Raw genomic sequence first — 115343 nt, 5'->3', positions numbered from 1 at the left:
GTGGACATCCTGGTCAACAACGCGGGCGAGAGCCAGAACGGCCCCATCGAGGAACTGCCGATGGACGCGATCGAGCGCGTGTTCCGGCTCAACGTGTTCGGCGCGGTCCGCCTGACCCAACTGGTGCTGCCGGGGATGCGTGCGCGCGGGTACGGCCGGGTGGTGATGGTCGGGTCGATGCTGGCGAGCTTCCCCCTGGCCTACCGGTCCTCCTACGTGGCGACCAAGGCGGCGATCAAGGGGTTCGCGGACGCGGCCCGGCGCGAGGTGTCGCCGTTCGGTGTGGGGGTGACGACGGTGGAGCCGGGGTCGATCAACACCGGCATCAGCGAGCGGCGCACCCAGTACGTGGGCGAGGGCTCCCCGTTCGAGGAGGAGTACCGGACCATGGTGAACGCGCTCAACGCGAACGAGGCCCGGGGGATCTCCGCGGAGGCGGTGGCCGCCACCGTGCTCCGCGCGATCGAGGCCCGCTCGCCACGCCCCCTGTACGCGGTGGGCAGCAACGCGCCCTTGGTGTTCGCCCTGCGACGACTGCTCCCGCGTTCGGTGATGCTGCGTATCGTGGCCCGCAAGCACGGTCTCCGCTGACCCTCGTCGGCCGGGTCGGCGCGGCCCTCTCGGAGCGGTCCCTTAGGTTGGCCACGACAGGTGTCGAACCGACCGGAGGAACCCGTGACCAGTGTCGTCAAGTTCAACGTGCTGACCGTCCCCGAGGGCGGGGGCGCCACCCTGGAGGAGCGCTTCGCCAAGCGGGCGGGGCTGGTGGAGGACCAGGAGGGCTTCGAGGAGTTCCAGCTCCTGCGCCCGGTCGAGGGCACCGACAAGTACCTCGTCTACACCCGCTGGCGGTCCGAGGAGGACTTCCGGAAGTGGGTCGAGGGTCGGGCCTTCGCGAAGGGGCACGCCCAGGCGGCCGCCGACGCGGAGAAGGAGGGCCGGGCCCACGGCGGGCACGGCGGCCCGGCGGCGACCGGCAGTGAGATCTGGGGCTTCGAGGTCGTCCAGCACGTGACCGCGCGGGACTGAGCCGCGCACCCGTACCCCCGGGCGTCCGGCTCTTCGCCCGGGGGACGCTCCTCGTGACCTCCGACCGTTCACTCCGGCCTGCGTGCCTCCACCAGGATCCGGGAGGAGTACGCGACGAAGGGCCCTTCCTCCTCGATCGATTCGTGCAGTTCCCGCAGCCGCTCGCGGTGGGCGTCCACCGTGAACCCGGGGACCATCCACACCACCTTGCGCAGGAAGTACACGACCGCCCCGATGTCGAGGAACTCCATCCGGAGGCGTTCGGTGCGCAGGTCCACCACATCGAGTCCGGCGGCCTCGGCCCCGGCCCGGTCGTGGTCCTCGTGGCGGGACTCGCGGACCTCGCGCGGCTGGGGGCCGAGGAAGTACTCGACCAGTTCGAAGACGCTGGCGGGCCCCACGTGTTGGGCCAGGTAGGTGCCTCCGGGGGCCAGGACCCGGGCGATCTCCTTCCAGTGGACGGTCACCGGGTGACGGCACACCACCAGGTCGAAGGCGCCGTCGGCGAAGGGCAGCGCGGGCTCGTCCGGGCAGGCCACGACGACCACGCCCCGGGGGTGCAACAGCCGCGTGGCCGCCTCGACGTTGGGCGGCCACCCCTCGGTGGCGACCGTCGACGGCGCGTACCGGGGGATCCCGGCCAGTACCTCTCCCCCTCCGGTCTGGACGTCCAGGGCGGCGGTGGCGCGCGCCATCCGCTCCCCCATCAGACGCTGGTACCCCCAGGAGGGTCGTTCTTCGGTGGCCCGGCCCTCGAACCAGGAGAAGTCCCAGCCCGCGGTGGGCTCCGCCTCGGCCTCGGCCACGAGTGCGTCGAAATCCCGTCTCATACGCCCATCCTGACGAGACGGCCCCATCCGGACAACGGGTTTTCCACTCTCCGGATCCGAGGAAAGGGCCTGGTGGTGGCCCTAGCGGATAGGTGACACGATCGTCGGAGCGCGGAAAAGGGCCTTGCGCGAGCACTCGAAGCGCCCCTATAAAGAGACCCGCCGCACCGAACGACGGTGCCGGCCCCTGACCCGAGAGGAGGCGCATCCGATGTTCACCGTGATCACCGCGCCCTCCGAGGCCTCGGCCCGACGCTGACCTCGACACGGGCGCACCACACCGAAGGTGTCGCCTTGACCGTTCTTTCGAACGACCTGACCATCCGTCCTCTCACCGGTTCCGAGGAGCTCTCGCTCTTCGACCGTTTCCCCTACCTCCTCAACGAGGAGTTCCCCCGGGACATCGCCGACGGCCGTCGCCGTCCCTCCTGGATGTGGGTCGCCCTGCACGGGGACCGCCTGATCGGCCGTCTGTCCTGGTGGTGCCGCCCTCAGGACGACGCCCCCTTCCTGCTCGACGTGTTCGACGTCGTCGACTCCCCCGACATCGACCGGACCGACGTGGCCCGGCACCTGCTGCGGACCGCCTCCGCGGCGACGCTCGCCCCGGACACCGGTCTCCCCGAGTTCCTGCGCTTCCTTCCGGCCGGATGGCGCGAGGACCCCGCCGAGGCCTCCATGGTCCGAGACCTGATGAAGGTCCTGGAGGGCGAGGGGTACTCCCCGCTCGCCGAACGCCTGCGCTTCGAGCTGCCCGCGGGCACCCCCGCCCCTCGCCCCGGGGGCCGTCTCCGGTTCCGCGAGATCGAGGACACCGACGAGATCCTCGGGCTGATGACCCGGGCCCTCGAAGGGACCCTGGACGCCCACGACCGTGCCGATCTTCGGGACAAGAGCGCCGAGGAGGTCGCCGCGGCCAACTTCGCCGACGAGTTCGCCGAGTACACCACTCCACGTTCCTGGTGGCGGGTGGCGACGCTCCCCGACGGGGAACCGGTCGGTTTCGTCATCCCGGCGCGCAACGCCTACCACCCGATCATCGCCTACATCGCCGTGCTCCCCGAGCATCGCGGCCACGGACACATCGACGATCTTCTCGCCGAGGGCGGCCGTGTCCTGCGCGAGGAGGGCGAGGCCGAGTACGTGCGCGCCGCGACGGACCTGGGCAACGGGCCGATGGCGGCGGCCTTCCGTCGGGCGGGTTACGAGGTCCTCAGCGAGCTGCTCACCATGACCGGCGAGCGGCCCTAGCTCGGCGCGCCCTGGTCAGCGGGTCATGGAGATGATCCGGCCGGCCTCGGCTACGGCGGAGAGCAGGTCCTGGGGGTCGGCGGTCATACCGGCGACCACCAGGTCCATCTCCTCCAGGTCGGCCAGGGAGAGCAGCGTCTTGTCGTTGGTGGCCCACACCCCGCGCCCGGCCAGGACCGCGTGCGCGGCCTGCGCGGCGGCCTGGGCCACCAGTCCCGCGCACTGGGCCACCCGCCCTTGGGGCGCGTGGTTCCGTTCGGCGTAGGCGAGGGTGGCCGAGGCGAAGCCGCGCCAGACCGGCGGCGCGTTCCGGCGTAGGGCCTCCGGGTAGCCGGGGGCGGGGAGGTCGCCCGCCAGGACCCGACCGAGGGCGAGTTCGGCGACCACCAGGTAGGTGGGGATCCCGACCAGGTGGAACATGAGGGGTTCGACTCGGAAGCGGCCCTCCTCGGCCTCGGCGATCTCGTGTTCGACCACGTCGAGGTCGCGGTAGTGGACGTCCACGGGGCGTCCGTCGATCCGCAGCCAGGCCCCGCCGTTGAAGACCCCCTCGCTCCAGCCGCCGATCTCGGAGACCTCGCCCTCCCAGCCGACCTCTCGCAGGTGACGTGGGTCGAAGAGCCCGGCGCCGCCCCGGTAGTACACGGCGAGATCCCAGTCGCTGTCGGGGCGGTGGGTGCCCTGGGCTCGAGAGCCGCCGAGCGCGACCGCCTCCACCCCGGGGAGCGAGGCGAGACGGTCGGTGGTGGCGGCGAGGAAGCGTTCGTCGGTGTCGGAGAGGGTCATCCCTCCATGATGGCCGGTCGGCCGGCGCGCCCGCTCCCCCTTTTCCGCCGGTGGCTATCGTGCCCCGTCTCCGGTCCCGTCGGTGCCCGAGGCGACCGGGACCGGGGCTTTCCGCCGTGCCCCGCCGTAGGTCATCCGGCGCAGGAAGGTCTCCGCCGGTCCTCGAAGGCCGAACCGTTCCATCACGGCGGCGATCACCACGGTGGCCGCCCAGACCCCCGCACCGACCAGGACCGCCTGGGCGTCGTTCAGCCGCTCGGCCAGGTTCATCGTGTAGGGGAGGAAGAGCGCCACCCACGCCACGGACTGGAGCAGGTAGCAGGTCATCGACCGCCGCCCGGTGGCGACCAGGGCCCCCACGATCGGGCCTCGCCGGTCTCCGATCGCCACCGCCACCAGGGCGATGAGCGCCGCGTACCCGAACCCTCCGGCGTACCCGGACACCACGTGCAGCCACTTGGCACCGATCAGGAAGGGGAGTTCGGGGTTCCACACCCGGATCATGACGAACATGTGCGGGATCGCTCCGATCACCGCGAGGGCGATGCCTCCTCCGGCGACCCGGCGCAGGAACCGGAGGTGGAGTTCGGGTTCCTCCAGGAGGCGACGGCGGGCCGCCCAGACCCCGACGGTGAAGGGGAGAACGGAGATGCCGACCATGAGCAGGGTCAGTACGGGCCAGGCGGAGAGCCTGAGGAACAGGTCCGTCAACGGGTCGACCTCGACCGCGCTCGTCTGGGCCCCGGACGCTGCGAGCAGCCCCTCGGCGATGGCGTACAGCAGGGTGCCCACGGACGCCCAGGCGAACCCGTGGGCGAGCAGACGGTGGTCGCTCCGGTGCAGTAGCCCCGCGAGCAGCAGGGCGATGAGCCCGTACGTGGCGATGACGTCGCCGTAGAACAGGAGAGCGGTGTGCAGGAACCCGATGAGGATCATCCACCCACCGCGCCGGCGCACCAGGGAACGGACCCAGGGCCGGGGTCTGCCCTCGGCCGTGCGTCGCAGGTATATCAGGGCGAGCCCGTAGCCGAACAGGGCGGCGAACATCGGGTAGCCGCGGGCCTCGGCGAAGAGCGTCATGAAGGCGGTGACGGCGGTGTCCAGAGTGCCGGCCAGGGTGAAGGTCTCACCGCCGGTCGCGAGCTGCCGGAACATGTGGGCGTGGACGGTGGCGATGACCAGCAGCATGAGGCCGCGCGCCAGGTCGGGGGCGAGGGAACGGCGTTCGACCGGGGTCGCCGTCACCTCGGTGGTGGGTGGCAGGGGTGTTCGAGGCATGGGGATCTCCGTTCATTGGATACGGTGGCGTATCTCCTTGAGATAATAAGATACGCAAGCGTTTCCTAGGAACTCGATATCCATGACCGACCGGAAGCGGCCGGAACCGGCCACCAAGGCCACGCGCAAACGCGGACGAGAACTCCTCGACGCCATCCACACGGCCGTCCTCGCCGAGGCCGCCGAGACCGGCCTGCCCGGCCTGACCATGGAGGGGATCGCTCGCCGCGCGGAGACCGCCAAGACCTCGCTCTACCGCCGCTGGGCCTCTCCGGAGGACATCCTGCTCGAAGCCCTCCACCGGCACTATCCGCAGGAGCGCCCCACCCCCGGGGCGGACGACCTCAGAGGGGACCTCGTCCGCGCGCTGGGCCTCCTGCGCGGCCTCATGGAGGATCCGCTCCTGGGTCGCGTGCTCCTGGCGGTGGCCGCCGAGACCACGCGCCGACCCGAGCTCTCTCGACGCGTGTCCGAGGAGGTCTACGAGCCTCGTGGGGGGCGCTTCACCGGGATCGTGCTACGGCACTACGCCGACCTGGGCCGGATCGATCCGGCGAGGGTCACCGATCTGAGCGTCGACGTCGGCGAGGCCCTGATGCTCAAGTACCCCCTGGACCATTCCGGGGAGCTTCCGCCCGAGGGCTACGAGGCACGGATCGTCGACGAGATCCTGCTGCCCGTCCTGGGGATCACATCGGGCGCTCCCCGCCCCTGACCCCGCACGCCGAAGGGCGGCCCGGAACCGGGCCGCCCTTCGGCTTTCGTGTGCGGACCGAGGCCCCTCAGACGTCGTCCTTGGCCTCGGGTCCGAGGTGGTCGCCCCCGGAACCGTTGTCGCGCTGCTGTTCTCGCTGTTGTTCCCGTTGCTGCTCGCGCAGTTGATCGCGGCGCATCCTCCTGGACCTGGCCTGGAGGGGGATGGTGCGTTGCCGATGCGCCCCCGACCCTTTCGCCGTCTCCTCCTTCAACGACTTCACCAGGGCGATCATCATGAAGAAGCCGATCACGAAGAAGGGCAGCCCGAACACGATGATCGTCTGTTGGAGCGCGTCCAGGCCTCCCACACCGCTGGCCGTGAGCACGGTCGCGGCGACCACACCCTGGGTGACGCCCCAGAAGACGCGCTGACGTGTGGGCGACTCCGTGGTCCCCGAACAGAGCATGTCCACCACCAGGGACGCGGAGTCGGACGAGGTGGTGAAGAAGATGACCACGATGACGATGGCCATCACCGAGACGAACGTGGCCAGAGGGTAGTGTCCCAGGAAGGAGAACAGCGCCCCCGGGATGTCCTCCTGGACGACGACCTCCTCGACCAGTCCGCCGCCCTGGTGCATCTCGATGTCGAAGGCCGACATCCCGAACACGCTGAACCACACGATGCTGAACGCGGTGGGCAGGGCGAGCACGCCCAGCACGAACTCGCGGATGGTGCGGCCCTTGGAGATACGGGCGATGAAGATGCCCACGAAGGGCGACCAGGTGATCGTCCAGGCCCAGTAGAAGACCGTCCAGCTGCCCTGCCACCCCGTGTTGCCGAAGGTGTCGTTCCAGAACGAGAGCGGTATGAGCTGGTCCAGGTACACGCCCGTGGTCTCGATGATCCCCTTGGCCAGGTACAGCGTGGATCCCGCGGCGAACACGAAGATCAGCAGGCCGACCGCCATGACGATGTTGATGAAGGAGAGCCACTTGATCCCCGTGTCCAATCCTGTGGCCACGGAGATCACCGCGATGAGGGTGACGATGCCGATCAGGATGATCTGGGTGGGGCGGCTCTCCTCGATACCGAACAGCGCGTTCAACCCGCTGTTGATCTGCATGGTGCCCAGGCCGATGGTGACGGCCACCCCGAAGAGGGTGCCCAGGACCGCGAAGATGTCGACGAAGCGTCCCACGGGCCCGTTGATGCCGTCCCCGAGGAACGGGTGGAGGATCGAGCTGACCCGGAAGGGCAGCCCTTTGCGATAGACGAAGTAGGCGAAGGCCAACCCGGGCAGACAGAAGATCGTCCAGGTGTGCAGACCGAAGTGGTAGAGCGTGAAGCCCATGGCCTGCTGGGCGGCCTCGACCGACTCCGGGGCCACGTTCTGCTGCGGGGGATTCGCGTAGTGGCTGATGGGTTCGGCGACGCCCCAGAACATCAGGATGCTCCCGATGCCCGCCGCGAACAACATGCAGAACCAGGCCAGGTTGCCGTACTCGGGCCTGCTGTCCGGCGGACCCAGGCGAATGTTCCCGAATCTGCTGGACGCGATCCAGATCAGGAAGATCAGGAAGGTCGTCACCCCGAGGATGTAGACCCACCCCAGATGGGACAGGATCCACCCCGAGGTGGCGCCGAAGATCGCGTCCACCGTGTCGGTGAAGGCGATGGCGCACACCACGAACAGGATGGTCAGCGCGGCCGATATGAAGAAGATCGCCGGGTTGGTGTCCATACCCAGCTTGCCTGCCAGCTTTGCGAACATGCCGACTGCTTTCTGGTTTCCGGGGTTTTCGTCAGGGGTGGGGGATCCTCGTCACCGCCCCTTCGCCATCGGGTGAGAACACGCACCTTAGAGGGACTTACCCCTTACCCCTTACCCTTACATGAAGAGCGAAATCCCCGCTCTCGACACATAGAACCGCATTTTAAAAAACATCCCAGAATTGTCAGAAATAACTTTATTCGGGCATAGCGCCCGTTCTGTCATGCGGGAGAGGCGGGTTCCAGGGCCTTCTCCGGGGCGTCGGCACCGTATCCGATCTCTCGGCGTGCCGGGCGGCGCTCGGATGTCGTCGGAGTGTCGGGGAGCGGGGGCGACGCGGACCGGGCCCGCTCTCCGGGACCCGGGCGGGAGGCGGACCGACGTCCACTCCCCGGATCTCCTCTCGGACACTCTCCGGCCGATGGTGTCCTAACGTGGAGCGGGCAGCCGCTCCGCACCGACCGCACGACCCAGGGGAGAACCGTGAGGACCGTACTGTTCGACATGTTCGGGGTGGTCGCCATGGACCAGTCGCCGAGCGTCCGCGAGACGATGGTGGACCACTCCGGCCACGCCTCGTCCGACTTCTGGTCCGCCTACTGGGCGCCCCGTCAGGACTACGACCGGGGCGACCTGGACGGCCCCGCCTACTGGCGGGCCGTGGGCGAGCGTCTCGGCTCCCCCTTCACCCCCGAACAGGTCGAGCGACTGATCGCCCTCGACCTGGAGAGCTGGTCCCGGGTCGACGAGGACTCCGTCGCGCTGGTGCGGAGCCTGTCCGACGCCGGCGTCCCGCTGGGGCTGCTGTCGAACATCCCCACCGAACTCGCCGCCCGCTTCGAGGAACGGCACCGGCGCGTGCTGGACCTGTTCCCGGTGCTGGGGCTGTCGTGCCGGATCGGCCACGCCAAACCCGAGGCCGACGCCTTCCACTGGTGCCTGGAACGACTCGGAACCTCCCCGGAGGAGGTCCTGTTCGTGGACGACAACACCGCCAACGTCGCGGCCGCGCGCGAACTCGGTCTCCACGGACACGTGTTCACGTCCGTGCCCGAACTGCGTCGGGTCCTGAAGGAGGGCGGTCTCACCACGGAGTGAGGACGGCGATCCCGTCGCGTCCGGTCTCCACCGGACGCGCGGGTCGATCCGCCGACTCAGGCGTCGAACTCGCGGAGGAGCTCGGCGACCTTCTCCGGCTGCTCGTGCAGGGCCAGGTGTCCGGCGCCCTCGATGGTGCGGACCTCGGCGTCGAGGAACCTCCGCGCCGGGCCGTGCAGCCGCGCCGGCGAGAAGAACCGGTCGTGGGAGCCGGTGGCCACCGTGATCGGGGTCGTGGACCAGGCCCGGAAGGCCTCCGCGTTGAGCGGGGTCGGGGTGGTGTTGGTCCGGCAGTGGCGGGCCACCAGGGTCAGCCACTCCCTCTCGGAGCTGTACTCCTCACAGGCGGTCTCGGACGGCCCACTGAGGAACTCGATCAGACGATTGCTGGTCTGCTCGTTGGGGTGGATCATCCACGGCAGGGTGGCGCGCATCGACTCCGAGCTGACACCGGCCGCGGTCAACCCGGCGGGGTTGAGCAGCAGCAACCCGGCGACCAGCGGGTTCGGGGTCGAGGCCAGTGCGATGGCCGCGCCCCGGGAATGCCCCAGGACGATGACCGGACGGTCGGTGATCATCGGCAGGAGTTCGTCGAGCCACGCACCGTAGGCCTCGGTCCGGGCGCCGGCGGTGCGCTGACTACAGCTCAGCCCCGGCTGCCCCGGAAGGTCGACCAGGAGTACCGGCCGATCCGCGGCGAGCGCGCGGGCGGCGGGAACCGTGGTGGCGGCGTTGAGGTTGGTCCCCGACAGGACCAGAACCGGGGTACCGCTCCCGCCCGAGGCCCGGAAGGCCTGTGTGGGTCCCATACGGGTCTCCACGAGCGGTAGGGGGCCGAGTTCGGGCCACTGACTCAGGGCTTTGTGACACCAGGCGTGCACGGAGCGCTCGGAGTTCTCCGAGCGGTAGACACGCGCGGCGCGAAGAGGGACGACGGTCATGGATCTGGTTTCGCGTAGAGAGAGAAAGGTGTTCGCCGCCCTGACTTCTCGGCGCACCAAGAGAGGACTGTACGCCTCTGTTCGGCCCCTCGCCACTCAGGGGCGCGAACCCCGTCGTGGCGGTGTCGAACGGCCGCCTCCGAGAGCCGCCCACCCCTAGCGAAGTGTCCCGTGTTGGGAGCGTTCGCCCTGGTACGGGTGGGATTGTCCCGACCGAAAGCGGCCATGCGGTCGCACCGACGTCCAGTCAGGATACGACCGCTCCACGGCGGGCGGATCCGGACGATCGATAGGCCCGGTCATCGGATGAGAGGGGCGCCGCTCCGCCCCCTCCGAAGGGTCGAACGGGGCGGGGTCCCGCGCGCCGGAGGGCACGCGGGACCCCGCGAAGAAGTGAGGCGGAACACGCCCCGCCCGACTAGTTGAACTCGTCGGGGTCCGGGCCGATCCGGCCGTCGCCGTCCAGGGAGGCGACCCGCTCCATCTCCTCGGCGGAGAGCTCGAAGTCGAACACCTCGAAGTTCTCCCGGATCCGCGCGGGGGTCACGGACTTGGGGATCACCACGTTGCCCAGCTGGAGGTGCCAGCGCAGCACCACCTGGGCGGCCGACTTGCCGTGGGCGGCGCCGATCTCGACGAGGACCGGGTCCTCCAGCAGCCCCTTGCCCTGGCCCAGCGGGCTCCAGGCCTCGGTGAGCAGACCCTTCTCCGCGTTGAGGGCGCGCATCCGACCCTGCGAGAAGTAGGGGTGCAGCTCGATCTGGTTGATCGCCGGGGTCACCTCGGCCTCGCCGAGTAGACGCTCGAGCGTGGTGGGGGTGAAGTTGGACACGCCGATGGCCTTGGCGCGACCCTCGGCGAGGATCCGCTCCAGCGCCTTCCAGGTGTCGACGTAGGTGTCGTGGGCGGGCGTCGGCCAGTGGATCAGGTACAGGTCGACGTAGTCGGTGCCCAGACGCTTCAGACTCGCGTCGAACGCCGCCAGGGCCTTGTCGTAGCCCTGGTCGTCGTTCCACAGCTTCGTGGTGAGGAAGATGTCCTCACGGGCCACGCCGGAGTCGGCGATGGCGCGGCCGGTGCCCTCCTCGTTGTTGTAGATCCGCGCGGTGTCGATGCTGCGGTAGCCGACCTCGATGGCGGTCTTGACCGAGGCGTAGGCCTCATCGTCGGGAACCTGCCAGACGCCGAAACCCAACTGGGGCATGGTGAGGCCGTTGTTCAGCGTGACGTACTGCAAGGGTGTCGTGCCTTTCGATGGGGATGGGGCGTGCGCCGCGGCGAGGACCGCCGTGGCGCGATGGGGATGGTGGCGTGGTGGTTCAGGACAGGCGCACGAGCATCTTCCCGGTGTTGGCTCCGCGCATCATGCCGAGGAACGCGTCGACCGCGTGGTCGATCCCGTCGACCACGGTCTCCTCCGCGTGCAGACCGCCCTCGGCGAGCCAGCGGGCGGCCCGCTCGCGGTACTCGCCCGCGAGGTCCCCGTGGTCGCCGACCAGGAAGCCCTGGAGCCGGATCCTCTTGCCGACGAGCAGGGCGAGGTTGTCCGGCCCGGGGACGGGCTCGGTGGCGTTGTAGACGGAGATGGCCCCGCACAGGGCCGCCCGACCGTGGACGCGCATCGCCTGGACGGCGGCGCGCAGATGGTCGCCTCCGACATTGTCGAAGTAGACGTCGATCCCGTCGGGCGCGGCCTCGGCGAGCTGCCCCTCCAGGTCTCCGTTCCGGTAGTCGATGGCCGCGTCGTAGCCGAAGTCCTCCAGCAGGCGACGCCCCTTCTCGGGGCCGCCCGCGGAGCCGATCACCTTGGACGCGCCCAGCCGCTTCGCGATCTGTCCCGCGAGGCTGCCGACCGCCCCGGCGGCGCCGGAGACGAACACGACGTCGCCCTCCCGGAGGCCGGCGACGGCGGTGAGCCCGGCGTAGGCGGTCAGGCCCACCATGCCGAGCACGCCGAGATAGGCCTGGGCGGGCGCGGCCTCGGTGTCGACGACGGTGGCGTGGGCGCCGTCCACGAGCGCGTACTCGCGCCAACCCTGGAAGTGCAGCACCGTGGCGCCCACCGGCACCTCGGGGCTCTCGGAGGCGACGACGGTGCCGACCGCGCCGCCCTCCATGGCCTGATCGAGACGGAACGGCGGGACGTAGGACTTCACGTCGTTCATGCGACCGCGCATGTAGGGGTCGACCGACATCCAGTCGTTGCGGACCAGGACCTGGCCCGGACCGGGGTCGGCGACGGTCGTCTCCACCAGGGCGAAGTCCGCTGGGGTCGGTTCTCCGATGGGACGGGCGACGAGGTGGACTTCCTTGGAGACGGGCATGGTGTTCCCCCTGAGTGCGAGGTGGTGGGGCGTGCGGGCTCGGCCGCGCCCTCGAGCGTAGCCCCGGACCGCGAACGTTGACCAACGGGCGTCTCGGCCCGTTTCCCGAAGCGTCCGGGGGCGTCTCCTCCCCCGATACCCGTCATGGGCCGTCCGCTCACCCGATGTTCCGATGTTCACATCGGAACCACGTGCCCTGTGCCCGCGTCCCACTCCGGTATCGATCCCCCGATCCCCTGGGAGAAGCGCATGCCGCCGTTCCGTCCGAGACGTTCCGACGCCCCGCCCCACGGGGTCCGGCCCCGGAACAAGTGGGTGAGCGGCCTGGTGGTCGCGGTCGCCGTGGGTCTTCTCCTGTTCGCCGGCCTCCGGATGGTCGGGTTGGAGCGCGGTTTCCCGTTGGTGCCGTTGATGGCCTACGCGCCGGTGGTCCTCTTCACGATCCCCGTCCTCGTGGTGGCCTTCCTCTTGATGAGGCGGTTCGCGGCGGCCGGGGCGGCCATGGTCGCGTTCGCGCTGTTGGCGGTCCCCATCCTGCCCCGACTCATCGACGAGGGGCCGATCCCTCCCGAGGTTCCGGGCCCCGAGCTGAGGGTGCTCACCCTCAACACGCACTTCGGCGCGGTCGCCCCGGAGACCATCGTCGATCTGGCGCGCGAGCACGAGGTGGACGTCCTCACCCTGCAGGAGGTCACCCCGGAGTTGTACGCGGGGTTGGAGGAGGCCGGCCTGGCCGAGGTGCTGCCGTACGCGATGGACCACTCCGCGCCGGCGGCGGCCGGCGGGACCGTGCACTCGGTGTATCCGCTCACCCCCGTGGGCGACCCGGGTCGCGAGATCGATTCCCTCTCCATGCCCCACGCGTCCCTGGAGGTCCCCGGTACCGCGCTCCCGGTGGAGGTGGTGTCGGTCCATCCGATGTCGCCGCGCCGGCCCTCCAGCATGGAGGCCTGGGAGTGGGGCCTGCTCATGCTCCCTCCCGCGGCGGAGGACGCGACGCGGATCCTCGCCGGTGACTTCAACGCCACCCTCGACCACGCGGCGATGCGCCACGTCGTGTTCGAGGGGTACGTCGACGCGGCCGACGTGACCGGGCAGGGGCTGACCGGGACCTGGCCGGTGGGCTCCCCGGTCCCCAAGGTGGCCCTCGACCACGTGCTGGTGGACCACCGGGCGGCCGTGGACGGTCTGGACTTCCTGGACGTGGAGGGCACCACCCACCGGGCCCTCGTCGCCGACCTGACCCTTCCCGGAGAGTAGCCCCGCCCGGCCTTGACCCTCACACCGATGGCAGGGGTTACCGTCGCCGCATGAGCGAGCCGACCCCGTCCACGAGCGGTACCCGTCTCCAGGTGGTCCTGCCCGACGAGTCCCCCGGCATGCCCGTATCGACCCTGGTCGATCTGGGGGTGCGGGCCGAGGAACTCGGGGCACGGACCCTCTGGCTGCCCGACCACCTGCTTCCGCCCCACCCCTACGGCCGGACCTTCGGCGGGGTGTACGAGCCCCTGGTCACCCTCGGGTACCTGGCCGCCCGGACACGGAGGGTGCGGCTGGGCACGTCGGTGCTGGTGCTGCCGATGCGCGACCCCTTCACCGTCGCCAAGCAGGTCGCCACCCTGGACCGATTGTCCGGAGGCCGTTTCACACTCGGGGTGGGCGTGGGCTGGTCGCGCGAGGAGTTCGCGGCGGTGGGGTCGGACTTCTCGACCCGGGGCGCCCGGACCGATGAGGCGTTGGCCCTGCTGCGGCACCTGTTCGAGGGTGAGGGGGCCTTCGAGGGTCGGTTCCACTCCTATGGGCGAGGGGTGTTCGAGCCCCGCCCGAACACACGGATCCGGGTGATGGTGGGCGGGGTCTCGGACGCCGCCCTGCGCAGGGCCGCGGCGTGGGCCGACGAGTGGCAGGGGCTCGATCCGGACCCGGAGGCGTTCGGAGCGGCCCGGGAACGGCTGCTCGCCGCCGCGGGACGACCGATGGAGACCGGGGTGCGGATGGCCTGGAGCGGCGAGGAGGAGGGCCTGGAGGAGGCCGTGGCGCGTTTCCGCGCTCTCTCGGAGGCCGGAGCGGACGCTGTGGCGGTGTGGTTCGGCGACGCCGAGGGGTTCGGGGAGCGCATGGAGCGTTTCGTCGAGGCCCTCGGACGGAGGGCGGAGGGTGCCTGAGTGCCCGCCCCGGCCCCCGCGTAGATTCGGGGCCATGCCCACCATCGAACGCGCCCGTGTCGAAGACGTCCCCTCGATCGTCGCCCTGTTGGCCGACGACCCGTTGGGGGCGGGGCGGGAGACACCCGACGACCTCGATCCCTATGTGCGGGCGTTCGCCGTCATCGACGCCGACCCCCACCAACATCTGGTGGTGGCCCGCCGGGACGGCCGCGTGGTGGGGACCCTCCAGTTGACCGTGCTCCCGGGCCTCTCGCGCACGGCCACCACCCGTGCCCAGGTCGAGGCGGTCCGTGTGGGACGCGACGAGCGCGGTCGCGGCCTGGGGCGGGAGCTGCTGGAGTGGGCCGAACGGGAGGCGCGGGAGCGCGGTTGCGCGCTGCTCCAGCTGACCACCGACGCCTCCCGAGAGGACGCCCACCGCTTCTACGAGCGCCTGGGCTACGTGGGGAGCCACCTCGGCTTCAAGAAGCCCCTGGCCTGAGCACCGCGCCGGGCGGGGTCAGGGGATGACGATGTTGAAGGTGGGGTCGGGCTCGTCCAGCAGCCCCATCAGACGGTCCACCAACCCCTCGTCCCCCGAGAACACCATGCCCTCGGTCCCCTTGCCCGCGAGCAGGCGCAGCAGCCGGAACTTGTTCAGGGTCACGGTCAGGTCCGGCTCGCCCCGGCGCGGCTTCTCCCTGCTGGTGAGAGCCCCGTTGGAGAGCGTGGTGCGGTGGATGGTGTCCAGGTCGGTGAACACCCAGTCGATCACGAAGTACTCGTTCCAGGCGCGGGGGCCGTTGACGCGGATCGCGAGCGAGGCGAAGAGCTGATCCACCGACAGGGCCGAGGTCAGCCCGGTGACCTGCGGTACCGACGCCCCCTGGCCCCCCTCTCGCAGCTCGGCTGCGCCCTGGAGGTAGAAGTTGCGCCAGGTACCGTTCTCCGCCCCGAACCCCAGCCGCTCGTACACGTCGGCCAGGGCCAGGCGGGCCTCCTCGTCGTCGGGGCTGGAGAAGACCGCGTGGTCCAACAGGGTCGCGGCGAAGCGCAGGTCGCCCCGGTCGCGGTACTCGCCGGCCTTGCGGATCACCTCGGCCACGCCGCCCATGCACTCCACGTAGCGAACGGCCGCGGCCTCGGGAGGGTGCGGCCACAGGTGGGCGGGGTTGCCGTCGAACCAGCCCATGTAGCGCTGGTAGATCGCCTTGACGTTGTGGTTGACCGAACCGTAGTAGCCCCGTGTGTGCCAGGACCGCTCCAGACCGGGCGGCATGCGGAGGCTTTCGGCGATCTCGACCCCCACCAGCCCCTGGTTCATCAGCCGCACGGTCTGGTCGTGCAGATAGGCGTAGAGGTCGCGTTGCAGGCTCAGGAAGGAGACCAGGCGTTCGGTCCCCCAGGTGGGCCAGTGGTGCGAGGCGAACAGGACGTCGGAGTCGTACGCGAAGAGTTCGATGGACTCGTCGAGATAGCCGGACCAGGCGCGGGCGTCGCGCACCAGGGCCCCGCGCAGGGTCAGCAGATTGTGCAGGTTGTGGGTGGCGTTCTCCGCCATGCACAGGGCCCGGTGTTCGGGGAAGTAGAAGTTCATCTCGGCCGGGGCCTCGGTGCCGGGCGTCATCTGGAAGACGATGCGCACCCCGTCGACGACCTCCTCCTGGCCGGTACGGGTGATGGCCCGGTTGGGCGCGATGAGGGTGACCGTGCCGGTGGATCCGGCCTGCCCCAGCCCCACGCCGATCTGGCCGCGCGGCCCGGGCGGGATTCGCGCGCCGGTGTGGAACAGGCCACGGCGGGCCATGGCCGGCCCCACGTAGACGTTCTCGGAGACCGCGTTCTCCATGAAGTCCTTGGGGGCCAGGATGGGCACGTTGCCCTCGGTGACCCCGCCGACCCCGCCGAAGTGGTCGACGTGGGAGTGCGAGTAGATCACCCCGCTGACCGGACGGTCGCCGCGTCGGGACCGGTAGAGCTCCAGACCGGCGCGGGCCGTCTCCGCCGAGATGAGCGGATCGATGACCAGCACGCCCTGGTCCCCCTCGACCAGGGTCATGTTGGACAGGTCGAGGCCGCGCACCTGGTAGATGCCCTCGGTGACCTTGTACAGCCCCTGCTTGGCGCACAGTCGGGACTGGCGCCACAGACTGGGGTTGGCGGTGTCGGGGCACTCCTCCTCCAGGAAGGCGTAGGCGCCGGTGTCCCACACGACCCGCCCCCGGTCGTCCTTGACGACACCCGGTTCCAGACGGGCGACGAAACCGCGATCGGCGTCGGCGAAGTCGTCGGTGACGGGGTTCGCGGGCTCGGAGCCGACGGGGTCGTCGGGGTCCGTGTACTCGTGTCCGTTACCGGTCATCACTTCTCCTCGTCGGGCCGAGGCCGAACGGCGGTGGCGGGTCCGGGCGCACGACCATGATCACGGAGGGGCGTTCAGTGGAGTGCAACGCCCGACCCAGTTGTCGGCCAAGGCGTTCGCGCCGAGGCGGGCGTGCGCCGCCGGCCCGAGTGGCTCGTGCCGGCGGCGTGGACGGGCTCTCGGGCCCGGGGCCTCAGGAGCGGAGCGCTTCGACGAGCTCCTGTTCGGTGTCCCTGGACAGGTTGGTCTGGAGGACGGTGGGGTCCAGCGGCCGGAAGGCCTCGACGACCCGGTCGATGGTGGCGTCGGAGGAGAGCAGGAACACCGCGGCCCGGCCCTGTCGGAGCTCGGAGCCGATCTCCCTGATCATGTCGTCGTCGATACCGATGTCGGTGAGCCTGCCCGCGACGGCTCCGGCGCCCGCGCCGACGGCCAGCCCCAGGAGCGGGTTGAGGAACAGCAGTCCGATGAGGGTGCCCCACAGTGCCCCGCCGGCGGCTCCGTATCCGGTCAGGTTCACCGTCTGATGGATCCGGGGGCGCCCCTTGTGGTCCTTGTAGGCGTAGGCCGCGTCCTCGAGTTGGAGGAGTTCCCGTCTGTTCAGGTCGGAGGCGATGTCGAGCGCCTGCTCGGCCGTGTCGCGATCGGCCACCCCGAGTACGATCAGTTGCGCCATGGGTGTGCGTTCCCCTGTCGTCGCCGGTCGTCGGCCCGTGGACCACGGACCCCGTCCGGAGAAGCCTTTCCGAGGACGGCTCTGCCCAACGTCACCGGCGGGGACGTATCACGCAAAACCTCACCGACCGTCGGTCGCTCCACGGTCGCGGCGGGCCAGGACCAGACGGGTGACGTAGGGCATCAGGACCCGACCGTCGGGGAAGTTCCGTTCCACGATGGCCTCGAGCTCGGAACGGACGCGCTCCTCACCGACCGCGCGTACGGCGGCCGCCACCCTGCTGGAGGACATCGCCATGCCGAGGTAGCCCTCGGGGGTGAGTTCCCCGACCCAGGACCGGGTGCGCTCGACCACCGACGTCAGACCCGGGACCGCCGAGAACTCGCCGACCAGGTCGTAGGAGCGATAGTGGCGGTCGTAACCGGGGCTGTGGCGTTCGAGCAGACTCTCGTGGTCGTCGATGAACGGGGAGTCCAGGTCACGGTCGTTGGCGAGCGCCGCGAGACTCCCGCCCCTCTCCAGAAGGCGGGCGGCCTCGGCGTAGAAGGCGGGGCGGTCGAACCAGTGCAGGGCCTGCGCGGTCAGGACCAGGGAGGCCGAGGCGTCCGGAAGCGGGATCTCCTCGGCCCGGGCGTTCAGGTATTCGACCTCGCCGCCCTCGGCCGCGGCGGCGGCGCGCATGTCGTCCCCCGGTTCCACTCCGATCACCCTGGGACCGGTCCCGAAGAGGGAGCGAAGGGCGCGGGTGGAGATCCCGGTGCCGGATCCGACGTCGACCAGGAGCCGGACGCCGTCCGGCCCGACCCCGTCGAGCACGTGGTCGCGCAGCGTCGTCAGGATCTCGTCCGGGTAGCCCGGCCGGTGGGCCCGGTAGTTCTCGGCGAGGCCTGCGAAGGCCTGGGTCCGGTCGCTCATGCGCGCTCTCCTCAGGAGACGGGTCCACTGACCCGCATCCTACGGAAGACCCCGCCTAATCGGAGGAATCGCCCTCTTCGAATTTCCTACTGATTCGGTTGACTTCAACCGTATCGGAACCCTACCGTCGAGACACTCCCCGCGAACGGGCCGCGACCGGACGCGTGAGGTGACCTCCGCGCACCCCCGCACGAACGGAGCACCACCGTGACCACCACGACCACGACCGTCCGTCGACTCACCGGGCGCGTCGGCGCCGGGATCACCGGTGTGGCGCTCGGCCCCGACCTGGACAGGGACACGCTCGCACGGGTCCGCGAGGCCCTCCTCGCCCACAAGGTGATCTTCTTCCGCGACCAGCACCACCTCACGGACGAGACCCAGGCCGGCTTCGCCTCCCTCCTCGGCCCCCTCACCACCCCGCACCCCACCACCGGAGCGACCTTCGGGCGAGAGCATCACGTCCTTCCCATCGACTCCGAGAAGGGCCGGGCCGACAGCTGGCACACCGACGTGACCTTCGTCGACCGCCCCCCTCAGGCGAGCGTGCTGCGAGCGGTCCACCTGCCCCCGCACGGCGGCGACACGACCTGGGCCAACACGGTCACCGCCTACCGGGACCTGCCCGAACCGTTGAGGGCCCTCGCCGACGGGCTGCGCGCCGTCCACGGCAACGACTACGACTACGCCGCCGTCGCCCCCGAACGGGAACCGACCGGCGACCTGAAGAGATACCGCGACGCGTTCGTCTCCACCGTCTACAAGACCGAGCACCCCGTGGTGCGCGTGCATCCCGAGACCGGGGAGCGGGCCCTGTTCCTCGGCCACTTCGCCCAGCGCTTCCCCGGCCTACTTCCAGTACCTGTTCGAACTGTTCCAGCAGCGGGTGACCCGACCGGAGAACACCGTGCGCTGGACCTGGCGCGAGGGCGACGTGGCCGTGTGGGACAACCGCGCCACCCAGCACTACGCGGTGGCCGACTACGGCGACCACCCTCGTCTCATGCACCGGATCACCGTCGCGGGCGACCTCCCCCGAGGGGTGGACGGAAGCACGAGCCGTTCCCTGGTCGGAGACTCCTCCGGATACACCCCCGACCTGTGATACCAGAGCCTCGCCTCGGCGGGCCGGCGCCCCGGCCCGCCGCCCTCCTTCGATCGACGGTCAGGCCGCGCGGTCCCTTCGGTACTCCGAGGGGCTGACCCCGCGGTGGGCCTTGAAGGCCGCGCTGAACGCGAACGCGCTTCCGTACCCCACCCGCGCGGCCACCGATTCGAGCCCCAGCGCGGGTTCGGCGACGAGCAGGTCGCAGGCCAGGGCCAGCCGCCAAGAGCGCAGATAGGTCATGGGAGGGTCACCGACCGCGCGTTGGAAGCGGGCGGCCAGAGTGGTCCGCGAGACCGCGCACTCGGCGGCCAGCGCCTCCAATCCCCAGGGGTGTTCGGGGCGTTCGTGCATCAGGTCCAGGGCCCGGGCCACGATCGGATCGTGTCGCGCGCCGAGCCGGTTCGGGCCGGTGTCCGGGTGCGTCTCGAGCCAGGCCCGGACCGCCATGATGAGCAGACAGTCGAGCAGCCGGTCGTTGAGCGCGCCCCGGGCGACCCGTTCTGTGGTCACCTCCCGGGACAGCAGGTCGACCAGGGACGGCTCGACGGCACCGGACGGCAGAAGGGTCAGCGGCGGCAGGGCGGCCAGGGCCAGACGGCCGACCTCTCCCGCGTCCTCGTAGACGCCGATCACCATCGAGTCCTCACCGTCGGGATCGTTCCCCCAGGTCCCGACACCGTGGCCCATCGTGAGGTGGACCTCCTCACCTCCGGCGGCCACACAGCGCTGCCCGGGCTCGATGGTGATGTCGGGGCGACGACCGAGGCGGTCGGACACCACGTAGGGCTCCGGACCTCGGACGAGGACGACGTCGCCGCGCCCCGCCTCGATCCGTTCGGCGCCCGTGGCCAACCACAGACGCCCCGAGGTCACCACGATCAGGTCGAGGGCGGCCCCGGCACGGATATCGATGGCCCAGGGGGGACTCATGACGGCGCGCAGGGTGAAGGCGCCGCGGGCCCGGGGGCCGTCCAGCAGATGCACGAGAGGGTCCATGCACTCAGAGTAGATCCGGACGTTCTCTTATGGAATCCGGTTCATAGACCATGGATCGTACGAGTCTTCTCCGCTGTAGTGGAGACATGACAACGAACCACAGCACCGCACGCGTCCTCGTCACCGGCGGCACCGGCATGACCGGAGGCCGTGTCGCCCGCCTTCTGTCCGAGCGCGGCGTCGACCCTCGGATCGCCTCCCGGTCCGGGCACGCCGAGACCGACACCCCTCCCTTCGACTGGCACGCCCCCGACACCTGGGACGCCGTCCTGGAGGGGGTCGACGCCGTCTACCTCTGCTACTCACCCGACCTGGCGCTGCCCGGGGCCGCCGAGACCGTGTCCGCGTTCGCCGCGCGCGCCGTCTCGCACGGCGTACGACGGGCGGTCCTGCTGTCCGGCCGCGGGGAGCCCCTGGCCCGACGCGCCGAGGAGGAGGTGCGCGCGGTCCTTCCCGAGCTGACCGTGGTGCGCTGTGCCTTCTTCGCCCAGAACCTCTCCGAGGGCTTCTTCCTGGGCTCGGTCCACTCCGGGGTCCTGGCCCTGCCCGTGGCGGACGTGCCCGAACCCTTCGTCGACCTGGACGACGTCGCCGAGGCCGCGGCGCGGGCCCTGATCGAGGAGGGGCACAGCGGACGACTGTACGAGATGACCGGACCACGGGCCCTGACCTTCACCGAGGCCGCCGAGGTCGTGGGTACGGCGGCGGGTCGCGAGGTGGTCTGTGTGAGCGTTCCCCCGGAGGCGTTCGTCGCCGGGGCCGTCGCCGAAGGGGTTCCGGAGGAGGCCGCGGCCGGCCTGGCCGCCCTGTTCGGGGAGGTCCTCGACGGGCGCAACACGGGGATCGCCGACGGTGTGGAGCGGGCCCTGGGACGCCCCGCCGGGAGCTTCGAGGCCTATGTCTCCCGCACGGTCGGCACCGGCGTCTGGTCGGCCCGGTGATCTCCGGGGCCCGGCCTCGCCCACCGGGCCCCGCCGCACCAAGGCGGGTCCGAGAGCCCGCAAAGAAAGCTTCGAGTGTCTGGCGTCACAATTCGACCAAGTGGTAGGTTCGTGGCCGGCCGCCGGCCGACACCGGCGGGGCCGCCACGCACGACCCGCGAGGAGTGCCGTGACCGATACCGAGAGCCCACGACACGAGCCCAAGGGCGAACGCACGCGGCGGCGGATCCTCGACTCCGCCACCGAACTCTTCTCCCGGTCCGGCTACCGGGCGGTCTCCCTCCGCGACATCGCCGCGCACGCGGGCCTCACCCATTCGGGGGTGCTCCACCACTTCCCGAACAAGGAGTCCACCCTCATCCATGTGCTGAGCCGACGCGACGAGATCGACGCCCCGCTCGTACTGGACCCGGACCTGGGCCCCGCCGAACTCATCGACAACCTCGTCCGGATCGTCGAACGCAACACCCGCACCCCCTGGCTGGTCTCGCTCTACGTCAACCTGTCGGCCGAGGCCACCGACCCCGCCCACCCGGCGCACACCTACTTCTACGGTCGCTACCGGATCCTGCGGGAACACCTCGTCCCGGCCTTCGCCGCCCTGCTCGAAGACCGCGCGGGCCCCTCCCCCGAGCTGGCCGCCCGCCAGTTCATCGCCCTCCAGGACGGGCTCCAGGTCCAGTGGCTCCTCGACCCCGGCGCCGTCGACATGCGTGCCGCGGTCGTCTCCTTCCTGCGCACCCTCGGCATCACCCCGCCGAGCGCCCCGTCCACCGACGAAAGGCACGTATGAGCAGTGACGCCCCCTCCCCCGACCTGATCGCGAAGGCCTCCGTCACCTCCGGTTCCGGTGTCTGGCACACCACCCCGCTCCCGGGGGTCCTGCGCCGTCTGCACCTGACCGACGGACCGCACGGGATCCGACAGCAGACCGAGGAGGGAGACCATCTCGGCATCGCCGGCAGCGCGCCCGCCACCTGCTTCCCTCCGGCCGTCGCCCTCGGCTCCACCTGGAACCCCGAACTGGTACGACGGGTCGGCGCCGCCCTGGGCGCCGAGGCGAGCGCCATGGGCGTGGACGTGGTGCTGGGACCGGGCATGAACATCAAGCGCTCCCCCCTGTGCGGGCGCAACTTCGAGTACGTCTCCGAGGACCCGCACGTCACCGCGCGGATCGCCGCCGCCCTGGTGGAGGGGATCCAGTCCGAGGGCGTGGGCGCGTGCGTGAAGCACTTCGCCGCCAACAACCAGGAGACCGACCGCATGCGGTCCAGCTCCGACGTGGACGAGCGCACGCTGCGCGAGATCTACCTCTCGGCCTTCGAGGAGGTCGTGCGCACCACCGCTCCGGCGATGGTGATGTGCTCCTACAACCGTCTCAACGGGGTGTACACGAGCCAGGACCCGTGGCTGCTCACCACCGTGCTGCGCGAGGAGTGGGGCTTCGACGGGGTGGTCGTCTCGGACTGGGGCGCCGTGGTCGACCGGGTCGAGGCGGTGCGCGCAGGCCTCGATCTGGAGATGCCGCCGAGCGGGACCGACCGGCGGATCGTCGACGCCGTCGTCGAGGGACGGCTGGAGGAATCGGTCCTGGACACCGTCGTGGAACGGCTGCGCGGGCTCCAGGAACGGGTGTCCTCCGACACCTCACGGCCCCCCGAACACGAGGCGCACCGGGAGCTCGCCCGCGAGGCCGCCCGAGAGGCGCTGGTCCTGCTGAGGAACGAGAACGGGGCCCTCCCCCTGGAGCCGGGACTCTCGATCGCGGTCGTGGGCGAGTTCGCCCGCACCCCCCGTTATCAGGGCGGCGGCTCCTCCCACGTGGTGCCGACCCGGGTGACCGACGCCCTCGCCGCGTTCCGCGAGGCGTTGCCGGAGGGGGCGGTGCGGTTCGCTCCCGGGTTCACCCTGGACGGGACGGACGCCCCCGGTCTCGCCGACGAGGCGGTCGCCCTCGCGGAGGAGACCGACGTCGCCGTGCTGTTCCTGGGGCTCCCCGAATCCCTGGAGTCCGAGGGTTTCGACCGCACCGACATCGACCTGCCCGCCGAACAGCTCGCGTTGCTCGCCCGGGTACGTCGGGTGAGCGAGCGGGTCGTGGTGGTCCTGGCCAACGGCGGTGTGGTGTCGGTGGCCGACTGGCGGGACGACGCCGACGCCGTCCTGGAGGGATGGCTGCCCGGGCAGGAGGGCGGCGCCGCCGTCGTCGACGTGCTGACCGGAGCGGCGTCGCCGTCCGGACGGCTCACCGAGACCGTCCCGCTGCGCCTGTCCGACCACCCGTCCTACCTGAACTTCCCCGGAGAGCACGGACACGTGCGCTATGGCGAGGGGGTGTTCGTGGGCTACCGGTACTTCGACACCCTCGACCGACCGGTGGCCCACCCCTTCGGTCACGGGCTCACCTACACCACGTTCGCCTACTCCGACCTGGAGGTGACGGAGACCGGAGGGGACGCGTGGACGGTGGCGTTCACCGTCGCCAACACCGGTGGACGGGCCGGACAGGAGGTCGCCCAGATGTACGTCGGCCTGCCCCAGAGCCACCCGACCCGCCCGGTCCGGGAACTGCGCGGCTTCGCGAAGACGGCGTTGGAACCCGGCGAGAGCGCCCGGGTGGAACTGCCGCTGACCGGACGCGACCTGTCCACCTGGGACCCCGAGCACGGACGGTGGTCCCTGGCCGCGGGCACGTACACGGTGTCGGTGGGCGCCTCCTCGCGGGACATACGACTGACCGGTGAGGCGGTGACCTCCGGCGACCGGTTCGCGCCGGCGCTGACCCGACGTTCCACCCTGAAGGAGTGGAGCTCGCACCCGATCGGCGGCCCGGTCCTGGCCGAGATCCGCGCGGGCATGGAGGGGCTGGACGCGGTGCCCGAAGAACTGATGCGCATGGCCGACTCGCTGCCGATCGTCGCCCTGGCCACCTTCGGGGAGGGCGTGACCGAGGAGATGGTCGACCTGCTCGTCGCCGACGTGGAGACCCGGCGACTGGCGGCGATCGAGCGCGGCGAGATCACCGGCTGAGCCCCGGGGCGGGTCCTCGGGCCCGCCCCTCTCCGCGCCCTTCGACGATCAGACGCGGACCAGCCGGGACAGGGAGTCGCGGTTCCGTTCGAGCTCGTCGATGCGCGCGTCGAGCGCGGCCACCTCCCGGCGGATGGTGGCGAGCAGGTCCGGGCACATCTCCAGGTCGATCGGCTCCTCCGAGCCCTCCCGTGCACACGGCAGGACCGAGGCGATGGTGCGGGTGGTCAACCCCATGTCCAGCAGGGCCCGGACGCGCAGGACCACGCGCGGGGCGCGTTCCTCGTAGACCCGGTATCCGTTGAGCGAACGCGTGGACTCCAACAGCCCCTGTTCCTCGTAGTAGCGCAGAAGTCTGCGGCTGACGCCCGTACGCTCGGACAGCTCACCGATCCGCATGCCGTGGCCCACCTCACCTTGACCCTCACACCGGTGTGACGATCTAGCTTCACACCCATGAACGAACAGTACTCGTACACGATCGAGGGCTCCGGACCAGGCCTTCTCCTCGCCCACGGGGCCGGTGGCGGCATCGAGGCGAACTTCGGTCCGCTCATGGCCGACCTGCGCGGCACGCACACCGTGGTCGGCCCCGACCTGCCCGGGGCGGGCGCCACACCGCGTTCCGCCTCCCCTCTCGACCTCGACACGGTCGCCGACACCCTCGTCGCCACCGCCGTGGGCGCCGGGGTGGAACGCTTCACCGTCCTCGGCTACTCCCTGGGGACCGCGGTGGCGGTACGCGCGGCCACCCGGCACCCGGACCGGGTGGAGGGGCTGGTCTTGACGGCGGGGTTCGCCCGCCCCGACCATCGGACCCGACTGACCCTGGGCCTGTGGCGGGAGCTGCTGGACGGCGACCGTGCGCTCTTGGCCCGCTTCGCCACCCTGGTCGCGGCCGGGGCCCCGACCCTGGAGGCGCTCTCCGCAGAGGAACTGACGGCTCGGCTGCGCGCCGCCGAGGGCTTCGTACCTGAAGGGAGCCCCGAACAGGTGGACCTGGCCGCCTCGGTGGACACCCGCGACGACCTGCCCCGGATCACCGTGCCCACCCTGGTCGTGGCCACCACCCTGGACCGTCTGGTCCCCCCGGAGGCCTCGCGCGAACTCGCCGAGGGCATCCCCGGGGCCGAGTACGCCGAGGTGGGGTCCGGCCACCTGATCGCCGACGAGGCCCCCGACGCCTGGCTGTCCCTGGTGCGCGACTTCCTGGACCGCCACGACCGCGCCCGCGTGTGAGGAGGACGGAACGGGTGACGGGGAGACGGACCGGACCCGGGGTCAGTCGACCCGGATGACGCCGCGCCGCAGAGCCGTGGTGATCGCGGCGGTCCGGTTGTCCACGCCGAGCTTGTCGAACACGTGCACCAGGTGGGTCTTGACCGTGGCCTCGCTGATGAACAACTCCCGGGAGATGGCCCGATTGGACAGCCCTCGGGCCAGCAACCGGAGGATCTCCAGCTCCCGCCCGCTCAGGGACGGACGCGGCGAACGCAGCCGGTCCATGAGTCGGTCGGCGACGTCGGGGGCCAGTGCGGTCCGTCCTCGAGCGGCGGTGCGCACCGCCTCGCGGAGCTGGTCCGGCGGCGCGTCCTTGAGCATGTAACCGGTGGCCCCCGCCTCGACCGCGGCGAGGATGTCGGCGTCGGTGTCGTAGGTGGTCAGGACCAGGACCTGCGGCGGGTCGGGGAGGTCGTTGACGTTCCGGATGGCGGTGACCCCGTCCATCCCCTCGCCCATCCGCAGATCCATCAGCACGATGTCCACCTCGGTCCCGGAGCGGAGTACGGCGAGAGCGGACTCCCCGTCCGCGGCCTCGGCGACCACGCCCATGTCCGGGATCTCGGCGAACATGGCCTTGAGTCCGTGGCGTACGACCGGATGGTCGTCCACCAACAGAATGCGCAGGGGGCGTTCGGTCACGTGCTCTCCTCCATGGTCAACGGCAGGCGGACGGCGACGGCGGTGCCCTCCCCCGGGGCCGACTCGACCTCCAGGGCTCCGCCCAGGGCGGCCACGCGTTCGCGCAGGGCGGCGATCCCGTAACCGGTCCCGTCCGGCCGGGGCCCCTGTTCCTCGGGCACGAACCCCACACCGTCGTCGTACACGTCCAGGGTGACCTCCTCGTCCAGGTACCCGAGGGTGACCACCACGGTGGTGGCGTGGGCGTGCGCGGCCACGTTGGCGAGCCCGGCCTGCGCGGCCCGCAGCAGGGCCACCTCGTAGCCCGGGGGCAGTTCGACGGGGGCGCCGTCCAGCCGAAAACGGTGCTCGACCCCGTCGGCACGGGTCGCCACGGCGCAGAGTCGGCGCAGCGCCTCGGGCAGGTTCGCCCCGGTCAGCGAGGGCGGGGCGAGGTCCCGAACGAACCCGCGCGCCTCGGCCAGGTTGTCGGAGGCGCTCTCCCTGGCCTCGGCGATCCTGGTGACGGCCAGATCGGGATCGTCCGGAAGGGCGTTCTCCGCCGATCTCAACAACAGGACGATGCCGGACAGCCCCTGCGCGAGGGTGTCGTGGATCTCCCGGGACAGCCGTTCGCGCTCGTCCAGGACCCCGGCGCGGCGCTGGGACGCGGCGAGTTCGTCGCGGGTCCTGGTGAGGGTGTCGATGAGCTCCCGGCGCCGTTCGCTCTCCCGGTACAGGGCCGTGTACCCGGCGGCGATGGCCAGCGCGAACATCGCGCCGAGCACCGGTCCCAGCACCATCCCGGCGGTGAGGTCCCCCTGGTGCAACGCCTGCCCCAGGACCACCGTCCCGGTGATGACCACGACCGCGACCACCGAGTGCGCTCCGCGCAGCAGATGCAGGTGCAGGAAGTACAGCGGGAAGGCCAGCCAGACGAAATCCGGATCCGCCCAGGCCAGGAGGGCCCACAGCGCGGTGACGGCGGCCAGCCACACCAGGGAGAGGACGCGGTGCGCGCCGTGCCGGACGGCCAGGGCGCCGAGGCAGTAGACCAGGCCCAGCAGGATCGCCCCGCAGAGCACCGACCACCGGATCCACGCCGGGTGGGCCCCGCCCCCTTCGAGCGGACCCGCCGCGTAGCGGACGGTCGCCCACCCGAGCAGGAAGAGGAAGCAGGCGTGCAACAGCAGTCGTAGCGCCCTGAGCACCGCCGTCACCCCGGGCGGCTCGGCCCGTCCCTCCGTGCTGTACCGCATCACCGCAGCGTACGACGGGGGCCGCCGTTCCGGCATCAACCGTTCGATGGAGTTCGCGCTCCACCTCTCCCCGTCCGAGAACGCTCCGTTCGCCCGATGACGACGGCTCCCCCGACGACCAGGCTGGAAACACGTCCACCGCGGTGCCCGAGCACCGCCCGTGTCTTCGAAAGGAGGGCCGCCGTGTTCGTCGCACTTCGTGACATCCGATTCGCCAAAGGGCGATTCGCACTGATGGGCTCCGTCGTCGCTCTGATCACCCTGCTCATCGTCCTGTTGTCGGGGCTGACCGCCGGCCTGGCCGACCAGTCCACCTCGGCGATCAAGGGACTTCCGGCGAGCCACATCGTGTTCGGCACCTCCGGCGAGGCGGCCCCCGAGGAGTCCTACGCCGACAGCACCGTCACCCGGGCCCAGGTCGACGCCTGGGCCCGGACCGACGGGGTGGAGTGGGCGGAGCCGCTCGGCGTCACCCAGAGTCGGCTCGAACTCTCGAACGGGGACGGTGCCGCCGTGGCCCTGTTCGGCGCCCCTTCCGGAGGGCGGCTCGCGTCCGTCCCGGGAACGACGGCGCACGGGCTGGTGGTGGGCGAGGAGCTCGCCGAGGAGTACGGGATCGCCTCGGGGGACACCGTCACCGTGGGAGGCACGGAGCTGACCGTGGACGCCGTCGCGCCCACCGGCTCCTACAGCCACACCCCGGCGGTGTGGGCCGACATCGAGACCTGGCGGGAGATCGATCCGCGGCTACGGCACGCCGAGGGCGCGGACGCCCACGTCGCGAACGTCGTCGCCCTCGGCCTCGCCTCGGGAACGGACACCGCGCCGACCGACGAGGCGGCCGGGACCGTCACCGTGCCTCTGGCGGACAGTCTGGACGCGATCGGGTCCTTCTCCTCCGAGAACGGTTCGCTGGTCACCATGCAGGCCTTCCTGTACGCGATCTCCGCCCTGGTGATCGGAGCGTTCCTCACCGTCTGGACGATCCAGCGCGCCGGGGACATCGCGATCCTCAAGGCACTGGGCGGGTCCACCCGCTACCTGCTGCGCGACGCCCTGGCCCAGGCGTTGATCGTCCTGCTCGCGGGCGCCGCCGCCGGTGGCGCCGTCGGGGTGGGGCTGGGCGCTCTGGCCGGCTCCGTTCTCCCCTTCTCCTCGACCGTGGCCACCACGGTCGGCCCGGTGGCCGCCATGGTCGTGCTGGGCATGCTCGGCGCGGCGCTGGCCGTCCGCCGCATCACCTCCGTCGACCCGTTGACCGCCCTGGGAGGCGTCCGATGAGCCTGGAACTGAACGACGTGACCCTGACCTACCCCGACGGGGACGGGATGGTGACCGCCCTGGACCGGGTGTCGGTCCGGGTGGCCCCCGGTGAGCTGGCCGCGGTGATCGGCCCCTCCGGTTCGGGGAAGTCGAGCCTGTTGGCGGTGGCCGCGACCCTGATCCGCCCCGACTCGGGACGTGTGACCGTGGGCGACGTGGACACCCTGGGGCTGCGGCCCCGGGAACTGGCGGCGCTCCGGCTGTCGAAGGTCGGGATCGTCTTCCAACAGCCGAACCTGATCCCTTCGTTGACCGTGGTGGATCAGCTCCTGGTCACCGAGCACATGCGGGCCCGATCGGTACGCGAGGCCCGGGCGTCGGCGATGGAGACGTTGGCCGCGGTGGGTCTGGCGGGCAAGGAACACCGTCACCCGCACCGGCTGTCCGGTGGAGAACGCCAGCGGGTGAACATCGCACGGGCCCTGGTCGGACGTCCGAGCGCTCTGCTGGTCGACGAGCCGACCGCCGCTCTGGACCACGACCGTGGGGCGCGGATCATGGAGCTGATCGAGGAGGCGGCCCGGACCTTCGAGGTGGCGACGTTGCTGGTCACCCACGACACCGAACACCTGGGGACGGTCGCGCGGATCCTGGAGATGCGCGACGGACGTCTGCGCGCCCTGGACCCCGCCTGAGTCGCCCGGGCCCGGGGCCGGCTCCGGCTCCGGGCCCGGGTTCCGGTTCAGGGCACCTGGTACTCGGAATCGCGGACGTCGGTGATGGCCATGTGGCCCGGGGCGTGGCCGATGGCGAACTCGGGGGCCGAGGCCACGACGGCGGCCTGCGGGGTGACACCGCAGGCCCAGAAGACCGGGATCTCGCCCTCACGGATCTCCACCGGGTCGCCGTAGTCGGGCTCGGCCAGGTCTCCGATGCCCAGGGCCGCGGGGTCGCCGACGTGCACCGGAGCGCCGTGGACCGCCGGATAGCGGGAGGTGATCCGCACCGCGTCGGCGACCCGGTCGGCGGGGATCGGTCGCATCGACACCACGAGCGGCCCGGAGAAGCGGCCGGCGGGCCGGCAGGGGCGGTCGGTCCTGTACATGGCGACGTTGGTACCCGCCTCGATGTGCCGGACCGGGACCCCCGCCTCCAGGAGAGGCGTCTCGAAGGTGAAGCTGCACCCGATGAGGAAGGAGACCAGGTCCTCGCGCCACAGGTCGACCACCTCGGAGCGCTCCTCGACGTACTCGCCGTTCCGGTAGACCCGGTAGGCGGGCAGATCGGTGCGCAGATCGCCGTCGAACACCGAGGCGGAGACCTCACCCGGTTCGGTGACGTCCAGGACCGGGCAGGACTTCGGGTTGCGCTGGGCGAACAGCAGGAAGTCGAAGGCCAGGTCGCGCGGTAGGCAGAGCAGGTTGGCCTGGGCGTGGCCGGGGCTGTAGCCGGAGGTGGGTACGCGCAGACCGGCGCGGAACAGTTCCCGGGCCTGCGCGGGCGACAGGGCGGCCGGGTCACGGGGCGGTGCGGGGCTCATGGCTCTACCTCCACGGGACGAAACGGATACGGGTGCCGGGGCGGGCCTGGGCGGCGTCGGGCAGGTCGTCCGAACACACGACGGCGATCACCGGATAGCCGCCGGTGACCGGATGGTCGGCGAGGAACAGGACGGGTTCGCCGTCGGGCGGGATCTGAAGGGAGCCGGGGACCATGCCCTCGCTGGGCAGCTCCCCCTCGCGCGCCCGTTCCAGGGCGGGGCCCGAGAGGCGGGCGCCGACCCGGTCGCTGCGGGAGGTCACCTCGTAGGGGGACGAGAGCAGGGCCCGATGGGCGTCCTCGGTGAACCAGTCGTCGCGCGGGCCGAAACGGACCCGCAGCGTCACCTCGTCGGCCCCGACCGGGGCTGTGGGGGCGTGGTCCAGGTTCGGGAGGGCCGCCGGCGCGGGACCGACCGGGAGCAGGTCGCCGGGACCGGGGACGGCGGGGCCCAGGCCGGCGAGCACGTCGGTGCTGCGCGACCCCAGGACCGGCGGTACGTCCACCCCTCCGCGTACGGCCAGGTAGGTGCGCAGCCCTCGGGCGGGGGTGCCCAACGAGAGTTCGGCCCCGTCGGCCAGGTGCAGGACCTCGTCGAGGGCGGCGCCGCGCCCGTCCACCCGCACCGGGGTCGGGGCACCGGTGACCGCGACCGTCACCGGGCCGCGGGCCCGGACGCGGAGCCCGCCGAGGGTGACCTCCAGAGTGGCGGCTCCGACGGGGTTGGCGACCAGCCGGTTGGCCAGGGCGTGGGAACGGGGGTCGGCGGCGCCGGAGCGCCCCACGCCGAGGGCGGCGTGACCACGGCGACCGATGTCCTGCACCGTGGTCATGGGGCCGGTGGCCAGGATCTCCAGGCGGCTCACACGACCTCCTCGAAGCGCACCCGTACCCCGGGACGCAGCAGCCCGGGCGGGTCCCGTTCCAGGTCCCAGGTGACGAGGTCGGTACGGCCCAACAGCTGCCACCCTCCCGGGGAGACACGCGGGTAGACACCGGTGAACTCCCCGGCCAGCGCCACGGCGCCCTTGGGGACCCTGGTCCTGGCCTCGCCCCGTCGTGGAACGTTCAGGCGGGGGTCGTCGCCGACCATGTAGCCGAAGCCGGGCGCGAACCCGCAGAAGGCGACGGTCCACGTGGCCGAGGTGTGGGCCCGCACGACCTCGCGCGGGCTCATCCCGGTGAGCGCGGCGATGTCGTCGAGATCCTCTCCGTCGTAGCGCACCGGGACGGTGACGGTCTCCCCGCTCCCCCGGACGACGTCGGTGTCCAGGGTGAGCTCGGAGACGGCGGAGGCGACGGCGTCGGGGTCGGTGCCGGGCTCCAGCCTCAGCAGGACGGTACGCGCGGCGGGCACGACGTCGGACACGCCGGGCGGGGGCGCCGTCTCCAGCGCGGCGCCGAGGGCGATGACCTGGTCGAGATCGGCGACCTCGACCAGGACCCCGGTGTCCGCGCAGTTCAGGATGCGCAAGGACTGCTCCAGTTCCGGTGGGGCGGGCGCGCGGGCCCGCCCCGTGGTGGTCGGTCGTCGGCGGTGCGCCGACGCGGCGGTCGGTCAGGCCCCGGTGAAGGAGACGATGTCGACCCCTTCGGCGCGCAGCCTCTCGGCCACGGCCCGGGCGATGTCGACGGCGCCGGGGCTGTCGCCGTGCACGCACAGGGAGTCGGCCTCGACCAGGATCTCGGTGCCGTCGATCGCGGTGATCGGCTCTCCCCGGGCGATGCGCAGGCAGCGGGCGGCGATGGCCTCGGGGTCGTGCAGGACGGAGCCGGGTTCGCGCCGGGAGACCAGGGTGCCCTCGGGCGTGTAGGCCCGGTCGGCGAAGGCCTCGCGGTAGGTGGTCAGCCCCGCCGCCTCGGCCTTCTCCAGGAACCGGGATCCGGGCAGGCCGAGCACGGGCAGCTCCGGGTCGAAGGCGCGGACCGCCTCCACGACCGCGGCGGCCTGCGCCTCGTGGTGGACGATCGCGTTGTAGAGGGCCCCGTGCGGCTTGACGTAGCGGATGCGCTCCCCGGTCAGCGCGGTGAACGCCGACAGGGCCCCGAGCTGGTAGAGGACCTCGTCGGTGAGCTCGGCCGGCGGCACGTCGACGAAGCGACGGCCGAACCCGGCCAGGTCCCGATAGGCGACGTGGCCGCCGACGGCCACCCCGCGCGCGGCCGCCTCGGCGGTGGTGCGCCGCAGGGTCGACGGGTCGCCGGCGTGGAATCCGCAGGCGACGTTGGCGCTGGTGACGATGGACAGCAGGGTCCGGTCGTCGCCCAGTTCCCAGCGTCCGAAGCTCTCTCCGAGGTCGGAGTTGAGGTCGATGCGCATCGTGATGCTCCTCTTTTCGGGGGTCTAGGGAGTGTTCTTTGGATGCTTTCGTTCGGCATCGGCGGAGCCGATCCTCGGCGAGCGGCCGCCGGACGATCTCTCGCCAGACGACGAGCGAAGGTCAGCCCGGGTTCGGCTGTCCGAGCGACGTCGGCGCCGCGAGAGGAAGCCCGGCCACGCGAGCACGGAATGATCCACAGAACACGACCTACCCCGGATCGATGGGGTCCGTCACTGCCAGAGTTCGGCGATCCCGCCCAGCGACCTGACCGCCATGTAGACGGTGAGCGCCCAGGCCAGGACACCGACGACGAGCAGCCAACGCGGGTAGCGGTAGCCGCCGAGCAGGGTCGCCGAGTGCCGGTAGGCCACCCACAACAGCAGACCGAGGCCGACCGGCAGGATGACGCCGTTGAGCGCTCCGGCCATGACCAGCAGGGTGCCCGGGGCCTGGCCGGAGATCAGGAAGATGCCCAGCGAGATCCCGATGAAGGCGGTGACCAGCTTGCCCTTGTGCCGCTCCAGCCACGGCGAGAACGTGGTGACGAAGGAGATCGAGGTGTAGGAGGCGCCGATCACGGAGCTGACCGCGGCCGCCCACAGGATGACGCCGAACAGACGCAGGCCCACCTCTCCGGCGGCCTGGTAGAAGGCCTCGGCCGAGGGGTTGGGCGCGTCCATCAGGGAGACCCCGCCGACGACGACCCCGAGGATCGCGAGGAAGAGCACCACACGCATGATCCCGGTGACGATGATGCCGGTGACGGAGACCCTCGTGATGGCCGAGACGTTCTCCGGGCCGCCCCGCCCCTGCTCGATGAGCCGATGGGCGCCCGCGTAGGTGATGTACCCGCCGACGGTGCCGCCGATGATCGTGATGGTGGCCAGGAAGAGGTCGCTCGCGGCCGCTTCGGGCAGCACGGCCTGGCGCAGCGCCTCGCCCACCGGAGGCCGGGAGACGACGGCCACGTACAGGGTGAGGGCGATCATCAGCAGACCGAGGACCACCAGGACACGGTCCAGGGCCGCGCCCAACCGCTTCACCGCGAGGATGACGATGGCGACGAGGGCCGAGAGGATCGCGCCGACACGTGTGTCGAGGCCGATCATCGCGTCCAGGCCCAGGCCGGTGCCGGCGATGTTACCGACGTTGAAGATGAGGCCGCCGAAGACGATGAGGGCCGCCAGCAGGTAGCCGGCTCCGGGGAGGACCTTGTTGGCCAGGTCCTGGGCCCGCATGTTCGAGACGCCGATGACCCGCCACACGTTCAGCTGGACGGCGATGTCGACCAGGATCGAGATGAGGATGGCGAAGGCGAACGCGGCACCGAGCTGGGCGGTGAAGGTGGTCGTCTGGGTGATGAAGCCGGGGCCGATGGCGCTGGTGGCCATCAGGAACATGGCGCCGAGCAGGCCACTGCTCAGGGCCACACGACCGAAACGTGGACGCACCGGGGTCGGGGACGACCCCGAGGTCTGGTCGCTCATGCGGTTCTCCAGGTACTCCGGGAGGGGTGGGATGTGGCCAACCTCATTGTTGGATCGTTGAACAATACTGCAATCCGACGATCCCTGATAAGGGTCGGGCCGGTAAAAACATCCCGACTCCGCTGCGTAACATTGAGGGACGACCACGCCCCGCACGGGCGACCGAGCAGCCGAGGGAGCTCACGTGACGGCGACCGACGACCACATCGACCGGTTGCCCGCACCCGCGCTGACCAGGCCCACCAGCCAGGCCGAACGTGTCGCCGACATGCTCCGCACCTTCATCATCGAAGGCGAGCTGGCCCCCGGGGTGCGCCTGTCCGAGGAAAGACTCAGCCGCAAGTACCAGGTCTCCCGCAACACCCTGCGCGAGGCCTTCCGCCTACTGAGCCGTGAGCGTCTGCTGGTGCACCGTATGCACCGGGGCGTGTTCGTCGCCCGCCCCACCGGCGAGGACGTCCGCGACCTCTTCAGAGCCAGACGCGCCCTGGAACTGCCCGCCGTGCGCGAGGCGGACCGGGCCCCGAGGGAGTTGGTCGAGGCGGTCGGAGCCGCGGTCACCGAAGGAGAGGCCGCCCGCGCCGAAGAGGACTGGTGGCGGATGGGAAGCGCGAACATGCGCTTCCACGAGGCCCTGGCCGGGCTGGCCAGGAGCGCCCGGGTCGACGAGTTCATGCGTCAGGTCCTGGCCGAGACCCGCCTCGTCTTCCACGTGATGGCCGCGCCCAAGGAGTTCCACGACCCCTATCTGCCGTGGAACCGCCGTATCCACCTGGCGCTGGTCGCCGAGGACACCGAGGACGCCGCCGCGGAGCTGACGGAGTACCTGGCGACCTCCGAGGAGCAACTGATCAGGGCCTTCGACGCGATGGACCCCGCCGCGGAGACCTGAGCGAGGCGTGGGACGGCGCTCCGGCCCCACCCGTGACACCACACGGGCCCCACCGTCACCACGGATCTTGGTCCCAAGTTCCTCCGCCAGAGGTCCCGAAGTGCCAGAATGGGACACGTAATGGAACTGAACGGACGCCCCGTCAGCACGGGAGAACTCGCCGGCCTCGCCCTCCAGGGCTACGGACACTTCACGACCATGCTGGTCACGGATCTACGCGTACGAGGTCTGCGTCTGCACACCGAACGCCTGGCCCGGGACTGCGCGACCCTCTTCGGCACCGAACTCGACATCCCCCGCGTACGCGAACTCGCCCGACGCGCGGCCCGCGCGCACCCTTCGCCCTCCGTCGTCCGGGTCACCGTCTACGACCCCTCCCTGGACCTGGCCCACCCCGCCGCACGCCCCCTCCCCCAGATCCTCATCTCCACCCGCCCCGCCCCCACGCCCTCCTCCGAACCGATCCGACTCGGCACCCGCCCGTACGCCCGGGACGCCCCCACCATCAAGAGCACCGGCCTGTTCGGCGAGATCCGTCAACGCCGCGCCGCCCAGTCCGACGGTTTCGACGACGCCCTCTTCATGGGGGTGGACGGCCGGATCTCCGAAGGCCCCACCTGGAACATCGGCTTCCTCGACGACTCCGGGCTCGTCTGGCCCCAGGCCCCCTGTCTGCCCGGCGTCACCATGCGCCTCGTCGAACAGGCCGCCGAGACGCTCGGCATCCCCGCCTCCACCCGCCCGCTCACCGCCGTCACCGCCACCCGCATGTCGGGCGCCTTCATCACCAACGCCGCCTCCGGGGTCCGCCCGGTCACCGCCATCGACGGCGTACAGCTGCCCCGGGCCGGATACCTCGACGCCCTCGTCAAGGCCTACGAGGAGATTCGGGGAGAGCTGTTGTAGGGCTGTGTTCGCTTTGCGCCTCCGCTTCGCTTCGGGATCTCCGGAGTCGAGGCGGGAGGGCGGGTGGCCGTCACCACAGGAGGTTGGTGTGGGAGACCGCCTACCGGTCACTACAGAGGGTTGAGGTAGGAGACCGTGTGACCGTTACCCCCTGCCGGGGTTGAGGCCCGAAAGTGTTTGCTTTGGCCCTCCGCTGGCGCTTCGGGCCGTGTTCGGGCGCCAAGGGAGGCGGGAACCTTCGGCACCTCCGGTGTGGCCACTCGTACCTCGCGACCCCACCTTCGGCACCTCCAGAACCCCGCCGGCGCCCGAACGGGCAACCCCCTGGAGTTGCTGCAGGAGACCGCGAACCGGTCACACCCCAGGAGGTTGGTGTGGGAGATCGCGTGACGGTCACACCCTCTGGTGAGAGGGACGGTCTTGTTCTCCGGCGCGGCCGGGCCACCAGAGGCGGGGGCCCACGTCCAGGGCCAGCGCGGGGATGAGCAGGGTGCGCACGAGCAGGGCGTCCACGAGCACCCCGAAGGCGACCAGGAAGGCCAACTGGAGCAGGAACAACAACGGGATCACCGCGAGCGCCGCGAAGGTCGCCGCCAGGACCACACCGGCGGAGGTGATCACCCCTCCGGTGACGGTGAGGGCGCGCAGTACACCCTCCCGATGACCGTGGACCAGGGTCTCCTCGCGGGCCCGCGACATCAGGAAGATGCTGTAGTCGATACCGAGCGCCACCAGGAACACGAACGCGAACAGCGGCACCACGGGGTCGGCGCCCGGAAGATCCAGGACGTGATCGAACACCAGCGTGCCCACCCCGAGGGCGGTGGCGAACGAGAGCACGTTGACGGCCATGAGCAGGAGCGGCGCCACCAGCGAACGCAGCAGCGGGATCAGCACCAGGAACACCACCACGAGCACGAGCGGCACCACGACGGCGAAGTCCCGCCGGGCGGTCTCGCGCGTGTCGAGGTCGGTGGCGTCGACCCCGCCGACGAGGGCTTCGGCCCCCGCCACCGCGTGCACGCTCTCACGTAGATCGCGCACGGTGTCGACGGCGGCGGTGGTCTCGGACACGGCGGCCAGGTCGACCTCGACCAGCGACCGCCCGTCCTCCACCAGTACGGCGCCCTCCGCACCGGGAGGCCCGGGCTCGCTCACGGGGGTCGCGACCTCCACACCGGGGGTGTCCTCGGCGGCGGCCACGATCTCGTCGACCCGATCGGCGTCGGTGACCACCAACGCCGGGGCCGCCCCGGAGTCGGGGCCGAAGCCGCGTTCCAGGGTCTCCTGGCCGTCGACCGCCTCGACCTCGGTGCGGAACACGTCGGCCTGACCGGTGCCCTCGGCCGTGAAGAGGGGCGCGAAGACGGCCGCGGCCAGCAACAGCGCGGTGGTGGACAGCCAGATCAGGCGCGGACGGCGACCGACGAGACGGGCGATCCCGCCCCAGAGACGGTGGCGTTCCAGGATCCGGTCGGTGCTCTGTTCCTCGACCCGTCCGAGACGGTGCGGGGAGACGGGCCAGAAGGCGGCGCGGCCGCACAGGGCCAGGGCGGCGGGGAGGAACGTCATCGCGGCGAGCATGGCGGCGACGACACCGATGGCGACCACCGGACCGAGGCTGCTCGTGGAGTTGAGATCGGCCGCCAACAGGCAGAGCAGGCCGAGGATGACGGTGCCGCCGGAGGCCAGGACCGGTCCGGTGACGCCTCGGACGGCGGCGAGCACGGCGTCCGTGACGCTCTCCCTAGCCGCGAGTTCCTCCCGGTAGCGGGCCACGAGTAGGAGGGCGTAGTCGGTGCAGGCCCCCACGACGAGGATGAACAGGATGCCCTGGCTCTGACCGTTGAGGCTGATCAGGCCGCTGTCGGCGGCGGCGTAGACGAGGGCTCCGGACAGTCCGAGCGCCAGGAGGGAGGCGACGATGACCAGGATCGGCAGGAGCGGCGAGCGGTAGACGGCGATGAGGATGACCAGCACGGCGACGACCGCGACCACCAGGAGGGTGGAGTCGATGCCTCCGAAGGCGGCGGAGAGGTCGGCCGCGTAGCCGGCGGGGCCGGTGACCTGGGCTCGGAGGCCGTCGACGGGTTCGTCGGCGAGGAGGGCGCGCAGTTCGGTCACGGAGTCGCCGGTGTCGTGGCGGTCGTCGATGGAGACGATGATCCGGGCGACGGAGGGGTCCTCGGTACCGGGGATCGGCCCGATGACCGGGCCGGTCGTCCAGGGCTGTTCGCCGATCCGCTCCGCGAGGGTCTCGGCCTCGGCGAGTCGGTCACCGGTGATGGCCTCGTCTCCGGAGAGCACGATGAAGGCGGGGACCCCGTCGGCGCGGTCGAAGTCCTGGGCGATCCGGTCGGCCTCGGTGGATTCGGCGCCGTCGGGGAGGAAGGCGGCGGGATCGTTGGTCTGGACCTCGCCGAGTCTGCCGAGGAAGGCTCCGAGGGGGCCGGCGCCGAGGAGCCACACGATCGTGACCAGGAGCGCGGCCCCGGCCCACCATCGTGATCGTCGAGGCGGGTTCTGGCTTGGTGTGCTCACCGAGGGGTCCTTCCTCATGCGCTCTACAGATATCTAGAAAAACAAGCTTCTCGGAAATCTAGCTAATTTCGGGTACACGCTACCCCCGTTCGCGCGTTCCGCGCGAACGGGGGCGGCTCAGGCCTCGCCGGTGCCCACCGGTGTGGACCCTCGTTCCTCCGCCGTACGTTCGGCGCGGTCCGCGATATTGGCCGCCATCGACCCGAAGACCACCCCGTGGAAGGGGGTGACCGCCTTCCAGTACAGGTGTCCGGGCAGTCCACGCGGGTGGAACAGGGCCCTCTGGTGATAGACGGTGCGTCCGTCCACCTCGCTCACGCCCAACTCCAGCCAGGCGAGTCCGGGCAGACGCATCTCGGCCCGCAGGCGCAACAACCGCCCCGGGACGATCTCCTCCACCCGCCAGAAGTCCAGGGAGTCCCCCACACGGAGACGTTCGGGATCACGGCGCCCGCGGCGCGGCCCCACACCACCGACGGCCAGGTCGATCCAGCCGCGCGCGGCCCAGGCCAACGGCCACGAGTACCAGCCCCGTCGGCCCCCGATCCCCTCGATCACCCGCCACACGGTCTCCGGAGGAGCGTCCACGACACGGGCACGGCGGTCGGAGTACAGGCTGCCACCGGCCCAGTCCGGGTCGGTGAGCAGAGGATCCGAGGGCGCGGTGGGCCAGGACGCCGACGACCAGCGGGTGTCCACCCTGTCCTCGTCGATCCGGCGCAGCGCCAACGCCACCGCCCGGTCGAAACCGATCCGCTCATGGTCGTCCAGCAGGTCGGACAGGTCGTCCTCCCCCATCACCGCGTCGTGACGGAGCGACTCCACCAGGGGCCGGGCCATCGACGGCGGTATCGGCGTCACGAGCCCCACCCACAGACTCGACAGCCCCGGGGACAGGACGGGAACCCGGATGACGAGTCTGCGGGCGAGCCCGGCCTCGGCGGCGAACCGCTGGATCATCTCCACGTAGGTGAGGGTCTCGGGGCCGCCGATGTCGAAGGCCCGATCGGTGTCGGCGGGCAGGGTGTCGGCCTCCACCAGCAGGCGCAGGACGTCGCGCACGGCGATCGGCTGTACCCGGCTGAGGACCCACTTGGGCGTGGTCATGGCGGGCAGACGCTCGGTCAGGTGGCGCAGCATCTCGAAGGACGCCGACCCCGAGCCGATGATGACCGCCGCGCGCAGCACGACCGTGGGCACCGGCCCGGCCAGCAGGAGGTCGGCGACCTCCTTCCGGGAGGCCATGTGCGGCGACAGCGGCACCCCTTCCGGGGCGAGTCCGCCCAGGTAGACCACACGGCCGGCCCGCGCCTCGCCCGCCGCCCTCGCGAAGGTGCGGGCGCCCTCGGCGTCGGCGCTGCCGAAGTCGCCGCCCCCGCTCATGGAGTGCACCAGGTAGTAGGCGACGTCCACGTCGGCCAGGGCCTCGGGAAGCCCCTCCCCCGAGACCACGTCGCCGCGGACCACCTCGACCCGATCGCGCCACGGGTGGTCGCGGAGCTTGTCCGGTGACCGGGCCAGGCATCGGACGCGATAGCCGGCGTCGAGCAGTTCCGGGACCAGTCGGCCCCCGATGTAACCGGTGGCCCCGGTGACCAGGGCGAGGCGCCCGCGCCCCTGTCGGCGGGCGTCTCCCCCTCCCCCGGGGTCCGCGGCCGTCATGAGCGCCGTCCGTCGGCCGTACCGTTCGCGCGACGGTGGTCGCCCGTGTCACCGTTCTCACCGGCCCGCCCGGACTCGTATCCCGCCCGGTAGGCGTCGTCGTCCGAGGTCTCCCCGTGTTCGTGTCGGCCGCCCGCCTCGGGAGCGGTCGCGCCCGAGTCCTCGGTGCGCGGCGCGGGGACCGCGTCGTGGTGCCTGGCCTCCCGCTGTCGGCGGTAGGGGTTGTCCTCGCCCAACCCTCCGCTGAACCGGCCGTACATGCCGAAGGTCATCACCACCAGCCCCACGCCGAAGCTGAAGATCACGTTGGGCATGGAGAAGGCGAGGATGTTCGGTCCCATGCTCATCAGGTAGAGGTTGACCAGGCCGCTGACGACGAAGGCCACCCCGACCACGACGCACACGGTGGACGCGAACGTTCCGCCCAACACCATCGCGCCCACCAGCAGCGAACCGATCGCGACCGACAGGAAGCTCAACGCCCCGTTGGTGGACAGTCCCGCGATCACCTCGCCCTGGGTGTCGAACAACGGCAGCCGTACGAGCAGCCCGGCGATACCGAAGCCGATGAGGAACAGTCCCGTGAGCCCGGCACCGACCCGGTAGACGATGTCGAGCCTTCGATCCGTTCGACGCCTGGTGTCCAGTTTCATGGTGTGGCCCCTTTCGGTGCTCTCCCGACTAGAGTCGGAGGTCGGCGACGTGTGTCACAAGTCGCACCGCTTTCGCAACGTGTCGAGGTGCCATGAACGACGCGCTCACCCCCGGTGCCGCGGCCCGGCTGCTCGGGGTCGCGCCGACCACGCTGCGCAGCTGGGACCGGCGGTACGGGATCGGTCCGGGCGAACGCAGCCCCGGTGGTCACCGCCGGTACTCGCCGGCCGACATGGACCGGCTGCGGGAGCTGTGCCGCCTGGTCGGCGAGGGCTTTCCGCCCGCCTCGGCGGCACGGCGGGTCCTGGAACAGGACGCCCCGACGTACCGGTCCACGTCCGCCGACGTGTCATCCGAGGATTCCCCGGATGAGGTACACCGAACCGGACACGAGGCCACATACGCCCCATCAGGTGGCTCTCTCGCCCCTTCGGACCACGGGTCCGGCCGGCCCTCACGACGTCGTTCCGGCGGGGACACACTCCCCCTGGGCCCCGCGCCGCCGCTCCTCCAGGGGATCGCCCGCGCCGCCATGCGCATGGACTGCGAGCTCGTGGAACGGCTGTTGTGGTCGGCGCTGGAGGAGCACGGAACCGTGGCGACCTGGGAGAACCTGGCCATGCCCCTGCTGTACGGAATGGGGCGCAAGTGGGAGGACACCCGACGCTACGTGGAGGTCGAGCACCTGCTGTCGTGGTCGGTCTCCTCGGTCCTGCGACGGGTCACCGGCCCGGTCCCCTCCACCGCGAGGCCGGTGGTCCTGGCGTGCCTCCCGCACGAGATGCACGGACTGCCCTTGGAGGCCTTGGCGGCGGCACTGCGCGAGAGGGGTCGGCCACAACGGGTGCTGGGCCCGTGCACCCCGGCCGAGGCGACCGTGCGCACCATCGCGCGGACCGCGCCGAGCGCCGTGGTGCTCTGGTGCCACGCCAAGGGCGATCAGGGGGTCGCGACCCTGAGGGCCGTCGCCCGGGCGACCGGCGCGGGTCGCCTCCGCACGGCCTTGTACACGGCGGGGCCCGGCTGGCGGGAGGCGGGGCCCCTCACCCGGATCACGGACGGCCACCTCTCCTCCCTCACCGAGGCCATGACCCACCTGCTCCGTTGAGGCCGCGACCGGGCCGACCGACCCGGGAACGCAGGACGTACCACAGATGGTCCAGGGTGCTGTGGGACATGGCCGCGACCGGGGTGGTCAGCCCCATCGCCAACTCCCGGCGCACGGATGAGGCACCGTCGAGGAACGCCAGGACGTCACCGAGCCGGTTCCCCGCGAAGAGCCGGGCGAAGAAGTCGGAGCCGCGCACCCGACCGGTGTCCAGGGCGCGCAGCATGACGGCGTCCATGGCCAGGTGCCGGGCCCGATACGGCACCGGCGGGATCGGGGTCCGCCCCTCGGCCAGGGCCTCGGCCACCGCGGCCGCCTGGCGTGAGGCGCCTCCGAAGGTGTAGCCGGTGGAGGGGCGGGTCGCCCCGCCCGCGGCGCCGATCCGGAACAGCCGTCGCCCCACCCGGGTCGGAAAGGGCGCGTCGGTCATGGGGATCACCCCCTGCTCGGAGGAGACCACCTCGAAGTCCTCCAACCCGATGGCGGCGCCGTAGGCGTCCAGGGCCGCCTCGTACTCGGCGGTGCTCAGAACGGAACGGCCGAACTCGGTGTACTCCACCAGGGCTTCGCGGGAGGACAGCGGAAGCACGTAGCCGAAGGCCACGCCGGTGGACGGCTGTGGCGGTCGAAGGTCCATGAGCACGGCGCTCTCGGGGTCGAAGGCCTCCTTCGGGGTCCGGACGAACCATCCCCGGAAGTGTTGGAGCAGGGTGGTGCGTCCGCCGCTCCGAGCGGCCGGCGGGCGGGAGTCGAAGACCCAGCGCGCGGTGAGTCGGACGTCGGCCCCTCGCGGATCGGTGGCGTGGACCGTGGCGTGTTCGGGGCCGTCGCTCAGAGCGGTCACGAACAGTTCCCGCTGGTCGAGGTACTCGTCGGCCCGGCCGCGCACGAACGCGACCACGTCGTCGGAGCGCAGCATCTTGTACCGGTAGGGGTCGGCCGCGGAGCGGTGGCGCGCCCCATCGGCGCCCACCACGGTCAGGTCGCGCCATCGGGCCGCCAGAAGGGGCTCCCAGAGACCGTCCCCCTCCTCCCAGAAACACCAGGTACGCGGGGGCGGGGTGTGCGGTCCGGGCGGAGGCTCCAGCAGGGCCGTGCGCAGGGGTCGTCCGCGTCGTTCGTTGACCTCGCCGATGTGATGGGCCAGGGTGAGCCCTGCGGCGCCCCCTCCGATGATCACCACGTCATAGTCGGCCATACCACCAGCATGCCGGTGACCTCGGGTGAACGGCGATCGGACACGGGAGGATCATGACCACCGACGCGGAACGAGCGAGGGCCGGCGCGGTCACCGAGGGGTTCGACCACGCGGCGGGCTCCTATGACCGGCTGGTCGGGGCCAACCCGGGCTACCACCGTGACCTGCGAACCTCCGTACGGCGTCTGCGCCTTCCCGGGGACGGCGAGGGGCTGCGCCTCCTCGACCTGGGGTGCGGGACCGGGGCCTCCACGGCGGCCCTGGTCGAAGCCGCCCCCCGGGCACGGATCCTCGCGGTGGACGCCTCTCAGGGCATGCTCGACGTGGCGCGGACCAAACCCTGGCCCGGCGGCGTCGAGTTCCATCGGGCGCGGGCCGAGTCCCTCGATCCGGCATGGGCGGCCGAACGACTGGGCGGCCCCGCGGACGCGGTGTTCGCCGCCTACCTGATCCGCAACGTCCCCGATCCCGACGCCCTCCTGGCGACGATCGGGGCGATCCTGCGCCCCGGCGGACGCGTGGCCCTGCACGAGTACTCCGTGGCGGACTCGATCGGGGCCCGTATGGTCTGGACGGCCGTGTGCCGAGGGGTGATCGTCCCGGCGGGCCGGCTCCTGACCGGCCGGGCGGACCTGTTCCGCTACCTGTGGCGCAGCGTCTTGGAGTTCGACGGGGCGGAGACCCTCTCGGAGCGGATGCGCGCGGCAGGTCTGGAGTCGGTGGCCCGGGCCTCGTTCCCGGGGTGGCGGTACGGGATCACCCACACGTTCCTCGGCTCCCGTCCCGGCGGGTCCTGGTGAACGCGCGCGTACGCGACCGACTCGCGGAGAGGATCCCCGCGCCCGAACCGGTGGCCCCCGCGCCGACGCGCACGCCCAGGGTGGCCGTGGTGGGCGCCGGCATCGCCGGTCTGTCGGCCGCGCGTGCCCTGACCGAACGCGGGGTGGAGGTGGAGGTCCTCGAACGCGAGGAGGGTTGGGGAGGCCGCCTGCGCGGTTGGGAGACCCGCCTGGCCGACGGCTCCACCGTGACGATGAGCCGGGGGTTCCACGCCTTCTTCCGGCAGTACTACAACCTGCGCGACCTGCTGGCCCACGCCGATCCGGACCTGTCCGGGCTGGTCCCCCTGACCGACTATCCGCTGGCCCACGCCTCGGGCGCGGCCGACCGGTTCTCCGGCCTGCCCCGGACGCCTCCGTGGAACGCCTTCGCGCTGGCGGCCACGAGCCGGAGCTTCGCCCTCCGGGCGTTGGCGGACGTGAACGTGCCCGCCGCTCTCCGACTGTTGGACGTGGAGGTACCGGACGTGTACCGGCGTCTGGACCATCTGAGCGCGCGGGACCTGTTGGAGACCGTCCGTTTCCCGCCCGACGCCCGTCATCTGGCCTTCGAGGTGTTCGGCCGGAGCTTCTTCGCCGCTCCGGAGGACCTGTCGGCGGCGGAGATGGCCGTGATGTTCCACATCTACTTCCTCGGCTCCTCGGAGGGGTTGGTCTTCGACGTGCCGCGTTCACCCTTTCCTCAGGCCCTGTGGGACCCCCTGGTCGAACGTCTGAGCGGGGCCGGAGCGCGATTCCGACGGAAGGCCCGGGTGGAACGGATCGTTCCGTCGGCGGAGGCCGAGGGGGCCACCGTGCACTGGACGGGGCCCGAGGGCGACCGGAGCGCCCGGTTCGACGGGGTGGTGCTGGCCACCGAACCGGGAGGGCTGCGCCGCCTGGTGGCCGACTCTCCCGCCCTCGGCGACGAGGAGTGGCGTTCCCGCGCGTCGGCGTCCCCTTCGGCTCCTCCGTTCCTGGTCTCGCGCTACTGGCTGGATCGCCCGGTCCGTCCGCACCGCCAGGCCTTCCTGGGCACCGCCGGGCATCCCACCCTGGACAACGTCAGCGTGCTGGAGCGCTACGAGGACGAGTCCGCGGCGTGGTCGCGGCGCACCGGTGGTTCGGTGGTGGAGCTGCACGCCTACGCGCTGCCCCAGGGCTGCGATCTCGCCACCGAGCGGGCCTCACTGTGGAAACAGGCGCTATCGGTCTATCCGGAGTTGCGTTCGGCCCGGATCGTGGACGCGCGGCACGAGCTGCGCGAGGACTGTTCGCTGTTCCCGCCGGACGGTTTCGAGCGCCGGTGCGCGGTCACCACCCCCGACCCGTGGCTGGTCGTGGCCGGAGACCACGTGCGGGTGGACCTGCCGGTGGCGTTGATGGAGCGCGCGGCCACCACCGGCGTCCTGGCGGCCAACGCCCTGCTCACCCGGTGGGGGCGGCGGGGCCACGCGGTGTGGAGCGTGCCCCGCCGCGGCCGCTTCGCCCCCTTGCGCGCGCTCTCCGGCCTGCTGAGCGGCTAGGGAAGGTCTTTCTTGGAACGCAGCAGGTAGCGCCGTTCCGCGTAGGCCAGGTCGTCGCGCCACAGTCGACGGGCCGCGATCCGCATCATCGGTCGAATCGCGCCCGCGACCCCGCGCGCCAACGCGAAGCCGCCGCGCTCGGAGACGGCGATCGTCGCCTCGATGACGGCGGTGCGTGGGACGCCCCGTCCGTCCACACCGAGCGGGGTGGCGTGCGTCTCCACCACACTGCCCTCCCCCTCGCCCTCGATGATGGTCATGACCACGGTCCTGGGATCGGGACAGGAGAAGGCGGCGCGCACGGGCACGCCCCATCGACCGGCCACCCGGAAACCGACGTCCACCACCATCCGGTCCGGATCGGGGTCGGGGCCCTCCGGCACCTCGGTGACCCGCAGCCCGACGAACGAGTAGGGGTGGAACCAGGATCCGTGCCAGGGGTCGAGGCGGTTGGCGACCACGTCCTCGGGTTCGCAGCGGCCCGCCAGGCTCTCGACGGCGGCGAGGTGCCGGGAGGCGTCGGGGCGTTCCGGGAGGACGGGCCGGTCCAGGGGCTCCTCTCCGCCCACGTGATCCAACCGCACCCACACGAGCACGCCGTCGTCGTGGGCCGGGTAGGGGCTCCATCCGGGAAAGCCCTCGGCGCCGAGGGAGAGACCGTGCCAGCGGCACACCAGACGCCCTCGGTCGACGGCGCCCCGGCACAGGGGCGCTCCGAGGTGGGGGCAGGCGCCGGGCCCTACGCGCACGATGCCCTCCCCGTCACGCCAGGCGACCAGCTCCACGCCCGCCACCACCCGGCCGAAGGGGCCGCCGGCCCGTACCTCGTCGGAGGCGGCGAGGACGTACCAGTTCCCGGAGGGGCGGGCCAGCGCCCGTTCGAGGGCGGCGTCGATCACCCTGGGGGTCGCCTCCCTCCAGGTGGGGTCCTGGCGTGCCCAGGTGTCCTTCGGAAGCCGGCGCAGGGGGATCCGCCGCGGAGCGGGATCGGGCAGGGGCATGTGCGCTCTCTCCTCAGGGGGTCGGTCTCCGTGGTCGTGGGACGGCCCTGGCCCACAGGGAGCGGGCCAGCGCCGGCATGGCCGCCACCGCCTTGCGGGTCCCGGAGACCCGGTGCCGGACGCTCCACACGTCGAAGTCCGCGGCGACGATCTCGTCCAGGATGGCCCGGTAGAGCCGCAGGGCGGTGGAGACACACGGTCGGGAGACCGGTTCGAGCATCGCCACCCCGGGTTCGGCGAGGCGGTAGAGGTCCCGGTTGACCTCGACGAGTTCGGCGAGGGCCCGACGCGCCGGCGGGTCCGGCGCCCGTCTGCGGGCGCAGTCCGCGAGCCGTTCACGATCGACACCGTGGCCGGCGAGGACGTCCGCGGGCAGGTAGACGCGTCCACGCGCGAGGTCCTCGGACACGTCGCGCAGGAAGTTGGTCAGTTGGAAGGCCTCGCCCAGGGCGGCCGCGTGCGGCGCGGCCTCCTCCCGTCGCGCGACCGTGCCCAGGACCGGCAGGACCTGGAGTCCGATGACCGCGGCCGAGCCGTACATGTACTCGCGCAGGTGGTCGAGGTCTCGGTACTCGGTGGTCGTCAGGTCCATGCGCATGGAGGCCATGAAGGCTGTGAAGTACCCCGGGTCCAGTTCGTGGTGGTCGACGGTGTGCGCCAAGGCCCGCAGCACCGGTTCGTCCGGTTCCCGCCCGGACAGGGCCCGCTCCAGGTCGGCGTCGATGGCGTCCAGTCGGGCCTTCTGGTCGTCGACGGTCGTCCCGGGGCCGGGTTCGTCGACGATGTCGTCCACCCAGCGGGCGAAACCGTAGAGGGCGTGGATGTGGGGCCTCCGCGCCGACGGCAGGACACGCGTGGCCGTGTAGTAGGTACGGCCGTGGTGGGCGTGCAGCCCTCGGCAGCGCAGGTAGTCCTCGCGCAGGACCCGCGCGGTGATCCCGGCCGCGTCCAGTTCGGCGGTGGCGGAGCTCATCGGCGCCCCCTCCGGGACGAGGCGGCCAGGATCCGCTCGGCGGCCAGCCTCCCCGAGAGGAGCACGGTGGGCAGCCCGACGCCGGGATGGGTGCCGCATCCGGCGAGGACCGCGTTGGCGATCCCGGGCACCACGGGCCGCGGACGGAAGGGGCCCGTCTGGGCGAAGGTGTGCGCCAACGAGAAGGGCGTCCCCCGGGCCAGTCCGAGGCGGGCCCAGTCGACGGGGGTGACGAGCCGTTCGGCGCGTATGGAGGCGTCCAGGCCGGTCATCCCCCTTTTCTCCAGGGTCCGGACGATCTCGTCGCGGTAGCGGGGGCCCTCACGGTCCCAGTCGATGTCGCCCGCGGCGAGGTTGGGCGCGGGCGCCAGGACGTAGAACAGGTGGTGCCCCTCCGGGGCCAGCCCGGGGTCGGTGCGGGTGGGCTGGGTGATCAGCAGGGACGGGTCGCTCATCGTACGGCCCTGGTCGATGATCTCGGTGAAGGTGCTCTCCCAGGCGTCTCCGAAGGAGATCGTGTGGTGGGACAGCTGTTCCCAGGTGCGGTCGGTCCCCAGGTGCAGGACCACCGCCGAGGGCGAGAACCGGTGCGGGACGAGCCGGCGTGAACGGTGGTCCAGCAGGCGGTGGGCGACCGGCAGGTCGGTGGTCAGGACGACGTGGTCGCAGCGCGTCCGTTCGCCGCCCTCGGTGACCACGGCCGTGACCCGGTCGCCGGACCGTTCCACGCGGGTGACGTTCTCTCCGTAGCGCAACCGTCCGCCCGCGCCGGTGACGGCCTCCGCCATCGCGTCGGCGATGGCCCGCATCCCGCCCTTGGGGAAGTACACGCCCGCGACGGTGTCCATGTAGGCGATGACGGCGTAGGCGGCCAAAGCCTTGCGGGGCGACACCCCCGCGTACAGCGACTGGAAGGAGAAGATCCTGCGCAGGCGCTCGTCCCGCAGGTGGCGTCCGATGGCGGGGGCCAGACGGCCGAAGCCACCGGCCGCGGCCAGCCTCGCCAGGTCGGGGCGGAGCAGGTCCAGGGGCGAGTCGAACCGGGCGTCGATGAAGGAGCGCATCTCCACCTCGTACAGGCGGGTGAGCCACTCGCGCAGCCGAAGGTAGCCGACGGCCTCACGGACCCCGGCCACGCGCGCCACCTCGGCGGTCATGCGTCGACGATCGGTGTGCACGTCGACGGTGGACCCGTCGGCGAAGGCCGCGCGGTAGGCCGGTGCCAGCGGGAGGAGCTCCAGCCGGTCCGTCATGTCCTCGCCGACCGCCGCGAAGACCTCGCCCAGGATCTCGGGCATGGTCAGGACGGTGGGACCGGTGTCGACGCGGAAGCCGTCCATGTCCAGGCGTCCCGCCCGGCCTCCCGGGTGTTCCTCGCGTTCGATGATCGTCACGTCGCGTCCGGCGCCGAGGAGGTGCAGGGCGCACGCCAGGCCGGACAGGCCGGCGCCGACGATCACCACCGGGCCGCGGTCCGACGGGGCCGGGCCGGCCGTTCGACGGGGTTTCGGATCAGGGGTCAAGGGATCCCTTCCGCTCGTGGACCGGGAGTGTCAGATGCGCGCCGCGCTCTCGGCGAAGTCGAGGAGTCCGTCGCGGACGCCCGGATCGATGTCGAGGCCGGCGATCCGGGAGGTCCCCCGGTCCGCCAGGGAGCGGCAGTGGTCGACGACCAGGTCCCTGGCGCCCAGCCGTTCGAGGGTCTCGGCGACCTCCGCCGGGTCCACGGAAACGGTTCCGACCCCTTCCAGCAGGGCCAGGGCGGCGGTGTCGCCGCTCCGCCGGGCCAGGTCGATCCCCGACGCCAGGAGCATGGTGTTCTTGCCCTCTCTCAGGTCCTCCCCCGGTTCCCTCCCGGTCCGGGCCGGGTCGCCGTAGAGGTCCAAGAGGTCGTCTCTGAGCTGGTAGGCCACCCCCACGTCGCGTCCGTAGCCGCGCAGTGCCTCCTCCACCGGTGCCGGCGCGCCCGCCAGGGCCGCCCCCAGTCGGAGGGGTCGTTCGACGGTGTAGGACGCGGTCTTGAGCCGGTCGATCCTCAGGGCCCGTCCCACGGAGCGTTCGGTGCGCGCTTGGGAGCGCAGGTCGAGGTACTGGCCGACCATCACCTCGGTCCGCATGTCGCGCCATACCCGCAGCGCCCGCGGCCGGCCGGCCGCCGCCTCGTACAGCAGGTCGTCCGCCCAGGCCAGGGCCAGGTCTCCGGTCAGTATCGCCATCGAGTCGCCGTACCGTTCGGGATCACCCGCGTAGGAGCGCGAACGGTGGCGGGCCGCGTGGAGGACGTGGACCGAGGGCTCGCCTCTCCGCTCCGGAGCCGAATCCATGACGTCGTCGTGGATCAGCGCGAACGTCTGGAAGAGTTCGATCGCCGCTCCGGCCGATAGAGCGATCCGGGCCCCGGTACCCCGGTCCTCTCCGCCGCCGGCGAGCCGGCCCCACCAGACCAGGGTCGACCTGATCCGTTTGCCGCCCAGGGCGAAGGAGGTGACGCGGTCGGCCAGTTCACGACCGCATTCGGCGTCGAGGGCGCCGACCTCGCGGACCCGTTCCGTCAGATACCGACGCAAGGTCTCGCCGACGGCCTCTCGGATGTCCTCGACGCCCGTGAGCAGGGCATGCCCGGTCACAGAGGCTTCCCCCTCCCGGAGCTGGTGGTGACGGCCTCGTGGCGAGGTCCGGGACCCGCACGGGCCCGATGCTCGCCGTTCTCGTCATCCGCACTGTTTCACATGGTCACTTTCCAGGCCGCGCGACACTTCGAGGCGCCCGTAAACTCGTCCCCAGTGGCCGGAGGGGCCGATCGTCGTGACGTTGGGAGACCCATGGACACCGTGTCCGGAACGGCCGAACCGCACGGGCCCGACGGGGGCGGCCCGCGCCCGCGGTCGGAGCTGTACACGGAGCTCCAGAACGACGGTCAGCGGCTCGCGGTGGGGTTGGTCCGGCTGCTGCACCGGATGTCGGAGCGTTCGGGCATGAACCCGACGGACTTCCAGTGCTACACGCTGCTCCGGGTCTCGGGGTCCATGACGCCCGGGGAGATCGCCGACAGCCTCCGTCTGTCCACCGGCTCGGTGACCGGGGTGATCGACCGGATGGAGGCGCGCGGTCTCGTCGAACGCGCCCCGCACCCGCTGGACCGGCGCAAGATCGCGGTCCGTCTCGTGGAGGGTGCCGAGCGTCTCGCCGCGCGGACCGCTCCGGGGATGCGCGAGGTCATGACCGCCATGCACGAGGATTATCCGGCGGAGGACCTGGAGGTGATCGTAGGCTGGTTGAACCAGGTCAACGCCGTTCTGGACGAGCTCGTCGCCCAGAGACCTCCCCACGGGACCGGCTGACCTCCGGAAGGCGCACACGACGCGCACCACCCACCGAATCCGACATCACACTCCTTGTCGGAGCTGTCCGTGTAGTGACGGTCGCTTTACTACCTGGTAGTAAGCCCCTACCATCCCACGGTACCCATCCGCAGCCGGTAGCAGGAACCGGTATCTCCACCCCCGTACGCGCCTGTCCGGCGGGGATGGGAAGGAGTCGACATCTCAGCCCTGCGCAACTACATACGCCAACACACGAATCCGCCCGTCTTCATCGTCTCCAGTCTGGTGATCATCGCCTTCGTCGTTCTCGGCGTGGCCTACACCGAACCCCTGCTGGACGGGGCGACCAAGGTCCGAGACTGGATCGGAACCGACCTGGGCTGGTTCTACGTCCTGGCGACCACCTTCTTCCTCGGCGCGGCCATCTTCCTGATGCTGAGCCGCTTCGGAAGCATCAAACTCGGCCCGGACGACTCCAGGCCCGAGTTCGGCACCGTCGCCTGGTTCGCGATGCTCTTCACCACGGGTATGGGCATCGGTCTCGTCTTCTGGGGCGTCGCCGAACCCGTGACCCATCTGCACGCTCCCCGCAGCGAGGAGCTCGCCGAAACCGCGCCCTCCCCCGCCGGGGTCGGCGAGGCCCTGGGCCTGAGCTTCTTCCACTGGAGCTTCCACCCCTGGGCCATCTACATCGCCCTCGGCCTGTCCCTGGGCTACTTCGCCTTCCGCAAGGGCCTCCCGCTCCGTCCCGCGTCGGCGCTCTACCCGCTACTGGGCGACCGCGCGTTCGGCTGGCCGGGCCACATCGTGGACATCCTGGCCGTCTTCGGCACCATCTTCGGTCTGGCGACCTCGCTCGGTCTGGGCACGCTCCAGATCAACAGCGGCCTGACCCAGGTCACCGGGATGCCCAACAACTCGCTGACCCAGTCGATCATCATCATCGTGATCACCGGTATCGCCCTGTACAGCGTGATGGCCGGTATCGACAAGGGCATCCGGCGGCTCTCGGTGATCAACCTGTGGCTGGCCTTCATCCTGCTGGCGTTCATCTTCGCCGTGGGACCCAAGCTGTGGATCGTCAGCTCCATGCTCACCGGCGCCGGCGAATACCTCGGCAACCTGGTGCAGTGGAGCCTGTCCTTCCCGAGCCCGCTCGCCGACGAGACCGCCGCGACCTTCACCACCGGCTGGAGCATCTTCTACTGGGGCTGGTGGATCTCCTGGTCGCCCTTCGTCGGTATCTTCCTGGCCCGCATCTCGTACGGCCGCACGATCCGCGAGTTCATCATCGGCGCCCTGTTCGCCCCGGTCGTGGTCTCCATCCTCTGGTTCGGCGTCTTCGGCGGCTCGGGCCTGTACTACGAGCTGTTCGGTGAGGGCGGCTTCCAGGACGGCGACGAGGCCTCGGCCGCGTTCCACCTGCTGGACGCCCTGCCGCTGACCCCGATCGTCGCGACGATCGCCTCCATGCTGCTGATCGTCGTGGTGGCGGTCTTCTTCGTCACCTCCTCCGACTCGGGCTCGCTGGTGGTGGACACCCTCACCAACGGGGGCGACACCAAGCCGGTCAAGCTCCAGCGCGCGTTCTGGGCCATCAGCGAGGGCGGCGTGACGCTCATCCTGCTGGTCCTGGGCGGCGCGAACGCGCTCGGCGCCCTTCAGGCGGCCTCGGTCGTCACGGGGCTTCCCTTCGCGGTCATCCTCGTGTTCATGTTGTGGGGACTGTTCAAGGGGCTCGCGAAGGAACCGAAACCCGGTGTGGCCCTGAAGAAGAACGGGGACTCCTCCCGTTCGAAGGTCGACGCCGGACGGACGGCCCGTCAGGGCGGTGACAACGCTCCGAAGGAGGAAGACGGCACATGACGCCCAAGAAGTTCGGCAACCCCTTCTACGGGGTGGTGGACATGATCACGGAGATGAACCGTATCTCCGACACCATGACCTCCATCGAGAACGGTCAGGCCGGTGACCGCCAGCGCGGCTTCGCCGACGCCTGGAGCCCGCCCACCGACATCCTCGCCAGGGGCAACGACCTGGTGATCCGATGCGAGGTGTCGGGGGTGCTCGAAGAGGACGTGACGGTCAGCCTCGTCCACGGGGTCCTGACCATCAGCGGTGAACGACGTCGCGACGGAGACGATGTCGTCTACTACTCCTCGGAGCGGTTCATGGGCACCTTCCGACGGGAGATCAGCCTCCCCGACGGGGTGACCGAGAGCGACATCGAGGCCGGCTACGGCGAGGGTCTCCTGGAGGTGACCGTGCACGGGGCCGCGAACGCGTCGGCCCCCAGGCGCATCGCCATCAAGCGCCGTAAGAAGCCCGGAAAGTAGACACCCCGCCGCAAGCGTGAGGGGCCGTGTGTTCGCGAGAACACACGGCCCCTTCGTCGTTCCTCGAACGGTCAGAAGACCCGGTCGGCCTCGTAAGGGCCGATCACGGCCAGCGCGCGCGGCCGGGTGAGGATGTCGGCGGCGACCTCGGAGACGTCGTTCAGGGTGACGGCGTCGAAGCGGGCCAGGTCCTCGTCGATCGAGAAGTGACGCGGCTGCACCAGCTCGTGCGAGAGCAGGCGCCCCATCCTCGCGTTGGTGCCCTCGCTGCCCATGACCATGGCCCCCTGGATCTGGCCCTTGGCCCGGACGAGCTCCTCCTCGGTGATACCGGAGGCCGCGACCTTGGCGAGCTCCTCACGGCACACGCCGATGACCTCGTCGGCCTTCTCCGGAAGGCAGCCCGCGTAGATCTGGAAGGTGCCCGTGTCCGCGTAGGCGGTGTGGTAGGCGTGCACGGCGTAGGCCAGCCCGCGCTTCTCCCGGACCTCCTGGAACAGGCGGGAGGACATGCCCCCGCCCAGAGCGGCGCCCAGAAGACGCAGCGCGTGCCAGCGCGGGTCGGTGCGGACGATGCCCTCCGACCCCAGGATGATGTGCGCCTGTTCGGTCTCACGGGGCTGCACGATGGTCCCGTCGAAGGTGCGCACGGGCTCGCCCGGGCCGCGAGGACCGGAGGGACGGGCGTCCCCGGCCGCCGCCGACTGCTCGGCGAAGATCGCGGCCACCCGGTCCACGACCTCGGCGTGATCGAGACTGCCCGCGGCCGTCACGATGAGCTCGGAGGGGACGTAGGCGTCACGGTACTGCTCGGCGATCCGCTCGCGCGGCAGGGCCTTGATCGTGTCGGTGGTGCCCAGGATGGGTCGGCCCAGCGGGGTGTCCCCGAAGAAGTGCTCGGCGAAGACGTCGTCCACCAGGTCGGCGGGCTCGTCCTCGTACATGGCGATCTCCTCCAGGATCACGCCGCGCTCGGTCTCCACCTCCCCCTCGTCCAGGACCGAGTGGGCGACCATGTCGCCGACCACGTCCACGGCCAGCGGCAGATCACGGTCGAGCACCTTCGCGTAGTAGCAGGTGTGCTCCTTGGTGGTGTAGGCGTTGTGGTCGGCGCCCACCCCGTCCAGCAGCGCGGAGATCTCCAACGCCGAACGGGTCCGGGTCCCCTTGAAGAGCAGGTGCTCCAGGAAGTGAGCGGAGCCCGCGTGCGCGGAGTCCTCGTCACGGGAGCCGGTGGTCGCGGAGATCCCGAAGGCGGCCGAACGCACGCCGGGGATGTTCTCGGTGACCACGCGCAGGCCGCCGGGAAGCACCGTCCGACGTACCAGACCGGAACCGCCGTCGGGCTCCAGCAGCGTCACGGTGGTGCCCGGCTCCTGCTCGGCGGCGGTGGGGACAGAACTCATGAATCCTTCTTCTTCGCGTCGGAACATCCAGCAGAGCATATGCGGCGTACGCCGACGGGGCGGCCGCATCGTCGAAGACGCGACCGCCCCGTACAGGGTCAGTCAGGATCAGGTGTTCTCGGAACGCCCGCCCGAGCTGCGACGACGACGGCGACGCGGGGCGCCCTCGCCCTTGGCGTCGTCGCCCTTGTCCTCGCCCTTGGCGGCGGACTCGGAGGACTCCCCGCCCTCGTTCTTGGCGGCCTCGGCCTCGACGACCTCGACCGGGACCAGGGAGAGCTTGCCCCGGTCGTCGATCTCGCGGATCTCGACCTGGATCTTCTCGCCGATGCTGATCACGTCGTCGAGGTTCTCGATCCGCTGACCGCCGTGCAGCTTACGGATCTGCGAGATGTGCAGCAGACCGTCCTTGCCGGGCAGCAGCGAGACGAACGCGCCGAAGGTGGTCGTCTTGACGACGGTACCCAGGTAGCGGTCGCCGACCTCGGGCATGGTCGGGTTGGCGATCTGGTTGATCGTGTCCCGGGCCGCCTCGGCGGAGGGGCCGTCGGTGGCACCGATGTAGATGGTGCCGTCGTCCTCGATCGTGATGTCCGCGCCGGTGTCGTCCTGGATCGAGTTGATCATCTTGCCCTTGGGGCCGATGACCTCGCCGATCTTCTCCACCGGGACCTTGACGGTCAGGATGCGCGGAGCGTTCGGGCTCATCTCGGCCGGACGCTCGATGGCCTCCTGCATGACGTCCAGGATGGCCAGACGGGCGCCGCGGGCCTGCTGGAGCGCCAGGGCCAGCTGCTCGGCGGGGATGCCGTCGAGCTTGGTGTCGAGCTGGAGGGCCGTGATCAGGTCACGGGTACCGGCGACCTTGAAGTCCATGTCGCCGAAGGCGTCCTCGGCACCGAGGATGTCGGTCAGCGTGACGAACTCGTCGCCCTCGCTGATCAGACCCATGGCGATACCGGAGACCATCTCCTTGAGGGGCACACCGGCCGCCATCAGGGACATGGTGGAGGCGCAGACCGAACCCATCGAGGTGGAGCCGTTGGAGCCGAGGGCCTCGGAGACCTGACGGATCGCGTACGGGAACTCCTCGCGGGAGGGCAGCACCGGCAGCAGGGCCCGCTCGGCCAGGGCGCCGTGCCCGATCTCGCGCCGCTTGGGCGAGCCCACCCGACCGGTCTCACCGGTGGAGTAGGGCGGGAAGTTGTAGTTGTGCATGTAGCGCTTGGTCTTCTCAGGGTTGAGAGTGTCGACCGTCTGCTCCATGCGCAGCATGTTCAGCGTGGTGACGCCCATGATCTGGGTCTCACCACGCTCGAAGAGAGCCGAGCCGTGCACGCGGGGCAGGATGCCCACCTCGGCACTGAGCTGGCGGATGTCCTTGGGGCCACGACCGTCGATGCGGACCTGGTCGCGCAGCACGCGCTCGCGCATGAGCTGCTTGCTCAGGCTGCGGAAGGCGGCGCCGACCTCCTTCTCGCGACCCTCGAAGTCCGCGGCCAGACGCTCGCCGGCCTCGGCCTTGATCTTGTCGAGCTCGGCCTCGCGGTCCTGCTTGTCCGCGATGGTGAGCGCCTTGGCCAGGTCCTCGCGGACCGCGCCCTCGACGGCGGCGTAGGCGTCGTCCTCGTAGTCGAGGAAGATCGGGAACTCGCCCTCTTCACGACCGGTCTGCTCGGCGACGGCCTGCTGGGCCTTGCAGAGCACCTTGATGAAGGGCTTGGCGGCCTCCAGGCCCTCGGCCACGGTCTGCTCGTTGGGGCCGACGGCGCCCTCGGCGACCAGCTTCAGCGTGCGCGTGGTGGACTCGGCCTCGACCATCATGATCGCGACGTCGCCGTCCTCCAGGACGCGGCCGGCCACGACCATGTCGAAGGTGGCGTTCTCCAGCTCGGCGTGGGTGGGGAAGCCGACCCACTGGCCGTCGATCAGAGCGACGCGCACGCCGCCGATCGGACCGGAGAAGGGCAGCCCGGCGATCTGGGTGGACATCGAGGCCGCGTTGATGGCGACGACGTCGTACAGGTGCTCGGGGTGCAGGGCCAGGACCGTCTCGACGATCTGGATCTCGTTGCGCAGGCCCTTCTTGAAGGACGGACGCAGCGGCCGGTCGATGAGACGGCAGGTGAGGATGGCGTCCTCGGAAGGACGGCCCTCACGACGGAAGAACGAGCCGGGGATACGGCCGGCGGCGTACATCCGCTCCTCGACGTCCACCGTCAGCGGGAAGAAGTCGAGGTTGTCCTTGGGACGCTTCGAGGCGGTGGTGGCCGACAGGACGACGGTCTCGTCGTCCAGGTAGACCGTGGCCGAACCGGCGGCCTGACGGGCCAGACGGCCGGTCTCGAAGCGGATGGTGCGGGTGCCGAACCCACCGTTGTCGATGACGGCTTCGGCAGAGAAAACGCCCTCCATGGGCGACCTCCTGTTACACATCGGGTCACGTCGCGTCCGATGTTCCGGCATGCGCGACGTCTTCTGTCTTCCCGCGTCGTGCCCCGGAGGTGATGACGGCCGGTCATCGATCGAAGCCCACGGAACCTCCCCCGAAAGGGCGGTGTCCGGAGACCACTACCGAGGACCGACCCCTGTTGACCGGGGGAACGGCACGGGTGCGGTTCGTCGGGTGGAGCCCGTGGCGGGCACCACTCCGATCACACCTTACTAACAAAGAGGGAGCGGCCGAAGCCACTCCCTCCGGTTTCACCTTAGCGGCGCAGACCCAGGCGCTCGATCAGCGAGCGGTAGCGGGTGATGTCCTGCTTGGCGATGTACTTGAGGAGACGGCGGCGACGGCCGACCATCAGGAGCAGGCCACGACGGCTGTGGTGGTCGTGCTTGTGGTCCTTGAGGTGCTCGGTGAGCTCGGTGATGCGGTGCGTGAGCAGCGCGACCTGGACCTCGGGGGAGCCGGTGTCGCCTTCCTTCGTGGCGTACTCGGCGATGATCTTTTCCTTGGTGGCGGTGTCGATCGACACGACGCTCCTTCTTCCGGAATCGGTACGCAGGGCGAGCCCCGGTACATGAGGACAGGGGTTCAGACGCGGTGACCGCGCGTACGAACAGTCACCGTCGTGTGCGGTGCGCGCGGCCCGCCGCCGATGGCGTGGGTGCGCCGCGCTCCCGTCGACCCCGCCCGAACGGGCGTGACCGAACGTGGACACACGTGAACGTGACCCACCCTACCCCAGGTGACGAGGTGGAACGCCCGCGCTTTCGGTGATACCGCACTCCTCAGACGGTGTCGCCGGTCTCCGGGGCGAGCACGTCGCGGCAACGGTCGACGTCGCGGCGCATCGCGACGATGAGATCGTCCAGATCCTCGAACCGCTCCTGACCGCGGATACGCGCGACGAAGTCCACCGTCATGTCCACCCCGTACAGTTCGAGGTCGTCGCGGTCCAACGCGTACGCCTCGACGGTGCGTTCGGTGCCGTCGAAGGTCGGGTTGGTGCCGACCGAGATCGCCGCGGGCCAGCGCGACTCGTGCCCGGGCCCGGCCTCCCGACGTCCGAGCCACCCGGCGTAGACCCCGTCTCCGGGAACGGCGGTGTCCGGGTCCAGGTCCAGGTTGGCGGTGGGGAATCCGAGGAGTTCCCGGCCCCGGGCCGCCCCGTGGACGATCTCCCCGCCCACCTGATGTGGCCGCCCCAGAAGCTCGGCGGCCGTGCTCACGTCGCCCCGCTCCAGCAGGGCGCGGATCCGGGTGGAGGTGATGGTCTCCCCTTCCGCGACGAGGCGGACCCCGTCCACCACGAAGTCGAACCGCTCGCCCAGCTCGGCGAGGACGGCGACATCGCCCGCCGCGCGGTGACCGAAGCGGAAGTCCTCCCCCACCACCACGGCGGCCGCGCCCAGGCGGTCGATCAGCACCCGCTGGACGAAGTCCTCGGGGCTCAGCGAGGAGAGCTCCTTGGTGAAGGGCAGGACGCACACGGCGTCGGCCCCGAGGTCGTCCAGGAGCCCGACCCGTCGATCGATCGAGGTCAGCGCCGGCGGGGTGTGCCCGCGCAGGACCCGCTCCGGGTGGGGGTCGAAGGTGACCACGACGACCGGGAGTCCCAGACGGCGTCCGTGCTCGACGGCGGTGGCCAGGAGGGCCCGATGGCCTCGGTGCACACCGTCGAAGACACCGATGGCCACCACGGAGCGTCCCTGATCGGTGGGAATGTCCCCCAGCCCGTCCCATCTCCGCACGTTCGGTTCCCCTTGTCCGTCATGGTGAAGTCGTTCCGAGTCCAGCGTGCCACGTCGCGGAGGCGACTTCCGACAGCCGACCGGTGCCGCCCACCACGCAGGACGTCCGTTCCGCCCTCGGCAAAGGGGACTTGGCCCAGGGCGGACACTCGGTTTACCGTTCCGGGATGGCGATGATCAGCACCGATAAGACTCGTCTGTCCTATGACGAGGCCGGCGACGGTCCAGCGGTCGTGTTCGCGCACGCGGGGATCGCCGATCGGCGTATGTGGGACCACCAGTTCACGAACCTGTCGAGGACCCACCGGGTGATCCGCTACGACCAGCGGGGATACGGGGGTTCGGCCGACCACGAGGGCCCGGTCCCCCACCATGAGGACCTGTTGGACCTGATGGACGCCCTGGAGATCGGGTCGGCGACCCTGGTGGGGGCGTCGTTCGGGGGCGCCTACGCGGTCGACGCCGCCTTGGCCGCCCCGGAGCGGGTGGAGGCGCTGGCACTGGTCTGCCCGGGGATGTCCGGTCACAGATGGACCGGCGAGTTCCTGCGGGAATCGCGCGAGGCGATCCTGGCCGCCGTGCCCCCGGACCGGTTGGCGACCTATCGCGCGGGCGACGCCGTGGTACTGCCGGAGGACGTCGCAGCGATGGCCGAGGCCCAGGCCCGGTTCATGGTGCTGGGGCCGGACCGCTCCCCCGAGGACCTACCGCTGGAGGCCTGGGACCTGTCCCTGTTGATGCTGCGGGAACTCTTCGCCCGCCGCTGGTCGAGCCCGGCCAACGAACCGGCCTGGCCCGAACGTCCGGCCGTGGACCGGCTGGGCGAGATCACCGTACCGACCCTGGTCGTGAAGGGTCTGTCCGAGGTCGCCGCCGTCCAAGAGGTCGCCGACCTCTACATGGAGGGGATCCCGGGCGCCCGTTCGCTGACGATGCCCGACACCGGACACCTGCCCTCGGTCGAGCGTCCGGGCGAGCTCACCGCCGCCCTCGCCGAGTTCCTGGACGAGGAGGTCTCCCCCTCCTCGACCACCCTCGGAAGGGACACGTCCCGACGGTAGGCCGGGAGGACGGCGGAACGGTGTCAGGCGGGGTCGAAGACGACCACCGGCTTCATGTGGCCGGGCCGGTTCTCGCCCAGGGCCACCACCGTGCCGTCGGGGGCGAAGAGTCCGATCGGCCCCTCCCCCAGAGAGCTCTCACCGATGCGGTTGCCGTGACGGATGGCGCGGGTCTCGGCCTCGTCCATGGTGCGCACCGGGAACGCCGCGGCCACCGCCTGGGCCAGCGGCACCTGCGTGAACTCCTTGGCGAGCTGGTCCAGGGTCCGGGCCTGGGACAGGTCGTAGGGCCCCACCCGGGTACGGCGCAGGGCGGTCAGGTGACCGCCCACTCCCAGGTCGGCGCCCATGTCCCGGGCGAGCGAACGGATGTAGGTCCCACTGGAACAGGTGATCACCGCGTCCACGTCCACGAGGACACCGTCGGCGTCGCTCTCACGACGGATGTCGGTGACCTCGAACCGTTCGATCGTGACCGTACGGGCCTTGAGCTCGACCTCCCGACCGGCGCGGGCCGCCTTGTAGGCGCGCTCACCGTTCACCTTGATCGCGCTGACCTGCGGCGGGATCTGCTGGATGGGACCGGTCAGCTTCGCCACCGCCGCGTGTACGTCCTCATCGGACACGGCGGAGGCGTCGACCCTGGCCCCGGGCTCGCCCTCGGCGTCGTCGGTGTTGGTCACCAGGCCGAGTCGGATCGTGGCCTCGTAGGTCTTCTCCGTCAGGGTCAGGTGACCGAGCAGTTTGGTGCCCTTCTCGATCCCCAGGACCAGCACACCGGTGGCCATCGGGTCCAGGGTCCCCGCGTGCCCCACGCGGCGGGTACGCGCCAGGCCTCTGGTCTTGGCGACCACGTCGTGCGAGGTCCAGTCGGCGGGCTTGTCGACGACCACGACGCCACTGTCGGCCATGGCACTCCTCAGTGCAGAAGGGAGAAAGGGAAGGGTGAGGACGGCGGCACCACTCGTACCGCCGTCCTCGGGGGACGGATCTACTCGTCCTCGGCCTCGTCGTCCTCACGCGGGGCCTTGTAGGGGTCGGCCTCGCCCGCGTGCTCGGCGCCGGTGGCCTTCTTGGCCACCTCCTCGTCGGACCTGCGCGCCTCGACCAGCAGCTTCTCGATGTGCTGGGCGTTCTCCTGGACCTCGTCGATGACGAAGGTCAGGCTCGGGGTGTGCCGAATGCCGGTCTGGCGACCGACCTCACTACGGATCAGGCCCTTGGCGCTCTCCAGAGCGGCGGAGCTCGCCGCCTTCTCCTCGGCGCTGCCGAACACCGTGTAGTACACCGTCGCGTCACGCAGGTCGGCGGTGATACGGGCGTCGGTCACGGTGACGAATCCCAGGCGCGGGTCCTTGATCCGCCGGTCCAGCATCTCGGCGACGATCCGCTGGATCCTGTCGGCGATCTTCCGCGCGCGTGCGGCGTCAACCATCGTCAGTCTTCCTCTTCGTTGAAGAGCCGCTGCCTGGCGGACAGCAGCTCCAGTTCGGGACGGCCCGCGACGAAACGCTCGCAGGTGTCCATCTGGTCCCTGGCGTGGGCGGCCGTGGGCGCGACCACCGCGACACCGATCTTCGCCCGACGGTAGAGGTCGTGTTCGCCCACCTCCGAGACCGACACCGAGAACTTTCGGCGCAGATCGGAGACGACCGGTCGGACCACCGAGCGTTTCTGCTTGAGCGACTGGACGTCTCCGAGGAGCACGTCCAGGGTCAACGCCCCGACGTACAAGTGATCACCCGTGGTGTTGTTGTGCGGGCCGGCAAAGGCGGGGCCCCGGACACGAACGGTCCGGGGCCCCAGGTGGATGGCTCCACGACTAGTCGCGGGGCTTCTCCTGCATCTCGTAGGTCTCGATGACGTCCTCGACCCGAAGATCGTTGTAGCCGACACCGATACCGCACTCGAAGCCCTCGCGGACCTCGGTGGCGTCGTCCTTGAAGCGACGCAGCGACTCGACGTTGAGGTTGTCGGAGATGACGACCCCGTCGCGGATGAGCCGCGCCTTGCTGTTACGGCGGATGAGGCCGTTGCGGACGATGGAACCGGCGATGTTGCCGATCTTCGGCACCTTGAAGACCTCGCGGATCTCGGCGCTGCCGAGCTGGACCTCCTCGTAGACCGGCTTGAGGAGACCCTTCACGGCGGCCTCGACCTCGTCGATGGCCTGGTAGATGACCGAGTAGTACCGGATGTCGACACCCATACGGTCCGCCAGCTCGCTGTTCTTGCCCTCGGGCCGAACGTTGAAGCCGACGATGATGGCGTCTGCGGAGGACGCCAGGTTGATGTCGTTCTGGGTGATCGCACCGACACCGCGACCGATGATCCGGATGCCGACCTCGTCGCCACCGGCGTCGATCTTGAGCAGCGACTCCTCGAGCGCCTCGACCGAACCGGACATGTCGCCCTTGATGAGGAGGAGCAGCTCGGAGCGCTCGCCCTCCTTGATGGCGGACTGCCAGTTGTCGAGGGTGACCCGACGGGCCGAACGCGCCTGCTGGGCGAAGCGCTCGCGCGCCTCACGCTGCTGGGCGATCTGCCGCGCCACCCGGTCGTCCTTGACGACCAGGAAGTTGTCACCGGCGCTGGGCACGTTGGTCAGACCCAGGACCTGGACCGGACGGGACGGCTCGGCCGACTGCACGTTCTGACCGTGCTCGTCGAGCATGGCGCGAACGCGACCGTAGGCGTCGCCACAGACGATGGAGTCACCGACGTTGAGCGTGCCTCGCTGGACCAGGACCGTGGCCATGGAACCGCGTCCGCGGTCGAGGTAGGCCTCGATCGCCAGACCCTGGGCGTCCATGTCCGGGTTGGCCTGGAGTTCCAGAGCGGCGTCCGAGGTCAGGACGACCGACTCCAGCAGGGTGTCGATGTTGTCGCCCTTGAGCGCGGAGATGTCCACGAACTGGACGTCGCCGCCGTACTCCTCGGCCACCAGGCCGTACTCGGTGAGCTGCGCGCGGACACGCTGCGGGTCGGCGCCCTCGACGTCGATCTTGTTGACCGCGACGACGATCGGGACCTCGGCCGCCTTGGCGTGGTCGATGGCCTCGGCCGTCTGCGGCTTGACGCCGTCGTCGGCCGCCACGACCAGCACCGCGATGTCGGTGACCTTCGCACCACGGGCACGCATGGCGGTGAACGCCTCGTGACCCGGGGTGTCGATGAAGGTGAGCTTGCGCTCCTCGCCGTCCACCTCGGTGGAGACCTGGTAGGCACCGATGTGCTGGGTGATACCGCCGGCCTCGCCGCTGACGACGTTGGTCTTGCGGATGGTGTCCAGCAGTCGGGTCTTACCGTGGTCGACGTGACCCATGACGGTGACCACCGGCGGGCGCGGACGCAGCTCGGCGGTGCCGCCCTCGTCCTCGCCGAACTCGATGGAGAAGGACTCCAGGAGCTCGCGGTCCTCGTCCTCGGGGCTGACGACCTCGACCTGGTAGCTGAGTTCCTCACCGAGGAGCTGAAGCGTCTCGTCGGGCAGCGACTGGGTCGCGGTGACCATCTCGCCCAGGTGCATCATGACCTGGACCAGCGACGCCGGGTTGACGTCGATCTTGTCGCCGAAGTCCGACAGGGAGGCGCCACGGGACAGACGGATGGTCTGGCCGTTGCCGCTCGGGATCTTCACGCCGCCGAAGGACGGTGCCTGAAGATCGTTGAACTCTTGACGCCGCTGCTTCTTGGACTTGCGGGCACGTCCGGGACGACCGCCCGGACGACCGAACGCGCCGGCCGTGCCGCCACCGCGGCCACGACCGCCGGGACGACCACCGAAACCGCCGGGACGACCGCCGCCGCCACCGCCGGGACGCGGACCGGCACCGGCCGGAGCGCCGCCTCGACCGCGGCCACCGCCGCCACCGGGACGACCGCCACCGCGACCGCCGCCCGCGGGCGGGGTCGGACGGGACGAGGGCATGTTCATCGGGCTGGGACGCGGCCCACCCGGACGGGGACCGCCCGGACGCGGAGCGCCCGCGGCACCACCGGGACGCGGAGCGCCCTGGCCGCCGGGACGCGGAGCGCCACCGGGACGCGGGGCGCGCTGGTCGCCGCCACCCTGCGGGCCGCCGGGACGCGGACCCGGACGGGGAGCGCCCGGACGCGGAGCGCCACCGGGACGCGGAGCGCCACCGGGACGCGGAGCGCGCTGGTCGCCGCCACCCTGCGGGCCGCCGGGACGCGGACCCGGACGGGGACCGCCCGGACGCGGGGCCGCGGGCTTGGATCCCATGCCGGAGGCGTTGGACGCGAACGGGTTGTTACCCGGACGCGGACCCGGGCGGGGACCGCCCGGACGCGGGGCACGACCACCGTCACGGCCGCCACCGGAGCGCTCGCCGCGCTGGGGACGGTCGGGGCGGTCGCCGCCGCGCTGCTGCTGTCCACCGGACGCGCCGGGCTTGGGGCCGGGCTTGGGAGCACCGCTCTTGGGCGCGGGCTTGGGGCCCGGCTTCGGAGCGGCCTCGAACGTCGGGACCGCGGGCTTGTCGACCGGAGCGGCCGGCTTCTCCGCGGGCTTCTCGGCCGGCTCGCTCGGCTTGCCGGCGGTCGGCTTGGGAGCCGGACCCGGCTTCGGGCCGGGCTTGGGGGCCGGACCCGGCTTGGGCGCGGCGGGGCGCGCGGCGGACGGCTTGGGGCCCGGCTTGGGAGCCGGAGCACTCTTCTTGCCGCCGCCGTTGGAGCCCTCGTTGAAAGCTTCCTTCAGGCGTCGAACGACGGGCGCCTCTATCGTGGAGGACGCCGAACGGACGAACTCGCCCATTTCGTTGAGCTTGGCCAGCACGGCCTTGCTCTCTACACCGAACTCCTTAGCGAGTTCGTATACCCGGACCTTCGCCACTACTCTCCTTCAGCTTCGGTCCGGGACATGGGCTTGTGCCGGACCGTCGTTAGCTCGAGTTACTCATCGCTGCGTACTCATCAGGCGCTCATCGCAATCTCGACCTGCTTCCTCATCGCTACACAACAATGGGCCGGTGGATACGTGCCGACACAGCACTGTACGCCGACCTCGATCACTACAACCGTGAGGTCGGCCCGGACATTCCAACCCTATCCGGATCACGGCGCGTTCGATCACTCGGGATGTCATCGAACAGAGCCGCCACGCGTGAGACGTCCCACCCGGTGGGTGTCTCCTCGTTCCGGGCCCGGAAGGCGCGTGACCACACCCTGCGACGTTCGGCGAGTTCGAAGCAACGCCGATCGTGGTGCAGGTAGGCACCGCGCCCCGGACGACGACCCCGGGTGTCGGGCGTGATGGCCGTGCCCTCGGCCACCAGCCGCACGAGGTCGGACTGGACTGCCCGTGACCGACAGCCCACGCACGTTCGCACGGGACGGTCACGACCGTCTTCGGCCACCATATCGTGTCGAGGCATGGGCGCGACCCGTTTAACCGGCCGAAGAGGCGTCGTCGACGTCCGCGGCGCCGGAGGCGTCCTCGTCCTCGGCCGACCGCTCGGGCTCGGCGTCGGAGCGGATGTCGATGCGCCAACCGGTGAGTCGCGCGGCGAGGCGGGCGTTCTGGCCCTCCTTGCCGATCGCCAGCGACTGCTGGTAGTCCGGGACCACGACACGGGCCACACGGGCGGCCATGTCGATGATCTCCACCGAGTTCACCCGCGCCGGGGAGAGCGCGTTCGCGACGAACACGGCGGGGTCCTCGGAGTGGTCGACGATGTCGATCTTCTCTCCGTGGAGCTCGGCCATGACGTTACGGACACGACTTCCCAACGGACCGATGCAGGCGCCCTTGGCGTTGACGCCGCCCCGGTTGGAACGGACCGCCATCTTGGTGCGGTGACCGGCCTCACGGGCGATCGCCGCGATCTCGACGGTGCCGTCGGCGATCTCGGGGACCTCCAGCTCGAAGAGCTTGCGCACCAGGTTGGGGTGGGTACGGGACAGGGTCACCGAGGGACCGCGGTGGCCCTTGCGCACCTGGACCACATAGGCGCGCAGACGCTCGCCGTGGACGTAGTCCTCGGTGGGCACCTGCTCCTGCGGGGGCAGGATCGCCTCGAGCTTGCCGAGGTCGACCAGAACGTTACGGGGATCCTTGCCCTGCTGGATGATCCCGGACACGATGTCGTGCTCGCGCCCGGCGAACTCGCCCAGGGTCAGCTCGTCCTCGGCGTCGCGCAGGCGCTGGAGGATGACCTGCTTGGCGGTGGAGGTCGCGATACGTCCGAAGCCGTTGGGGGTGCCGTCGAACTCTCCGACGACGCCGCCCTCCTCGTCGGTCTCGGCGACCCATACGGTCACGTGGCCGGTGGAACGGTTCAGCTCCACACGTGCCTTCTTGTCGGGGCCCTCCTCGCGGTGGTAGGCGATCAGAAGGGCGTCCTCGATCGCCTTGGCGACCAGTTCGACGGAGATGTCCTTCTCGCGCTCAAGGCCGCGAAGGACGCTCATGTCAATATCCACGGGGCTCCCCCTCTAGTCCGCCGCGTCGGTATCGGCTTCTCGGCGGAATTCCACCTCGACCTTGGCCTTGGCGATCGTGTCGTAGGCCAGGACGCGGGTACGGCCCTTGACGTCGAGGGTCACCCCTTGGTCGTCGGACTCGATGACGCGTCCGGTGAGGTTCCCCCCTTCGACGAGGGAGACCTTCACCAGACGACCGCGTGAGCGTCGCCAGTGACGGGGCAGGGTCAGCGGGCGGTCCACCCCGGGAGAGGTGACCTCCAGGACGTAGGGCAGTTCGCCCATGACGTCGGAGGCGTCCAGGGCCTCGTTGACCTCCTGGCTGACCTCACCGACCGTGTCCAGGTCGACCCCCTTGTCGGAGTCCACGATCACGCGCAGCACACGGCGTTTACCGGCCGGTGTCAGCTCGACGGCCTCCAGGTCCAGTCCGGCCTCGGCCAGGACCGGTTCCAGCAGCTCGACGATGCGCTCGTTGCGCGCCTGCGCTCCCATGCGTGTCAGCCCCTCAAGACGGCGAAATCCCGCCCGCTCGGCCGTGAGCCGTTGAACGGGGCGGTCCAGCTCTGTACATAGATCTGCGACGAATCCGCTCCGCACCCCCGAGAGGGGATGCGAAAGCCCCGCACGTCGTTCGCGACGGCGGGTGTGCTGCAAGGGTATCCACTCCCGGGTGCCTTCCAGGTCGCCGCGCGCGGGCCAGGCGCGTCGATGGACGTGGTCCCCCTTCCGAAGTCGCGTCCCGACAAGGGGTGTCGCCACGGATCGTGTCCCTCCGACGTCGTGGAAAGATGGGATCGACCGCCGTCGACGGCGGGAGCCGTCGGTCCCGTCCGGGACACCGGGCAGGGGGAGGAGACCTCGTGGGCCAGTGGAACGTCAGCCGTCGCACGCTGCTGGGTGCCACGGTGGCCGGTGCGGCCGCGGTCGGCCTGGTCGGCTGCGGCGAGGTCGACTGGTACCCCTACGCGGAGACGCCCGACGTCGCCGTCCTGCGCTCCCTGATCAGGGAGAAGGAACGCATGATCGCGCGGTACGAACGCGCTCTGGCCGACGGCGCGGGCCCCTCTGAGCTCCTGGAGGGGTTCCTGGGTCATCACCTGGCCCATGTGGACGCCCTGCTCGACGCTCTGCCCGAGGACGTCGGCCCCTACGGCGACCCCGAGAAGGGCGACGGAGAGACCTCCGCCCCTCCAGAGGAGGACCCGGGTCCGACCCCGGACCGGGCCGGTCTACGTCTGTTGGAGGCCGCCGCCGCGTCCGCCCGTCTCGACCAGGCCGCCGCCGTCACCGACGCGGCCCTGGCCCAGTTGGTGAGCGGGATCGGCGCCTGTGAGGCCGCGCACGCCCACCTGATGGACCGGATCTGAGCGGTGACATCACCATCGGAAAGGCAAGGTAGTCGGGTGAGCGACAGCCCCAACCCCGAGGAGACCGGTTCCCCGGAACCTCGCGAGGGTTCCGACCCCTCCACCGAGGCCCTGGCCGAGGCCGTGAGCGCCGAGCACGCCGCCGTGTACGGCTGTGAGTTCGTCGGTGGCGCCGCGGGCGACGAGGGACGCCGTGAGCGCGCCTCGGCCTTCGCCCGTCAGCACAAGGCGCTGCGCGACACCCTGCGCGACGCCGCGAGGGAGCGCGGCTGGGAGGCTCCCCCCGCGAAGGCCTCCTATCCGCTGCCCGAAGGACGCGGCGACGAGGAGATGGACGCCTTCGCCGCGGAGCTGGAGCGCAGGACCATGGAGGCCCACCTGTGGCTGTCCTCCTCCCCCGACACCGACCTGCGGATCACCGCGGCCCGCGCCCTCCAGGAGGCCACGGCGCGCTCCCTGGACTGGGGCGCCGAACTGGACGCCCTCCCCGGCTTCGAACGCCTCTAGAGACGCTCCCCGGCCCCGTACACACGCGAAGGGGGCCTTCGCCCCACGGCGAAGACCCCCCGGTCCGTCCCTCGCTCCTCTACTGGGAGCAGGCGGCGACGGTACGCTCCACGATCTCCTCGACCGGGACGTCGGAACGCTCTCCACTGGCCCGGTCGCGCAGCTCGACGAGGCCGTCCTTGAGCCCCCGGCCCACGATGACCGTGGTGGGGATGCCCAGCAGCTCGGCGTCGTTGAACTTCACGCCCGGGGCGGCCTTGCGGTCGTCGACGAGCACGCGCAGCCCGCGCGCCTCCAGCTCGCCGCCGATGCGCAGCGCCTCCTCGACCTCGCCGCCCTTGCCCGTGCCGACCACGTGCACGTCGGCGGGGGAGATCTCACGCGGCCAGACGATGCCCTTGTCGTCGTGGGACTGCTCGACGATCGAGGCCACCGCGCGGGAGACACCGATGCCGTAGGAGCCCATGGTGACGCGCTTGGGCTTGCCGTCGGGGCCCAGGGCGTCGAGCTGGAAGGCGTCGGCGTACTTGCGGCCGAGCTGGAAGATGTGGCCGATCTCGATGCCGCGGGCGGTGTAGAGGGTGCCCTTCCCGTCCGGGGAGGGGTCTCCGTCGCGCACCTCGGCGACGTCGATCGTGCCGTCCGGGGTGAAGTCGCGCCCGGCCACCAGGTCGACGACGTGGTGGTCGGCCTCGTCGGCGCCGGTCACCCAGGCGGTGCCGGTGACCACACGCGGGTCGACCAGGTAGCGGACCTTGTTGTCCTGGAGGGCCTTGGGGCCGATGTAGCCCTTGACCAGGAAGGGGTTCGCGGCGAAGTCGGCCTCGTCCACGATGGCGACCTCGGTCGGCTCCAGGGCCGCCTCCAGACGCTTGAAGTCGACCTCGCGGTCGCCGGGAAGGCCGATCGCCAGCAGCTCCCACTCCTCGGTCCCGGGCGCCCTCGTCTTGACCAGGACGTTCTTGAGGGTGTCGGCCTCGGTGAAGTCGCGGCCCAGGTCGGCCCCGTTGAGGAAGTCCACCAGGGTCTGGATCGTGGCCGTGTTCGGAGTGTGGTGCTTACGGGCCTCGGGCAGCCCCTCCACGGAGCGGGGCTCGGGCGCCGGCACCGTGACGGCCTCGACGTTGGCCGCGTAGTCGGAGCCCGTGCTGCGCACGAAGGTGTCCTCGCCGGTCGGCGCGACGGCCAGGAACTCCTCGGAGGCCGACCCGCCCATGGCGCCGGAGGTCGCCGAGACGATGACGTACTCCAGGCCGAGCCGGTCGAAGATCCGGATGTAGGCGGCGCGGTGCTTGTCGTAGGACTCCTGGAGGCCCTCGTCGTCGATGTCGAACGAGTAGGCGTCCTTCATGTGGAATTCGCGACCGCGCAGGATGCCGGCGCGGGGGCGGGCCTCGTCGCGGAACTTCTCCTGGATCTGGTACAGCACGACCGGGAAGTCCTTGTAGGACGAGTACTCGCCCTTGACGAGCAGGGTGAAGAGCTCCTCGTGCGTGGGACCCAGCAGGTAGTCGGCGCCCTTGCGGTCCTTGAGCCGGAAGAGCGTGTCGCCGTACTCCTCCCAGCGACCGCTGGCCTCGTAGTACTCCTTGGGGAGCAGGGCCGGGAGCAGCACCTCCTGGCCGCCCATGGCGTTCATCTCCTCGCGGACGACGCGGGAGACGTTCTCCAGGACGATCTTGCCCAGGGGAAGCCAGGTGTAGACGCCGGGGGCGGCGCGGCGGACGTACCCGGCGCGCACGAGCAGCTTGTGGCTCGGCACCTCGGCGTCCGCCGGGTCCTCACGCAGGGTGCGCAGGAACAGGTTCGACATCCGCAGTAGCACGGCCACTCCTCGGTGAACGCGTCCGGAAGAGGCCGGACGCGGGATCGGAACATCTGGGGAGACCCAGGCTAGCGCCCTCGACGGGGGTCTCGCGCGCCGGTTTCGGAGCCGGTCCACAGCGCCTAACGTTGGGGGATCTCGAAAAGTGAGGCGGGGACATGGGCCGACGTGTGCGTGACAGGAGCGAGCCGGAGGAGGAGCTCTCCCCCGTGCCCGGGGTGGATCTGCTCGCCGACGCCGACCGGCCGAACTCGTGGTTCCTGTTGGTGGAGGGGACACCTCAGTCGCACGTCGACCTGGCCGACCCCTCCCACCTGGACTTCTCGTACGTACGTCGGATCGCCCACGCCGCCGATCTGGTCGCTCCGGAGGGGGAACCGATCGAGGCCCTGCACCTGGGAGCGGGGGCGTTGACGGTCGCCCGGTACGTGGCGCACACCCGCCCCGGTTCGACCCAGCGGGCGGTGGACGTGGACGCCGCTTTGGTGGAGATGGTCCGCCGTCGGCTGCCGTGGGATCGGCGGGCGCGGTTGCGGGTCGGGATCGACGACGCCCGCACGTGGATCGGGGCCCGTCACGACGCCTGCGCGGACCTGATCGTGTCGGACGTGTTCTCGGGCGCGCGGACCCCGGCCCGGTTGACGTCGACGGAGTTCTACGCCGAGGCGGCGCGTGTGCTGCGTCCGGACGGTCTCCTGGTGGTCAACGTCGGCGACGGTTACGCGTTGAAGCACACCCGCGCCCAGGTGGCCACGGTGCGTTCGGTGCTGCCGCACGCGGTGCTGACGGCGGAGCCGGGGATCCTGCGCGGCCGCCGGTTCGGCAACCTGGTGATCGTGGCCGGACACCGACCGCTGCCCGAGGAGGAGCTCGGCCGCAGGGCGCACCGGGACACCGAGATGGCCCGCATGGTCGCGGGCGAGGACCTGGACCGCTTCGTCTCCGGCCACGCCCCGGTCCACGACGCCGACGCGGTCGACTCCCCCGAGCCCCCCGTCGACCTCTTCTGACCCCGACCGGATGTGGACGAGATCCACCGAAAGGCGCGATGGTCTTCTACCTTCGTCGGCATGCGTCTCCTTCCCCGCCCCCCGGGCTTCGGCCGAGAGCCCCTGGAAACGAGTGCCTCCGGTGACGAGAGCCCGCCCAGGCTGTGGCTGCACATCGCCGTGACCTGGGTCATGGCCGGCCTGTGCATCGGAGCGATCGTGGGAGGAACCCTGTGGTTCCTCGGCTTCCCCGAGATCCCCAGGCCGGAGGAGCTTTCGCTGCGCGCCTTCGAGGCGGTCCTGGTCCGGGCGTTCGCCGTCATGGCCGGCCTCAGCGGTATCGCGCTTCTGGTGATCGCCTATCACCGACAGCGCAATAACGACCTGGAGAATCTGAGGGCCCACCGGGCGGCGGAGCGCGACGGGGTCAAGCTGTTCAACGACCGCTTCACCTCCGCCTACACCGAGCTCGGCAACGAGCAGGCCACCGCACGTCTGGGCGCGGTGTACGCGTTGGCCCACCTGGCCGACGACGCCCCCGACCCGGGGTTGAGACAGACCTGTATCGACGTGCTGTGCACCTATCTCCGTATGCCGCACGCGCCGCGGCCCGGAGACGACGTCGAACCGGGCTCGCCCGAGTATCAGGAGTACGAGGCCTTCAGAGAGGTACGGCGCAGCATCGTCCGGGCGATCGGCGACCGACTGCGCGACGAGGAATCGCCCTGGCACGGGCACCGTTTCGACTTCTCCGACGTGGTCTTCGACGGCGGGACCCTTCGTTCGGTCCATTTCCTGCGCGGAAAGTTCATCTTCAATCGGGCCGTGTTCGCCGAGGGCGACCTGGACCTGCGGTACTCGCGGGTGGTGGACGCGAACATGAACTTCCGCAACGCGCGGTTCACCGGTGGCACCGTCAACCTGCGTCATGTCCGTTTCGAGGGCGGGTTCACCGACTTCTACAAGGCCGGGTTCGAGGGCTCGGAGGTGCTGCTGCACGACGTGCGGATCGCGCCGAAGACGATCAACCTGACCGGTGTCCGTTTCGCCTCCGGCCGGGTGGAATTCGACTCCCACCGCGGGGAACCCGCCCTGGGGGACCCGCCGGACGGTCTGCTCGACGCGGTGGCCGCGGGAGAGCCCGGTGTGGTCCGTCTACCCGGGTCCTGGACGTCGACGTCCACGGATAACGGGGCGTTCGACGATCCGGAGGAGACGCCCTCTCAGGGGGAACGGGCGGGACGAAAAATGACCGGAACCGGACAACCGCACCTTTCCGGTACCGAGAACCTCTAGCTTGGAACCAAGCGCGCCACTCCCCCAGCGCCCTCCGAGGACCAGAGAGGCCCCCTTCTCCCCTCGGAGGTTTCTCGGCCGCCCGGAACCGGCCCCCCGGTACCGGGCGGCCGACGCATGTCCGGCGTGTACCGCGGAAGGAGTAGGCCCGGAGGTCGAGTGACCCCTCCAGGAGGACGGACGATCGGAGACCGGGGCCGTACCTTCGAAGTCGTGGCAGCACTACTCCGAGCCGTTCCCCGTCCCACCCGCGCCGACCTGTGGATCACGATCACCCTGCTGGTCCTGTCCGTGAGCAGCACCATCGGGATCGAGATCGTCGATCCGGTCCCCGACGACCTGCGGCCGTGGCCGTGGGGGTACGCCCTGATGCTGGCGGCCTGTCTGCCGCTGCTGTTGCGCACCCCTCTGCCCCGTGTCGTGGGTCTGCTCTCGGTGACGGCGTCGACCGTCTACTACCCGCTGGGATTCCCCGACGGCCTGGTGATGCTGTGCACGGCCGTCATGCTCTACACCCTCGTCAGGCGCGGCCACCGGGTCTTCGGCTGGTCGCTGGGCATCGGCCAGTTCGTCTCGGTCAACGCCTACGAGTACCTCGCTCTGGGCTCGGTCCGCCCGGAGGCGATCGGGGTCGTGGGCTGGGTCCTGGTCCTGTTGTGCGCGGGCGAGGTCGTCCGGTGGCGGGCCGAGTACCAGCAGGCCGATCGGGAACGCGAGGAGGAGGCGGCCCGAGGCCGGGAGGAGGAACTCCTGCGCAGGGCGTCGGACGAACGTCTGCGGTTGGCCCGCGACGTGCACGACACCGTCGCCCACAACATCTCGCTGATCAACGTGCAGGCCGGGACCGCGCTCTACCTCATGGAGAAGGAACCGGAGCGGGCCGCGCAGGCGCTGAGCACCATCAAGCGGACCAGCAAGGAGACGCTCGTCGAACTGCGCGCCATCCTGGGGGTGCTGCGGGCGGTGGACGAGTCGGCTCCGCGATCCCCCGCCCCGGGACTGGACCGGGTCGACGCGTTGGTGGAGGGCACCCGGGACGCCGGAGTGGAGGTGGACCTGGAGATGGTCGGCGCCGAACGTCGGCTGCCCCAGGGGGTCGAGGGCGTGGCCTATCGGGCCCTCCAGGAGGCGCTCACCAACGTGGTGCGCCATTCGGGGGCCTCCCGGGCGAGGGTCCGGATCGTCCACGAGCCCTCGTGGACGACGGTGGAGGTCTCCGACGACGGTCGGGGGACGGTGGGTCCCCCCGCGGCCGGCAACGGGATCACCGGCATGCGCGAGCGGGCCGCTCTCGTGGGCGGCGAGGTGGACGTCGGACCGGCCGAGGGGGGAGGATTCCGCGTAGTGGTGCGGCTGCCGGTGGACGGCGGTCCCGACCGAGGAGAGGACAGACGTTGATCCGGGTACTGCTCGCCGACGACCAGGCACTGGTGCGTGCCGGGTTCGGTGCCCTGCTGAACAGCGAGCCCGACATCGAGGTCGTCGCCGAGGCGGGCGACGGTGACGAGGCGATCCGCCTCGTCCGTTCCACCCGCCCCGACGTGGTCCTGATGGACATCCGGATGCCGGGGACGGACGGACTGACCGCCACCGGTCGGATCCTCGCCGACCCGGCGCTGGAACGGACGCGGATCGTCATCCTCACCACCTTCGACCTGGACGAGTACATCTTCGAGGCTCTGCGCTCCGGGGCCAGTGGCTTCCTGGTCAAGGACACCGAACCCCGCGATCTGTTGCAGGCGGTCCGTGTGGTCCACGCGGGCGAGGCGCTGCTCTCCCCCGGGATCACGCGCAGGCTGATCGCCGACTTCGTCAAGAGACCGAACCGTTCTCCCGGCCCCTCTCCTCGGCTCAACGGTCTCACCGACCGGGAACGGGAGGTGCTGTCCCTGGTCGGCCGCGGGCTGTCCAACGAGGAGATCGCCGGGGAGCTGGTCCTGAGCCCGGCCACGGCGAAGACCCACGTCAGCCGGGCGATGGTCAAACTCGGGGTCCGCGACCGGGCGCAACTGGTGGTGCTGGCCTACGAGACCGGTCTGGTCACCCCCGGCCGGGCCGACCCCGGGTGACCCCTCGGGGGGACCCTGAGACCGGACGGGGTCGTCCCGTACACCCGAAGGCGTAGTCGGTCGTCCCGGGTGGACTCCCGGAGGACGATGCGCGCGGCCCGACCCTCGGCGGATGCTGTCTCGCGTCCCCACCTCCGAGAGTCGAAGGCGCCGACCGTGTTGCTCGAAGATCCTCTGGCCTTGGCCCGCCTCCAGTTCGCGTTCACCGCGGCCACCCACTACATGTTCGTGGCCTTGACCCTCGGCCTGGCCCCCTACATCCTGTTCACCCAGTTCGTGGCGGCTCTGCGCGGTGCTCGTTCCCGCATGCTCTCGGTCCGTTTCTGGGGCGGCCTCTACCTGGTCAACTACGGCATGGGCGTCCTCTCCGGCCTGGTGATGGAGCTGCAACTGGCGTTGAACTGGAGCGGAATCCAGGAGACGTTCGGCTACACCTTCGCGGCCCCGCTGGCCATCGAGACGATGACGGCGTTCTTCGTCGAGTCGACCTTCCTGGGTCTGTGGATCTTCGGCTGGGACCGGATGGGCCGCTGGGCGCACCTGTTCTGCTTCCTGGTGGTCTCCCTCACCGCCTACGGTTCCGCCTGGTGGGTCCTGGTCTCCAACGGTTTCCTGCGTCACCCGGTCGGCTTCGAGATGGTGGACGGCGTCGCCCACCTGAGCGACCCGATGGCCCTGGTGACCAATCCGGCCGCGGTCTTCGCCTTCCTCCACGTGGTCACCGGCGCGATGACGGTCGGCGCCCTGGTGGTGGCCGCGGTCAGCGCCTATCACCTGCGCCGGGGACAGGACGAACACGGGATCTTCCGGCGCGGAATCCGCTACTCGGCGATCATGATGTGCGTGATGCCGATGCTCGTGGTGGGTTTCGGTGGAGCCCAGTTCCAGATCTTCGGCCAGAACCCGCCCACCAGCGGGCTGACCTACACGGCCGAGGAGATCGCGACGATCGAGGCGTCGGGGGGTGGTGGTCTCGTGGCCGTGGCCAACCTGACCGGTGACGTCGTCATGATGACCTCTTGGGCGGTGATGTTCTTCCTCGGGCCGCTCATGCCGCTGTTCCTGCCGCTGCTCTCCGCTCGACGCGGCCGGTGGGGGCGTCGTCTGGGGCTCGCGCCCGGTCCGGAGTTGTTCTCCCGTCCGCCGGCCCGATGGATCCGGTGGGCGCTGGCGCCCCTGCTCGTCTCCCCCGCCCTGCCCTACCTGGCGAGTATCGGCGGCTGGGTCTACCGGGAGACCAACCGTCAGCCCTGGGTGGTGGTGCACCACCTGACGACGGCCGACGCGATGACCCCTATGTCGCCCGCCGCCGCTCTGGCCTCGTTCACGTTCTTCACCCTCGCGTTCACCGTCCTGGCCGTGGTGACGTACACGCTCCTGTTCCGCTATGCCCGGCGCGGCCCCGAAGGGGGTCCCCTCGCCGAGCGACGCGCGGACGCCGACCCCGGGGCGGACGAGCCCGCCGCACCCGTCCACACGTTCTGAGACCTCCGGGAGACAGCCATGGACCTTCTCTCCGTACCCTCGCCCTCCGCCCTGCTCCTCGCCCTGTTCGTCGTGGGCTACCTGGTGCTGGCCGGGGCCGACGTGGGGCTGGGCATGCTCATGCCCCACGTGGCGCGCTCCCCCGATCAAAGACGCCGGGTGGTGGCGTCGATCGCCCCCTACTTCCTCGCCTCCGAGGTCTGGCTCGTCGCCGCGGTCGGGGTGATGGCCGGGATGTTCCCCGAGCTGGAACACCTGGTGGTGGCCCGGTTGTGGCCGGTCCTGGTCGTACTCCTGGCCGGGTGGCTGCTGCGCGACGCGGGCCTGTGGTTCCGTGCCCGGGTGGACACGCCTCGATGGCGCGGGGTCTGTGACACGGCGATCGTGGCCGGGAGTTGGACCCTGGCCGTGTCATGGGGGCTGGCGGTGGCCGGGCTCCTGACGGACGGGCTGTCGCCGTCCCCGTTCCCGGTGCTGTGCACGATCACGGTCGTCTGTCTGTTCGCGTTGCGCGGCGCGGCCTTCGGCGCCGAACGACTGGTGGGACCCTTCGAGGCGGAGAGCGCGGACGTGGCCGCGCGGGCGACCCGGTCTCTCGCCCGTTTCGCCTTGGGCGCGACGATCGCCACCGTGCTCGCGGCGCCGTGGAGCGGCGGCCCCTCCCCGACGAGTCTCGGGGTGGCCGTGACCTTGGCGGTGGTGTTGGCCGCGGCCCTGGCCCTGACCTCTGGCCTGACCGGGCCGATGTTCTCCCGACACACGTCGGCGTTGGCCATCGCGATTCCCGGCCTACTGGTGGCGTCGACCGCGGGTCTGCCCACGTCCGGGCTCCCGGGCACGACGGCGGTGTTCGTGTGGTCGATGCTCCTGCCCGTGGTTCCGGTCATGCTCTTGGGGCAGGTCTGGTTGTACCGAATGACACGCCGACCGGCCACGGGAGCGACCTTCTTCGCCTGAGTCCGAAGCGGGGACAGCGCAGTTCAACCGGGCGATGGACGGTGCGCGCCCCGTCCATCGACGGGCTCGCCCCCGCATCGCGTCGACCGTCGCGGGTTGGCGGCGGAGGGTAGTGGGCACTCCATGTCTCGGAACAGGCCCCGTATCCCCGGGAGTGTCCCGGGTGCGACGGTGCGGGCGCCAAGACGAGCCCTGAGGAGGGACCGTGATCCACCCCCTGATGACTTCCCCGAGCCTGAGTTCCTGTAGCTGCGGGTCCGGCTGCTCCTGCGGTTGCCAGAGCGGCGGAAGCTGTAGCTGTGGCGGAAGCTGCTGATCCTTCCGACCGGGGCCGCCCCCGCCCCTCTGGGGGCGGCCTTCCCTGGTCGAGCTCGTCCGGCTTGGAGTCGGACGTCCCCATCAGGGCCCACACCTCCGGCATCGCGACAATGCGCAACGATATGTGTACTCTATGTCACAGTGCTTGCCCATGAGGGAAGCCGCTGCGTACCCACCTGCTGGGGGGAGATCAGCGATGTCGCCGTTCACGAGGCCGGCGGGCCGGAGAGGACGCCTCTCCGAACACGCGCGACTACTCGAATGCGTGCAGGGGATCCTCGAACGATCCGACCGCGCGGTGCCCTGGGAGCCGGATACCGTCGGATTACCCGACGCCCGCTCCGACAGCGCCCTGGCGCGGATCAACGACGTGGCCTTCTACGCCAACGCCCGCGACGAGGTCGCCGCGTTGGCCGGGGTCTGTGTGGACCTACTGCGACTACACGGCCCCGCCGAGAACGACGAGGACCGCTGTCGGAACTGTCATCTGGACTGGCCCTGCCCGACCTTCGGAGAGATCTCCCGCCTTCTGCGCTGAACCAGCCCCCCGAACACGGACGCCGCCCGCCGGGGCCGGGGCGCGATCCGATCTCGACGGGCGGCGGTCCTGCGCGTGTCTGCCTCCGGCACCCCACGACCGAACTGCCGGGTGCCCTCACCGGACGAGGCGCACCCCGAGGCTAATACTGGAACCCGTTCTACCGCAATACCCGAATCAGGTTCGGAACAAGCGAGAAGCCCGGGGGAACGGACCCGCCGGGCTTTCTGGAACAGGATCCACCTCACCGCCGGTCGATGTCGGGGATCTCCAACTGGAGGGCGGACCGCTCGGCGAGCAGCGGTCGAACGACCGCGAGCGCGGCCTGGTGGTCGGGATGGTCCCGGTAGACGGCGTATCCGGCCGCGTCGGCGACGTCGGCCACCACCGCGAAGTCGAAATTACCCTCGGACAACCCCTCGTCCGGGCCGAAGGAGTAGTCGATGAGCTCGGGGATCGCCTCGGGCAGCGCCCCCAGCGCCTCGCCGACCCGGGAGATCTGCTCGGCCGTGGTGCCCTCGCGCCAGCGGAACAGTGCGATGTGTCGAAGTGCCATACCGCCGAACCTATCCGGCCCGGCGCCTCACGGACGTCGGGCCCAGGGGCGGGGGACAGCCCCTGGGACCGACCTCGGGATCGGCGCGGCGACCCGTGCCCCTCCAACGGTGAAGGGCCCTCCCCATGGACAGCGGGGCGCGCCGTACACCTCTGACATTAACGAATTGGCGGTAACGCGAACACCCCCTTCGGATAACCGGAACGTCTCGATTCATCCGGAGGAAACCGATCGGACCGGCACTGACCTGGGGTGTGACCCCGCCTTTGCGGCCTGATCGGCCACATCCACCGGACACGGGCCCCGCAGAACGGCTCACCCGAAAATCGGCGAAACAGAAAAAGCCCCCGCCGGAAAAACATAAGCCACTACCCTCGGCAACCTTCGGGGGAAAGGTTGCGGGGGGTTGCATTCCGGCGGAGGCCGGAGAGGACGACCTGTGTGCTCGAAGGTCGAGGTCAACTGACCCTGGTGGCCAGTAGATACGCTCCCGGCGAATCGGCGTCCACTATTTCAGTGACCCGCCACGCCTGACCTCCGACGCTGAAGGCATCGCCCACACGAACGTCGATCATGGGCGTGGGTCGCCACTCCTTCGGACCACCGATCTTGGCCACCGGGCGGCCGTCGTCGTCGATCCAGAAACTGCCACCACCGACGGGACCGCCGGCGAAGCGGTCGTTGCGCCCGTAACTGATCTTCTCCTGCGCACCGATCTCGTGAACCAACGTGGATTCAGTCCCAACCGTCTCGGATCCATTGAAAACGCATCCATATTAACCCTCTCCCCACCATTACATGGGCAAGGGAGGACCTGGTTCAGCGTTTCATCAGAATAGACGACAAAAGTAATGCGCGGGCTAGGACTTTAGTCCTGACCCGCGCGAGCGAGAACGCAGGGAATGGCTCAGCCGCCGTTACTCGAACCCCGGTCGCCCTTGAGACGGCCCACCAGGGTCTCCAGCGCGGAGCTGAAGGGGTGGTCGTGGACCATGTAGGTCCACGTCATCGAAGGCCGTTTCACCCCGACCGAGCTCACGTCGAGCTCCCCGTCGACGACCTCCAGTTCGGCGAAGCTCTCGGCGGCCCGTGCGCGCGCCTGGTCGAGGAAGCCCTTGAAGACCGGGACCGCCTCGCGGTTGAACTCGTCCAGCGGGTCACGGCGCCCCAGGTACCGCAGGTGGATGCCCTCCCGCAGCTCCGACAGGAACGCGTTGTGGTCGGTCCAGCCCCGGTCCAGGTGGTAGAGCGTGATCAGCCGGGCCGCCGCGGCGACGCGTTCGGCGTCCAGCTCCTCGACCAGTTCCTCGTGCCGTTCCTTGCGGTCGAGCTTGACATGCCGATCCCCCTGGTCACCGGTGAGGACCAGTTCGCGGTGTTCCAGGACCACCTCGCGCTGCACGTCGATGAGCTTGTTGTAACGCCAGGTGTTGCGGTGCACCTCCAGCAGGCGTCCCTCGGAGACCCGCTGCGCGTGGTCGACCACCGCCAGCCAGGCCTCGTCGGTGATCTCGCCCAGGGCCGTGGTCGTGTAGCCGGTGGTCTCCGACGCGTGCTCGACCAGCAGGTCGTCGTCCATGCTGACGAAGAAGATGGAGTCGCCGGGGTCTCCCTGACGTCCGGCGCGCCCGCGGAGCTGTCCGTCCAGACGGCTGCTGGGGTAGCGGCCGAAGCCCATCACGAACAGACCGCCGGCCTCGACCACCCGGTCGCGGTCGGACATGTCGCTGCCACCGAGCCGGATGTCGGTTCCGCGACCGGCCATCTGGGTGGAGACGGTGACCGCGCCGTAGGTGCCCGCCTCGGCGATGATGGAGGCCTCGTCGGCGTCGTTCTTGGCGTTGAGGACGACGCACTCCAGCCCCGCCTCGCGCAGCCGGTCGGCCAGGAGCTCGGACTCGGCGACGTCCTGTGTGCCGATGAGGATGGGGCGGCCGCTCTTGTGGACCTCCTCCGCCCGCGCGATGAGGGCGTCCTCCTTCTCCTCGCGCGTGGCGTACAGCCGGGTCCCGTGGTCCTCGCGGATGTTCGGCTTGTTGGAGGGGACGACCGCCACCTCCAGCTCGTAGAACTCGCGCAGCTGCTCGGCGACCGACATGGCGGTACCGGTCATACCGGCGAGCGTCGGGTAGCGCATGACCAGGGCCTGGACGGTGATGGAGTCCAGGATCTCGCCGGTCTCGCTGATCGCCACCTTCTCCTTGGCCTCGACGGCGGCCTGAAGACCGTCCGGCCAGCGCTGGAGCAGGGCGATCCGGCCGCGCGACTCGTTGATGATGCGCACCTCGCCGTCGCGCACCACGTAGTGGACGTCGCGCTGGAGCAGCACCTGGGCGTGCAGGGCGAGGTTGACCTGGGGCAGGAGGGAGGAGTCGTCCTCCGCGTACAGGTCGACACCGCCGAGGGCCTTCTCCACGGCGTCGATACCGGCGTCGGTGAGCTGGACGTTGCGACCCTCGCCGTCGACCTCGTAGTGCAGACGCGGCTTGAGGTCGCGCACCACGTCGGCCATCTCGATGTCGGCGGGGACGCTCTCGGCGGCCCCGGCCAGGACCAGGGGCACGCGCGCCTCGTCGACGAGCACGGAGTCCGCCTCGTCGATGATGGCGACGTGGGGTTCGGGGACCACGCGGTCGTCGGCGTCGGTGACCATACGGTCGCGCAGGACGTCGAAACCGAGTTCGCTGACGGCCGCGTAGGTGACGTCGCGACCGTAGGCGCTCTTGCGCTCCTCGGTGTCGGAGTCCTCGTTGATCCAGCCGACGGTGACGCCGAGCATGCCGTAGAGCGGTCGCATCCAGTCGGCGTCGCGTCGGGCGAGGTAGTCGTTGACGCTGAGCACGTGCACACGCTTGCCCCGCAGGGCGAAACCGGCCGCGGCCAGGGCACCGGCGAGCGTCTTGCCCTCACCGGTGGCCATCTCGGTCACGTGGCCGTCGAGCAACGCCATGACTCCGAGGAGCTGGACGTCGAACGGCCGCTCGCCGAGCGTGCGGCGCGCGGCCTCACGGCCCACGGCGCACAGGTCGACGAGGTCGGCCGGAGAGTAGGGGAGCTCGGCGTAGCCGAGTTGGATGGCCTTCTCCTTCAGCTCGGCATCGCCGAGTTCACGCAGGCCCTCCTCTTCGGCCTCGATCGCCGGCAGGAGCTTGGTATAGGGCCGCAGGTCCACCGCACCGGGCTTGCCCAGTAGGCGGCGGACGCTTTCCGCCATTCGTCCGAACACCACGCCAGGGTAACGCCGGGCACAAGCGATTGGTTCCCCTCGGGCCGTCCTTTGTCCGCACGACAGGCACAGAACAACCCAAAAGGAACAATCAGCTTCATAAGTGGTGCGACGTGTCCCGAGAACGTCGGAGGGGAGGAGGGCCACGCCAGGAGGGTCCGTGAAGAACGGTGGCGGGCGCGGGAGGGGCGGAAGAAGGGGTTCGGAGGAGGGACGGAACGGTCAGGCGAGCTGACGGATACGCTGACGGGCCTCCACGGCCATGGCGTGCTTGACCAGGGTCAGCAGGACCTTGACCACGGACTTGCGGTCACGGGCGTCGCAGTAGACGACCGGCACGTCGGCGGTGAGGTCGAGGGCGTCGCGCAGCTCGTCGGCGCTGTAGGCCATCTCCGGGTCGAACTCGTTGACGGCCACCACGAAGGGGAGCTTGTACTGGCGCTCGAAGTAGTCCAGGGCCTGGAAGGTGTCCTCCAGGCGACGGGTGTCGGCGAGGATGACCGCTCCGAGCGCGCCGCGGACCAGCTCGTCCCACATGAACCAGAAGCGTTGCTGTCCGGGCGTACCGAACAGGAAGAGGGTCAGGTCGGTGTCGAGCGAGATGCGGCCGAAGTCCATGGCCACCGTGGTGCTGGTCTTGTCAGGGGTGTGCGAAAGGTCGTCCACTCCGGCGCTGGCCGCGGTCACGGCCGCTTCGGTGCGGACCGGAGGGATCTCGGAGACAGCACCGACGAACGTGGTCTTACCGACCCCGAAGCCCCCGGCGATGATGATCTTGGTCGACAGTGCGGTGGGGGCGTGGGCGTTGTTCGTGCTGTTGGCTGAGTGGATCACAGTTTGTCCTAGCGAGAGTGCCGGGTCTGCAGGGACGGTTGGCTCACGACCCGGTCTGGAGGGGCGCGGATCCTCTCCGGGTCCGAGCCTCCGTAGGAGGATCCGCCCCTGGAACCTAACACCGGACGGCGATGGAGTCCGGGTTTTCGGCAGAGTGGGGAACACCACCACGAACACCGACAAGGGCGGCTGTAACGGTCAACGCGCAGTTGACAGGGTCTTGAGGCGGGATGTCCACCTCGTGGCGACGTGTCCGTACTCCGAGACGGAACGTAGTCAGATAAGCACATGGGCGTACCCTGGAAGGTCGACTTTACGACATTGTGAGCGGCCATTTTCGGCCGCTTTCGGCCGCGCCGATCCCTGTCCGGAGCAGCCCCCTGCATCTACGGTGGAGTCCAGGGCACCCACCGAGTGCGGTCGTCGACGACTCCTGGCACGAGCGAACGACCCCACGGGGCCCGGCGGCGCCTTGGGGCGCACGACCACGACCGACGTCTCGCTCTTCGACGTCGGGCCGGCCGTACCACCCCGTCAGGGCGTTCAGAGCCCCACCGGCCCACAACCGTCCACGTGGGCCGGTGGCGGCCCGCCTCCCGCTCCCTCTTCTCCGCCACCCCTTCGCGCCCCAATGCGTAGGATGGACGCGCCGCCCCCTCCCCGACCGGTCCTCATCGCGCACGCGCGCGACACCGGGGCGGGCGCCGGGCGGCGATCAGACCAGCCACACCACTCCCGAGGGAGCCGAGAACCCCACATGTCCGAGCAGCGCGTCGTCCGCCCCACTCCCATCAGCGGTTTCCCCGAGTGGACCCCACAGGTCCGGGCCGTGGAGCAGCGCTGGCTGGACCATATCCGCGCCGGGTTCGAGTCCTTCGGCTTCGCCTCCGTCGAGACGCCCTCCGTGGAGAACCTGGACGTGTTGATGGCCAAGGGCGAGACCTCCCAGGAGGTCTACACCCTGCACCGTCTCCAGGCCGACGCCAAGGACGACTCCGACGCCAGGCTCGGGCTGCACTTCGACCTGACCGTGCCCTTCGCCCGCTACGTCGCCCAGCACTTCAACGAGCTGACCTTCCCGTTCAAGCGTTACCAGATGCAGCGTGTGTGGCGCGGCGAGCGTCCGCAGGAGGGCCGGTTCCGCGAGTTCACCCAGTGCGACATCGACGTCATCAACGTCGACTCGGTCCCACTGCACTTCGACGCCGAGCTCCCGCGCATCGTGCACCGGGTGCTCAGCGGTCTCGACATCCCCGCCTGGACGCTCAACGTCAACAACCGCAAGGTGCTCCAGGGCTTCTACGAGGGGCTGGGCATCGAGGACCCGATCGCGGTCATCCGCGCGGTGGACAAGCTCCACAAGATCGGGGACGAGGGCGTGCGGGAGATCCTGTCCGCCGAGGGACTGACCGACGAGCGGATCGAGCCCTGTCTGGCCCTGGCCCGTCTCAAGGGCGACGGCCCCGACGTGGTGGCCAAGGTGCGAGAGCTCGGGGTGCGCTCGGAGCTGCTCGACGAGGGGCTGGAGGAGCTGGCGTTCGTCATGAACGACCTGGCCGACCTGCCCCGGGGCGACGTGGTCGCCGACCTGTCCATCGCACGCGGCCTGGACTACTACACCGGCACCGTCTACGAGGCCTCCTTCGACGACGACCCCGGTTACGGCAGCATCTGCGCGGGAGGGCGCTACGAGAACCTCGCCGGGCAGTTCATCCGCCGCCGGCTCCCCGGGGTGGGCATCTCCATCGGACTGACCCGCATCTTCGCCAAGCTCGTCGCCGAGGGGCGCATCGAGGGCGGCCGGGTGTGCCCCACCGACGTGATGGTGGTGGTCCCCAACGCCGAACGGCGCGCGGAGGCGCTGCGCACCGGTGAACTGCTGCGCGCGCGGGGCCTCAACACCGAGGTCTTCCACTCCACGAGCAAGGTCGGCAAGCAGATCCAGTACGCGTCCAAGAAGGGTATCCCCTTCGTGTGGTTCCCGCCCTTCGAGGAGGGCGGCGACCACGAGGTCAAGGACATGGACGGAGGCGAGCAGGTCACGGCCGATCCGACCACCTGGTCCCCCCGCTGATCCCGTGAACCCTCGGAGGGGGCGTCGCCGCCCCCTCCCTCCGCCCCCTAGCAGGTCGCGGACCGGCATGGGCGGTTTTTCCACCGTCCGTGCCGGAACCGGCCATTCCCGAGACAGTCCCGGGTACCGAGTGCCAGACTGGGACGGGCCGCCCCGCGACCGCACCCCGCCCGTGGGCGACCGACTTCGGTGTCCTAGTAATCGAGGCCATGTCTCCACCTCGCCACAATCTTCCCCTGTCCGCCGGTGAGTTCATCCGATTCGTCGGCCGTGAACGCGACATCGTCGACCTGGGTCGTCTGCTCGATACCGCCCGGATGGTCACCCTGACCGGCACCGGGGGGATCGGCAAGACCAGGCTCGCCCTCCACCTGGCCGAGCGTGTACTGCGTCGTTTCCCCGACGGTGTGCGGTTCATCGATCTGAGCGAGGCCTCCACCCACGAGCAGGCGCTGCGCACGGTCGCCGCGGGCCTGAACGCGGTCCAGGGCGACTCGGCGACCCTGTTGGACGGGATCATCACGGCCCTGCGGACCCAGCACCTGCTGCTGCTCCTGGACACCTGCGAGCACGCGGTGGGTCCGATGGCGGAGCTGTGCCGGGCCGTGCTGCGCGACTGTCCGAGGGTGCGCATCCTGGCGACCAGTCGCCAGCCGCTGCACGTGCCCGAGGAGAACATCTGGCGGGTCCCCCCGCTCTCGTTGCCCTCACGGCCCACGCCCACCGACCCCTACGCCGCCGTCCCGGTGCCCATCCCCCGGCGCGACGCCCAGCGCTACGAGTCGGTGCGGCTGTTCCTGACCCGCGCGCACGCCGCCCGCTCCGGTTTCGAGATGACCCGGGAGAACTCCGGCTACATCGCGGAGATCTGCCGGATGCTCGACGGCATGCCCTTGGCCATCGAGCTGGCCGCCGCCCGGGTCCGGGTCCTGTCCGTGCAACAGATCCTGCGCCGCCTGGACGACCGCTTCCGGCTCCTGAGCGGCGACGGCGCCGGACACCTCCCGGAACGTCAGCGCACCCTGCGCGCCGTGCTGGAGTGGAGTCACGGCATGCTCACCGACGCCGAGCGCGCCCTCCTGCACCGGTTGTCGGTCTTCTCCAGTTGGTACCTGGAGATGGCGGAGGAGGTCTGCTCCGGCGAGGGCGTGGAGGCCACCGACATCCTGCCGCTGCACTTCTCCCTGTTGGACAAGTCGCTGGTGGTGATGGACGCCGAGATCGACGGGACCGCCCACTACCGGCTGACCGAGACCGTGCGCGCCTACGCCGCCGAACGTCTGGTGGAGAACGGGGACGGCGAGGAGCGTTGGAGCCGCTACCTGGCCTTCACCATCGACCGTCTGGAGCGGGCCGCCAAGACCGGCGAGGGCCCTCTGGAATGGTCCGAGCGGCTGGGCCGGCTGCGCATGCAGGACCACCACCGTGAGAACCACGCCCGGGTGGTCCTGTGGGCCCTGGCCAAGGGGCGCTCGGACGACGCGCTGCGCGTGTGCGTGGCGCTGCGCTCCTACTGGCTGGTGCGGGACCTGACCGCCGAGGGCAGCCGACTGCTGGAACAGGCCCTGGATCGCGACCCCGACTCCCAGTCGCCGCCGCTGCGGGCCCGCGCCCTGGCCCTGCGCGCCGAGCTGCGCCTGGACGTGGACCCGGCCCCTCGGGTCGCCACCCTCGCCCTGTGCGCGTTGGAGGCGGCCCGTGCCTGTCGCGACGCCGCGGCCGCCGCCTCCGCGCTGGCGACCCTGGCCGCGCTGTCTCTGCGCACCGGTGCCCTGGAGGAGGGGGAACGCCGGGCCCGTCGTTCCCTGGAGTGGGTGGCCGAGGCCGGCGACCATCTGACCGAGGGCATCGCCCTGAGGGTCCTGGCCCGTCTGGCGCGGCGCCGGGGTTGCCCGGAGGAGGCCGTCGGCCATCTGGAGGAGGGTCTGGAGAAGGCCCGCCGGCTGAACGATCACTGGAGCCAGGCCCGCTGTCTGCACGAGCTGGGTTCGATCGCGGTCGAGGCCGGCGACCACGAGGGCGCCGAGGCCCTGCTGTCGGAGGCTTTGGAGATCTTCGGCGACATGCCTTCGGACCTGGCGTTCGCGCACTGCGCGGCCGACCTGGGCCGGCTCCACCTGGCCAGGCACGATCCCCTCTCCGCGCGCGCCCCGCTGGCCCGCTGTCTACGGGTCGGTTTCACCTCCGGTCGTCGGATCGCGGTGGCCCGGGCCTTGGAGGCCCTGGCCGAGCTCGCCCTGGCCGAGGAGGAGTCCAGCCGCGCCGCCGCGCTCGCCGGTGTGGCCGCCGACCTGCGCACCTCGTTGGACCGGCCCTCGGCCGAGACCGTCCGGCTGCGTTCCGCGGTGGAACGCAGGGTGGGCGCGGGTCCGGCCGCCCAGGCCTGGAACGCCTGGCGGTCACTGCCTCTGGAACAGATCCGTGATCGGGCCCTGGCCTTCCCCCGCCCCCAGGGCGCGCAGCCGAGCGGGCCCGACTCCCTGACCCCGCGCGAACGCGAGATCGCCACCCTGGCAGAACGGGGTCTGTCCAACCGTGAGATCGCCGAGGAGCTGACCATCAGCCAGGCCACCGCGGCCCGCCATATCGCGAACATCTTCAGAAAACTTTCGATTTCGTCCCGGACGCAGTTGACCGGCTGGGCCGCACCCCGCGAACCCGGGTGAACCCGCCGAGAACACGCCGGGGCACTTGCACAGTGCGCGTGCACCCGCTAAACCAGAAAGCCCAAGCAGCACCGCCCCTCTCGATGACGCCCACCCCTCGATCACCCGGTCATCGGCGGTGCGGCCGACCCCCGACAGCCCCTACATGTGAAGGCCATGGCACCTTTGACCGCGCCGGCGCGGCACAACCTCCCCCGGCCGGGCACCGGCTTCGTTGGCAGGGAACCGGATCTGAGCGATCTGCTCCACCTGCTCGGTACCGGCCGCTCGGTGAACATCCGCGGTGTCGACGGCATCGGCAAGACGCGGCTGGCCCTGCGCGTGGCCGAACAGTCCACCGTGTCCTTCCCGGACGGGGTGTGGTTCGCCGATCTCACCGATGTCCGAACAGGGCTGGAGGTCCACGCCCGGATCGCGGAGGCGGTGGGCGTGGTCGAGGAGCCGGGGCAGCCTCTGGCCATCACCGTGACCGAGGCCCTGCGCGACCGGCGTCTGCTGCTGATCCTGGACTCGTGCGAGCACGTGGCCGCCGAGGTGACCGAGGTCGGCGAGGCCCTGTTGGAGTCCTGCCCCTCGGTGACGTTACTGCTCACCAGTGAACAGCCGGTGCGGCTCTCGGGCGGAACGGTGTGGATGGTCCCGCCGATGTCCCTGCCGCCGACCGCGCGCAATGCGCCGCCGCCCGACCCGACCACGGCCGAACCGGTGCGGCTGTTCATGGACCGCGCGCGTGCGCGAGACCCCCGGTTCACCGTTTCTCCGGCGGAGTCGGAGACGGTGGCGGCCCTGTGCGCCCTGGCCGGCGGGATGCCGTTGGGGATCGAGGTGCTCGGCGCGGCCGCGCCGGAGCGGGGTGTGTACGAGCTGTTCCGAGGGGTGCACGACCACCTCTCCTCCCCCGAGGCGCTGCCCGGGCCGGGGCAGGCGGTCACCCGCAATCAGGTGCTGCCGTTGGTGTTGGACTACGTCTACCGGGGCCTTCCGGAGCCCGAGCGGGTGCTGCTGCGGCGTCTGTCGGTGTTCCGCGGGTGGGATCTGGAGCTGGCCGAACAGGTGTGCTCCGACGAGGGCCTGCCCGAGACGGACATCCTGGATCTGCTCACCTCCCTGTTGGACCGTTCGCTCATCACCGTGACCGGCGAGTTCGAGGGGCGGGTGCGCTACCGGCTGCCCGAGGCCGTGCGCAGGTTCGCCGAGGAACGGCTCATCGCCGCGGGCGAGTCCGACACCTTCCAGGACCGTCTTCTGGAGCGGATGCTGCTCCTGGTGGAGGACCTGGGGCGCAAGCTGGAGTCGAGCCGTTCGATGTCCTGGTCCGAGCGGGACTCCGGCCGTCAGCGGGTGATCGCCGAGTACGACACCCTGCGTTCCCTGTTGCGCCGGTCGCACCAGCGCGGCGCGGCGGAGTCGGGTCTGCGGCTGTGCGTGAGTCTGGTGGCGCACTGGGTGAGTCACAACAACTACTCGGAGGGCGCCCACTGGATGGACCGACTGCTGGCGTTGGAGGAGGCCGACAAGGCCCCCTCTCGGGCGCGGGCGCTGGTGGGCCGGGCACAACTGGCCCGGGTCCGTCGCGACCACGACCTGGCCCTGTCCCTGGGTGAGGAGGGGCTCCGGCTGTGCCGGGAGAACGGCGACGACACGTTCGTCCGCACCTCGCTGAACCTGCTGGCCCTGGTGGAGGTCCGCGAGCACCGGACCGACCGGGCCTCGGTGCGGGTGGAGGAGGCCTTGCGGCTGTGCCGGGAGTCCGGTGACCTGTGGGGCGAGGCGATCGCCCTGGGCACCCGGGCGGTCCTGGTGGCCCGTCAGGGTGACTACCCGACCGCCGACCACCACTACAACGCCGCGTTGACGCTGCTGCGGGGGATCGACCACCGCTGGGGTGTCGGGGTGATCCTGATCGGGCAGGCCCGGGCCGCCGAGGCCAACGGCGATCTGATGACCGCCGACCGTTGTTACCGGGAGGCCCTGGACACCCAGCGGCTGATCGGCGCGACGGCGGAGGAGGCGCGGTGCCTGTCGGGGATCGGCCGGGTGGCGCACGCCCAGGGATCGATCGGTCAGGCCTATGACTACCTGAGCGAGGGGCTCCTGCTCAGCCATCAGAGCGGCCAGCGGGCGGAGGCCGCCCGGAGTCTGCTCTCCATCGCCCGTCTGGCGTTCGAGAACGGGCTGCGCGAGCCCGCCTGCCGGCTGGCCGGGGCCGCGGTCGTCCTGCGCGAGCGGGTGGGGCTGCCCGCCCACGGCGCCCCGTGGCCGTTCGTCGACGTGGAGCGGGTCCGTCGCCGTCGACGGCAGTTGGTGGCGTGGTGGGAGCAGGGACGTCTCCTCGGACAGACCGAGGTGGTCGCCGAGGCCGAGCGGCTCGCCGAGGAGGGACGGCGCGCGCCCATGGCGCCCCGGCGCCGGACCGAGGAGCCCGAGCCCTCCCGTCCTCGGAAGCGGGCCGCCCGTCGGCCGACCGGTCCGACGCATTCTCCGGAGACGACCAGCCCCCAGGAGAGCCTCACCAAGCGGGAGCTGGAGATCGCGCGTCTGGTCAGTACCGGCAAGAGCAACCCGGAGATCGCCCGAACGCTGTTCATCACCCCGTCGACGGCCGCGCGGCACGTCGCCAACATCAACCGCAAGATGGGGTTCCATTCCCGCACGCAGATCACCGCGTGGGTGGAGCTCCACCAGGCCGGTTGAGCCTCTCGTGGACGCCCCGAGACGCGTCCGCACTCCCTCGTACGAGGGCTGTGTAGACCACTCCTGCCCAGAATCTACATATGCACATGCATGGCAAGATGCATGTGCATTTGACTGTGAAAGCGCTAGGCTTCCAGCCATGGGAGAACACACTCACGACATCGCCCGGGCGAGCGGGGGCATGTTCCCCTACCGGCCGTCGGAGACCGGGCCGCACACCGGCGTTCCGACCGGCCTTCGGTCTCGAGGTGGCCCTCGGGATCGGTGGGTGACCGTGCCGGCGCGAGGGAGAACCTGGGGAGGGACCTCGCCGCGAGACACCGGCACGGCGCCTCCGGGCTCGCCACGCGGAGGGGGCGTGACGAGCCCGGGGCGCACCCGCGCATACGACGCCGACTGGGGGAACGCATGGGGGTAGGGCTGTCTTCTGGAACCGGACGACCGGGCCGGCACCTTCCGCGCCGGGACGACCCGATCGGCTCCCTCACCGGAGGCCTTTGCGAGCGGCTACGGCTGCGCTCCGGTCGAGGGGGGACGATCAGGGGCGGCTCGGGACGCACCGACGCACTGGCCTTCGCCGCGACCATCGAACAGGCGGCGGCGGGGCTGAGCCGTCGCGGGCTGTGCCTGGGAGACGTGGTGGGCGTTCTCGCCCCGGTCTCCCCCGACCGTTTCCTGGCCTCCTACACCGTGATGGCGGTCGGCGGGCGCGCCCTGACCGTGCTTCCCGAATCGGACCCCGAGACACAGTGCTCGGCGCTGGCCGAGACCGACGCCCGGCTCCTGTTCGTCAGCGAGGACATGGCCGAACGCGGGCTCGAACTGGCCGAGCGCTCCCGGGTACGGCAGATCATCACCTTCGGTTCGGCGCTGGGCACCACGCCCTTCGCCGAACTCCTGCTGCCGAGCCCCGACGGGAACGGCTACAGCCCGGCCCGCGGGCTCTTCGACAACGGTCTCCTGGGTTACGAGAACACCGGCGACGGTATGTTCACCACCCTGTACACCCACCACGACCTGCTGGCCCGCTTCGCCGAACTACGCGAGGAGCTGGCGCTGACCCCCGACGACGTCGTCGGGGTCGATCGGCGCGGGGACGAGGCCACCCGGCACGCCCTGGTCGCGCTGGCCCTGTGGACCGGCGCCTGCGTGGTGGCCGGGGACGACTGCCCGCCTCCCGAGGGACGGAGCGTCACGGTCGAGTGCTCGCCCGAGCCCACCAGGATCTCCCGGCCCGACCGTCCGCGGTAGCGGGAGGCCGCCCCGCGCGGTGATGAGAAGGGGGTCGAGGGCCCACCCTCGCGCCCGGACTCAGGAGTCCCGCGCGGCCGATCCCTCGTCGTCGATCTCGAACCAGGCCACGTGCGTGGCGTCGCTCCAGTACTCGCCGCTGCGCGTGGCGCAGTTGTCCACGATGAGCTTGCCGCGACCGTAGTCGTCGCCGTCCTCACGGGTGTGCTCGTCCGCCACGCCCTCGGGCTCACGCGCGCCCTGGTCGGCGACGGCCACCCTCAGGCGCTGCTCGTCGGAGCGGATGAACAGGGTCATGACCCCGCCGCTCTGCCCGGAGCGGGAGTGCAGCAGGGCGTTGGTCGCCAGCTCGCTCACGGCCAGCTCGGCGTCGTCCAGAGCACCCTCGGAGTGCCCGGTACGGGTGAGGAACTCACGAACACGGGCGCGGATGGAACGCACGGCGGTCAGGTTCCCCGCGCAACTCCACACGGTGTGGTCGGTGACCCCACCCGTCAGATCGCCGACGTCGATCGTCGGCGCCGTCGACGACGCGGCCTCCGGGGCCTCCGCGGGCACATAGTCCCGGAGTTGCCTCGCCTCAGCCATCCGGTCACTCCAATCACCCGCGTCGGGCGCGCGGGTCGCGCCGTCCGCACTCACCTTAGACAAGGGTGTACCGAGTCCAGAACAGCACACCCGCGTTCGTGGCGCCGGGTATTGGCCACAAAAGCCCCTCCCGTGTCCTCCCCGATGTGCACAAAGGAAACAGTCCGGCCCCTGAAGAGATGCCTGTGAGGTGCAACACGTTGGCAATGCGCTGTCACAATCCTCCCCATGGGGACCGCCGGAACCCCCCGACCCCCCGAAGGGTATGCGATCGCCCTCCCCCCTGAACTCGGGAGAACTACCCAGAGTGATCGACCCCCTGGCAAAGACGAAAAAAACTCTCTTAAACACCACGTTTTCGCTTCCTGGGGACAACGATGGTGAAACAACACCGGGCGCCCCAAGGGCACCAAAGCCCACTACCACGGCTCATCGACCGCACAGAACCGAACACGCAAAGTCACCTATCCCCCACGCGAGAACGCCCTGATCACAACGGGTTTCGGCGAGAACCCCACTCCGCGTCGACACGCTCACCGGATCTCCCCGAAGAGCACCCCGAAGGTCTCTGGGCATCGTTTGACGCTTGATGTAGGGCGAACAAGGATCTTGATGCCGGCATCCCGCACCACCCGGGGGCAGCCCCCCAGTCACCGCGTGTCATCGACGTGTCGGCCGACCGATGTTCCCCGTCCCTTTGAGGTGCCACGTGCCGTCCCTGTCCGAAGAGTCCACCCCCGCGTCCAAGATGCTCACCAGCCGCCGCAGCCTCCTCAAGGCCTCAGCGGCCGGAGCGGCCCTCGCCCCGGTCCTGGCCGCCTGCGGCGGATCGGACTCCGGTTCGGGCGGTGGCGCGGAGGGCGAGCCCCAGCGTGGCGGCCGGCTCAAGATCGGTGTGGCGGGCGGCGGCGCCAACGACACCCTGGACGCGCACGACCCCACCGACAACGTCGACATCGCGCGTAACTTCGCGCTCTACGCGGCGTTGATGCGCTACGACAACGACGGCACCATCGAGCCGTACCTGGCCGAGTCCCTGGAACCCAACGAGGACGCCACCGAGTGGACCCTGGTCCTCAAGGAGGGGCTGACCTTCCACGACGACTCCCCCGTCGACTCCGAGGCGGTCGTCTACTCCCTCAAGCGCATCCTCGACCCGGACGACCCCCAGCGCGGCAAGGGCGACATGCCCGGCGTCGACCCCGAGAAGCTGGAGATCGTCGACGAGCGGACCGTGATCATCCACGTCGACGAACCGCTGGTCACCCTCCCCGAGGCTCTCGCCGAGTACTACAACTGCGTCGTCCCCGTGGACTACGACCCGGAGAACCCGATCGGCTGTGGCCCCTTCAAGTTCGCCGAGTTCCGGGTCGGCGAGTACAGCGTCTTCGAGCGGCACGAGGGCTTCCATATGGAGGGCCTTCCGTACGTCGACGAGCTGGAGATCATCGACTTCCCCGACGACGACGCGCGCGTCAACGCCCTCAACAGCGGCAACGTCCACGTCATCAGCCAGGTGCCGCACACCCAGGTCGCCATCATCGAGGGCGACCCGAACATGACGATCATGGAGTCCGAGACCGGCATGTGGCTGCCGTTCACCATGAACGTCGAGGAGAAGCCCTTCGACGACGTGCGCGTCCGTCAGGCCTTCCGCCTCATCGTGGACCGCCAGCAGATGGTCGACCAGGCGCTGGCCGGGTACGGCCAGATCGGCAACGACATGTACGCCCGCATGGACCCGTCCTACCCCGAGGACTTCGATCAGCGCGAGCAGGACATCGCCGAGGCCAAGCGTCTGCTGGCCGACGCCGGTCACGAGAACGGCCTGGACGTCGAACTGGTCACCTCCGACATCAGCGCCGGCGTGGTCGCCGCCGCCGAGGTCTTCCAGGAGCAGGCCCGTGAGGCCGGGGTGAACGTGACCCTGCGCCGGGTCAACCCCAGCGACTACTGGAACCCGGAGGAGGGCTTCCCCTACCCCTTCGGCCAGGACTTCTGGAGCGCCCGCAACTACATCACCCAGACCACCCAGGGCTCCGTCGTGGGCGCCCCCTACAACGAGACCATGTGGGGCGAGCACGAGGAGTGGCTGGAGTACCTGGAGAAGGCCCGTAGCACCCCCGACGAGGACGAGCGCAACGAGCTCATCCGCAAGGCCCAGGAGATCGAGTACGAAGAGGGCGGCTACATCGTGTGGGGCTTCGTGAACCTGCTCGACGCCCACTCGGTCCGGGTGCACGGCCTGTCCCCCGCCGTCTCCGGCCACCCGCTGGGCTCCTACGCCTTCCACACCATGTGGATGGAACAGGACTAGGTCGCCTCCTTCGGAGCGTTCGCCCGTGCCCTCCCCCATCTCGGGGAGGCGCGCGGGCGCCCCGAGAGGGCCGGCCGGCGCCGGCCCCGGGTACGCGCTTTCCGAAGCGTTCCCTTCGACCCCCGTCCTCTCGGGCCCGCGCCTCCTCTCTCCCCCGGCGGAACTCCTCGGGCCCGCTACCGAAAGTTCACCATGACTCGACTCATCGTCGTCCGCCTGTTCTTCGGCGCACTGACGCTCTGGGCGGTGTCGCTCGTGGTCTTCGCGGCCACGCAGGCACTGCCGGGTGACGCGGCCCAGCTCATCCTGGGCCGGGACGCCACCCCCGAGCGTCTGGCGGCCCTCCGCGACCAGCTCAATCTGGATCAGCCGGTGGCCGTGCAGTACCTCCAGTGGCTCCAGGGGATCCTCCAGGGGGACCTGGGCACCTCCTTCTCCAACAGGCTGCCCGTCGCCGAATACCTGGCCGACCCCATCCGCAGCTCGATGACCCTGATGGGACTGTCCGCCCTCGTGGCGACCCCCATCGCCCTGTTCGTCGGCGCCTTCAGCGCGCTGCGCCGGGACCGCGGCTTCGACCACGCCTCCTCCATGGGCACGCTGGTCGTCGCCTCCATCCCCGAGTTCGTCATCGGCATCCTGGCGATCCTCCTCCTGGGCCCCGGCGGACTGGGCCTGTTCCCATCCGTCTACGCCCGTGACGGCGGCCCCGAGCAGTGGGTGCTGCCCGTCCTGACCCTGGCCCTGGCCGTGGCCCCGCCGATCGTCCGCATGATGCGGGCGACGATGATCGAGGTCCTGGAGAGCGAGTACGTGCAGCAGGCGCGACTCAAGGGCATGTCCGAGCGCACGGTGCTGTGGCGTCACGCCGCCCCCAACGCGATCGGCCCCGTGGCCCAGGTCGTCGCCCTCCAGCTCGCCTGGCTGGCCGGTGGCGTGGTGGCCATCGAGTTCCTGTTCAACTTCCCCGGTATCGGCAAGATCCTCATGGACGCCATCGAGAACCGTGACGTTCCGCTGATCCAGGCCGTGGTCCTGCTCATCGCGGGGATCTACATCCTGGTCAACCTGATCGCCGACGTGATCGGGCTGGCGGCCAACCCGAAGGTGAGGGTCGCGAACCGATGAACGCGTCTTCGACGAACACCGTCTCCGAGGCTCCGGCCCGGCGTCGTCCGGGTCTGTTCCGCACCGCGTGGCGTTTCGGCCGCACCAAGGTGGGTGTGGTCCTGACCGGTCTGATCGTCCTGATCGCCGTGGTGGGCCCCTTCATCGCCCCCTACACCCCGACCGAGTTCGTGGCCAGGCCGTTCGAGGCGGACGCCGCCGGCGCCATGTTCGGCGGCGACAACCGCGGCCGTGACGTCCTGACCCGCTTCCTGTGGGGTGGATGGACCCTGCTCCTGCTGGCCGGCGCGGCCGCGGGCATCGGTGTGGCCGCCGGAACGGTGGTCGGCATCGTCGCCGGTTACCGTCGCGGTTGGGTGGACGACGTCCTCATGCGGACCAACGACGTGCTGCTGGCCTTCCCGCAGCTCATCGCCGCGCTGCTGGTGATGTCGATCATCGGCCCGAAGGTCTGGCTGATCGTGGCCGTCATCGCGGTCTCGCACATGCCGCGTGTGGCCCGGGTGATCCGCGAGGCGACCCGCAAGGTGATCGAACAGGACTACGTGAAGGCGGCCGAGGCGATCGGTCTGCCCCGTTGGCGGATCATGGTCGTGGAGATCCTCCCGAACGTGACCAGCCCGCTCCTGGTGGAGCTGGGCCTGCGTCTGACCTACTCCATCGGCGTGGTGGCCGTGCTGGGCTTCCTCGGCATGGGTCTGCAACCGCCCACCGCCGACTGGGGGCTGATGATCAACGAGAACCGGCAGGGCATGGCGGTCCAGCCGTGGGCGGTGGCACTGCCCGTGACGGCGATCGCCATCCTGACCGTGGGCGCCAACCTCATCACCGACGGGCTCTCCCGCGCGGCGATCGGTATCGACCGGGGGGTCGAGAAGTGACGGAGCAGACGGAGAAGAACACCGGATCGGAGACCCGGAACGGTGTCGTCCTGGAGGTCGACGGGATCACGGTGATCGGCCGTCCCTCGGACGTCGAGATCATCAGCGACGTGTCCCTGACCGTGAACCGGGGCGAGATCCTCGGTCTGGTGGGCGAGTCGGGGTCGGGCAAGACCACCCTGGGCCTGTCGCTGCTGGCCCACCTCAAGCGAGCCACGGAGATCGTCCGGGGCCGGGTGCGGGTCGGCGAGCACGACCTGGCGGCGCTGTCCGAGCGACAGGTGCGACGGCTGCGAGGCCGCGCCGTGGCCTACATCCCGCAGTCGCCGGCCTCGGCGCTCAACCCCGCGCTGCGCCTGGGCGTCCAGCTCTCCGAGGCCCTGCACGACGCCTCACTGGGCCGGGACCAGGTGATGGAGCGGGTGCGCGAGGTCCTCCGCGAGGTGGCGCTGCCCGACGACGACGCCTTCCTGCGCCGCTACCCGCACCAGCTGTCCGGTGGACAGCAGCAGCGCGTGGCGATCGCGATGGCGTTCGTGGGACGTCCCGACCTGATCGTGATGGACGAGCCGACCACGGGTCTGGACGTGACCACCCAGGCGCACGTGCTGGAGACCATCCGGTCGATGACCCGCGACTACGGGACCGCCGGTGTGTACATCAGCCACGACATGGCGGTGGTCGCGGACCTGGCCGACGACGTCGCCGTCATGTACCGGGGCGAGCTGGTCGAGCACGGCCGTACCACCGAGGTCCTGTCCGACCCTCGACACGAGTACACGCGCCGTCTGCTGATGGCGGTGCCCCTGCTGCGGACGTCGGGCCACGAGGAACCCGAGGCCCGTACGGACGAGCCGCTGCTGCGGATCGGCGATCTGTCCGCGGGGTACGGACGCACCCGGGTGCTGGAGGGGATCGACCTGTCGGTCTCCGCCGGCGAGTGCGTGGCCCTGCTCGGCGAGTCCGGGTCGGGAAAGACGACCCTGTCGCGTTCGGTGGCGGGTCTGCACCACCAGTTCTCCGGGGAGATGCTCTTCGACGGTTCGCCGCTGGCGACCAGCAGCTACCGGCGCACCGCCGACCAGCGTCGACGGATCCAGTACGTGTTCCAGAACCCGTACGAGGCGCTGAACCCGCGCAAGCGGGTCCGCGAGCAGATCCTGGGCCCCTACCGCCACCTGGTGGGCCGCCCCGACTCCCCCGACCGGGTCGTGGCCGAGGCGCTGGAGCGTGCGGCGTTGCCCGCCTCCTACGCCGATCGTTTCCCCGAGCAGCTCAGCGGCGGTGAGCGTCAGCGCGTGTGCATCGCGCGCGCCGTGGCGACCCGCCCCGACCTGCTGGTGTGCGACGAGATCACCTCGGCGCTGGACGTCTCGGTGCAGGCGGAGATCGTCAAGCTGCTGCGTTCGTTGCAGGACGAGGGCATGGCCCTGCTGTTCGTCACCCACAACATCGCGTTGGTGTCCAACATCGCCGACCGGGTGGCGATCCTCAACAAGGGCGAGATCGTGGAGTACGGTCCGGTCGGCACGGTGATGTCGTCCCCCGAGCACGAGTACACGCGCGCCCTGATCGCCGACACCCCCGACTTCGAGCTGTCCTTCCCCGGCGCCCCCGAGCGTCTCGGTATGGACGCCGAGAGCGACGAGGTCCGCGAGGTCTAGCTCCGTGGCCGAGGGGAGGGGCGGGGCGCGCGCGGCGTGCCCCGCCCCTCCGTCGTCTCATGTCTTTGAGATCCTCTCGGTCTCCCGCCCGGGCGCGCCGGTCATCGTGACCAGGGCGAGGAGACCCAGGGCCGAGGTCGCGCACAGGAGGATCCCCATGGGGACGGCCGTGGTCTCGTCCACTCCGACCAGGGGCGCCACGACGGCGCCGATCAGCATCGGGAGGGCGCCCAGGAGAGATCCGGCGCTGCCCGCCCGGCTCTCCTGGCCCTCCATCGCCAGGGCGAAGGATCCGGTGAGGATCACGCCCATGCAGGTCATGTAGACGAAGATGGGGACGACCAGGAGGATCAGCGGCCCTTGGAGGAGCGCGGTGCCGAGCACCACCGTCGTGGCCGCCAGGGCGGTGACGACCGCGAGGCGGAGCAGAGGACGTTCCCCCACGCTCTCGCCGAGCCGGCCCACCGCCGCGCTGCCCAGGATGATCGCGACGCCGTTGACCCCGAACAGCAGGCCGAACACCTGCGGGGAGACCCCGTACAGGTCCTGGTAGACGAAGGGGGTGCCTGCCACGTAGGCGAAGCTGCCGCCGTGCAACAACCCGACGACGAGGGTGTACCCCAGGTAGCGGCGGTCCCGGAGGAGGGCTCCCATGGCGCGCAGGCTCCCGCCCAGAGTGGCGGGGATGCGCCGTTCCGCGGGGAGGGTCTCTGGGAGACGCGCCGCCACCACCAGGACGATCACCACGCCCAGAAGTGCCAGCGACCAGAAGACGCTCCGCCAGTCCGTGAAGGGCAGCCACAGGACACCACCGCCCAGGATCGGCGCGACCATCGGGGCGACCGCGACGACCACCATGATCAGGGCGAAGAAGCGGGTGAGCGCCGCCCCGTCGAAGACGTCGCGCACCACGGCCCGCGAGAGGACCACCCCGGCCCCGGCGGTGAACCCCTGGAGGAAACGGCCCAGGATCAGGACGAGGGTTCCGGGGGCCAGCGCGCACAGCGCGGAGGCCAGGACGAAGAGGACGCCGCAGACCAGGAGGGGACCTCGCCGTCCGCGCGCGTCGCTGACCGAACCGATGACGACCTGTCCCACCGCGAGCCCGATCAGGCAGGAGGTGAGGCTCGCCTGGACCTGGGACGCGGAGGCGCCGAGGTCGGCCGAGATCTCCGGGAAGGCCGGAAGGTACATGTCGATGTTGAGCGGGCCCAACACCGTGAGCATGGCGAGCAGGAGGGCCAGGCCCAGCCGGTCGCGCCCGGTCGGGTTACGGAGCATCGGTCTTCCTCGGGCGCGGGGGAACGGGGGCGGGGTCCCTCCACGCTACCCGGGGGTCCTCACGGCGTCCGTGGAGCGGGGCGAACCTGACGGGGAAACGTCGGAAACGGGCGGGGCGGGGTCAGAACAGGACGGACATGACCTCGCCGACCTGGCGGAAGCCGACCCTCCGGTAGGTGGCGCGGGCCGCGGTGTTGAAGTCGTTGACGTAGAGGGTCACCCGGGGCGCGAACTCGGCGAGGGCGTAGGAGACCACGGCGGCCATGCCGGCGGTGGAGTGGCCTCGGCCGCGCAGATCGGGGTGGACCCACACGCCCTGGATCTGGCAGACCTGCGGGGTGACGGCGCCGATCTCGGCCTTGAAGACCACCCGCCCGTCCTCGATGCGGGCGAAGGCGCGGCCGGTACGGACCAGCTCCTCGACCCGGGCCCGGTAGAGCGCTCCGCCGTCGCCGGAGTCCGGCGGGACCCCGACCTCCTCGGTGAACATGGCCACGCAGGCGGGCACGAGGGCGTCGAGTTCACTGATACGGACGCGACGTACGAGGGGGTCGGCGGGTACCGCCGGCGGGCCGTCGATCTCCAGGACCGGCTGGCTGGCGCGGATGGCGCGGGCGGGGCCCCAGGCCGGTTCGATCTGTTCCCAGAAGTCGCCGACGGCCTCGACCGGGCCGACGATCGACGAACAGCGTCGTCCTCGCCAGCGGGCGTGGTCGGCGAAGCTGCGGATGGCTGCCGGTCCGGCGTTGACCGGGACGAGGTTGGCCCCGGAGTAGCACAGAGCGGTGAGCCGACCCCGCTCGACGTGTCCCCACACCTCGGCGCCGCCGCCACCGGAGATCCCGGTGGTGCTCAGGCGCGAGGCCACGAAGACGTTGCCCACGGGGTCGGCGTCCAGGAGCGCGTACACGGCCTCCCGATGGCGTTCGCCCAGAATCCGAACCGGTGCGGTCCGCAGCATCGCATCTCCCCATCTTCCCGTGGACCCGCCGGACCGGTATCCGGAACGGTCCGCGGTGCCACGACGAATGAGCGCCGAACCCAGCCTATTCGACCGGCGCTTCGCTCTCACCCGGGTATTCGAGACCGATCGGTCCGAGTCGGTCCACCGGGGTGTGCGAGGAGCTCTGCGAGGTGCGGGGCTCCGGTTCGGGCCGCCCGTCACAGGTGAGGTCGGCCCCGCCCTCTCCGCGTTCGGGCAGGCGTCCCCCGCGGAGGTAGGCGACGACGGTCTCGTCCACACAGGTGTTGCCGGTGAGCGAGACTCCGTGGGTGATGCCGCCGTCCTCGATCACCAGCGAGGAACCGGGCAGACGCTCGCGCAGGGCCAGAGAGCCCTCCACCGGGGTGGCGCCGTCGTGGGTGGCGTGCACGATGAGCGCGGGGCCGTCGTAGGCGGGGTGTTCGCCGGGGCCGTCGCCGACCTGGAACCAGGGCTCGGACTCGGCGCTCCAGGTGGCGCACGGCGCGTTGTACCAGGTGTTATGCCACCCCATGAAGGGGGCGTCCGCGTCGACCCCGCGCGCGTCGGCGGACCAGGTCCCCCATTCCCTCGGCCACACGGCGTCGGTGCACTGGACCGCGAGGTAGCCGCCGTAGGCGGGGTCGCTGCCGGCGTCGTCGCCGTAGTCCTCGTGCAGTTCCAGCAGCGGGGCGGAGTCGCCCTCGCGGATCCGGGCGGACAGGGCCCGGGCCACGTCGGGCCAGGTTCCGCCGCTGTAGGCCACCACGATCACGGCCCCCTCCAGTTCGGTGGGGCCGACCGTACCCTCGGCCGGGGTGGCGCGCAGTTCGGACCGCAGGTCGTAGTAGGCGCGAGCGACGGTCTCGCCGTCGGTCCCGAGGCCGTAGACGTCGTCGTGGCGGGCGACCCAGTCGAAGAAGTTCCGGGCGGCACGGTCCAGCGAGCGGCTCTGCACGTGATTGCTCTCGTACCAGGGCCGGTCCGGGTCGACGACGCTGTCCAGCACCAGGGCGCGGACCCGGTCGGGGTAGAGCGCGCTGTAGACGGTTCCGAGGTAGCTGCCGTAGGAGTAGCCCAGGTAGTCGATGCGGTCGAGGCCCAGGGCCGCCCGGATGGCGTCCATGTCGTGGGCGGTGTCCTCGGTGCGCATGTGGTCCAGGATCGGTCCGGTGTTCTCGGCGCAGGCGCGGGCGTAGGCCTCGGCGTCGGCGCGCAGGGCCGCCTCCTCCCGCTCGTCGGCGGGGACGGTGTCCTTGCGGACCGGGGCGAAGAACGCGGGGTCGCAGGAGACGGAAGGGGTGGAGGCGCCCATGCCCCTCGGGTCGAAGGCGACCACGTCGTAGATCTCGCGTAGCTCCTCGGGCATGCGCAGGTGGGTGTGGGAGGCCCAGCGGCGTCCGGCGCTGCCGGGGCCGCCCGGGTTGACCAGCATCGTGTGCTCGGCGGTACCGGTGGCGGGCACTCGTGAGAGTGCGATGTCCACGGTCTCGGCGAGGTCCCGGGTGTCCGCGGGGGCGACGTCACGGGCCAGGGGCACGGTGAGGGTCGCGCATTCGAGTGTCTCGTTCTCGACCGGTTCGAGGTCCTCGCAGGGCCGCCAGTCCAGGGAGCGCTGGTCGACCCGGGTGACGGGGGCCGCGGCCTCCGGGGCGAGCCCCTGCGGGGCGGCCTGGGCGGGGGGCATCGCCACCAGGGATGCGAGAAGGGCCCCTCCGCCGCAGAAGGCGACCCATGGTGTACCGGTTCGTGCTCGCACTGGTCCATCCTCCGCGTTCCGGTCGAATCGTCCACTGCATTCTTTCCATCACGGAGCGTGACGAGAGGAAACGACACGGGCCCCATTCGGGGTCTTCGGCGGTAACATGTGCCCTGGTCAGATCAGACGTGGACAAAAGGGGCGCAATGCGGCTGGATCGTGTCGATGAGCGGATCATCGCGATACTCGGCGCGGACGCGAGGATGAGCTTCGCCGAGATCGGGGGCGAGGTCGGTCTCAGCCCCTCGGCGGTCAAACGCCGTGTGGATCGGCTGGTCGAATCCGGCGCCGTGCGCGGCTTCACCGTCGTGGTCGAACCCGAGGCGATCGGATGGACCACCGAGGCCTTCATCGAACTCTACTGCCGGGCCCGCACCTCCCCTGGGGAGATCCGCACCGGACTGGCCGGCTACGCCGAGGTCACCTCGGCCTGCACCGTCACCGGGGACGCCGACGCCGTGGTGCAGGTCCGCGCCCGCGACACACGCCACCTGGAGGAGGTCATCGAGCGCATCGGCGCCGAGCCCTTCGTGGTGCGCACCAAGAGCACCCTGGTGCTGTCCCGACTGATCGATCGACCCGTCCTCGCCGGCTCCGCCGACCTCTCCTAGGACCGCCGAGGGCGGCGACGGCTAGAGGTACCAGCGGGCGGCCAGGAACGCCCCCGCCCAGGTGAGGCCGAAGGCCAGGGGTGCCACCAGCACGGGTATCGGGGAGCAGGAGCGGCGCGCCCGGGACAGACCGTCGTCGTGCCACACCCGATCCGCCCGGAGCTCCTCCACCCGCGCGGAGATCCGCTCCGCCAGCCGTTCGGCCGGGCCGGTGCCGAGGAACATGGCGGGTCGGGAACGCCAGTAGGTCCGGACCACCACGAGCCCCTCGTCCCTCGTGCGGATCTCGATCCGGGCGTCCTCGGTGACCCGCACACTCTCGACATCGACCCACCGGACCCGGGTGACGGTCCGGACCCCCCTGTGAGGAGCCCGTCCTCCCGCATCAGGGTCACGTAGCCGAAGGCGCTCGCGCACCAGGCCCACAAGAGGAGAAAGACGATCACATGGCCCCCGACGCCGAACCACGGGGAGATCTCCCACGCCGCCTCACCGGTCTCGATGAGCAGTACGAAACAGGCGAAGAGAACGATGGGCGCGGACATGGCCGTCACCGGTGACCAGTGGACGCTGCGGAGGGGGTCGCGCGCGGGGGTACGCATGGGGGAATCCCGTCGGGAGGTCCGGGCCCGGAGCGGGAACCGGGAGGGGTACCGGATCGATACCCGCGGGGACCGACGGAACACGCGCACCCGCGGGCCGAAAGCGGCCACCCCGCACGGGGCCCGGACCGAAGGGCCCTTCCCCGCGTGAGAAGGGCCCCGGCCCACGTCGGAACGCGGGCCGAGGCCGGATACGCGAGGGAGCGCGTGCTCTCGGATCAGTCCTCGGGGAGGGCGACCGGGGCCATCTCGTCGAACAGGTCGCCCGGGCCGGGGTTGGTCGCGTCCGTCTCGCCACCGAAGTGGTGCATGACGCCCCACACCGCGTTCAGCGCGGTCTGCACCGCGCCCTCGGCCCAGCCGGCGGTCCAGGAGATGTCGTCGCCCGCCAGGAACAGGCCGCGGTGACGCTCCTCCAGGTCGTCCTGGCGGAAGTGGGTGAACAGGCGGCGCTGGTACCGGTAGTGGCCGGGCAGGTTGGCCTTGAACGCGCCCATGAAGTAGGGCTCGTCCTCCCAGGAGATCGTGACCGGGTCGCCGGTGATGTGCGAACGGATGTCCACGCCCGGGTAGATCTTGCCCAGCGAGGCCAGCATGACCTCCAGCCGCTCGCCGGCCGACAGCGGCAGCCACTTGAGCGAGTCGTCGCACCAGGTGTAGGACATGCAGATCGCGGCGGGCGCGTCCGGGTCCTCCCCCTCCAGCAGGTAGGTGCCGCGGGTCATACGGTCGGTGAGCGTCATGCTCATGACGTCACGGCCGGTCTCGGGGTCCTTGTCCCGCCAGAAGGCGCGATCCACCGGAACGAAGAGCTTCGAGGACTCCATGTAGTGGGTGCGCTCGATCGCGGTCCAGTGGTCGATGGGCAGCAGGTCGTCGTCGCAGTCGATCTTGGACAGCAGCATCCAGGCCTGGCCGGTGAAGACCGCGGTCGGGAAGGTCCGGGTGGAGCCGGAGGCGTCGGTGACCGTGATGTTGCCTTCGGGACGCCCCTTGGCCGCGGTGCGCCGCAGCGCGGTCACGGCCGGACGCGGCTCGCCGTCGTGCAGCGAGGCGAGGGAGGTGCCCTGCGCCCAGTACACGAGCTTGTCCGGGGCGTCCTCCCACAGACGCAGTGGGAGCCGGTCGACGCCGCCGACGATGCCCATGTGGTCGTCGTCCGCGCCGGTGTAGGTGACCCGCAGGATCTCCAGGATGGAGTTGGGGAAGTCGGTGTCCCAGCCGCCGGTGCCGAAGCCCACCTGGCCGAAGATCTCCCGGTGACGGAAGGAGGAGAAGGCCGGGGAGTCGCACAGGAAGCCGTAGAAGGTCTGGTTGTCGAGCCTCTCGACCAGGCGGTTCCAGATCTCCTTCTGGGTGGCGACGTCGCGTTCGCGGATGGCCCGCTGCATGCGGGTGTGCTCGACGCTCTCCAGGGTCCGGTCCCAGGCCCGCGCGACCTCGCGGTAGACCTCGGGAAGGTCGTCGAGTTCCGTGGCGTAGTGCGACTCGCCCTTGAGGTCGACGACGGTGCTCGGGGTCGAGGAGGCCAGCGGGTTGGGGAAGGGCGTGGTGCGCAGGCCGACCCGGTCCACGTAGTGCCAGAAGGCGGTGGAGGACGGCGGGAAGCGCATGGCGCCCATCTCGGCGACGACGTCGTCGGGGCAGCCCTTCATCCGCTCGGTGCGCAGACGTCCGCCGATCCGGTCGGCCTCGTACACGACCGGCTTCAGGCCCATCTTCATGAGCTCGTAGGCGGTGACGATGCCGGACAGGCCACCGCCGATCACCGCGACCTCGGTGCCGTGGTGTTCGGCGGGCACCTGGCCCAGCCCGGCGGGGTGCGCCAGGTAGGAGTCGTAGGCGAACGGGAAGTCCGGCCCGCACATGTTCAGGGGAGGTTCACCCTGGGAAGCGGTTCCGGCGGCCGTGGGCACGGCAGACGTCATGGGGCCCTCCTTCACTGGGGCTGGATCGTGGGTGTGGCGGTGGTGGGTGTGGCGGTGATCGGTCAGCGGTGGCCGTACAGGTCCGCTCGACGATCGTCCATGTAGGACTGTTCGGCCCGGACCTCCGCGACGGCGGCCGGATCGACGTCGCCGAACAGCAGTTCCTCGTCGGGGCCTGCGCGCAGCAGTTCGCCGCCGTCGGGGCCGACCAGGGCGCTCAGCCCGACGTAGTCGAGGTCGCCCTCGGTGTCGCAGCGGTTCACGTAGGCCAGGTGGATCTGGTTCTCCATGGCCCGGGCGGGCACGAGGAGGGTGGCCACCGAGGTGGTGGGCGCCATCAGGCCGGTGGGCACGACCAGGAGGGTGGTACCGGCCAGGGCGTGCGCCCGCACCATCTCGGGGAACTCCACGTCGTAGCAGACGAGGAGGCCGATACGGTGTCCGCCCAGGTCGGCCTGGACGATCGGCTCCGTCCCCGGGGAGAACAGGCTCCGGTCCAGGTCGCCGAACAGGTGGGTCTTGCGGTAGAGCGCGAGGGAGGCCCCCGTGGCGTCCACGAGCCGTACCGCGTTGTACACGTTCCCGTCGGCGAGTTCGGGGAAGCCGTAGACGATCGCCACGCCGGTGTCGGCGGCGATGCGGGCGACCTCCTCGAAGAGAGGACCGTCGGCCGGCTCGGCCAGTTCCCGCACCCGGGGGCCGATGTTGTAGCCGGACAGCGACATCTCGGGACCGACGAGGAGGGCGGCGCCCTCGCCCACGGCCTCGCGGGCCCGATCGGCGAGACGGCTCAGGGAGGAGGCGGTGTCGCCGCTACGTCCGGTGCCCTGGTCCAGGGCCACGCGCAGTGGTGCGGGCATCGCTCTTTCCTCCGTATCGTCGCTGATGGGACCGTTCGAGGACGTTCCCGAAGGCCGCTCCCACTCTAGGTTGACGGGGGCGTCGGAAGCGTGTGCCGGAGCATCGACCTGTTGCGAGTTCGCACGCTCCGACGCCGGTTCGTTGCGCGGTGACGCACGTCCACGCCGGTTACCGTCCTGGAGGAGAACACGGGGGCGCTCCGGAGGATTCCCGCCCCGCCCGTTCACCGTCGCGCCCCGGCCCCCTGCTCCCCCTCCTCGGTCAGTTCGGCGGCGGATTCGGTCTGGATCCGGGCGACCTCTTCGAGGAGGTCGGCGAAGGCCTCCAGCTCACGAGCGTCGTAGCGCTCCAGGAGTCCGTCGAGGCGCCGGAGGAAGCCGGCGAACAGCCGTTGGACGTCGCCGGGGAGGTCGGGGCCGAGCTCGACCAGGACCCGCCGGCCGTCCCGTTCGTCCTTGCGTCGACGGACGTAGCCGCGCCGTTCGAGGCGGTCGGCGACCCCGGTCACCGAGGCGGGGGCCAGACCGCACAGTCGCACGAGCTCTCCCGCGGTGAGCGGGCCGTTCTCCTCCAACAGACCGAGGATCTTCCAGTCGGTCACGCCGATACCGAGCCGATCGCCCAGCGCGGTGTGGAACATGACGGCCGCGTTGCTCTGGTGCCGCCCGGCCTCCGAGACCCGGGCCCGCGCCCGCTCGAGGCGCTCGTGTTCGACGTTCTCCTCGTCGGGTGTTGACATCGATCGCCACTCCTTCTTAATATTTCGTTCGTGCGAAAGAAATAACTGGGCGACACCAGACTACCCGAGGTGGTTCTCATGCGTGTTCTGATCATCGGCTCCGGAATCGGCGGCCCGGTGGCGGCGACCGCCCTGCGCCGCGCGGGGATCGACGCCACCGTCTTCGAGGCCCACGACGGCCCCGGCACGAACCTCGGCGCCCACCTCGGGCTGGCCCCCAACGGCCTGGCGGTGCTGCGCTCGCTCGATCTGCTGCGCCCGGTCCTGGAGGCGCCCGGGACCCTGCCCTCCTCCAGGATCGAGTTCCGCGACGGCCGGGGACGGATCATGGGACGCCTGTCCGACGGATCCACCGAACTCGAACCGGAACTGCGCAGTGTGAGCGCACGACGGGGCGTGCTCCAGACGGTCCTGGCCGAGACCGCCGCCGACCTGGGCACCACCGTCGAGTACGGTCGCCGCCTGGTCCGCCACACCGACACCGGGAGCGAGGTGATCGCGGAGTTCGCCGACGGGTCCGTCGAGAGGGGCGACGTCCTCGTCGGGGCCGACGGGATCCACTCCGTCGTGCGCCGATCCCTGTTCCCCGACGCCCCCGCGCCGACCTACACCGGCCTCCTCGACCTGGGCGGACGGACCCCGAACGCGGGCGCCCCGCCCACCCCGTCGGACACCTCCCGACTGATCTGGGGACGTCGCGCCTTCGCCGGATACCAGACCGCGCCGGACGGGGACGCCTACTGGTTCGTCAACGTTCCGCATCCCGAGCTCACCCGGGAGGAGATCGCCGCACGCCCGGACTCGGAGTGGAAACGTTTCGCCCTCGACCTGGCGATCGACCGGACCGGCGACCTCGACACCGTGCTGCGGGCCTCCGAACCGCGCCTGTTCCGACCGCGCGGTGTGTACACCATCCCCACCCTGCCGCACTGGCACCGAGGCCGGGTCGCGCTCCTGGGCGACGCCGCCCACGCGCTGCCCAACTCCAGCGGCCAGGGGGCGTCGATGGCGATGGAGGACGCGCTGGTCCTGGCCATGTGCCTGCGGGACTCCGACACCCCGGAGCGCGGTCTGGCCGCCTACGAGCGGATCCGCCGGGGGCGGGTGGAGGCGATCATCGAGGAGGGCACCCGGAGGGGCGACCTGAAGCTCGTCACCCGTCCCGTGGGGGTCTTCCTCCGCGACCGGTTGCTGCTGCCCCTGGTGTTCCGCCGGGCGGCCGGGGCCGGCGGCCACTCCCCGGTCTTCGACCACAGGGTCGACTTCGACGCGCCCGTGGCCACATGAGACGGGGCGGCGGGGAGATCTCCTCTCCCCGCCGCCCCGTACCCGTTCGAGCGGTCCGCGTCAGACGCGGACGTCCACCTCGGGCTCGTCCTCCAGAGCCGAACGGCGCATGCTGTATCCGAAGTAGATGATCAGGCCGACCACGAGCCAGGCGCCGAAGGCGATCCATACGCTCAGCGACATGCTGAACATCAGGTAGGCGCAGGAGAGCACGCCCAGGACCGGGGTGACCGGGGCGCCCGGCATACGGAAGGAGCGTTCGAGGTCGGAGCGGGTCCTGCGCAGCACCAGGACGGCGACGTTGACCAGGGCGAAGGCGAACAGCGTGCCGATCGCGGTGGCGTCGGCGAGCGGGCCGAGCGGGATGAAGGCGGCCAGGGCGGCGATGAACACCGAGGTGATGACGGTGTTGGCGCGCGGGGTGCCCTTGGCGTCGACCTTGGAGAAGGCCTTCGGGATGAGGCCGTCGCGCGACATCGCGTAGAGGATGCGGGTCTGGCTGTAGAGGACGACCAGAACCACACTGGCCAGCGCCAGGACGGCGCCGGCGGCGAAGACGACCGCCCAGATCGGGGTTCCGGTGACCATGGTCAGGATCCCGGCCAGCGTGGTCTCGCCGTCCGCGAAGTCGTTCCAGTCGAGGGCGCCCACGGCGCTGAAGGCCACCAGGCAGTAGATCGCCGTCACGAGGATCATGGAGAACATGATCGCGCGCGGAAGATCGCGCTGCGGGTTCTTGGCCTCCTCGCTGGCGGTGGAGGCCGAGTCGAAGCCGATGTAGGAGAAGAACAGGGTGGCTCCGGCCGCGGAGACCCCGGCCATGCCCATCGGCATGAAGGGCGCGAAGTTGCCCCGCTGGACGGCGGTGATCGCGATGGCCACGAACATGACCAGGATGAGGACCTTGATCGCGACCATGACGGCGTTGACCCGGGTGCTCTCGCGCACCCCGGCGAGCAGGGCGAACATCGACAGGAGGATGACGACCGCGGCGGGCACGTTGACCACGCCGCCCTCCAGGGGGCCTGCCAGCAGCGCGGGGGGAAGCGCCAGTCCGGTGGTCAGGTGGAGCAGCTCGTTGATGTACTGCCCCCAGCCGACGCCGACCGCGGCGATGGAGACGCCGTAGGTGAGCATCAGACACCATCCGCACACCCAGGCCATGAACTCGCCCATGGTGGCGTAGGAGTAGGAGTAGGCCGAACCGGAGGCGGGGATCATCCCGGCCATCTCGGCGTAGGCCAGCGCGGAGAACAGGGCGGTGATGCCGGCCAGGACGAACGCCACGATGACGGCGGGGCCGGCGATGGGCACGGCCTCGCCCAGGACCACGAAGACACCGGTGCCCAGGGTGGCGCCGATACCGATCATCGACAGTTGCCAGAATCCCATGGTGCGGCGTAGACCGCTGTCGCTCTCGGTCTCGGCCACCAGCTTCTCGACCGGCTTGCGTCTGCTCAGACGCCGACCGAGTGTGGGCGCGACCGTGTCCCCCTTGGCGGGTGTCTTCTGGTCAACCACGAATCGACTCCTCGATGTTCTGCGGGTGGACACGGAGGGGATAACGCCGCATCAGACCAACGGAATCCCAAATGTGCCCCAGGCAACATTAATGCTGTTGCCTGAGTAACATGACCCACATTCGTTGCGTTTGTCGTGTTCAGTCGCCTTGTTCGTGCGTATCCGCGCAAGAAAACGTCACCGAACGTGACACTTGCCACAGATGGATACCCTGGGTAACAGCGCTTTTCTGACCTGCGACGACATCACTCGACACCCACCGGCACCTGTAAGCGCCACCGTCGGCGGGCTGTTCCCTCCCCCGGAAACGAGTGAGGGGGAGCACGGCCCACGCCGTACTCCCCCTCACGAACGCTCGATCCCCGCGGGGCCGAGCGTGGGATCAACCGGTCACCGAGACACTGGGCTCACCCTCGGCCCCGGCCTCGCCCATCTCCTCGGCGATGCGCATGGCCTCCTCGATGAGGGTCTCGACGATCTTGGACTCGGGCACGGTCTTGATGACCTCGCCCTTGACGAAGATCTGACCCTTGCCGTTACCCGAGGCCACACCCAGGTCGGCGTCACGCGCCTCACCGGGGCCGTTGACGACGCAACCCATGACGGCCACGCGCAGCGGCACCTCCAGGCCCTCCAGACCGGCGGTGACCTCCTCGGCGAGCGTGTAGACGTCCACCTGGGCGCGGCCGCAGCTCGGGCAGGAGACGATCTCCAGGCCGCGCTCGCGCATGCCCAGCGACTCCAGGATCTGGGCGCCGACCTTGACCTCCTCCGCCGGCGGGGCCGACAGGGAGACGCGGATGGTGTCGCCGATGCCCTCCGAGAGCAGGGCGCCGAAGGCCACCGAGGACTTGATCGTGCCCTGGAAGGCCGGGCCCGCCTCGGTGACGCCCAGGTGCAGCGGGTAGTCGCAGGCCTGCGACAGCAGACGGTAGGCGTTGACCATCACGACCGGGTCGTTGTGCTTGACCGAGATCTTGATGTCCCGGAAGCCGTGCTCCTCGAACAGCGAGCACTCCCACAGCGCGGACTCCACCAGCGCCTCGGGGGTGGCCTTGCCGTACTTGGCCAGCAGACGCTTGTCGAGCGAACCGGCGTTGACGCCGATCCGGATCGGGGTGCCCGCCTCACCCGCGGCCTTGGCGATCTCGGCGACCTTGTCGTCGAACTTCTTGATGTTGCCCGGGTTGACGCGCACGGCCGCGCAACCGGCCTCGATGGCCGCGAACACGTACTTGGGCTGGAAGTGGATGTCGGCGATCACCGGGATCTGCGACTTCTTCGCGATGATCGGCAGCGCGTCGGCGTCGTCGTTGGTGGGCACGGCCACCCGGACGATCTGACACCCCGTGGCCGTGAGCTCGGCGATCTGCTGGAGGGTCGCGTTGATGTCGGAGGTGCGGGTCGTCGTCATCGACTGCACGGACACCGGGGCGTCACCGCCCACGGGAACGTTCCCGACCATGATCTGCCGCGTCTTGCGCCGGGTCGCCAGCGGGCGCGGCGGAGTTGCGGGGATACCGAGATCGACGGTCACGCTTGATTCACCTCGTCTGCCGCCGGAGGGGGGCGGCACTTGATGTCGCGGTTCGTGGGAGCGAGGGGCGCCGAAGCGGCGCCGGCTCCGCGTTCGGGTGCACCGTTCGGTCGGCCGATGGGCCGTGCCGTCGTTCCCGGAACGCGCACCCAAGGTTACCCGCCTCCGAAGCACCGCTCCGCCCCTCGTGGCGGCACTCACACCGGTTCGTCCCCTGTTCACCCCCGTATCCGCCCCGAGACGCGCCGAGGGGCACGGATGTTCCGTGCCCCTCGGTGGTCTTTCGGCCCGGCCGGATCGATCAGCCGAACAACAGGACCGGGTTGAACAGATCGGCCACGAGCAGGATGACGCTGAACACCAGGAAGCAGGCCACCACCACATAGGCCACGGGGGTGAGCATCGCGATGTCCACCGGCCCCGGGTCGGGGCGTCGGAACAGGCGCGCGGCCCCGCGCTTGATCGACTCCCAGATCGCCCCGGCCATGTGCCCGCCGTCCAGCGGCAGGATCGGCACCAGGTTGAAGGCGAACAGGAAGAGGTTGACGCCCGCCAGGATGCTGATCATCAGCGCGGCGGTGTCCGCGACCGGCAGCCCCTGCGACATGATCTCGCCGCCGATGCGGGAGATGCCGACGATCCCGACCGGTGAGTCCTCGGTGCGCTGTTCCCCCAGGAAGGCGGCGCCGAACACCTCGGGCACCTTGCTCGGCAGGGCGATGATCGCCTGGCCGACGTTGACCAGCATGTCGCCCGTCTCGGAGGCGGACTCGGCGACCGTGAGGGTCTCCCGCTCCTTGGCGAAGACGATGCCCAGGAAGCCGACCGTCTCGCTCTCCAGGACACGACGGCCCTGCTCGTCGTAGACGTGGTCGCCCTTCTCATCGGTCTCGTAGATGAAATCGCCCTGGGCGTCACGGGCGGGCAGTTCGCTCTGGATGATGTCGACGGTGGTGGTGAAACGCTCCCCGTCCCGCTCGACACCGAACTCGGTCGGGCCGTCGGCCGCCCGGATCTCCCGGTTGGCGTCGACCCACTCGGGGGTCTCGGTGCCGCCCACGGAGACGATCACGTCGCCGGGCAGCAGCCCCGCCTCCGCCGACGGGGTCGGCGGCAGGTCGTCGGTGCACTCGGTGGCGGTACTGCCCATGGGAGCCACACACTCGGTGACCAGGCCGATCTCGGTGGTGTCCTTGTAGACGCCGATGCCCATGAAGAGCACGCCCAGCAGGGCGACGCCCAGGATCAGGTTCATCGCGGGACCGGCGAACATGACGATCAGACGCTTCCAGGGTGAGCGCTGATAGAACTGCCGGTCCTCGTCCTCGGGGCTCAACTCGACGTAGGAGGCCTCACGGGCGTCCTCGGCCATGGCCCGCCACCGGGACATCTTCTTCGCGCTCTGATCCGCCTCGCGACGGGACGGCGGGAGCATGCCCACCATCCGCACGAAACCGCCCAACGGCACCGCCTTGACGCCGTACTCGGTCTCGCCGCGCTTCGTCGACCACAGGGTCTTGCCGAAGCCGACCATGAACTCGGTGCACTTGATGCCGAACATCTTGGCCGTGGCCATGTGGCCGAGTTCGTGCCAGGCGATCGAGAGCAGCAGTCCCAGGACGAGCAGGATGATCCCGACCACGGTCAGCAGCACGACCATGTATCTCTCCTCAAGCCAGAATCGGTCCTCAGCCGCGCGCCAGCAGCTCGCGCGCGCGGGTTCGGGCCCAGGTGTCGGCGGCGTACACGTCGTCCAGGGTCAGGGTCGAGGCTCCCGGGCGGTCCGTCCGCTGGTGTTCAGAGACTACCTGGGAGACGGTGTCCATGATCGCCGGGAACGCGAGCCTTCCACCGAGAAAGGCGTCGACGGCCTCTTCGTTGGCCGCGTTGTAGACGGCCGGGGCGGTGCCGCCCTCGGCGCCGACCTCGGCGGCGATCCGCACGGCGGGGAAGGCCTCCTCGTCCAGGGGCTCGAAGGTCCAGCTCTGGGCCTTGGTCCAGTCCATGCCCGGGGCGGCGTCCGGCACCCGTTCGGGCGCGCCGAGGCCGTAGGAGATCGGGATCATCATGCTCGGCGGGCTGGCCTTGGCCAGGGTGGTGCCGTCCACGTACTCGACCATGGAGTGGACGATCGATTGGGGGTGGACGACCACGTCGATCCGCTCGAAGGGGATGTCGAACAGCAGGCTGGCCTCGATGACCTCCAGACCCTTGTTGACCAGGGTCGCGGAGTTGACGGTGATGACCGGGCCCATACTCCAGGTCGGATGGTCGAGCGCCTCGGCCGGGGTGACCTCGGCCAGGTCCTCTCGCTTACGGCCGCGGAAGGGGCCGCCGCTGGCGGTGATGACGAGACGACGCACCTCGTCGCGGCGGGCGTGCACCAGCCCCTGGGCCGGGCTGGCCAGCTCGCCCTCGGGCAGATACGGGAAGCACTGGGCGAGGGCGTAGTGCTCGGAGTCGACCGGGACGATCTGCCCGGGGGCGGCCAGGTCGCGCACCAGCGGGCCGCCGATGATGAGGGACTCCTTGTTCGCCAGGGCCAGGGTGGTCCCGGCGCGCAGCGTGGCGAGGGTGGACTCCAGTCCCAGGGCCCCGGTGATCCCGTTGAGGACGACGTCGCAGGGGGAGCCGGCCAGCTCGGCCACGCCCTCGGCCCCGGTCAGCACGTCCGGGGAGGCCCCCCACTCCTTCAGCGGACGGGCGAGCTCGGCCGCCCGTTCGGGGTCGGCCACCGCCACCCGCTCGACGCCGAGCCGTGCCGCCTGCTCGGCGAGCAGATCCACGCGTCCGCCGCCCGCGGCCAGCCCCACCACCCGGAAACGTCCGGGGTTGCGCAGGACGATGTCGATGGCCTGGGTCCCGATGGATCCGGTGGACCCGAGGATCACTACTGTTCGCTGCTGTTCTTCTCGCACCGTCCCATTGTCGCCCACCGGCACGGGGCTCCGCCGTGCTTCGGGGTTCCTCGACCCGGGCGACATCGTGGCGTCACGGGAGGTTTACAGGCGGGCGCGTATCGCTTAACTTGACCACTGAGTAAGTTACCTCACAGTAAAGTGAGACGCCGAACACGGCCGGTCCGACCGAACGCCGGCCCTCCCCCGATGGTGAGGCGCGACGACCCATCGGAACCTCTCCCCCGCCCCGAACGAGGTTTCGCCATGATCCCCGTCAGAACCCGTGCCCGCGTCGGCACGCTCCCCCGTGTACTCGCCCTGGCGGTGACGACCGTACTCGTCGCCGCGTTCCTGTCCCCGGCCCCCGCCGCCGCCCAGAGCGTGGGCTCCACCATCACCTACGAGACCATCGCCGGCCACGGCGGCACCGAGCTGAGGGCCAAGGTCATCACCCCGACCGGTGTCGAGGGCCCGCACCCTCTCCTGGTCATGCCCTCCGCCTGGGGCACCCCGCACATCCTTTACGTCGGCGCCGCCAAGAAGCTGGCAGAGGAGTCCGGCTACCAGGTGGTCGCCTACACCTCCCGGGGCTTCTGGGACTCCGAGGGCGGCATCGAGGTCGCCGGCCCCGAGGACCGCGCCGACGCGAGCGCCGTCATCGACTGGGCCCTGGAGCACACCGAGGCCGACCCCGAGCGGATCGGCATGGCCGGCATCTCCTACGGCGGCGGCATCAGTCTGCTGACCGCCGCCGAGGACGACCGGATCGGAGCGGTCGCCTCCATGAGCGGCTGGGCCGACCTGGGCGCCTCCCTCTATCCCGGCGAGACCGTCGACGTGCAGTCCGCCGAACTCCTGCTCCTGGCCGGCAACCTGCTCGGGCGCCCCGGAGCGGCTTTGGAGGAGATCGAACGCGAATACCGGCGCGGCAACATCCAGCCCGCCCTCGACCTGTCCCCGGACCGTTCCGCCGCCACCAAGGTGGACCGGATCAACGAGAACGGGACCGCCGTGATGATCGCGCACGGCTGGAACGACGGGATGTTCCCGGTCGGGCACATCACCGACTTCTACGAACGGCTCTCGGGCCCCAAGCGGCTGATGCTCACCCCCGGAGACCACGCCACCCCCGAGGCCTTCGGCGCCGTGGGGCTGCCCAACGAGGTCTGGGAGGACCTGGCCCGCTGGTTCGACCACCACCTCAAGGGCGAGGACAACGGGATCGGCTCCGAGGACCCCGTGCGCGTCAAGCCCAACAACGGTCGCGGCGGATGGACCTCGCACCCCGACTGGGCCTCGGTCACCACCGGGACCGACGAGTACTACCTCGGCGAGCCGAGCAAGGACTGGCTGCGCTGGCAGAGCTCCGGCGCCATGGAGACGGAACCGGCGACCGGCTGGGACTACGACTTCCGGACCGGGATCGGCACGACCGCGCGCAGCGGCACGGTGATCCTGTCGGGCGCGCTCCAGCAGTTCTTCGACGTGCCCACCGGGGTCCTGCTGCCCACCGTGGACCGGTACCGGGCGGCCGTGTGGACCAGCCCCGCCTATCCGGACGGCGCCCGGGTCGCCGGCACCCCCGAGGTGACGTTCACGTTCACCCCGACCGCCGTGGACCAGTCGGTGTTCGTGTACCTGTACGCGATCGACTCCCGCGGGGTGGGCTCGCTGCTGAGCCACGCCCCCTACACCCTGCGCGACGGCACCCCCGGCACCCCCGTGACGGTGGAGACCGAACTGTCGTCGGTGGTGTGGGACGTCCCCGCCGGACACCGGCTTGCGGTCGTGGTCGACAGCCGCGACGCCCGCTACCTCTCCGAGAGCACCGTCGGCCACCGCGTCGAGGTGACCTCCCCCGAAGAGAACCCCACCCGCGTCTCCATCCCCCTGTCTCTTTAGTGTTCGCTTCGGCCCCCACCCCCTCGTGGTGAGGTAGGAGGGTGGGTGGCCGTCGCACCCCCTGGGGGGTTGAGATAGGAGAGCGGGTGGCCGTCACACCCCCTGGGGTTGCTGTAGGGGACCGTGCACCGGTCACCACAGGGGGTCGAGGTGGGAGAGCACGTGACCGTGACACCCCAGGAGGTTGAGGTAGGAAGGCGTGTCACCCTTACACCCTGCCT

General features: G+C 70.5%; 99 protein-coding genes and 1 pseudogene (1 of these 100 running past the window's edge). 45 read left to right on the top strand and 55 right to left on the bottom strand.

What is annotated here, in order from left to right:
• Positions 1-591: the 3' portion of an SDR family oxidoreductase gene (locus TR33_RS21750; RefSeq protein ID WP_017533682.1), read on the top strand. 219 nt of this gene lie to the left of the window's left edge; 591 of the gene's 810 nt are visible here — the last part of the coding sequence; the start codon falls outside the window, past its left edge; the stop codon is at positions 589-591.
• Between the two features lie 84 nt (positions 592-675).
• A complete protein-coding gene (locus TR33_RS21745; RefSeq protein WP_014908140.1) occupies positions 676-1029 on the top strand; it encodes an antibiotic biosynthesis monooxygenase family protein in 354 nt (117 codons plus the stop codon).
• A 68-nt stretch (positions 1030-1097) separates the two neighbouring features.
• On the opposite strand, the gene TR33_RS21740 is transcribed toward TR33_RS21745, so the two are convergent.
• Positions 1098-1859, bottom strand: coding sequence for a class I SAM-dependent methyltransferase (locus tag TR33_RS21740; protein WP_042285111.1), 762 nt, complete (start codon positions 1857-1859; stop codon positions 1098-1100).
• A 124-nt stretch (positions 1860-1983) separates the two neighbouring features.
• Here TR33_RS21740 and TR33_RS27445 point away from each other — a divergent pair, with 124 nt between their 5' ends.
• Together TR33_RS27445 and TR33_RS21735 are read left to right on the top strand one after the other, a co-directional pair.
• Positions 1984-2118 carry a hypothetical protein gene (locus tag TR33_RS27445; protein ID WP_017533680.1) on the top strand — a complete coding sequence of 45 codons (135 nt, stop codon included), beginning with the start codon at positions 1984-1986 and terminating at the stop codon, positions 2116-2118.
• Positions 2119-2153: 35 nt separating this feature from the next.
• Positions 2154-3110, top strand: a complete 957-nt coding sequence (locus TR33_RS21735) for a GNAT family N-acetyltransferase (protein WP_042285109.1) — start codon at positions 2154-2156, stop codon at positions 3108-3110.
• Between the two features lie 15 nt (positions 3111-3125).
• Here TR33_RS21735 and TR33_RS21730 read toward each other — a convergent pair whose 3' ends face one another.
• Entirely contained in the window at positions 3126-3896 is a 771-nt protein-coding gene (locus TR33_RS21730) for a nucleotidyltransferase domain-containing protein (protein ID WP_042285107.1), read from the bottom strand.
• A 54-nt stretch (positions 3897-3950) separates the two neighbouring features.
• The gene (locus tag TR33_RS21725) at positions 3951-5174 is read right to left on the bottom strand and encodes a DUF418 domain-containing protein (RefSeq protein WP_017533677.1); all 1224 of its coding nucleotides are present in this window, start codon (positions 5172-5174) and stop codon (positions 3951-3953) included.
• An 82-nt stretch (positions 5175-5256) separates the two neighbouring features.
• Here TR33_RS21725 and TR33_RS21720 point away from each other — a divergent pair, with 82 nt between their 5' ends.
• A complete protein-coding gene (locus TR33_RS21720) occupies positions 5257-5889 on the top strand; it encodes a TetR/AcrR family transcriptional regulator (protein WP_042285105.1) in 633 nt (210 codons plus the stop codon).
• 67 nt (positions 5890-5956) lie between these two features.
• Here the strand turns inward: TR33_RS21720 and TR33_RS21715 are convergent, their stop codons facing one another.
• Positions 5957-7645, bottom strand: coding sequence for a BCCT family transporter (locus TR33_RS21715; RefSeq protein ID WP_052358225.1), 1689 nt, complete (start codon positions 7643-7645; stop codon positions 5957-5959).
• Between the two features lie 483 nt (positions 7646-8128).
• On the opposite strand from TR33_RS21715, the gene TR33_RS21710 reads away from it, so the two are divergent.
• Positions 8129-8743: an HAD family hydrolase gene (locus tag TR33_RS21710; protein WP_042285103.1), complete on the top strand. Its 615-nt coding sequence runs from the start codon at positions 8129-8131 to the stop codon at positions 8741-8743.
• 56 nt (positions 8744-8799) lie between these two features.
• Here TR33_RS21710 and TR33_RS21705 read toward each other — a convergent pair whose 3' ends face one another.
• The 3 genes from TR33_RS21705 to TR33_RS21695 form a co-directional block, all read right to left on the bottom strand.
• Complete coding sequence (locus tag TR33_RS21705) at positions 8800-9684, bottom strand: alpha/beta fold hydrolase (RefSeq protein ID WP_014909523.1); 885 nt, start codon at positions 9682-9684, stop codon at positions 8800-8802.
• A gap of 418 nt (positions 9685-10102) precedes the next feature.
• Complete coding sequence (locus TR33_RS21700; RefSeq protein WP_017533673.1) at positions 10103-10921, bottom strand: aldo/keto reductase; 819 nt, start codon at positions 10919-10921, stop codon at positions 10103-10105.
• An 82-nt stretch (positions 10922-11003) separates the two neighbouring features.
• A complete protein-coding gene (locus TR33_RS21695; RefSeq protein ID WP_042285100.1) occupies positions 11004-12008 on the bottom strand; it encodes an NADP-dependent oxidoreductase in 1005 nt (334 codons plus the stop codon).
• 198 nt (positions 12009-12206) lie between these two features.
• On the opposite strand from TR33_RS21695, the gene TR33_RS21690 reads away from it, so the two are divergent.
• From TR33_RS21690 to TR33_RS21680, 3 genes are read left to right on the top strand one after another with little or no spacing between them, the layout of a single operon-like run.
• Positions 12207-13268, top strand: coding sequence for an endonuclease/exonuclease/phosphatase family protein (locus tag TR33_RS21690; RefSeq protein WP_234305918.1), 1062 nt, complete (start codon positions 12207-12209; stop codon positions 13266-13268).
• Between the two features lie 50 nt (positions 13269-13318).
• Entirely contained in the window at positions 13319-14173 is an 855-nt protein-coding gene (locus tag TR33_RS21685; protein ID WP_042285095.1) for a TIGR03619 family F420-dependent LLM class oxidoreductase, read from the top strand.
• A 34-nt stretch (positions 14174-14207) separates the two neighbouring features.
• Positions 14208-14657 carry a GNAT family N-acetyltransferase gene (locus TR33_RS21680; protein ID WP_042285093.1) on the top strand — a complete coding sequence of 150 codons (450 nt, stop codon included), beginning with the start codon at positions 14208-14210 and terminating at the stop codon, positions 14655-14657.
• An 18-nt stretch (positions 14658-14675) separates the two neighbouring features.
• On the opposite strand, the gene TR33_RS21675 is transcribed toward TR33_RS21680, so the two are convergent.
• The 3 genes from TR33_RS21675 to TR33_RS21665 all read right to left on the bottom strand — a co-directional run bounded on the left by TR33_RS21675 (position 14676) and on the right by TR33_RS21665 (position 18108).
• Entirely contained in the window at positions 14676-16517 is a 1842-nt protein-coding gene (locus TR33_RS21675; RefSeq protein ID WP_042285091.1) for an alkyl/aryl-sulfatase, read from the bottom strand.
• A 193-nt stretch (positions 16518-16710) separates the two neighbouring features.
• Positions 16711-17193 (bottom strand): DUF1269 domain-containing protein, encoded by a 483-nt coding sequence (locus TR33_RS21670; protein ID WP_042285089.1) that lies wholly within the window; start codon positions 17191-17193, stop codon positions 16711-16713.
• A gap of 120 nt (positions 17194-17313) precedes the next feature.
• Positions 17314-18108, bottom strand: coding sequence for a class I SAM-dependent methyltransferase (locus TR33_RS21665; protein WP_042285087.1), 795 nt, complete (start codon positions 18106-18108; stop codon positions 17314-17316).
• Between the two features lie 207 nt (positions 18109-18315).
• Between TR33_RS21665 and TR33_RS21660 the strand changes: the two are divergent.
• Positions 18316-19213 (top strand): annotated as a pseudogene (locus tag TR33_RS21660) (TauD/TfdA dioxygenase family protein).
• 60 nt (positions 19214-19273) lie between these two features.
• Here TR33_RS21660 and TR33_RS21655 read toward each other — a convergent pair.
• Positions 19274-20212, bottom strand: a complete 939-nt coding sequence (locus tag TR33_RS21655) for an AraC family transcriptional regulator (RefSeq protein ID WP_041561677.1) — start codon at positions 20210-20212, stop codon at positions 19274-19276.
• Positions 20213-20298: 86 nt separating this feature from the next.
• Between TR33_RS21655 and TR33_RS21650 the strand changes: the two genes are divergently transcribed.
• From TR33_RS21650 to TR33_RS21640, 3 genes are all read left to right on the top strand, one after another.
• Complete coding sequence (locus TR33_RS21650) at positions 20299-21153, top strand: NAD-dependent epimerase/dehydratase family protein (RefSeq protein ID WP_199806172.1); 855 nt, start codon at positions 20299-20301, stop codon at positions 21151-21153.
• A 169-nt stretch (positions 21154-21322) separates the two neighbouring features.
• Positions 21323-21946 carry a TetR/AcrR family transcriptional regulator gene (locus TR33_RS21645; protein WP_017533664.1) on the top strand — a complete coding sequence of 208 codons (624 nt, stop codon included), beginning with the start codon at positions 21323-21325 and terminating at the stop codon, positions 21944-21946.
• Positions 21943-24183 (top strand): glycoside hydrolase family 3 C-terminal domain-containing protein, encoded by a 2241-nt coding sequence (locus tag TR33_RS21640; RefSeq protein WP_042285082.1) that lies wholly within the window; start codon positions 21943-21945, stop codon positions 24181-24183. The genes TR33_RS21645 and TR33_RS21640 overlap by 4 nt, the downstream gene beginning before the upstream one ends.
• Positions 24184-24231: 48 nt before the next feature.
• Here TR33_RS21640 and TR33_RS21635 read toward each other — a convergent pair whose 3' ends face one another.
• Positions 24232-24582 carry a MerR family transcriptional regulator gene (locus tag TR33_RS21635; RefSeq protein WP_042285080.1) on the bottom strand — a complete coding sequence of 117 codons (351 nt, stop codon included), beginning with the start codon at positions 24580-24582 and terminating at the stop codon, positions 24232-24234.
• 57 nt (positions 24583-24639) lie between these two features.
• On the opposite strand from TR33_RS21635, the gene TR33_RS21630 reads away from it, so the two are divergent.
• Positions 24640-25422, top strand: coding sequence for an alpha/beta fold hydrolase (locus TR33_RS21630; RefSeq protein WP_042285079.1), 783 nt, complete (start codon positions 24640-24642; stop codon positions 25420-25422).
• A 42-nt stretch (positions 25423-25464) separates the two neighbouring features.
• Here TR33_RS21630 and TR33_RS21625 read toward each other — a convergent pair whose 3' ends face one another.
• Together TR33_RS21625 and TR33_RS21620 are read right to left on the bottom strand one after the other, a co-directional pair.
• Positions 25465-26106 carry a response regulator gene (locus TR33_RS21625; protein WP_014913445.1) on the bottom strand — a complete coding sequence of 214 codons (642 nt, stop codon included), beginning with the start codon at positions 26104-26106 and terminating at the stop codon, positions 25465-25467.
• The gene (locus TR33_RS21620; RefSeq protein ID WP_017533660.1) at positions 26103-27344 is read right to left on the bottom strand and encodes a sensor histidine kinase; all 1242 of its coding nucleotides are present in this window, start codon (positions 27342-27344) and stop codon (positions 26103-26105) included. Before TR33_RS21620 ends, TR33_RS21625 begins: the two co-directional genes overlap by 4 nt.
• A 183-nt stretch (positions 27345-27527) precedes the next feature.
• Between TR33_RS21620 and TR33_RS21615 the strand changes: the two genes are divergently transcribed.
• Positions 27528-28625, top strand: a complete 1098-nt coding sequence (locus TR33_RS21615) for an ABC transporter permease (protein WP_042285077.1) — start codon at positions 27528-27530, stop codon at positions 28623-28625.
• The gene (locus tag TR33_RS21610) at positions 28622-29302 is read left to right on the top strand and encodes an ABC transporter ATP-binding protein (RefSeq protein ID WP_042285075.1); all 681 of its coding nucleotides are present in this window, start codon (positions 28622-28624) and stop codon (positions 29300-29302) included. The genes TR33_RS21615 and TR33_RS21610 overlap by 4 nt, the downstream gene beginning before the upstream one ends.
• A 47-nt stretch (positions 29303-29349) precedes the next feature.
• On the opposite strand, the gene TR33_RS21605 is transcribed toward TR33_RS21610, so the two are convergent.
• The 5 genes from TR33_RS21605 to TR33_RS21585 form a co-directional block, all read right to left on the bottom strand.
• Positions 29350-30147: a putative hydro-lyase gene (locus tag TR33_RS21605; RefSeq protein WP_042285073.1), complete on the bottom strand. Its 798-nt coding sequence runs from the start codon at positions 30145-30147 to the stop codon at positions 29350-29352.
• A gap of 4 nt (positions 30148-30151) precedes the next feature.
• Positions 30152-31012, bottom strand: coding sequence for a 5-oxoprolinase subunit C family protein (locus TR33_RS21600; RefSeq protein WP_014909179.1), 861 nt, complete (start codon positions 31010-31012; stop codon positions 30152-30154).
• Positions 31009-31620 carry a 5-oxoprolinase subunit B family protein gene (locus tag TR33_RS21595; RefSeq protein ID WP_017533656.1) on the bottom strand — a complete coding sequence of 204 codons (612 nt, stop codon included), beginning with the start codon at positions 31618-31620 and terminating at the stop codon, positions 31009-31011. The genes TR33_RS21600 and TR33_RS21595 overlap by 4 nt, the downstream gene beginning before the upstream one ends.
• An 84-nt stretch (positions 31621-31704) precedes the next feature.
• Positions 31705-32466 (bottom strand): LamB/YcsF family protein, encoded by a 762-nt coding sequence (locus TR33_RS21590; RefSeq protein WP_042285071.1) that lies wholly within the window; start codon positions 32464-32466, stop codon positions 31705-31707.
• Positions 32467-32697: 231 nt separating this feature from the next.
• Positions 32698-33954 carry an NRAMP family divalent metal transporter gene (locus TR33_RS21585; RefSeq protein WP_017533654.1) on the bottom strand — a complete coding sequence of 419 codons (1257 nt, stop codon included), beginning with the start codon at positions 33952-33954 and terminating at the stop codon, positions 32698-32700.
• A 184-nt stretch (positions 33955-34138) separates the two neighbouring features.
• On the opposite strand from TR33_RS21585, the gene TR33_RS21580 reads away from it, so the two are divergent.
• Positions 34139-34846, top strand: a complete 708-nt coding sequence (locus tag TR33_RS21580; RefSeq protein ID WP_017533653.1) for a GntR family transcriptional regulator — start codon at positions 34139-34141, stop codon at positions 34844-34846.
• A 120-nt stretch (positions 34847-34966) separates the two neighbouring features.
• A complete protein-coding gene (locus TR33_RS21575; RefSeq protein WP_042285069.1) occupies positions 34967-35752 on the top strand; it encodes an aminotransferase class IV family protein in 786 nt (261 codons plus the stop codon).
• A gap of 393 nt (positions 35753-36145) precedes the next feature.
• Here TR33_RS21575 and TR33_RS21570 read toward each other — a convergent pair whose 3' ends face one another.
• From TR33_RS21570 to TR33_RS21560, 3 genes are all read right to left on the bottom strand, one after another.
• Positions 36146-38311: an MMPL family transporter gene (locus tag TR33_RS21570; RefSeq protein ID WP_042285068.1), complete on the bottom strand. Its 2166-nt coding sequence runs from the start codon at positions 38309-38311 to the stop codon at positions 36146-36148.
• A gap of 99 nt (positions 38312-38410) precedes the next feature.
• Positions 38411-39955 (bottom strand): SDR family oxidoreductase, encoded by a 1545-nt coding sequence (locus tag TR33_RS21565; RefSeq protein WP_042285066.1) that lies wholly within the window; start codon positions 39953-39955, stop codon positions 38411-38413.
• Entirely contained in the window at positions 39952-40608 is a 657-nt protein-coding gene (locus tag TR33_RS21560) for a DUF4383 domain-containing protein (RefSeq protein ID WP_014908319.1), read from the bottom strand. The genes TR33_RS21565 and TR33_RS21560 overlap by 4 nt, the downstream gene beginning before the upstream one ends.
• Positions 40609-40700: 92 nt before the next feature.
• Between TR33_RS21560 and TR33_RS21555 the strand changes: the two genes are divergently transcribed.
• Entirely contained in the window at positions 40701-41717 is a 1017-nt protein-coding gene (locus tag TR33_RS21555; RefSeq protein ID WP_042285064.1) for a MerR family transcriptional regulator, read from the top strand.
• Here TR33_RS21555 and TR33_RS21550 read toward each other — a convergent pair.
• Positions 41686-42915, bottom strand: a complete 1230-nt coding sequence (locus TR33_RS21550) for a lycopene cyclase family protein (protein WP_042285062.1) — start codon at positions 42913-42915, stop codon at positions 41686-41688. The two genes, TR33_RS21555 and TR33_RS21550, sit on opposite strands and share 32 nt — an antisense overlap.
• Positions 42916-42968: 53 nt before the next feature.
• On the opposite strand from TR33_RS21550, the gene TR33_RS21545 reads away from it, so the two are divergent.
• Positions 42969-43715: a class I SAM-dependent methyltransferase gene (locus TR33_RS21545; RefSeq protein ID WP_042285060.1), complete on the top strand. Its 747-nt coding sequence runs from the start codon at positions 42969-42971 to the stop codon at positions 43713-43715.
• Entirely contained in the window at positions 43712-45259 is a 1548-nt protein-coding gene (locus TR33_RS21540; protein ID WP_042285057.1) for an FAD-dependent oxidoreductase, read from the top strand. Before TR33_RS21545 ends, TR33_RS21540 begins: the two co-directional genes overlap by 4 nt.
• On the opposite strand, the gene TR33_RS21535 is transcribed toward TR33_RS21540, so the two are convergent.
• The 4 genes from TR33_RS21535 to TR33_RS21520 form a co-directional block, all read right to left on the bottom strand.
• On the bottom strand, positions 45256-46260 hold the full coding sequence (locus TR33_RS21535; protein WP_017533644.1) for a Rieske (2Fe-2S) protein: 1005 nt from the start codon (positions 46258-46260) through the stop codon (positions 45256-45258). The two genes, TR33_RS21540 and TR33_RS21535, sit on opposite strands and share 4 nt — an antisense overlap.
• A 13-nt stretch (positions 46261-46273) precedes the next feature.
• A complete protein-coding gene (locus TR33_RS21530) occupies positions 46274-47233 on the bottom strand; it encodes a phytoene/squalene synthase family protein (RefSeq protein WP_042285055.1) in 960 nt (319 codons plus the stop codon).
• The gene (gene crtI, locus TR33_RS21525; protein WP_042285052.1) at positions 47230-48696 is read right to left on the bottom strand and encodes a phytoene desaturase family protein; all 1467 of its coding nucleotides are present in this window, start codon (positions 48694-48696) and stop codon (positions 47230-47232) included. The genes TR33_RS21530 and crtI overlap by 4 nt, the downstream gene beginning before the upstream one ends.
• Before the next feature lie 90 nt (positions 48697-48786).
• A complete protein-coding gene (locus TR33_RS21520) occupies positions 48787-49860 on the bottom strand; it encodes a polyprenyl synthetase family protein (protein WP_042285050.1) in 1074 nt (357 codons plus the stop codon).
• 195 nt (positions 49861-50055) lie between these two features.
• On the opposite strand from TR33_RS21520, the gene TR33_RS21515 reads away from it, so the two are divergent.
• The 3 genes from TR33_RS21515 to TR33_RS21505 all read left to right on the top strand — a co-directional run bounded on the left by TR33_RS21515 (position 50056) and on the right by TR33_RS21505 (position 52892).
• The gene (locus TR33_RS21515; protein ID WP_014909384.1) at positions 50056-50574 is read left to right on the top strand and encodes a MarR family winged helix-turn-helix transcriptional regulator; all 519 of its coding nucleotides are present in this window, start codon (positions 50056-50058) and stop codon (positions 50572-50574) included.
• A 267-nt stretch (positions 50575-50841) separates the two neighbouring features.
• Positions 50842-52422: a BCCT family transporter gene (locus TR33_RS21510; RefSeq protein WP_017533640.1), complete on the top strand. Its 1581-nt coding sequence runs from the start codon at positions 50842-50844 to the stop codon at positions 52420-52422.
• The gene (locus TR33_RS21505) at positions 52419-52892 is read left to right on the top strand and encodes an Hsp20/alpha crystallin family protein (RefSeq protein ID WP_014909037.1); all 474 of its coding nucleotides are present in this window, start codon (positions 52419-52421) and stop codon (positions 52890-52892) included. Before TR33_RS21510 ends, TR33_RS21505 begins: the two co-directional genes overlap by 4 nt.
• A gap of 71 nt (positions 52893-52963) precedes the next feature.
• On the opposite strand, the gene TR33_RS21500 is transcribed toward TR33_RS21505, so the two are convergent.
• The 4 genes from TR33_RS21500 to TR33_RS21485 all read right to left on the bottom strand — a co-directional run bounded on the left by TR33_RS21500 (position 52964) and on the right by TR33_RS21485 (position 58495).
• Entirely contained in the window at positions 52964-54298 is a 1335-nt protein-coding gene (locus TR33_RS21500; RefSeq protein WP_026124844.1) for a M16 family metallopeptidase, read from the bottom strand.
• A 108-nt stretch (positions 54299-54406) separates the two neighbouring features.
• Positions 54407-56713: a polyribonucleotide nucleotidyltransferase gene (locus tag TR33_RS21495; RefSeq protein ID WP_017533639.1), complete on the bottom strand. Its 2307-nt coding sequence runs from the start codon at positions 56711-56713 to the stop codon at positions 54407-54409.
• Between the two features lie 293 nt (positions 56714-57006).
• Positions 57007-57276 carry a 30S ribosomal protein S15 gene (gene rpsO, locus TR33_RS21490; RefSeq protein ID WP_014913440.1) on the bottom strand — a complete coding sequence of 90 codons (270 nt, stop codon included), beginning with the start codon at positions 57274-57276 and terminating at the stop codon, positions 57007-57009.
• 256 nt (positions 57277-57532) lie between these two features.
• Positions 57533-58495 (bottom strand): bifunctional riboflavin kinase/FAD synthetase, encoded by a 963-nt coding sequence (locus TR33_RS21485; RefSeq protein ID WP_042285047.1) that lies wholly within the window; start codon positions 58493-58495, stop codon positions 57533-57535.
• A gap of 167 nt (positions 58496-58662) precedes the next feature.
• On the opposite strand from TR33_RS21485, the gene TR33_RS21480 reads away from it, so the two are divergent.
• Positions 58663-59556 (top strand): alpha/beta fold hydrolase, encoded by an 894-nt coding sequence (locus tag TR33_RS21480; RefSeq protein WP_193789592.1) that lies wholly within the window; start codon positions 58663-58665, stop codon positions 59554-59556.
• A 23-nt stretch (positions 59557-59579) separates the two neighbouring features.
• Here the strand turns inward: TR33_RS21480 and truB are convergent, their stop codons facing one another.
• The 7 genes from truB to rimP form a co-directional block, all read right to left on the bottom strand.
• Positions 59580-60467 carry a tRNA pseudouridine(55) synthase TruB gene (gene truB, locus TR33_RS21475; RefSeq protein ID WP_042285042.1) on the bottom strand — a complete coding sequence of 296 codons (888 nt, stop codon included), beginning with the start codon at positions 60465-60467 and terminating at the stop codon, positions 59580-59582.
• A gap of 80 nt (positions 60468-60547) precedes the next feature.
• Positions 60548-60991, bottom strand: a complete 444-nt coding sequence (rbfA, locus tag TR33_RS21470) for a 30S ribosome-binding factor RbfA (protein WP_014908642.1) — start codon at positions 60989-60991, stop codon at positions 60548-60550.
• A gap of 2 nt (positions 60992-60993) precedes the next feature.
• The gene (locus TR33_RS21465; RefSeq protein ID WP_014912439.1) at positions 60994-61290 is read right to left on the bottom strand and encodes a DUF503 domain-containing protein; all 297 of its coding nucleotides are present in this window, start codon (positions 61288-61290) and stop codon (positions 60994-60996) included.
• Between the two features lie 88 nt (positions 61291-61378).
• A complete protein-coding gene (infB, locus tag TR33_RS21460) occupies positions 61379-64411 on the bottom strand; it encodes a translation initiation factor IF-2 (RefSeq protein WP_042285040.1) in 3033 nt (1010 codons plus the stop codon).
• Positions 64412-64589: 178 nt separating this feature from the next.
• On the bottom strand, positions 64590-64937 hold the full coding sequence (locus TR33_RS26185; RefSeq protein ID WP_081536461.1) for a YlxR family protein: 348 nt from the start codon (positions 64935-64937) through the stop codon (positions 64590-64592).
• Positions 64938-64965: 28 nt separating this feature from the next.
• A complete protein-coding gene (nusA, locus tag TR33_RS21455) occupies positions 64966-65988 on the bottom strand; it encodes a transcription termination factor NusA (RefSeq protein WP_042285038.1) in 1023 nt (340 codons plus the stop codon).
• Between the two features lie 24 nt (positions 65989-66012).
• Entirely contained in the window at positions 66013-66495 is a 483-nt protein-coding gene (gene rimP, locus TR33_RS21450) for a ribosome maturation factor RimP (protein ID WP_014912698.1), read from the bottom strand.
• A 368-nt stretch (positions 66496-66863) separates the two neighbouring features.
• Here rimP and TR33_RS21445 point away from each other — a divergent pair, with 368 nt between their 5' ends.
• Positions 66864-67370: a hypothetical protein gene (locus tag TR33_RS21445; RefSeq protein WP_017533634.1), complete on the top strand. Its 507-nt coding sequence runs from the start codon at positions 66864-66866 to the stop codon at positions 67368-67370.
• Between the two features lie 36 nt (positions 67371-67406).
• Positions 67407-67877, top strand: a complete 471-nt coding sequence (locus tag TR33_RS21440) for a ferritin-like domain-containing protein (protein WP_042285034.1) — start codon at positions 67407-67409, stop codon at positions 67875-67877.
• Positions 67878-67956: 79 nt separating this feature from the next.
• On the opposite strand, the gene TR33_RS21435 is transcribed toward TR33_RS21440, so the two are convergent.
• Positions 67957-69690 (bottom strand): proline--tRNA ligase, encoded by a 1734-nt coding sequence (locus TR33_RS21435; protein ID WP_042285205.1) that lies wholly within the window; start codon positions 69688-69690, stop codon positions 67957-67959.
• A 170-nt stretch (positions 69691-69860) separates the two neighbouring features.
• Between TR33_RS21435 and TR33_RS21430 the strand changes: the two genes are divergently transcribed.
• The 7 genes from TR33_RS21430 to TR33_RS21400 all read left to right on the top strand — a co-directional run bounded on the left by TR33_RS21430 (position 69861) and on the right by TR33_RS21400 (position 77354).
• Positions 69861-70712, top strand: coding sequence for a spermidine synthase (locus tag TR33_RS21430; RefSeq protein ID WP_042285032.1), 852 nt, complete (start codon positions 69861-69863; stop codon positions 70710-70712).
• A 60-nt stretch (positions 70713-70772) separates the two neighbouring features.
• A complete protein-coding gene (locus TR33_RS21425; protein ID WP_042285030.1) occupies positions 70773-71987 on the top strand; it encodes a hypothetical protein in 1215 nt (404 codons plus the stop codon).
• A 213-nt stretch (positions 71988-72200) separates the two neighbouring features.
• Positions 72201-73385: a sensor histidine kinase gene (locus TR33_RS21420; protein WP_042285203.1), complete on the top strand. Its 1185-nt coding sequence runs from the start codon at positions 72201-72203 to the stop codon at positions 73383-73385.
• Positions 73382-74056 (top strand): response regulator, encoded by a 675-nt coding sequence (locus tag TR33_RS21415; protein ID WP_042285027.1) that lies wholly within the window; start codon positions 73382-73384, stop codon positions 74054-74056. The genes TR33_RS21420 and TR33_RS21415 overlap by 4 nt, the downstream gene beginning before the upstream one ends.
• Positions 74057-74215: 159 nt before the next feature.
• A complete protein-coding gene (locus tag TR33_RS21410; protein WP_042285201.1) occupies positions 74216-75541 on the top strand; it encodes a cytochrome ubiquinol oxidase subunit I in 1326 nt (441 codons plus the stop codon).
• Positions 75542-75559: 18 nt separating this feature from the next.
• A complete protein-coding gene (locus tag TR33_RS21405; protein WP_042285025.1) occupies positions 75560-76498 on the top strand; it encodes a cytochrome d ubiquinol oxidase subunit II in 939 nt (312 codons plus the stop codon).
• Positions 76499-77012: 514 nt separating this feature from the next.
• Complete coding sequence (locus tag TR33_RS21400) at positions 77013-77354, top strand: hypothetical protein (RefSeq protein ID WP_014908370.1); 342 nt, start codon at positions 77013-77015, stop codon at positions 77352-77354.
• A gap of 244 nt (positions 77355-77598) precedes the next feature.
• Here the strand turns inward: TR33_RS21400 and TR33_RS21395 are convergent, their stop codons facing one another.
• From TR33_RS21395 to TR33_RS21380, 4 genes are all read right to left on the bottom strand, one after another.
• Positions 77599-77910, bottom strand: coding sequence for a Dabb family protein (locus TR33_RS21395; protein WP_014912731.1), 312 nt, complete (start codon positions 77908-77910; stop codon positions 77599-77601).
• A gap of 458 nt (positions 77911-78368) precedes the next feature.
• The gene (locus tag TR33_RS21390; protein ID WP_042285023.1) at positions 78369-78638 is read right to left on the bottom strand and encodes a DUF6406 domain-containing protein; all 270 of its coding nucleotides are present in this window, start codon (positions 78636-78638) and stop codon (positions 78369-78371) included.
• 179 nt (positions 78639-78817) lie between these two features.
• Positions 78818-81124, bottom strand: coding sequence for an accessory Sec system translocase SecA2 (secA2, locus tag TR33_RS21385; protein ID WP_020379935.1), 2307 nt, complete (start codon positions 81122-81124; stop codon positions 78818-78820).
• A 234-nt stretch (positions 81125-81358) separates the two neighbouring features.
• Positions 81359-81970: a GTP-binding protein gene (locus TR33_RS21380; RefSeq protein WP_014911233.1), complete on the bottom strand. Its 612-nt coding sequence runs from the start codon at positions 81968-81970 to the stop codon at positions 81359-81361.
• Between the two features lie 757 nt (positions 81971-82727).
• On the opposite strand from TR33_RS21380, the gene hisS reads away from it, so the two are divergent.
• From hisS to TR33_RS21360, 4 genes are all read left to right on the top strand, one after another.
• Positions 82728-84044 (top strand): histidine--tRNA ligase, encoded by a 1317-nt coding sequence (hisS, locus tag TR33_RS21375; protein ID WP_017533625.1) that lies wholly within the window; start codon positions 82728-82730, stop codon positions 84042-84044.
• A 209-nt stretch (positions 84045-84253) separates the two neighbouring features.
• Positions 84254-86710, top strand: a complete 2457-nt coding sequence (locus TR33_RS21370) for an ATP-binding protein (RefSeq protein WP_014909358.1) — start codon at positions 84254-84256, stop codon at positions 86708-86710.
• A 165-nt stretch (positions 86711-86875) separates the two neighbouring features.
• Complete coding sequence (locus TR33_RS21365) at positions 86876-89404, top strand: LuxR C-terminal-related transcriptional regulator (protein ID WP_042285020.1); 2529 nt, start codon at positions 86876-86878, stop codon at positions 89402-89404.
• Between the two features lie 408 nt (positions 89405-89812).
• Positions 89813-90655 carry an AMP-binding protein gene (locus tag TR33_RS21360; protein WP_014909407.1) on the top strand — a complete coding sequence of 281 codons (843 nt, stop codon included), beginning with the start codon at positions 89813-89815 and terminating at the stop codon, positions 90653-90655.
• Positions 90656-90715: 60 nt separating this feature from the next.
• Here the strand turns inward: TR33_RS21360 and TR33_RS21355 are convergent, their stop codons facing one another.
• Positions 90716-91243, bottom strand: coding sequence for an ATP-binding protein (locus tag TR33_RS21355; RefSeq protein WP_014912178.1), 528 nt, complete (start codon positions 91241-91243; stop codon positions 90716-90718).
• Between the two features lie 709 nt (positions 91244-91952).
• On the opposite strand from TR33_RS21355, the gene TR33_RS21350 reads away from it, so the two are divergent.
• The 4 genes from TR33_RS21350 (at position 91953) to TR33_RS21335 (ending at position 97233) form a co-directional block, all read left to right on the top strand.
• A complete protein-coding gene (locus TR33_RS21350; protein ID WP_014912561.1) occupies positions 91953-93560 on the top strand; it encodes an ABC transporter substrate-binding protein in 1608 nt (535 codons plus the stop codon).
• A 192-nt stretch (positions 93561-93752) separates the two neighbouring features.
• Positions 93753-94688 carry an ABC transporter permease gene (locus TR33_RS21345; protein WP_014913593.1) on the top strand — a complete coding sequence of 312 codons (936 nt, stop codon included), beginning with the start codon at positions 93753-93755 and terminating at the stop codon, positions 94686-94688.
• A complete protein-coding gene (locus TR33_RS21340) occupies positions 94685-95569 on the top strand; it encodes an ABC transporter permease (protein WP_017533623.1) in 885 nt (294 codons plus the stop codon). Before TR33_RS21345 ends, TR33_RS21340 begins: the two co-directional genes overlap by 4 nt.
• Positions 95566-97233, top strand: a complete 1668-nt coding sequence (locus TR33_RS21335; protein WP_042285016.1) for an ABC transporter ATP-binding protein — start codon at positions 95566-95568, stop codon at positions 97231-97233. Before TR33_RS21340 ends, TR33_RS21335 begins: the two co-directional genes overlap by 4 nt.
• A 57-nt stretch (positions 97234-97290) precedes the next feature.
• On the opposite strand, the gene TR33_RS21330 is transcribed toward TR33_RS21335, so the two are convergent.
• The 3 genes from TR33_RS21330 to TR33_RS21320 all read right to left on the bottom strand — a co-directional run bounded on the left by TR33_RS21330 (position 97291) and on the right by TR33_RS21320 (position 101234).
• Entirely contained in the window at positions 97291-98514 is a 1224-nt protein-coding gene (locus tag TR33_RS21330) for a multidrug effflux MFS transporter (protein ID WP_017533622.1), read from the bottom strand.
• 121 nt (positions 98515-98635) lie between these two features.
• Positions 98636-99475, bottom strand: coding sequence for a GNAT family N-acetyltransferase (locus TR33_RS21325; RefSeq protein WP_014909790.1), 840 nt, complete (start codon positions 99473-99475; stop codon positions 98636-98638).
• 85 nt (positions 99476-99560) lie between these two features.
• Positions 99561-101234, bottom strand: coding sequence for an alpha/beta hydrolase (locus TR33_RS21320; RefSeq protein ID WP_042285013.1), 1674 nt, complete (start codon positions 101232-101234; stop codon positions 99561-99563).
• A gap of 146 nt (positions 101235-101380) precedes the next feature.
• Between TR33_RS21320 and TR33_RS21315 the strand changes: the two genes are divergently transcribed.
• Positions 101381-101845: an Lrp/AsnC family transcriptional regulator gene (locus tag TR33_RS21315; RefSeq protein ID WP_014910969.1), complete on the top strand. Its 465-nt coding sequence runs from the start codon at positions 101381-101383 to the stop codon at positions 101843-101845.
• Between the two features lie 21 nt (positions 101846-101866).
• Here TR33_RS21315 and TR33_RS27310 read toward each other — a convergent pair whose 3' ends face one another.
• The 4 genes from TR33_RS27310 to TR33_RS21295 form a co-directional block, all read right to left on the bottom strand.
• Complete coding sequence (locus TR33_RS27310; protein WP_234305917.1) at positions 101867-102160, bottom strand: hypothetical protein; 294 nt, start codon at positions 102158-102160, stop codon at positions 101867-101869.
• A 505-nt stretch (positions 102161-102665) separates the two neighbouring features.
• On the bottom strand, positions 102666-104375 hold the full coding sequence (locus tag TR33_RS21305; RefSeq protein ID WP_014908855.1) for a flavin monoamine oxidase family protein: 1710 nt from the start codon (positions 104373-104375) through the stop codon (positions 102666-102668).
• Positions 104376-104437: 62 nt separating this feature from the next.
• Positions 104438-105235 carry a carbon-nitrogen hydrolase family protein gene (locus tag TR33_RS21300; protein ID WP_042285011.1) on the bottom strand — a complete coding sequence of 266 codons (798 nt, stop codon included), beginning with the start codon at positions 105233-105235 and terminating at the stop codon, positions 104438-104440.
• A 224-nt stretch (positions 105236-105459) separates the two neighbouring features.
• Positions 105460-105975, bottom strand: a complete 516-nt coding sequence (locus tag TR33_RS21295) for a MarR family transcriptional regulator (RefSeq protein ID WP_014909924.1) — start codon at positions 105973-105975, stop codon at positions 105460-105462.
• A 78-nt stretch (positions 105976-106053) separates the two neighbouring features.
• Here TR33_RS21295 and TR33_RS21290 point away from each other — a divergent pair, with 78 nt between their 5' ends.
• On the top strand, positions 106054-107262 hold the full coding sequence (locus TR33_RS21290) for an FAD-dependent monooxygenase (RefSeq protein ID WP_042285200.1): 1209 nt from the start codon (positions 106054-106056) through the stop codon (positions 107260-107262).
• A 60-nt stretch (positions 107263-107322) separates the two neighbouring features.
• On the opposite strand, the gene TR33_RS21285 is transcribed toward TR33_RS21290, so the two are convergent.
• The 4 genes from TR33_RS21285 to dxr all read right to left on the bottom strand — a co-directional run bounded on the left by TR33_RS21285 (position 107323) and on the right by dxr (position 113211).
• Positions 107323-108783 (bottom strand): amino acid permease, encoded by a 1461-nt coding sequence (locus TR33_RS21285; protein ID WP_042285008.1) that lies wholly within the window; start codon positions 108781-108783, stop codon positions 107323-107325.
• 382 nt (positions 108784-109165) lie between these two features.
• The gene (ispG, locus tag TR33_RS21280; protein WP_017533616.1) at positions 109166-110320 is read right to left on the bottom strand and encodes a flavodoxin-dependent (E)-4-hydroxy-3-methylbut-2-enyl-diphosphate synthase; all 1155 of its coding nucleotides are present in this window, start codon (positions 110318-110320) and stop codon (positions 109166-109168) included.
• A gap of 301 nt (positions 110321-110621) precedes the next feature.
• Entirely contained in the window at positions 110622-111980 is a 1359-nt protein-coding gene (locus TR33_RS21275; RefSeq protein ID WP_017533615.1) for a M50 family metallopeptidase, read from the bottom strand.
• Between the two features lie 28 nt (positions 111981-112008).
• Complete coding sequence (gene dxr, locus TR33_RS21270; RefSeq protein WP_042285006.1) at positions 112009-113211, bottom strand: 1-deoxy-D-xylulose-5-phosphate reductoisomerase; 1203 nt, start codon at positions 113209-113211, stop codon at positions 112009-112011.
• A gap of 273 nt (positions 113212-113484) precedes the next feature.
• Between dxr and TR33_RS21265 the strand changes: the two genes are divergently transcribed.
• Positions 113485-115122 (top strand): CocE/NonD family hydrolase, encoded by a 1638-nt coding sequence (locus TR33_RS21265; RefSeq protein WP_017533613.1) that lies wholly within the window; start codon positions 113485-113487, stop codon positions 115120-115122.
• Positions 115123-115343 lie beyond the last annotated feature (221 nt).

Origin of the sequence: Nocardiopsis alba, assembly GCF_000710955.1 — a bacterium.
Lineage (GTDB): Bacteria > Actinomycetota > Actinomycetes > Streptosporangiales > Streptosporangiaceae > Nocardiopsis > Nocardiopsis alba.
The sequence above is the reverse complement of the archived record's forward strand: the minus strand, read 5'-3'. Positions and strand labels throughout refer to the sequence as shown.

What these genes read in the sequence shown, in the direction of transcription:
- TR33_RS21355 (WP_014912178.1), bottom strand. Translation starts at nt 91,243, where the DNA reads ATGGCTGAGGCGAGGCAACTCCGGGACTATGTGCCCGCGGAGGCCCCG.
- TR33_RS21530 (WP_042285055.1), bottom strand. Translation starts at nt 47,233, where the DNA reads ATGAGCTCCGCCACCGCCGAACTGGACGCGGCCGGGATCACCGCGCGG.
- TR33_RS21685 (WP_042285095.1), top strand. Translation starts at nt 13,319, where the DNA reads ATGAGCGAGCCGACCCCGTCCACGAGCGGTACCCGTCTCCAGGTGGTC.
- TR33_RS21345 (WP_014913593.1), top strand. Translation starts at nt 93,753, where the DNA reads ATGACTCGACTCATCGTCGTCCGCCTGTTCTTCGGCGCACTGACGCTC.
- TR33_RS21655 (WP_041561677.1), bottom strand. Translation starts at nt 20,212, where the DNA reads ATGGACCCTCTCGTGCATCTGCTGGACGGCCCCCGGGCCCGCGGCGCC.
- TR33_RS21575 (WP_042285069.1), top strand. Translation starts at nt 34,967, where the DNA reads ATGGAACTGAACGGACGCCCCGTCAGCACGGGAGAACTCGCCGGCCTC.
- TR33_RS21425 (WP_042285030.1), top strand. Translation starts at nt 70,773, where the DNA reads ATGCGTCTCCTTCCCCGCCCCCCGGGCTTCGGCCGAGAGCCCCTGGAA.
- TR33_RS21670 (WP_042285089.1), bottom strand. Translation starts at nt 17,193, where the DNA reads ATGGCGCAACTGATCGTACTCGGGGTGGCCGATCGCGACACGGCCGAG.
- TR33_RS21325 (WP_014909790.1), bottom strand. Translation starts at nt 99,475, where the DNA reads ATGCTGCGGACCGCACCGGTTCGGATTCTGGGCGAACGCCATCGGGAG.
- TR33_RS21500 (WP_026124844.1), bottom strand. Translation starts at nt 54,298, where the DNA reads ATGAGTTCTGTCCCCACCGCCGCCGAGCAGGAGCCGGGCACCACCGTG.
- TR33_RS21515 (WP_014909384.1), top strand. Translation starts at nt 50,056, where the DNA reads ATGGACACCGTGTCCGGAACGGCCGAACCGCACGGGCCCGACGGGGGC.
- TR33_RS21610 (WP_042285075.1), top strand. Translation starts at nt 28,622, where the DNA reads ATGAGCCTGGAACTGAACGACGTGACCCTGACCTACCCCGACGGGGAC.
- TR33_RS21565 (WP_042285066.1), bottom strand. Translation starts at nt 39,955, where the DNA reads ATGACGGCCGCGGACCCCGGGGGAGGGGGAGACGCCCGCCGACAGGGG.
- TR33_RS21315 (WP_014910969.1), top strand. Translation starts at nt 101,381, where the DNA reads ATGCGGCTGGATCGTGTCGATGAGCGGATCATCGCGATACTCGGCGCG.
- TR33_RS21635 (WP_042285080.1), bottom strand. Translation starts at nt 24,582, where the DNA reads ATGCGGATCGGTGAGCTGTCCGAGCGTACGGGCGTCAGCCGCAGACTT.
- TR33_RS21550 (WP_042285062.1), bottom strand. Translation starts at nt 42,915, where the DNA reads ATGGCCGACTATGACGTGGTGATCATCGGAGGGGGCGCCGCAGGGCTC.
- TR33_RS21370 (WP_014909358.1), top strand. Translation starts at nt 84,254, where the DNA reads ATGTCTCCACCTCGCCACAATCTTCCCCTGTCCGCCGGTGAGTTCATC.
- TR33_RS21330 (WP_017533622.1), bottom strand. Translation starts at nt 98,514, where the DNA reads ATGCTCCGTAACCCGACCGGGCGCGACCGGCTGGGCCTGGCCCTCCTG.
- TR33_RS21505 (WP_014909037.1), top strand. Translation starts at nt 52,419, where the DNA reads ATGACGCCCAAGAAGTTCGGCAACCCCTTCTACGGGGTGGTGGACATG.
- TR33_RS21305 (WP_014908855.1), bottom strand. Translation starts at nt 104,375, where the DNA reads ATGACGTCTGCCGTGCCCACGGCCGCCGGAACCGCTTCCCAGGGTGAA.
- TR33_RS21295 (WP_014909924.1), bottom strand. Translation starts at nt 105,975, where the DNA reads ATGTCAACACCCGACGAGGAGAACGTCGAACACGAGCGCCTCGAGCGG.
- TR33_RS21545 (WP_042285060.1), top strand. Translation starts at nt 42,969, where the DNA reads ATGACCACCGACGCGGAACGAGCGAGGGCCGGCGCGGTCACCGAGGGG.
- TR33_RS21560 (WP_014908319.1), bottom strand. Translation starts at nt 40,608, where the DNA reads ATGAAACTGGACACCAGGCGTCGAACGGATCGAAGGCTCGACATCGTC.
- TR33_RS21630 (WP_042285079.1), top strand. Translation starts at nt 24,640, where the DNA reads ATGAACGAACAGTACTCGTACACGATCGAGGGCTCCGGACCAGGCCTT.
- TR33_RS21360 (WP_014909407.1), top strand. Translation starts at nt 89,813, where the DNA reads ATGGGGGTAGGGCTGTCTTCTGGAACCGGACGACCGGGCCGGCACCTT.
- hisS (WP_017533625.1), top strand. Translation starts at nt 82,728, where the DNA reads ATGTCCGAGCAGCGCGTCGTCCGCCCCACTCCCATCAGCGGTTTCCCC.
- TR33_RS21555 (WP_042285064.1), top strand. Translation starts at nt 40,701, where the DNA reads ATGAACGACGCGCTCACCCCCGGTGCCGCGGCCCGGCTGCTCGGGGTC.
- TR33_RS21715 (WP_052358225.1), bottom strand. Translation starts at nt 7,645, where the DNA reads ATGTTCGCAAAGCTGGCAGGCAAGCTGGGTATGGACACCAACCCGGCG.
- truB (WP_042285042.1), bottom strand. Translation starts at nt 60,467, where the DNA reads ATGGCCGACAGTGGCGTCGTGGTCGTCGACAAGCCCGCCGACTGGACC.
- TR33_RS21405 (WP_042285025.1), top strand. Translation starts at nt 75,560, where the DNA reads ATGGACCTTCTCTCCGTACCCTCGCCCTCCGCCCTGCTCCTCGCCCTG.
- rimP (WP_014912698.1), bottom strand. Translation starts at nt 66,495, where the DNA reads ATGGGAGCGCAGGCGCGCAACGAGCGCATCGTCGAGCTGCTGGAACCG.
- TR33_RS26185 (WP_081536461.1), bottom strand. Translation starts at nt 64,937, where the DNA reads ATGGTGGCCGAAGACGGTCGTGACCGTCCCGTGCGAACGTGCGTGGGC.
- TR33_RS21725 (WP_017533677.1), bottom strand. Translation starts at nt 5,174, where the DNA reads ATGCCTCGAACACCCCTGCCACCCACCACCGAGGTGACGGCGACCCCG.
- nusA (WP_042285038.1), bottom strand. Translation starts at nt 65,988, where the DNA reads ATGAGCGTCCTTCGCGGCCTTGAGCGCGAGAAGGACATCTCCGTCGAA.
- TR33_RS21730 (WP_042285107.1), bottom strand. Translation starts at nt 3,896, where the DNA reads ATGACCCTCTCCGACACCGACGAACGCTTCCTCGCCGCCACCACCGAC.
- rbfA (WP_014908642.1), bottom strand. Translation starts at nt 60,991, where the DNA reads ATGGTTGACGCCGCACGCGCGCGGAAGATCGCCGACAGGATCCAGCGG.
- TR33_RS21605 (WP_042285073.1), bottom strand. Translation starts at nt 30,147, where the DNA reads ATGAGCCCCGCACCGCCCCGTGACCCGGCCGCCCTGTCGCCCGCGCAG.
- TR33_RS21400 (WP_014908370.1), top strand. Translation starts at nt 77,013, where the DNA reads ATGTCGCCGTTCACGAGGCCGGCGGGCCGGAGAGGACGCCTCTCCGAA.
- TR33_RS21275 (WP_017533615.1), bottom strand. Translation starts at nt 111,980, where the DNA reads ATGGTCGTGCTGCTGACCGTGGTCGGGATCATCCTGCTCGTCCTGGGA.
- TR33_RS21640 (WP_042285082.1), top strand. Translation starts at nt 21,943, where the DNA reads ATGAGCAGTGACGCCCCCTCCCCCGACCTGATCGCGAAGGCCTCCGTC.
- TR33_RS21480 (WP_193789592.1), top strand. Translation starts at nt 58,663, where the DNA reads ATGGCGATGATCAGCACCGATAAGACTCGTCTGTCCTATGACGAGGCC.
- TR33_RS21720 (WP_042285105.1), top strand. Translation starts at nt 5,257, where the DNA reads ATGACCGACCGGAAGCGGCCGGAACCGGCCACCAAGGCCACGCGCAAA.
- TR33_RS21435 (WP_042285205.1), bottom strand. Translation starts at nt 69,690, where the DNA reads ATGTCGAACCTGTTCCTGCGCACCCTGCGTGAGGACCCGGCGGACGCC.
- TR33_RS21290 (WP_042285200.1), top strand. Translation starts at nt 106,054, where the DNA reads ATGCGTGTTCTGATCATCGGCTCCGGAATCGGCGGCCCGGTGGCGGCG.
- TR33_RS21495 (WP_017533639.1), bottom strand. Translation starts at nt 56,713, where the DNA reads ATGGAGGGCGTTTTCTCTGCCGAAGCCGTCATCGACAACGGTGGGTTC.
- TR33_RS21265 (WP_017533613.1), top strand. Translation starts at nt 113,485, where the DNA reads ATGATCCCCGTCAGAACCCGTGCCCGCGTCGGCACGCTCCCCCGTGTA.
- TR33_RS21650 (WP_199806172.1), top strand. Translation starts at nt 20,299, where the DNA reads ATGACAACGAACCACAGCACCGCACGCGTCCTCGTCACCGGCGGCACC.
- TR33_RS21695 (WP_042285100.1), bottom strand. Translation starts at nt 12,008, where the DNA reads ATGCCCGTCTCCAAGGAAGTCCACCTCGTCGCCCGTCCCATCGGAGAA.
- TR33_RS21585 (WP_017533654.1), bottom strand. Translation starts at nt 33,954, where the DNA reads ATGAGCGACCAGACCTCGGGGTCGTCCCCGACCCCGGTGCGTCCACGT.
- TR33_RS21680 (WP_042285093.1), top strand. Translation starts at nt 14,208, where the DNA reads ATGCCCACCATCGAACGCGCCCGTGTCGAAGACGTCCCCTCGATCGTC.
- TR33_RS21740 (WP_042285111.1), bottom strand. Translation starts at nt 1,859, where the DNA reads ATGAGACGGGATTTCGACGCACTCGTGGCCGAGGCCGAGGCGGAGCCC.
- TR33_RS21705 (WP_014909523.1), bottom strand. Translation starts at nt 9,684, where the DNA reads ATGACCGTCGTCCCTCTTCGCGCCGCGCGTGTCTACCGCTCGGAGAAC.
- TR33_RS21665 (WP_042285087.1), bottom strand. Translation starts at nt 18,108, where the DNA reads ATGAGCGACCGGACCCAGGCCTTCGCAGGCCTCGCCGAGAACTACCGG.
- secA2 (WP_020379935.1), bottom strand. Translation starts at nt 81,124, where the DNA reads ATGGCGGAAAGCGTCCGCCGCCTACTGGGCAAGCCCGGTGCGGTGGAC.
- TR33_RS21535 (WP_017533644.1), bottom strand. Translation starts at nt 46,260, where the DNA reads ATGCCCCTGCCCGATCCCGCTCCGCGGCGGATCCCCCTGCGCCGGCTT.
- TR33_RS21395 (WP_014912731.1), bottom strand. Translation starts at nt 77,910, where the DNA reads ATGGCACTTCGACACATCGCACTGTTCCGCTGGCGCGAGGGCACCACG.
- TR33_RS21340 (WP_017533623.1), top strand. Translation starts at nt 94,685, where the DNA reads ATGAACGCGTCTTCGACGAACACCGTCTCCGAGGCTCCGGCCCGGCGT.
- TR33_RS21675 (WP_042285091.1), bottom strand. Translation starts at nt 16,517, where the DNA reads ATGACCGGTAACGGACACGAGTACACGGACCCCGACGACCCCGTCGGC.
- TR33_RS21620 (WP_017533660.1), bottom strand. Translation starts at nt 27,344, where the DNA reads ATGCGGTACAGCACGGAGGGACGGGCCGAGCCGCCCGGGGTGACGGCG.
- TR33_RS21430 (WP_042285032.1), top strand. Translation starts at nt 69,861, where the DNA reads ATGGGCCGACGTGTGCGTGACAGGAGCGAGCCGGAGGAGGAGCTCTCC.
- TR33_RS21300 (WP_042285011.1), bottom strand. Translation starts at nt 105,235, where the DNA reads ATGCCCGCACCACTGCGCGTGGCCCTGGACCAGGGCACCGGACGTAGC.
- TR33_RS21570 (WP_042285068.1), bottom strand. Translation starts at nt 38,311, where the DNA reads ATGAGGAAGGACCCCTCGGTGAGCACACCAAGCCAGAACCCGCCTCGA.
- TR33_RS21590 (WP_042285071.1), bottom strand. Translation starts at nt 32,466, where the DNA reads ATGCGCATCGACCTCAACTCCGACCTCGGAGAGAGCTTCGGACGCTGG.